We start from the raw sequence: 90,671 nt of genomic DNA on the forward strand, positions 1-90,671 counted from the left end.
ACAGCCATACCAAAAGTTTTTTGACATTTTTGTAACAAGTTGATTCGGCATGTATTTTTCCGCCGGCCTTTATCCACAACCGGCGTTTTCGGCGCAGATTTCCGAAAATTCTTTTACCAGTCGATAAAAACATCATCGGAAACCCGCCTTCAACCGGCGAAAGATGACAGGAAAACAGCGGCTTGAGCGAATTTATGGTTAACGGAGGATTAAGCCGCTTCCGGCCGCAGGCTTTAAATTTCCGTCACAAATCAACGACCGGCATTTCGGAACCTATCGCCGTCTGGAGTGTTGTCTTTCCCATCGAGGAAAGGAGACCGACATGCCTGCCAACACCGACGATATCAGAGCATCTGTCAGCAAGGACATTGCTGCGCTCCAGCAGGAAGTATCCCGCCTGCAGAAAATGATTTCCGCTCAGGGCGCCGAAGCCTATTACGAAGTGCGCGGCCGCGCCGGCAAGGTCTATGATGAGGCCCTGCCCCGCGCCAAGAATGCCGTCGCCCAGATCAGGGCCGAAGGCGCCGCTGCTGCCGGTGCTGCCCGCGAGCATCCAGCCGCCACGACGACGGCGCTGGTGCTTGCAGGCGCCATTGGTTTCCTCGCCGGCTATCTGCTTTCCGGCAGCCCGCAGCCGCAGCATCGCCATTGGTGGCGCTAGGGCCCGCCGCATCCGCTTAAAAATCATATTTTTACGCACCCGCCGATCCGTTTTTTGGCAGGGTGCGTAAATGCTTATGTCTTAGAAAAACCAATTTTTAATGCAAGCAAGGGACCATAAAAAAACGAAAGGGAGGATAGCATGGAAAACAAGAGGGCCAATTGCATCATTGAAGTCAGCGTCGATGGCGTTAACGGCCGTTACGCGGTCGGCATCATGAATATGCGTCAGGCACTCGAACTGCCGGAAATGCCAAGCCTATCTTATACGCATCCCGACCCCGTGAAAGCCGCTGCCGGCATCGTCGTCAGCCGCAAGGAGCTGGCCGGTTTCATGGCCTGCCGCTGAGACAGCGTAACCCTTCATGCCCTGACGGTGCTTTGTCAGAAGCGCTGACGGCAGTCTGCAGCCCCACCGTTCCCTAGATATAGTTCGCCAAGCTGGAATCCTTGTGCCGTTCATGCCAAGAAACGGCATCGAAGCAGCATAGGGATAGCAGATGAGGGACCGGCGCCCATCGCATAAAACGCGCGAGCGGCCAAAGCCTGCCGCCGACGCAGGCAAGCGGGTCACTCTTCCCCGCGCCCTTTCCAAGCTCGGTTACTGCTCCCGCACCCAAGCCGAACGGCTGATTGCCGAAAGTCGCGTCGCCGTCGACGGCCGCACGATCAGCGATGCCGCTGCATGGGTCGATCTTGCGACGGCCAGGATCAGCGTCGACGGCCTCCCCATCGCTGCCGAGGCAAAAATCTATCTGATGCTCAACAAGCCGCGCGGGCTCGTCACCACCCGCCACGATCCCGAAGGCAGGCCGACGGTCTATGATTGCCTGAGAGATTTCGACATCCCGCACCTCTCTCCGGTCGGCCGGCTCGACAAGGCGAGCGAAGGCCTGCTGCTTTTCACCAACGACACGGAATTCGCCCAGATCCTGCTCGATCCGGTCACCCATGTGACCAAGACCTATCATGTCCAGATCGGCCGGCTTTTGGACGACGAGGAAATCGCCGCAATGACGTCGGGCATCCGCCACGATGGCGAGGTGCTGACGGCGACTGCAACGCGACGCCTTCGCCAGGGTGACAGGAACTCATGGATCGAGGTCGAGCTGGATGAAGGCCGCAACCGCCAGATCCGCCGCATGCTGGAGGCGCTCGGGGCCGAATGTCTGCGCCTCGTGCGGGTCGCAATCGGCGGGCTCGAACTCGGCGAACTGCCGAAAGGTACCGTGCGTGCGCTGACCGAGGCGGAATTGCAGGCGCTGCGCCGGAGCGCCGGCATGGAAAGGGCAAGACGTTGACCGATATGACGGAGATGGCGCCGCACGACTTCTGGCAGGTAATCCATCCGCCCGGCACCTTTCCCGACGATCAGGAGTTCACCTCCCTTTATGTCGCCGCACTGGAAGACGGGCGCCAGCTTTGCCTGCCGATCCGCGTGCTGGCTGATGGCGAACATGCCCTCGCCTCGCTGATCGTCAACCAGGCAAGCTTCGCCGTGCTCGATGCGCTGGCCGAAGACCTCGCCGAAAAGATCAGGCCCATACGCATCGATGTCGTCGCCGGCCTACCGACGCTCGGCCTGACGCTTGCCGCGGCAGTCGCGCAAAAGCTCGGCCACGCCCGCTACGTCCCGCTCGGCACCTCGCGCAAATTCTGGTACCGCGACGAACTCTCCGTTGCCCTGTCCTCGATCACGACGCCGACACAGGAAAAGCGTCTCTATATCGATCCGCGCATGCTGCCGCTGCTGAGCGGGCGGCGCGTCGGCCTGATTGATGACGTCATTTCCAGCGGCGCATCGATTGTCTCGGGTCTTAATCTGCTGACGGCCTGCGGCATCGAACCCGTCGTCATCGGTGCGGCCATGCTGCAATCCGAGCGCTGGCGCGAAAGCCTCGCAGCCGCCGGGCCGCAATGGATCACGCGCATCGTCAGCGTTTTCGCAACGCCCATTCTGAAGCGCAACGCCGCCGGCCGGTGGCAGGCACCCGCACGACCGTAGACGTGAGGATTGTTCGATCTTTGCCGGCCGGCGCCTCTGTACAGCCGGTGAGGAACGATTACAGTCCGCTCGACGCGTGTCACCCGGAAGCGTGCAGCGGTTTCCGGATAGCGACATATTTCAACCGATGAAACACCGGATCTGCCCATGTCGTTCGAGCAAGCATCCCTGCTGATCCTTCTGCTGGCGATGCTCGTTCTCTTCTCCTTCGAGCGCATCCGCATCGAGGTGATTGCGATTGCCGGCCTGCTCGCCGGTTATGCGCTCGGCCTTTATCCGGCCGACCAGATTTTCGCGGGCTTCGCCAGCCCCGTCGTCATCACCGTCATCGAAATCCTGCTGATCGTTCAGGTGCTGGCGCGCGCCAAGCTCTTCGACAATCTCGCCGCACGATGGGCGGCCGCAAGACCATCGCCCTTCAAGGTCATATCGGGCACGTCCTCGCTCGCCGGCTTCATTTCCATCTTCATGAACAATATCGGCGCCTTTGCGATCACGCTGCCGGTGGCGCTGCGGCTCGGCGTGGTGCTGTCGACCCCTCGCCGTCAGCTCGTCATGCCGGTCTCGTTTGCCGCCCTGCTCGGCGGTCTGGTCTCGCTGATCGGCACGCCGGCCAACCTGCTCGTCAGCGACGCGCTCGCCAAGGCAACCGGAGCAGGCTTTCGCTTCTTCGATTTCGCCTATGTCGGCCTGCCGGTCGCAATCGCCGGCATTTTGCTCATCGCCTTTCGCGTCCGGCGCCTGTTTCCGGAACCCGACGCAGTGCCGGCAACGATCTCCCCGGGTACGCGCCGCATCGTCGTCGAACGTCGCGTCCCGGACGCTTCTCCGCTGATCGGCACCCGGCTTTCCGAGTGTCCAACCCGCTTCGCCATCAAGCCGCATGCGCTGATCCGTGGCGACAATTTCGTTTTTGGTCCGCTCGACCAGTTGGTCATCAACGCCGGCGACGTATTGCTGGCCGAAGGCGCCGATGGCGTCTTCGCCGGCCTTGCCGCCGCACAGGCGCTAATCGCCGATATCCATCCGAATGGTCTGCCGCCGGATTTTACCCGAGTCGAAACCGTCGTGATGCCGGAAAGCACGCTGGTCGGTTCGCGCGTCCGCTCGCTCGAAGTCTTTCACCATCGCGGCATCGCAGTCACTGCTCTTTCCATGCGTACCCCGCGCATCGAAGGCCGCTTCCTCGATTTGCAGCTGTCGATCGGCGATATTTTGACGCTGGAAGGGCCGCGCATGGCCATTGCCGAAGCGTTGGAGGAAAGCGAGTGCCTGCCGCTCGCCCCGACGGCTTCAGCCGAACCGGCGCTGCTCTCCTGGCGGCCCTTCGCGCTGTTTGCCTGCGGCGTCGCTGCGTCGGCGGCCGGCTTGCATCCCGAGGTCGCTTTTGCCGGCGTCGTGCTCGTCCTCGCCCTGCTCAACCATCTCAACATCCGCCAGGCGATGGCCGACCTCAACTGGCCGATCATCATCATGCTCGCAGCGATGATCCCAATCGGCCAGGCGGTGGCAAGCACCGGGACAGCCGAAGCGATCGCCGGCTGGCTGAGCCTCGTCGTGCCGATCAGCCATCCGCTCTCCGGCATCGCCCTCATCCTCTTCCTCGCCATGGCGCTGACGCCCTTCGTCAACAATGCGACGGTCGCAATCGTGCTGACGCCGATCGCGCTCGAATTTGCAAGGACCGGGCGACATGCGCCCGACGCCTATCTGATCGCGGTAGCCGTCGGCGCCTCTCTCGATTTCCTGACGCCCTTCGGCCATCACAACAATACGCTTGCAATGGGAATCGGCGGCTACCGTTTCAGCGATTTCCTGCGCGCCGGCTGGCCGCTCGCCGTCGCAAGTTACGGCCTTGCTCTGTTTCTCCTGGCTCTGTTCTGGCTGTGATGCGATATTTTGTCCTTAAATCGATTCCGATTTCAGGAATTATGCAGTAGAGCAGGAAGCCTTCAGCTAAACACAAGGACAGTCGAGCGCCGTGCGAATCCTCTCCGAAGCCCATTTCCCGGAATTGCCGAATTACTATCGCGGCAAGGTGCGCGAGAATTACGATCTACCGGACGGACGCCGCATCATCATCAGCACCGACCGGCTAAGCGCCTTCGATCGAATCCTCACCTGCATCCCCTATAAGGGCCAGGTGCTGACTGAGACCGCGCGCTATTGGTTCGAAGCGACGAAGGACATCTGCCCGAACCACGTCATCGACTATCCCGATCCGAATGTCGTCATCGGCAAGCGGCTCGACATCCTGCCGGTCGAGATCGTCGTGCGCGGATACCTTGCCGGCACCACCGGCACCTCGATCCTGACGCTCTACAAGAAGGGTGAGCGCGAAATGTACGGCATGCGCCTGCCGGACGGCATGCGCGATAACCAGATTCTGCCCGAACCCGTCATCACGCCGACCAGCAAGGAATTCGACGGCGGTCATGACGAGCCGCTGACGCCTGCCGAAATCGTCGAGCGCGGCCTTCTGACCAAGGAGCAGTGGGAGACGCTCTCCGGATATGCGCTTGCACTCTTTGCCCGCGGCCAGGCAATGGCCGCCGAACGCGGCCTGATCCTCGTCGACACCAAATATGAATTCGGCACCGACGGCGACGGCAACATCATCCTCGCCGATGAGATCCACACACCTGACAGCAGCCGTTACTGGCTCGCAGAAAGCTATCCGGCGAGCTTCGCGGCCGGAAAACGGCCGGAAAGTTTCGACAAGGATTTCGTCCGAGCCTGGGTGGCGGAACGTTGCGATCCCTATAAGGACGAAATCCCCGAAATTCCCCTCGAGCTGATCGAGCAGACCTCGGCCGTCTACATCAAGGCCTACGAGTCGATCACCGGCGAACGCTTTGTTCCCGACGACAGCGGCGAGACGCCGCTTGCCCGTGTCCGAAACAACCTCTCACGCTATTTCCCTTGAAAAAGACGGCACACAAGGCCGCCGGGCCGAGCATCGGCTTGGCAGCTTTCGCGCAATCGCGCTAGAGCATGATGCCGAAAAGTGTGAGCGGTTTTTGGATGACATCATGCTCTAACTCTTTAATTTAGAACAGGATTCAGATTTTAGGCCGACCCGGCCTAAAATCATCCTGTTCTAGCATCAGCAAAAAGGAACCCGGGCACGGCCCGGCGGGGGACAGATGGCGAGGAGGCCGAGACGCAAGGCCGAGGAAACGCGACAGGACATTCTCTGCATGGCGGAGATGTTGTATCGCGAGCGCGGCTACGTCGCGGTGTCGATCGCCGATATCGCCGGCGCGCTCAACATGTCGCCCGCCAACGTCTTCAAGCATTTTCACTCCAAGGTCGCGCTGGTGGATGCCATTGCCGGACGACATCTCGACAATGCTGCCGAGCGCTTCGCTCCCCTCGACCAGGATATGCCCGCGAAAGAGCAACTCGACCGCTTCGTCCTGCGCCTGCTGGATGGCCATCTGCAGGATATACAGAAAAGCCCCTACATCTTTGAAATGGTGCTTTCGACCATCGAGGCCAAACTCGAAGCCGGCATTCGCTATCGCGCCCGCATCGAGGAAAATCTCGGCGAGATCATCCGCAAAGGTGTTGCAGAAGGCCGTTACCATTGCGGCAACCCCGAACGGGCAGCGCATGTTGTCGCCGATATGCTTGCCTGCGTGCTGCATCCCGTGCTCATCGTCCGCGACGACAAGGAGACACTGGTGCAGCGTGCGGGGGAAATCGTCAGCTTCGTCGATGCCGCACTGCAAAATAGCGCTTGCTAAGTGACGATTGCTGACTTACGTCACTTCGTAAAGCTTTTCTTAGACTCGGGGATAATGGCACCTGAAGCCAGACCGATCCTGTCGCTTGTATATGCCTGAGCTGGCTCGGCTGAGTGCATGGATCGAAGGCAATTGCCACCGCATGAGGAAATTCAGAATGATACGGCGTGCCCTGATTATCTCCTCGGCCCTGGTGGCCGGCGCATTGCTTGGCGCCTGCAGCGACAACGCCGGCAAGCCTGCCGGCAATGCCGGCGCAGGCGCGGCGCAGCAGGCATCGCCCGTCGGCGTGGTCGCGCTGAAGAAGGCTAGTTTTCCTGTTACCACGATCCTTCCCGGCCGCGCCGAAGCCTTCCAGACGGCCGATATCCGGCCGCAGGTGAGCGGCATGATCCGCGAAATCGCCTTCAGGGAAGGCGGCGAGATCAAGAAGGGCGACCTTCTCTATCAGATCGAGGATGCGCCCTATATCGCCGCTGTCGAGCAGGCCAAGGCGGCGATCTCCAAGGCCGAGGCGAGCGTGCCGAGTGCCGAAAGCAATCTCGAACGCTACCAGCGCCTCGTCGGCAGCGGCGCCACGCAGATCGAATACGAGACGGCCAGGACGACGCTTCTTCAGGCGAAGGCCGAAGTCGAGTCGGCAAAGGCAGCCCTTTCCGCCGCGCAGATCGATCTCGATCACACCAAGATCGTCGCGCCCTTCGACGGCATCATCGACCAGACGGCCTACAATGTCGGCAACGTCGTCTCTGCCAACCAGACGACGGCGCTGACGACGATCCGCCAGCTCGACCCGATCTATATCTCGCTGACGGAATCGAGCACCAACCTTTTAAGGCTGCGCGATGCCATGGCAGCCGGCGATATCAAGGGCGCGGAGAACGTTGCCTTCCATCTGATTCTCGAAAACGGCAAGGAATACAACCAACAGGGCAGGCTCGACATGTCGAAGCAGGTGGTCAGTGAGACCACAGGCACCTTCATCATCCGCGTGCTCTTCCCCAATCCCGATCGCATCGTCCTGCCCGGCATGTATGTCCGCGCAACCGTCGAACTCGGCGCCGAGGCCGGTTATGCGCTGCCGCAGCTGGCGACGAGCCGTGATGCCAACGGCCGGCTGACGGCGCAGTTCATTTCCGCTGACGGCAAAGTCGAAATCCGCGCCTTCGAGAACAGCTCGCCCTCCAACAATTCCTGGCTGGTGACCGAAGGCATCAAGGACGGCGATCAATTGATCGTCACCGGTCTGCAGTCGGTGACGGCAGGCATGCCGGTAACGCCGGTCCCGATGAAGATCAACGACAACGGTGTGGTCGTGCCTGCCGAGCAGCCCGCGGCCGGTGACGCTGGGAGGCCCGCAGCGAAATAATCGCTCCGGGTCCGCATCGTCACCGTCTCAGCCGCACAGGAACAACCGATGGCCAAGTTTTTCATCCGACGTCCGATTTTCGCCTGGGTCATTGCGATCACCATCATGCTCGCCGGCCTGCTGGCGATCTACACCCTGTCGATCTCGCAATATCCCGACATCGCCCCGACGACGGTCCGCATCAACGCCACCTATCGTGGCGCCAGCGCCGAGACCGTCGAGAAATCGGTGACGACGATCATCGAGGACGGCATGACCGGCCTCGACGATCTCACCTACATGACCTCGACCTCGTCGACCGGCTCGGCCAGCGTCCAGCTCACCTTCGGAACCAGCATCGATCCCGATATCGCCCAGGTACAGGTGCAGAACAAGCTGCAGCTCGTTCAATCGCAGCTTCCGGGCGACGTCATCGATGCCGGCATCAGCGTGACGCGCTCGACCTCGAGCATCCTTCTCGTCGGCTCGCTCGTTTCGACCGATGGCAAGCGCAATTCGGTCGATCTCGGCAACATCATGTCGACCTCCATCGAGGATCAGATCCAGCGCCTGGAAGGCGTCGGCAGCATCAACGTCTTCGGTTCGGGATACGCCATGCGCGTCTGGCTCGATCCCTTCAAGCTGTTGAAATATCAGCTGACGCCGAGCGACGTCACAGCGGCGATCCAGGCGCAGAACACCCAGGTCTCGGTCGGCTCGCTCGGCGCCCAGCCGACGATTCCCGGCCAGCAGCTCAACGTCACTATCACCGCGCAAAGCCAGCTGACCACCGTCGCCGATTTCGAACACATCATTCTGAAGGTCGAAAAGGACGGCGCGACGGTGCGCCTGAGCGACGTCTCACGCATCGAGATCGGTCAGGAAAGTTACGGCGGCAGTTCGCGCTATAACGGCCTGCCCTCGAGCGGTTTTGCGGTCAATCTCGCGATCGGCGCCAACGCCATCGATACCGCTGCCCGCGTGCGCTCCGCGCTCGACGTCATCGGCCGCACCCTGCCGGAAGGTGTGAAGATCACCTATCCCTACGACACGACGCCCTTCGTGGAACTGTCGATCGAAAAGGTCGTGCATACGCTGATCGAGGCGATCGTCCTCGTCTTCGTGGTGCTGCTCGTCTTCCTGCAGAATCTGCGCGCGACGCTGATACCGACCATTGCCGTTCCCGTGGTACTGCTCGGCACTTTCGGAGTGCTGGCGGCGACCGGTTATTCCATCAATACGCTGACGATGTTCGCCATGGTTCTGGCGATCGGCCTTCTCGTCGACGACGCGATCGTCGTCGTCGAAAACGTCGAGCGCATCATGTCCGAAGAGAAGCTTTCGCCGCTCGAGGCGACGGAAAAATCGATGGGCGAGATCACCGGCGCCATCGTCGGCATCGCGCTCGTGCTGACCGCCGTCTTCATTCCAATGGCCTTCTTCGGCGGCTCGACCGGTATCATCTATCGCCAGTTCTCGATCACCATCGTCTCGGCCATGCTGCTGTCGGCGCTCGTCGCCATCGTGCTGACGCCGGCACTCTGCGCCACGATGCTGAAGCCTGTCAGCGAGCACAGGAAGCATCGCGTCGGCGACTGGTTCAACCGCAACTTCACGCGCTCGACCAACGGCTATGTCAGAACCATCGGCTATCTTCTGAAGCGGCCGATCCGCGTCATGCTGGTCTTCCTTCTCATCGGCGCCGGCTGCGCCTATCTCTTCACCCGCCTGCCGAGCTCCTTCCTGCCGCAGGAAGACCAGGGCGTGCTGCTGACCATCGTCACCACGCCGCCGGGCTCGACCACGCAGCAGACCCAGGCGGTCGTCGAGAAGGTCGAAAACTACTATCGCGAAAACGAGAAGGATGCCGTCGAGTCCGTCTTCGGCGCGCTGGGCTTCGGCTTCAGCGGCTCCGGACAGAACAGCGCCATCGTCTTCACCAAGCTCAAGGATTTCTCGCAGCGCACCGATCCCAATCTGAGCGCCCAATCGGTCGTCAGCCGGGCCCTGCGCAGCTTCTTTGCGATGCGTGAGGCGCAGGTCTTCGCGCTTCTGCCGCCGGCAATCCAGGGCCTCGGCGTGTCGAGCGGCTTTTCCATGTATCTCGTCGACACCGGCGGCCATGGCAATGACGCCCTGACAGCGGCCTCCAAACGGCTGATCCAGATGGGCAACTCGTCAGGCAAGGTCGTGGCGCTGCGCAGCAGCAACAAGGAGGTCGAGCCGCAGATGCGCATTGTGCTCGATCAGGAAAAGATCGGCGCCATGGGCGTCGACATCGCCTCGGTCAATTCGATGTTGTCGATCATCTTCACCGGCCGCGACGTCAACGACTTCACGCTGAACGGCGAGATCAAGCCGGTCTATGTCCAAGGCGACGCGCCCTTCCGCATGCAGCCGGACGATCTCAATCACTGGTATGCCCGCAACAATTCAGGCGAAATGGTGCCCTTCTCCGCCTTCACCAAAACCGAATGGGTGAAGGGTGCACCTTCGCTTGCCCGTTTCAACGCCGTCAGCGCCATCCCGCTCGACGGCGCCTCGGCGCCCGGCGTGTCCTCCGGCGATGCGATGAACGAAATGGAAGCGCTGACCGAACAGCTCGGCGGCGGCTACACCGTCGCCTGGCAGGGCATCTCCTATCAGGAACGCCTTTCCGGCTCGCAAGCGCCGATGCTCTATGCGATTTCCGTTCTCGTCGTCTTCCTCTGCCTGGCAGCGCTTTACGAAAGCTGGTCGATTCCCTTCTCGGTGATCATGGCCGTGCCCGTCGGCATTCTCGGCGCGCTGACGGCGGCAACGCTTTTCGGCCAGGCGAACGACGTCTATTTCAAGGTCGGCTTGCTCACCACGATCGGGCTTGCGGCGAAGAATGCGATTCTGATCGTCGAATTCGCCAAGGATCGGATGGAGAGTGGTATGGGCCTCTATGAGGCGACGCTGGAAGCAGCGAGATTGCGCCTGCGGCCGATCATCATGACCTCGCTCGCCTTCATTCTCGGTGTCGTGCCGCTGGCGATCGCCACAGGCGCGGGCTCGGCGGCCCAGAATGCCATCGGCATCGGCGTCCTCGGCGGCATGCTGGCGGCGACGATGCTCGGAATTTTCTTCGTGCCGTCCTTTTTCGTCGTCATCCGACGCATCTTTGCCACACGCGGCAAAAATGCGGCAGCTGTGTGATATAAATGCACTGTGATAATGCTGTTCCGATTGCTACATTGCGCCCGACTGCTTCGGTGTGTGTTTTCAAGTGGGACAAAAGGCGCGGCGCGCCGATAGTGAAGCATGAAGCTTCGGACAAGAATTGACTTGCTCGAGTACAGGAAGAAATGAATGGTATCTCTTCGTTTTGCCACACCGGCATTGTTATTATTATTGTCGGGCTGCGTCGTAGGCCCGGATCATGCTCCTCCTGAAATGCCGCTGCCCGCCAAATTCGGAGAAGGCGGAACGAAGAGTGTCGGCGACGTTGCCACCGCAGCCTGGTGGACCGCTTTCAAGGACCCCAAGCTGAATGGCTATGTCCAGGCCGGCCTCGAGCAGAACCTGACCGTCCAGCAGGCGATCGAGCGCATCAATGCAGCTTCCGCCAACGTTACCGTCGCCGGCGCAGGCGGCCTGCCGAACCTCAACGTCGGCGCCTCGCACACGATCAGCGGCCAGAAGGGCGAACTGCGCACGCAGTTCGACACGCGCAACACCAGTGCCGGCGAAGTTCAGCTGAGCTGGCTGCTCGATCTCTTCGGCCTCTATAAGCGCAGCACCGAGAGCGCGGTCGCTTCGCTCGATTCGGCCTACGCATCCGCCGATGTCGCCAAGCTGACCCTCGTGCAGGATCTCGTCTCGAGCTACATCGATGTTCGCTTTTATCAGCAGCGCCTGGCGCTTTCGAAGGCCAACCTGAAATCTCGTCAGGAAACCTACGAGCTGACGAAATTCCAGCTTGAAGCCGGCGCCGCCTCGCGGCTCGACGTCGTCCAGGCCGAGGGTCTCGTACAATCGACGCTCGCCGAAATTCCCGGCCTCGAGACCAACATCCGCGTATCGGCCCATCACATCGCCACGCTGCTTGGCCTGCCGGCCTCGGCGCTTGTGAACGAATTGCTGAGGGGCGGTGGTCAGCCGGTATACCGCGGCGGCATCAACTCCGGCATCCCGGCAGACCTGATCCGCAACCGTCCCGACATTCGCGTCGCGGAGCGTGATCTCGCTGCCGCAACGGCCAATATCGGCGTTGCCGAGGCGCAGCTTTATCCGAGCATCTCGCTCAGCGGCTCGATCTCGCCCTCCTATATCAACCAAAGGGGTGTCCATGGCGCTCTGACGCCTTGGTCCTTTGGACCGACGCTGAACCTGCCGATCCTCGACGGCGGCCGCCTGCGCGCCAACGTCAAGTCGGCACAGTCTGAAGCCGCGACCGCTTACCTCAACTGGAAATCGACGGTGCTGACCGCCGTCGAGCAGGTCGAGAATGCGCTCGCCGCCGTCCGCCGCGACGCCCGCACGGTCGCTGCCCTTCAGGCCCAGGTAAAGACGACGCAGGAAACGCTCGAACTTTCCACAGCATCCTATAAGGACGGCGCCTCCTCGCTGCTCGACGTTCTCGACGCGCAGCGCCAGGTTTCGCTCGCCCAGGCAAGCCTTGCCCAGGCGGTCCAGCAGATGGCCAAGGACTATGTCTCGCTGAACATCGCAGTCGGTGGCGGCTATGCGCCCGGCGGCAAGACCACCGCGCCGGTGAAGCCTGAGCCGGCGAAGGCCAAGAGCTGATCGGCTCGCCGCCTTTCTTGAAATACGGAGCCCCGCGATCGTCTCGCGGGGCTTTTTTCATGCCGGTTCTGCATTGGATAATTGCGGAGCAGAGGAATTTGGATTCGACAAGCGGCGGCCGCTGATATAGGACTGATTAAACGATTAATCAGGCAGCCTGAATCATGACTTCATCGCGCCCGGGACCGAACCTCAGCAGGATAGCGACTTCGCTCGGTGTCTCTATTGCCACGGTCTCCAATGCGCTTTCCGGCAAAGGCCGGGTCTCCGGCCAATTGGTCGAAAGAATTCGCGAGCATGCCGCCGAGCTCGGTTATGTCCCGAGCCAGGCCGGCCGCGCGCTGCGAACCGGCCGCAGCGGTGTTATCGGCCTGGTGCTGCCCGACATCGCCAATCCACTGTTCCCGAAGATCGCGCAGGCGATCGAATTCGCAGCCTCCGCCGCAGGTTATGGCGTGCTGATCGCGGATTCCCGCGGCGATGCCGCCACCCAGGCCGAGGCGATCAACCGCCTGGTCGAACGCGGCGTCGATGGCATGGTCATCATCCCCCGCCGCGCCACCCGCATTTCGTCTGCCGCCTGTCCGGTCGCCGTCATCGACACGCCTTCGGCGCCGGGCAACACCGTTTCCGCCGATCATTGGCAGGGCGGGCGTGAAATTGCCCTCCATCTCGCCGATCTCGGCCACCAGCGCATCCTCATCATCGGCAACAACCAGGAATCCAGCGTCCAGAACGACCGCGCCGGCGGCATGCACGCCGGTCTGCGCCCCGGCATGCAGGCTGAAACCCTGTGGATCGACAAGCTGGAGCGGGATGGCGGCAGCGGCTGTCCGCTCGGCCTTGCCGAAAGGGTGAGACAGGGTTTCACAGCTTTCGCGGCCCTCTCCGATCTGCAGGCGCTACGCGCGCTAACGGAGCTGCAGCAGGCCGGCATCAACGTTCCCGCCGATGTCAGCGTCACCGGCTTCGATGACCTTATCTGGTCGCCTGTTGTCACGCCGTCCCTGACGACGGTCAGGATGGACATGGACAGGATTGCCGGGATTGCCGTGTCCGCTCTCGCCGATACGATAAGCAAAAGCCGCGCCCGGGAGGGAATGCTCGTTACCGCGGAGATCGAACGTGTCGCCATGCAATTGATCGTCCGCCAATCATCCGGGCCTTGTGAACCCCGCACTAAAAACCTCAGAGATGGAGAACACGTAAGATGAAAAAAGCTCTCATTGCTTCAGTGGCGCTTGCGGCGCTATCGCCGTTGAGTGCGGCTGCCGCCGAACGGACGCTGACCATTTCCGTCTATGCCTTCGCCCAGGACGATTTCAAGGCGCTGGTCTACGAACCCTTCGAAGCCCAATGCGGCTGCAAGCTGGTGGTCGAGACCGGCAACAGCGTCGAGCGCCTGGCCAAGATGGAAGCCAACAAGGCCAGTCCTGTCGTCGATCTCGCCGCCGTTTCGATGGCCGATGCGCTGGCCGCCGCGCGCGCCGGCCTGATCGACAAGGTCGATACTGCAAAACTTTCCAATTTCGCCAAGCTGTACGACATAGCCAAGGACCCGAACGACGACGGCATGAGTGTCGGCTACACCTTTTACGCCACGTCGATCGCCTACCGCTCCGACAAGATGAAGATCGACTCCTGGGCCGATCTGCTGAAGCCGGAATATGTCGGCCATGTCGCCTTCCCCAATGTCACCACCAACCAGGGCCCCCCGGCGCTCTATATGCTGGGCCTGGCGCTCGGCAAGGACACGCCGGATCTCAAGGGGCCGATCGAGGCACTGGGCGAGAAGAAGGACGACATCGTCACCTTTTACGAAAAATCCTCCCAGCTGGTGCAGCTCATGCAGCAGGAGGAAATTTGGGCGGCTCCCATCGGCCGCTTCTCCTGGGCTGGCTTCACCAAGCTCGACGTGCCCGTTGCCTGGGCAACCCCGAAAGAGGGTCAGACCGGCGGCATGAACGTGCTGGTGCTGACCAAGGGTTCGAAGAACCAGGATCTCGCCCTGCAGTTCATGGATTTCTGGCTCTCGACCGAAACCCAGACCAAACTCGCCGAGAAGCTGATCGACAGCCCCGCCAACAGCGAGGTCAAGCTTTCCGAAGCGGCGGCCAACAACCTCACCTATGGCGAACAAACGGCCAAGAGCCTCAAGCTCATTCCGTCCGCTATCGCCCTCGACAACCGTGCCGGCTGGCTGAAGAGCTGGAACGAAAAGGTCGGCCAGTAAACTCCCTGAGTGAAGACAGGTCCCGGCGCCCCTGCCGGGATCGCGATCCCATCGATCGAAAGGCGCCTTATGTTCCAGAACCGCGCAGAAGCCCTGGCGCTTGCCCTGCCGGCAGCCGTCTTTGCAACCCTGGTCTTTCTGCTGCCCGTCGCAATCCTGCTGTCGGAGGGCTTCCGCGCCGGTGGCGGCTGGACGCTGTCGGCCTATACCGATTTCTTTTCCGGGACGCTGAACCGCACCGTATTCCTGCGCTCCTTCCGGCTCGGCCTCGAAGTCACCGCCGTCTCGGCTGTCATCGGTTATGCCGCGGCCTTCGCCATCGTCAACCTGCCGGCGAAGGGCAAAGGGCGGATGATCGGCCTCGTCACCCTGCCGCTGATGATCTCGCCGGTGGCGCGCACCTATGCCTGGATCGTCATTCTCGGCCGCACCGGCATCGTCAACCAGGCGATCACAGGCCTGGGTTTCAGTGCCGAACCGCTGCGCCTGCTGTTCACCGAAACCGCCGTCTTCATCGGTCTGCTGCAGCTCTTCCTGCCGCTGATGATCCTGTCGCTGATCAGCGCGCTTGAAAACATGCCGAGGGATGCGATCCCCGCCGCCCGTGTGCTTGGCGCCAACTGGTTCCAGGTCTTCTGGAAGGTCGTCCTGCCGCTGACCCGCGAAGGGCTCGTCATCGGCGGCACGCTTGTCTTCACCGGCTCATTGACGGCTTATATCACCCCCGCCGTGCTTGGCGGTTCCAAGGTGCTGATGCTCGAAACCCTGATGTACCAGCAGGTTTCCGTCGCCAATGATTTCGTCTCGGCAAGCGTCATCGCCTTCATCCTGATCGTCATGAGCTTTGCCGCCAATATCCTGCTGAAACGCCTCGCGACGGCGAGGAGCCGCCGATGACCCTCCGCCTGTTTTCGCCCATCGTGCTTTTCCTGCTGCTGGTCTTCCTGATCGGCCCGTTCCTGATCATCATCGCCGCCTCGCTCTCGGCAGGCGATACGCTGGCCTTCCCGCCGCAGGGCCTGTCGCTGCGCTGGGTGACGAAGGTCTTCACCGTTGAAAGCTTCCGCGACAGCTTCGCCATGTCGATGTTCCTCGCCGTCTTCGGAACGCTCGCGGCCCTCGTCCTAGGCATCCCGGCCGCCTACGCCTTGTCGCGTTACCGGCTGCCGGCGGCAGAAACGGTCCGCACCGTCGTCTCGCTGCCGATCATCGTTCCCGGCATTATCGTCGGCCTGGCATTGCTGCGTTATCTCGTCGTTCCCTTTGGCTTCAACATCACGCTCGCCCTTTTCTTCGCTCACGCGGCGCTGGTGCTGCCCTATGCCGTGCGTGTCGTCTCCGCGAGCCTCGACAATCTGCGTTCGGATATCGAGGAAGCGGCCGTCCTGCTTGGCTCCTCCAGGCTCGGCGCCTTCTTCCGCGTGGTGATGCCGAATATCCGCGGCGGCATTCTGGCCGCCTTCATCCTCGGCTTCGTCACCAGCTTCAATCAGGTGCCGGTCTCGCTCTTCCTCTCCGGCCCCGGTGTGCGCACACTGCCGATCGACATGCTGGGTTACATGGAAACCACTTACGACCCGTCCATCGCGGCACTCTCCGCCCTTCTCGCCTTCCTCTCGATCGGCATCGTCTTCCTCGCCGAGCGCTTCCTGGGATTTTCGCGTTATGTCTGATGCCTATCTCAAACTCGACAAGCTGACGCTCGCTTATGGCGATACGGTCGCGGTGAAGGATCTCGATCTTGCGATCGGCAAGGGCGAACTGGTCGCCCTTCTCGGCCCCTCCGGCTGTGGCAAGACGACGACGATGCGCGCCATTGCCGGCCTGCTGACGCCGGCTTCCGGCCGCATCGGTCTCGACGGCGCCGATATTACCCGCGTCTCCGCCAACAAGCGCGCCGTCGGCCTCGTCTTCCAATCCTACGCGCTGTTTCCGCATCTGACGGTTTACGAGAACGTCGCTTTCGGCCTGCGGCTCAAGGGCATTTCGGGCGCCGATCTCGATGCCCGCGTCGGCGCCGGCCTGAAATCCGTCGGCTTGACCGCCTTCGCCGGCCGCAAGCCCGCCGAACTCTCCGGCGGCCAGCAGCAGCGCGTGGCGCTCGCCCGCTCGATGGTCATGGAGCCGAAAGTACTGTTGCTCGACGAGCCGCTTTCCAATCTCGACGCCCGTCTTCGCCTGGAAATGCGCGCCGAATTGCAGCGCGTGCAGAAGGAGACCGGCGTCACGATGATCTTCGTCACCCACGACCAGGTGGAGGCCCTGGCGCTCGCCGACCGCATCGTCGTCATGCTGAACGGCGGCATCGAGCAGATCGGCACGCCGGAGGAGATCTACAACAACCCGGCCTCCGCCTTCGTCGCCGATTTCGTCGGCTTCGAAAATGTCTTCGCGCTGAAGGATGGAAAGCTTGCGACGCCGAACGGCCCGGTCGCCCTTTCCGGCGCGGCGCCGGATTCTGCGGCGGGCCTCGCCTGGCGTCCGCGCGCGGTGATCCTCGGCTCCGGTCAATTTCACGGCACCGTGCGCGGCACGTCTTTCGCCGGCAACACCCGCGAATATCTCCTCGATACGCCGCTCGGGCCCATCAAGGCCGAAATCGATGCGGGCCTGCCGCCGCACGAGATCGGCAGTGCACTCGCCTTCGACCTGCCGGTCGCCGGCGCGGCCAACCTCAAACGGTTCGGGTGAAATCATGGGCGTCTGGATCGATACGGACATGGGCTTCGACGACATCGCCGCGATTTTGGTGGTGGGGCAATCGGAATATGAGATCGACGGCGTCTCGCTGGTCTTCGGCAATACGCCGCTGCCGCAGGTCAGAATGAATGCCGCCGGCGCCGCCAGTGCCTTCGGCTGGACGTTCCCCATTCATACCGGCCGCGCCATGCCGGTTCTCGGCACGCTCGAAACCGCTCAGGCGATCCTCGGAAAAACCGGCATCCCGACATCAGGCAAAAGCCTGCCGGAGGCGCCTGCCCTTGCCGAAAGCGATGCCTTCGCCGCGCTCTGCCGCTGGTTGGAAGGCCAGGGCCGGCACCGCATCCTGGCGCTCGGGCCGCTGACCAATATCGCTGCCGTGGCGCTCGCCCGCCCCCATCTCGCCACCCGCATCGACGACCTCGTCTGGATGGGCGGCGGCGTCACATCAGGTAATCACACGGCGTCTGCCGAATTCAACGCGCTTGCCGATCCCGAGGCGCTTGCGATCGTCATCGCCCATGGCCTGCCGCTGCGCATGGTCGATCTCGACCTCTGCCGCAAGGTATTGGCAAGGCCGGAGGATGCCGAGCCGGTGCGCCATGCCGGCGGCGCCAATGCCGAACTGATCGCCGATATGTTTTCCGGTTATATCGGCATCGGCACCAGCCGTGGCCGCCCGGGAATGGCGATCTACGATCCCACAGCCGCCGTCGCCTTCGTCGCCCCTGACATCGTCACCTTCCGCCCCGCGCGCATCGACGTCGAACTTCAGGGCGCCCTCACTCGCGGCCGCACCGTCGTCGAGACCCGTGCCACGCATGCGGCCTTCAATGCCCAATTCGCCGCCGACATCGATGCCGATAGGGCGCGCGCCATCATTCTCGCCGCCCTGGTCAACGAGGCCCGCAAATGAACACCACCCCTCGCCAGGAACCCGCCGATCTCAACGATCCCGCTTTGCGCGCCCGCGCCGTTGCGGCTGCGCGCGGCGATGCCCCCTTCGATATGCTGATCACCGGCGGCCGGTTGCTCGATGCGGTGACCGGCCTGATCCGGGACGCCGATATCGGTCTCGTCGGCGCGCTGATCGCCAGCGTCCATGCCCCGGCAAGCCGCACGGATGCCGTCGAGATTGTCGATGCGACAGGCAGCATCGTGACACCGGGCCTGATCGACACGCACATGCATGTCGAAAGTTCGATGGTGGCTCCCGCCGAATATGCGAGCGCCGTGCTGCCGCGCGGCGTCACCACGGTCGTCTGGGATCCGCATGAATTCGGTAATGTCCATGGCCTCGACGGTGTGCGCTGGGCGATCGAGGCGGCACGCGCGCTGCCGCTGCGCATGATCCTGCTTGCCCCCTCCTGCGTGCCGTCGGCACCCGGCCTGGAAATTGCCGGCGCCGATTTTGATGCCGCTGTCATCGCCGAGATGCTGCGCTCTTCCGCCGTCGGCGGCGTTGCCGAAGTCATGAACATGCGCGGCGTCATTGACGGCGATCCCCGTATGAGCGCCATCGTCAATGCCGGCCTTGCCTCCGGCAAGCTCGTCTGCGGCCATGCCCGCGGTCTCGAGGGCGCCGATCTCAACGCCTTCATGGCGGCTGGCGTCACCTCCGACCACGAACTCACCTCCGGCGCCGATCTCGCCGCCAAGCTTGCCGCCGGTCTGACGATCGAACTGCGCGGCTCGCACGACCATCTGCTGCAAGAATTCGTCGAGGTGCTGAACGGTCTCGGCCACCTGCCGCCCACCGTCACGCTCTGCACCGACGACGTTTTTCCCGATGAACTCTATGAGAGCGGCGGCCTCGACGACGTCGCCCGCCGGCTGGTGCGCTACGGCATGAAGCCGGAATGGGCGATCCGCGCCGCAACCTTCAATGCGGCACAGCGGCTGAAGCGCTCCGATCTCGGCCTTGTTGCCGCCGGTCGTCGCGCCGATCTCGTGCTTTTCGACGATCTCACGGAATTCCGGGCGCGGCTGGTCATCTCAGGCGGCCGCATCGTCGCCCGCAACGGCAGCATGGAGGCGGCCGTCCAGCGGCTTGATACGGCACCGCTTGAAAATTCGCTGAAGCTCCCGCCACTCGTCGAAAATGACTTCCTCATTCCATCCAAAGGCGCGCGCGTCCGCGTCGCCACCATCGACCGCCCGCGCTTCACCCAATGGGGCGAGGCCGAAACGGAGGTCCGGGACGGCTTCGTCGTGCCGCCGGCCGGCAGCGCCATGATCGCCGTCGCCCACCGCCACGGCAAGGCCGACGGCGTCCCGCGCATCGGCTTCCTCACCGGCTGGGGCGAATGGCGCGGCGCCTTCTGCACCACCGTCTCGCATGACAGCCACAACCTCACCGTCTTCGGCGGCAATGCGCGCGACATGGCGCTCGCCGCCAACGCCGTCATATCAGCCGGCGGCGGCATGGCGGTCGCCAGGGACGACAAGATCGAAGCGATCCTGTCACTGCCGCTCTCCGGCCTGGTGACCGGCGCCTCGCTGAAGGACACCGCTTCGGCCTTCGCCGGCATCCGCAAGGCCATGGACAAGATCGTCGACTGGAAACCGCCCTACCGCGTCTTCAAGGCTTGCTTCGGCGCAACGCTGGCCTGCAATGCCGGCCCGCACCAGACGGACAGGGGGATTGCGGATGTGGTGACGGGGAGAGTGATGGAAAGCCCGGTGCTGGAGATTTTGTAGGACTTGGTGAAATAGCGAGGTTCGTGCCAGGCGCCCCCTCATCCGCCCTACGGGCACCTTCTCCCCGAGGGGAGAAGAGGAATCGAGACGCCGCGGCATGTCTCTCTCCCCTCGGGGAGAAGGTGCCGGCAGGCGAATGAGGGGGCCGCAAACGCCAGCTAACCCCTCAACTCCCGCTCCACCAACGCCACCCAATAAGCCGCGCCATAGCCAAGCGCTTCATCGTTGAAATCATAAGCCGTGTTATGGTGAAGCGCTCCATCGACCGCCGGCCCGTTGCCGAGCCAGGCATAACAGCCCGGCGCGTTCTGCGCGAAGAAGGCGAAGTCGTCACCCGCCGTCGACGGCGGAAAGCTTGCTCGCACTTTTTCACCAAAGACCATCCCGGCAGCAGCAAGCGCCCGTGTAGTCGCATCCCGGTCATTGATCACCGGCGGAATGCGCCGCTCGAAACGGTAATCGGCTGATACGCCGTACATGGCAGCCGTTCCGCTAGCCAACCGGCCGATCTCTGTCGCCAGCTGGTCACGCACCTCAGGCGAATAGGCGCGTGCCGTGCCGCCGATCTCGACCACGTCGGGAATGACGTTCAGCGCCTTGGGATCACCTGCCTGCAGGAAGCAGGCGCTGACGACGGCCGGCTGCAACGGATCGACGACGCGTCCGACGATCGTCTGCAGCGATGACAGGAAGGTGCCGGCTGCCGTGATCGGATCACGGCCGAGATGCGGCTTGGCGCCGTGCGTGCCGATTCCGCGAAAGGTGACGTGCCAGCTGTCGGAAGAGGCAAGCTGCGGCCCCTCGACCACGGCGATCTCGTCGACTGCAAGCCCAGGCATATTGTGCAGCCCATAAACGCTGTCGCAAGGGAAAAGCCTGAAGAGCCCTTCGTCCACCATGCGCTTGGCGCCGCCGCGCCCCTCTTCGGCCGGCTGGAAGATGAAATGCACCGTGCCGGAAAAACCCCGTGTCGCCGCAAGATGCCGCGCGGCGCCGAGAAGCATCGCCGTATGGCCGTCATGACCGCAGGCATGCATCCTCCCAGGCACCGTCGACTTATAAGGCCGCTCCGCCGCCTCGGACATGGCGAGCGCATCCATGTCAGCCCTGAGCCCGATGCGGCGGGTGCCGTTGCCGACCTGCAGCGTGCCGACCACGCCGGTGCCGCCAAGGCCGCGATGCACGGCAATACCGGCTTCCTCCAGCAGCCTCGCGACAATGCCGGCGGTGCGCTCCTCCTCGAAACCGAGCTCGGGATGGGCATGCAGGTCACGTCGCAGGGCGGTGAGGAACGGCAGATCGTCCTTGATCCGGGCGGGGATGCTCATGGCCTGGATATCCTGTCGAGCGAACGGGCGCCCAGCCGGCGCCCGCGTCAGATCATTCCTTGTTTATCAAACGGATCGCAAGTTCAACCCCTCAGGCCTCCTCGACGAACACCTCCTCGCGCTTCTTCTTGACGCTCGGCAGGAAGACAACGATCAGAACGGCGACCGCGATCGCCAGCAGCGTGGCGCTGATCGGCCGGGTGACGAAGGTGGTCGGATCGCCGCGCGACAGGATCATGGCGCGCCTGAGGTTCTCTTCCAGAAGCGGCCCGAGCACAAAACCGAGCAGGAGCGGCGCCGGTTCGCAGCGAAGCTTTGCCAGCACATAGCCGATGAAGCCGAAGAAGGCGACGGCATAGAGGTCGTAGACGTTCGTATTGACGCTGTAGACCCCGATCGAGCAGAAGGCCATGATGACGGGGAAGAGCACATAATAGGGCACGGTCAATAGCTTGACCCAGAGCCCGATCAGCGGCAGGTTGAGGATCACGAGCATCAGATTGCCGATCCACATCGAGGCGATGATACCCCAGAACAGCGCCGGCTGCTCGGTGGCGACATTCGGCCCCGGCACGATGCCCTGGATGATCATCGCGCCGATCATCAGCGCCATGACGGGATTGGCCGGAATGCCGAGCGTCAGCAGCGGAATGAACGAAGTCTGCGCCCCGGCATTGTTGGCCGATTCCGGACCCGCCACACCGGCGACCGCGCCCTTGCCGAATTCCTGCGGCGTCTTCGACAGGCGTTTTTCCACCGTATAGGAGGCGAAGGAGGCAAGGATCGCGCCGCCACCCGGCAGGATGCCGAGCGCCGAGCCGATCGCCGTGCCGCGAATGACCGGCGCGATCATTTCCTTGAATTCCTGGCGCGAGGGCAAGAGACCCGAAACCTTGGCCACCAGCACCGTGCGGGTCGACTCGCCTTCGAGATTGCGCAGGATTTCCGCCACGCCGAAGACGCCGACTGCAAGCGCCACGAAGTTCAGCCCGTCGGCATATTCGCGGATGCCGAGCGTGAAGCGCGGCGTGCCGGTATAGATATCGGTTCCGACGAGGCCGAGCAGCAGCCCGAGCGCGACCATCGCCAGCGCCTTGACGACCGAGCCGTGCGCCAGCGCGATCGAGGAGACGAGGCCGACGATCATCAGCGAGAAATATTCCGCCGCACCGAATTGCAGCGCGATGTCGGTCAGCGGCGGTGCGAAGATCGCAACGAGAAAGGTCGAGACCGTGCCGGCGAAGAACGAGCCGAGCGCGGCGATCGCCAACGCCGCCCCCGCTCTGCCCTTGCGGGCCATCTGGTAGCCGTCGATCGCGGTGACGGCGGAAGAGGATTCGCCCGGCATATTGATGAGGATCGCCGTCGTCGAGCCGCCATATTGCGCGCCGTAATAGATGCCGGCGAGCATGATGAGCGAAGAGACCGGCTCGAGCTGAAAGGTGATCGGCAGAAGCATGGCGATCGTCGCCGTGGCGCCGATGCCGGGCAGTACGCCGATCAACGTGCCGAGCAGCACGCCGATCAGGCAGAAGAGAAGATTGTCGAGGGTTGCCGCGGTGGCAAAGCCAAGTGCGAGATTGCTGAAGAGATCCACCGTCGCCTCCTAGAACCGGACCCAGGGGCCGAAACGCTCGAACGGCAGCCCGAGCCCATAACTGAAGACGGCGACCGAAAAGATCGTCAGCAGCAGCGACAGAATGATCGCAGACACCACGTTCATCTTGCGCGACGCGAAGCAAGCGATGAAGGCGGTGAAAAACAGCGCCGGCGCAAAACCAAGCCCGCGCACGGTCAGCCCGAAGAAGACGGGAGCCGGCAGGATGAACAGCATGCCGCGCCAGGCGAAGACGTCGACCGGCTCACCTTCGACACGCAGCGCCTGAATGAAGATGATCGCGCCGAGCAGCACGAGCACGGTGGCCAGCACCAGCGGAAAATAACCCGGCCCCATGCGCAATGCCGTGCCGAGGTCGAGCGAAAGCGACTGGAAGGCGAAGAAGGCGCCGGTGGCGACGAAAAGCGCGCCGCAGATCGCATTGGTGGTATCGAAACTGATGGATTTCATGGTGTCTCCTGGAGTTGGAGATGGTTGACGTGATGCCGTCACAAAGGAGCTAGCTCCTCATCCGCCTGCTGACACCTTCTCCCCGTAAACGGGCAGAAGGGAACACACCGCAACCTCTCCGTTCCCGCCACGTCTCGCATGGCATGTCCCCTCTCCCCGCAAGCGGGGAGAGGGTTAGGGTGAGGGGCTCGCGCAGCATGTCTGGACGAGGATAATCCTCAGTCGGCATATTCGCCAGCAGCTTCGATCACCGGCTTCCAGCGGGCTATCTCGCTTTCGAGCTTGGCCTTCAGCGCAGCCGGCGTCGCATCGGCATCGGAAGACGGCGTCGTGCCCAGTTCGGCGAAGCGGGCGCCGACATTCGGATCCTTCAGCGCGACCTGCAGCGACTTCGACAGCCGTTCGTTGATCTCGGCCGGTGTGCCCTTCGGGGTATAGATGCCGTGCCAGATGCCGACTTCGAAGCCCGACAGGCCGGCTTCGACCGCCGTCGGAATGTCCTTCATCACGTCGAGGCGCTTCGGCGAGGTCACGGCATAGGCCTTGATTGTGCCGCCCGTTATTTGCTTCGTCGTGTTGGTCGTCTGGTCGCACATGATATCCACCTGGCCGCCGAGAAGATCGGTCATCGCAGGACCGGTGCCCTTGTAGGGAACGGTCGTCAGCTGGGTCTGGATGGCGCTCATGAACATCATGCCGCAGAGATGCGAAGCGGCGCCGATGCCGGCATTGGCGACCGTCACCTTGTCCTTGTTGGCCTTGACGTAGTCGATCAAGCCCTTGAGGTCGGCCGGCTCGAAGTCCTTGCGGGCGACGATCGTCATCGGCACCTCGGTGACGAGACCGACATAGTCGAAGGCGCCGAGCGTGTCATAGGCGAGCTTGCGGTAGAGCGTGGCGCTGGTCGCCATGCCGATATGGTGCAGGAGGATGGTGTATCCATCGGGATCGGCATTCGCCACCCGGCCGGCGCCGAGCGTGCCGCCGGCGCCGCCGACGTTCTCCACGACGATCTGCTGGCCGAGATCCTTCGACATGGATTCGGCGACGAGGCGTGCGACGGTATCGGTCGGGCCACCGGCCGCGAAGGGGACGACCATGGTGATGGTGCGCTCGGGATAGGTCTGCGCCGAAGCGGCGCCGGCGAGAAGAGAGACCGCGGCAGCCGCGGTCAGGCCGAGCATGGCCTTCAGGATTTTCATCGTTTCCTCCCTGATGAAACAAGCAAAGCCGCTGGCACATCCTCCGTGCCGGCGATGTCCTATTTGCCGCCCGGAAAAATCGAGCCGCAATCACCGCCACCGCCTCGACAAGATGATTCTATGACAGTGCGGCGCAGCATGGGTCGATTCGGAAACAAACGGCTGTTGCGATGGGTGGAAATCCACCCATCGCCATGCTGCAGGATCAGCCGTCGGTAAACAGCATCCGCTTGTCGAGGCCGTATTTCTGCATCTTTTCGTAGAGGGTCTTGCGGGAAATGCCGAGCGATTCATAGACCGGCCGGAGGCTGCCGCCATGCGCGACCAATGCGCTGGCGATGACGCCCCGCTCGAATTCGGCGACGCGTTCTGCAAGGCCGGTCGCCTCCTCGGCTTGCCGCCCGCCATTATCGAGACCAAGGATCAGACGGTCGGCGGCGTTTCTCAATTCGCGGACATTGCCGGGCCAGTCGCGCTGGGCAATGTCGGAGATCACCTCCGGCGGCACGGTGAGCTCGTCGCGGCCGTAGCGGGCGGCGGCCTCCCGCACCAGCTGCAGGAAAAGCAGCGGAACGTCCGCCCGCCGCTGCGACAGCGACGGCACGTGCAGCGTCGCGACGTTCAGTCGGTAGAGCAGATCGGCGCGAAAGCGGCCGGCTGCCACCTCCGCCTCGAGATCGACCTTGCTCGTCGCGATGAAGCGGACGTCGAGCGGCACGATCTCGTTCGATCCGAGCCTGGAAATCACCCGTTCCTGCAGCACCCGCAGGAACTTCGCCTGCAGGTCGAAGGGCATGGAGCCGATCTCGTCGAGCAGGATGGTGCCGCCGCGCCCGTGCTCGAATTTTCCGTAACGCGGCCTGACCGCTCCCGGAAAGGCGCCGGGCTCGTGACCGAAAAGCTCGCTCTCAATGAGGTTTGCCGGCAGCGCGGCGCAATTGATCGCAATGAACGGCCGACTTGCCCGGGCGCTGATGTCGTGAAGCGCGCGAGCCACCACTTCCTTGCCGGCCCCGGTCTCGCCGACAATAAGCGTATCGGCATCGCTCGCCCCGATCGCACGGATGCGGTAGCGCAGATCCACCATCACCTGCGTGCGTCCCGGTAGCCGCGCCTCGATATCGTCGCGTTTGCCGGCGACCGCCTTCAGCAGCCGGTTTTCGAGTACGAGGCCGCGTCGCTCCATCGCCCGGCGAATGACGCCGGCAAGCATCTCCGCCGTGAACGGCTTCTCGATGAAATCATAGGCGCCTTCGCGCATCGCCTTCACAGCAAGCTGCACATCGCCATGGCCGGTGACGAGAATGACCGGCACCTCCGGGTCGACCTCGCGGATCTTCTGCATCAGCGTCATACCGTCGATACCGGGCATGCGGATATCGCTGACGACGACGCCGGGAAAGCTGTAGCCGATCAGCTCGAGCACATGATCGCCGTTCGAAAAGGTCTCGACGCTGAAGCCGGAGAGCTCCAGCGCCTGCGCCGTCGAGCGGCGCAGCTCCTCCTCGTCGTCAACAAGCAGGATCTTCGCTTCGTTCATTCCGCCGCCTCCGGCATCAATCCTGCCGCCGACTGCAGCTCGATGCGGAACACCGCGCCCCCTTCGGGATGATTGGCGGCGGCCAGGCTGCCGCCGAAATCCTTGACGATGTTGTAGGAGATCGAAAGCCCCAGCCCGAGCCCCTTGCCGACGCCCTTCGTCGTGAAGAACGGATCGAAGATGCGCTCGGCGATCGCCGCCGGCACACCCGGCCCATGGTCGCGCACCGTCAGCACCACCTTGCCGGCCTCCTCGAAAGCCGAAACCTCGATGCGCCTGTCATCCAGCCCTTCCACCGCGTCGGCGGCATTGGAGATCACATTCACCAGCACCTGCTGCAGACGCACCGAACCGGCACGCACGACCGGCGGCCGTGTCCCGAGGTCGAGCCGAAGCTCGGCGTCCGCCGCTTTCAGCCGCCATGCGACGATTTCCAGCGTATCCCGCATCGCTTCGTCGAGAGGAACCGGCCCGAGCTTCTCGTTCGGCTTGCGGGCGAAGTTGCGCAGGTGCCGGCTGATCGAGGCCATGCGGTCGATCAGCCCGCCGATGCGTCTTATATTGTCGCGCGCCTCCTCCATTCGCCCGCGGTCGATCAGCACCGTGGCGCTGTCCGTATAGGTCTTGGCGGCGGCCAGCGGCTGGTTGAACTCATGCGAAAGAGCCGCCGACATTTGCCCCAGCCCGGCAAGCTTGCCGGCTTGAATCAGATCGGCCTGGGTCTGACGTAGCTGCTGTTCGGTCAGCCGCCGCTCCGAGATCTCCTCCTCGATGCGGCTGTTGACGCGGGCAAGATCGGCGGTGCGCTCCTCTACCCGCCGCTCCAGCTCGCCGCGCGCCTCGGCCTGCATCTGCATGCGCTCGGCAAGCCGCGCCCGCCGCTGGCGAAGCACGGCGACAGCAAGCGCGGCGATGCAGAGGATGAGGAAGACGGCGACCAGTGCGGTGCGCGCTTGAGCCCGGATGGAGCTCGTTTCCATCAGCACGTTTACGGTCCAGTCCTCGGCCGGCATGTAATGCGACAGCACCAGATATTCGCTCGCACCCCGGTCGCTTGCCAGCGTCATCAACTCGTGCTGTTCGAAGCGGTGGCGCGTCACCGGCAGCGCTGTCAGCCTGGCATTGGCATAACGCCGCGAGGCTTCCGTGCGGGCAATGCGGTCGGCCGTCAGCGGCAGGATCGCCCCGTAGAGCCATTCCGGGCTGCCCGACATGAAGATGATACCCTCCGGATCGGAGACGAAAATCTTGTACTCGCCGCCGCTCCAGGAGGATTCGATCATGTCGATATCGACCTTGAAGACGATGACGCCGCGAATGTCCGCCTCGACCCTGATCGGCGCCGAGAAATAATAGCCGCGTTTCAGCGAGGTCGTGCCGAGCGCATAAAACCGCGCCTGCCGGCCTTCGATCGCCTCCTGGAAATAGGGCCGATAGTTGAAATTCTGCCCGATGAAGCTTCCCGGTCCATCATAATTGCTGGCGGCGATCGTCTCCCCGTCCGGCTTCACCACATAAATGTCGGAGGATTTCAACAGCCCGTTGATCTCCTTGAGGTAGAGGTTGGCAGCATCACGCAGCGCCGTGTCGTCAGGCGCGCTGACCAGTTCCTTGATGTCGTCATGATCGGCAATCAGCGCCGGCAGCGCCTCGTAGCGGTTGAGATGGCCGCTGAGCGCCGAAACCGCGAGACGCAGCGTCGTTCCCGCCTGCGCCGAGGCTTCTTCCATGTAGGCGCGAGTCGCAATCGCGCTTCCATAGGTGAAGAAGGCGAAAATGACGATCGGCACCACCAAAAGCGCCGCTATCGCACGATATCTCGAAGACAGATCCGGCTCCTCCCTTTCTGCCTCCACTCCCCAGCAAGGCATGCCCGACGGGCTTCAAGTCTAATGATACGGACAGGGATTTCCAAGGGTCTGCCGAAACTTGACACCCCGTCGGCCGAATGTCCTATTGCCGCAACCCAAGGAGACCCCTTCATGAGCGACGACCAGACGCCCGCCGACAGCAAGCTGACCAATTCCAAGCGCCGCTGGGCGGCGGAGGGTAAATTCCTGACCGGTCGCGTCAGCCGTCCGCAAGCCGAGCGCCTGCCGCCCGGCCAGCACCTCGTCAAGAACTGGCCGGTGCTCGATCTCGGCCAGCAACCGGTCATCTCCACCGACAGCTGGCGGTTCGAGGTCCGTGGCCTGGTCGAAACGCCGCTCACCCTCACCTGGGCCGCCTTCCAGGCGATCGAGCAGAGCACCAGGATCAGCGATATCCACTGCGTCACCACCTGGTCGCGCTACGACAACAACTGGAAGGGCGTTTCGACGCGGGATCTGCTCGATCTCGCCATGCCGAAGCCCGAAGCGACCTACGTCCTGCTGACGAGTTATGACGGCTACACCACCAACCTGCCGCTTGCCGATTTCGCCGCCGAGGACGCGATCCTGGCGACTTCATGGGAGGGATTGCCGTTGACGCCGGATCATGGCGGCCCGATGCGCCTCGTCGTGCCGCATCTCTATTTCTGGAAAAGCGCCAAATGGCTGCGCCGGATCGAGCTGATGCCCGCCGACGAGGCCGGCTTCTGGGAAAAGAACGGCTACCACATGTATGGCGATCCGTGGCGCGAGCAACGCTATTCCGACGACTGAAGCTTCAGCCGCAAGACGGCTCTAAGCGCAAGGACAGCAAGACCGAACAGGGCAGCCAGTCCCGTCAGCGATGCCATGCTGGCAGGATGAAGCGGCACCCTGCTCCAATTCGGCTTGACGATGTCGGCGGTGTTGAAAGCCTCGCCGCTGAACTGACAGGTGATGAGCGCAAGACCGCGCCGCGCCATGTCGATGTCGATGGCCGAGATGATTTCGCCCGCCGCGGCCGCCTCCCGCGGCATCTCCCGCATCGCCATCAGTACGGCTTTCGCCGCCGCGAGATAGGCATGGGCGCATTCGTTGAAAGGGCTTTCCTCATCCGTGACGCTGCCCGGCATTCGGCCCCAGACGCAATAGGAATACTGGATTTCGGCGTAGTTCAGGACGCGGCGGAACGGTTCGTTCGTATCGACCGCCCGCGACGCCAGCGCGAGAATCCCGCTGCGGTAATCGGCAATGACCGCCATCTCGCCGTGCGAAATGGCCGGGATCTCGAGGCCGGCATGGCTGCCGCCGGCGCTGCGCTCATGGGCAGACGTGTTTCCCGCAAGCAATGGGAACAGGCTTGCGATCAGAGCGAGAGCCGCAAGCCTGCCGATGCGCCGAATCACCGGAAGGCGGGCCGCAGCCCGCCCTTGAGGGCAAGCCGTCTTTCCGCCAGCGCTCCGAAGGCAAGGCCGAGCGTTGCCCAGAGAATCGCGTGCATGCCGAGTGAGGTCGTGCGGAACCGCCAGAGCACCATCGCCGAGAAATTCTCCGGTACTTCGTTGATCGGCGGCAGCAGATAAAGCACGACGCCGATAAAGACGAGATAGGCGAGAGCGGCGACGATCGCGCCGTTCCAAAGCCCGAAACGCTCGGAAAGGCGGCGCGACAGCGCCACGGCGGCAATCAGCGCCCCGACCGAAACAACGATCATCAGGAAGAACAGCTCGGTCCTGACGCCGATCGTGTCGGGATTGCCGACCGCCGGCGGGTTGGCCGGATATTTGATGCCGGGGACGAGAACGATGGCCACGAAGGCGGCAATGGCGATGGCGGCCGAGGTGCCACGCGCCGAAAGAGCGCTGAAGCGGCCATGCACGAAAGCAAAAGCGAGGGCAAAAAGCCCGCCGACGGCAACGCTGTAGGCCATAACGCCGGTGAAGAGGCCGAGACCGGCCTGCGTGGCGCGGCTGACGACTTCAGGTTCGGCCGCTTGCCCGGCCGCCTGCGCGCTCGCCTCTTCGAAAGCGATCGCCGCATCGACCAGCGGTTCGCCGAAGATATGGGCGAAAGCGAATACGAGAATGCCAGCAATCACGCCCGCGAACATGCCGCGAAGCAAAAGGTTTCCAACCATGTCGGGAACTCCCTTAGTGGCAGGGAAAGCCGAGGAGATGACGGCCGTCATGCACGAATTCATGCACATACATGCCGTTGAACAGCGCCATCGCGCCTTCCTCGGTGCCGACGAAATAGATGGCGATGAGCATCAGCAGGCCGCCGAAGATCGCCCAGGGAAGAATTTCGCCGACGGGGATCGGCGCCGGTGCCGCGACGGGCGTGAAAGTGGTGTCAGACATGTATTCCTCCGGAATGACGCGTTCAGTCGAAAGAGTGCTTGTGCGGCAGGGTCTGACTTCCAGCGCGAAGAGCTTTCGACACGCTGGTCACAGTGGCGCGACCGCGCCGGATTTCCACCGGCTTCCAAACCCGCAACAGCCCGGTTATAGCTGCACGCTGAAGAGACTGTCAACGAAACTTCGCAAGCCGGCAAAGCGTCCTTTGGCGCCGGAACAGACGCGCGGCGCTGCAGTCGTATCGAGAGGTCAGAACGATCGTGAATACGCGCCTCACCTGGATCTGCCACGGCGCGACGGCGGCGAGCCGCAGGGCTCTTTTCCCGCTCGACGAACCGCTTGAGGCCAAGGCGGAAGAGGAAGCCGGCAAGATCGCCGCCCTGCCCCGCGCGGATCGTATCGTCACGAGCCCCGCCTTGCGCGCCCGCCAGACCGCCGAGGCGCTACGCCTCGAAGCCCTGGCGGATCCGGCGCTTCGTGATTGCGACCACGGCCGCTGGGCCGGCAGGCCGATCGCGACGGTCGAGGCGGAAGAACCGGAAAGCCTCATGGCCTGGATGACCGAGCCGGCGGCAGCACCGCACGGCGGCGAGAGCCTTGTTGATCTGCGAAAGCGCGTCGCCGGCTGGATGGACACCCAATCGGCCCTCGGCGGTCACGTCATCGCCGTCAGCCATGCGGCCGTCATCCGGGCGGCGGTCGCGCATGTGCTTCAAGCGCCGCCCTCCTCCTTCTGGCTGAGCGACGTCGAGCCGCTCGCCATCCTTCGCATGACCAGCAACGGCAGCCGCTGGTCTCTGCGCTTCCAGCATTAGAGATTCCTCATTTTATCCAGCCTTACACAAGCAAATTGCGTCATCCCTGTTGAACCCGATTTTGCGGGGACTACTTCCTTGTCCCAAGGAGATGGAAGAATGACATATGATTGGAGTGGAGAACGGACGCGGCGCCTGCGTTTCATGCGCCTCGCAACGTTCACGCTTCTGGCCGGTCTCATCGTCAGCGTTCCGTTGCTGATCGTCACCGCCTGAAGCACGAGAAAGGGCGAGCATGCGACAGCACGCTCGCCTTCGTTCTTCTTCCTGATCGTTGCAGTGCCAACCACCCGCAGCAATTATTCTCCTTCTGGTCGAAATCAGTAAAACAGTCGCGATGCCAATCCTGGTTGCATCGCAAGCGTCATCCAGGCGCCCGACGGCGCAGCAGCGTACTTCCCCCCTCTGATAATTCGCCTTCTGGTTTCAACGAACATTTCAGACTTTTGTGATATCTCGACTCGGGTGGAGATGGAGAAGGCATAATGCCGGTGTTTTTCCAGAGCAGAGCCGGAAGGCAATGCATGTCGATCGTCGGTTTGGGGATAACCCTCTGGCTCCTCGGTACGCTGCTCCGGTTCGACGACAGCCTCGCTTCATTCATGACCGATTTCGGCGCATACGGTGCCGACAAGCTCGTTCTCGGGCTCGGCATCGCCGGCGCCATGAGCTTCGTCTATTCGGTGCTGCGCATTGCCGATCTGCGCAAGGAAATGGAATTGCGCGTCGCCGCTCAGGCGAAGGCCGACTGGACGGCAACTCATGACCACCTGACCACTGCCGAACCGTTACGCCTTCGAGCGCAAGGCTCTCGCACGGCCGATCAAGAACGACGAGGCCGAAATCGAGGAATGGGACGACAACATCACCATCTTTTCCGTCGATCTCGACGGCTTCAAGAAAGTCAACGATCTCGTCGGCCACAAGGGCGGTGACGTGTTGTTGATCGAAGTCGCCAGGCGCATCTGCGCGCTCGGCAATGCCGATTGCGTCTACCGCTTCGGCGGCGACGAATTCATCATCGTCGCCTTTGCCCTGACGGCGCAGCGGGAGGAGCGTTTCGCCAAGCTGCTGATCCAGGCCGTGACCCGGCCGATCCATATCGATGGCTTTGCCGTCGAAGTCGGCGCCAGCGTCGGCTACGATCGCTGGGCTGAAGGAGCCGAACCGCTGGAAGATGCCGCCCACCGTGCCGACCTCGCCATGTACGAGGCCAAGTCACGCGGCCCCAACCATTTTCTCGTCTTCGAAACCTCGATGCAGGACAAGGTAACCGAGCGCGCCGCCTTGGAAACCAGGCTGCGCGCCGCCATCGCCAATAAGGACATCAAGCCCTACTATCAGCCGCTGATCGACCTGAAGACCGGCCAGCTCTGCGGTTTCGAAGCGCTCGCGCGCTGGACGGGCGAGGATGGCATAGGCATTCCGCCGCCGGTCTTTATCGACATTGCCGAGGAAACCGGCATGATCACCGCCTTGTTCGAGGATCTCCTCGCCCAGGCCTGCAGCGACGCGCTCACATGGCCGGCGCATGTCATGTTGTCCTTCAACGTCTCGCCGGTGCAGATGGAAGACAAGCTCTTGACATCCCGCATCCTCAAGGTGCTGTCGGCGACCCGGCTGCCGCCGCAACGCCTGGAGGTGGAGATCACCGAGAACGCGCTGATTCAGGATCCCGCTATCGCCGCCGTCATTCTCGAAGAACTGCATGCTGCCGGCATCCAGATCGCCCTCGATGATTTCGGCACAGGCTATTCGAGCCTCGCCCAGCTTGCCCGCTACCGCTTCGACAAAATCAAGATCGACAAAAGCTTCATCGCCACCTATCGCGACGACGAACGCCAGGAAAAGATCGTCCGCGCCATGCTTGGCCTCGGCAGAAGCCTCAATATCAAGACGACTGCGGAAGGCGTCGAGGAGCATGGCCAGCTGGCCTTCCTGCTGCAGCTCGGCTGCGACATCGGCCAGGGATATCTTTTCGGCAAGGCGATGCCCGCCGCCGAGGCGGGCATCTTCATCAGCGATCGCAATGCCAGTCTGGCCTCAACGGCCTGACGCTATGCCTTAAAAGACTTGGGCCGCAGTACCAGGACGAGCCCGAACAGCGGCAAGAACCACCTGCCGGCCGAATTCGAGCTGTGGCGCGGGTGGGAAGATGAAGACGCCGCGTCACAATCGCACTCGAAGAAGATGATAGGCTGCACCGGGGCAAAATAACCGACGGACGAATGGATGCCTTTCCGCCTGCTGCGCCGGCGCTAAGTTCGACCCATCATCACGACCGCATGGAGTCGGCAAAGACATGCCCTCGAACGATCTGCTTCTGACCTTCAATGCCGGCTCCTCGACGGTCAAGATCGGCATCTTTGCCACCGAAGGTGCCAAGGCGCGGCGCATCGGCAAGGGCGTGATCGATTTCCGCGCCGAACCGCTTTCACTCGGACTGAGCCGGGGGCCACAGACATTCGACATGCCGTTGAAGGCCGGGGTGACGGAAGACCTGCACGATGTCATCGACGAGACCTTCGCGCGTCTCGCCGATCATTTCGACATGGCCGCCAGCCGCGCCGCCGGCCACCGCGTCGTCCATGGCGGCGACCGCTTTACGAAAGCGATCGCCCTCGACGCCGTGGCAATCGGCGCCATCGATGCGCTGACGCCGCTTGCGCCCCTGCATCAGCCGCAGGCGCTGCGTTTCATCCGCGCGCTGGCGCATCTGAAGCCGCATCTTGTCCAGACGGCCTCCTTCGACACCGCCTTCCATGCCACGCAGGACGATCTCGTTCGCCGTCTCGCCATCCCGCGCTCGCTGCATGACGAGGGCATCAAGCGTTACGGCTTCCATGGGCTTTCCTATAAGTTCATCGCCGGTGAACTTACCCGCAAGGCGCCGCAGGTGGCCAAGGCTGTGGTCGCCCATCTCGGCAGCGGCGCCAGCCTCTGTGCGCTGGAAGGCGGCATCAGCCGCGATTGCAGCATGGGCTTTTCGACCCTCGACGGCATCCCGATGGCGACGCGCCCGGGCTGGCTCGATCCCGGCGTCATCCTGTATCTGGCCGGAGAGCGAAAACAATCCCTGGGAGAAATCGAGGATCTGCTCTATCGCCGCTCCGGCCTGCTCGGCGTTTCCGGCATCAGCGCCGACACACGCGATCTGTTGAAGGACGGCCGGCCGGAGGCGCGCCAGGCGATCGACCTCTTGACGCTGCGCATTGCCGGCGAGATCGGCCGCATGGCGGCAACGCTCGGCGGCCTCGATGCCGTCGTCTTCACTGCCGGCATCGGCGAAAATCAGCCGGAGATCCGCGCCGGCGTGGCCAGACACCTCGCCTGGCTCGGCCTTTCGATCGACACAAAGGCCAATACCGCCAATGATTTCACGATCAGCACCGGGCAAAGCCGCATGACGGCCCATGTCATTGCCACGGACGAGGAACAGGTTATCGCCGACGAGGCGCTGTCCCTGCTTGCCGCCCGCTGATCCAGATCAATGGCGCGCCGGCGCTGGCGGCTAGAATTGACGTTGAACGCGTTTTCGAACGGGAGAAGCCCATGGAAAAGCATGTCTCGACCGCCGCCTTGACCGACGCCGAACTCACCCAGATCGACCGCTATTGGCGGGCCGCCAACTATCTCTCGGTCGGCCAGATCTACCTGCTTGCCAATCCGCTGCTGCGCGAGCCGCTGAAACCGGAACACATCAAACCCCGCCTGCTCGGCCACTGGGGCACGACGCCCGGCCTCAACTTCATCTATGCCCATCTCAACCGCCTGATCCGCGCCCGCGATCTCGACATCATCTATATATGCGGCCCCGGCCACGGCGGGCCGGGCATGGTTGCCAATACCTATCTCGAAGGCACCTACAGCGAGATTTATCCCAATATTTCCGAGGATGCCGAAGGCATGCGCAAGCTCTTCCGGCAATTCTCCTTCCCTGGCGGCATCCCGAGCCATGCGGCGCCTGAAACGCCAGGATCGATCCACGAGGGCGGCGAACTCGGTTACGCCCTCGTCCATGCCTATGGCGCCGCCTTCGACAATCCCGACCTGATCGTCGCCTGCGTCGTCGGCGACGGCGAGGCCGAGACCGGGCCGTTGGCGGCGAGCTGGCATTCCAACAAGTTCCTCAATCCCGCCCGCGACGGCGCCGTGCTGCCGATCCTGCATCTGAACGGCTACAAGATCGCCAACCCGACCGTTCTCGGCCGTGCCGGAGACGATGATCTCCGTCGCCTCTTCGAAGGCTACGGTTACGAACCCTTCTTCGTCGACGGCCATGAGCCGCGCGACATGCACCAGCAGATGGCCGTGACGCTGGACCGGATATTCGACCGCATTCGTGAGATCCAGAGCCAGGCCCGTGACGGCAAGGCTCCGGACGACCGCCCGCGCTGGCCGATGATCGTGCTGCGCAGCCCCAAGGGCTGGACCGGTCCAAAAGAAGTCGACGGCAAGAAGGTCGAGGGCTTCTGGCGTGCCCATCAGGTGCCGGTCTCCAACTGCCGCGAGAATGACGGCCATCGCAAAATTCTCGAGGACTGGATGCGCAGCTACGGGCCGGAGGACCTGTTCGGCGCCGATGGCCGGCTGAAACCCGAGCTGCGGGCACTGGCGCCTGCCGGCAAACGCCGCATGGGCGCCAATCCGCATGCCAATGGCGGTTTGCTGCGCCGGGAACTCGATACCCCCGATATAAGCGGCTATGCAGTCGAGATCGGCAAGCGCGGCAGCGTCGCGGCCCAGTCGACGGAAATTCTCGGCCATTACTTGCGCGACACGATGAAGCGCAACGCGACGGCGGCGAATTTCCGGATCTTCGGCCCCGACGAGACGGAATCGAACCGCCTCGGCAGCGTCTTCGAGGTCACCGACCGCGTTTGGATGGAAGATATCGAACCCTATGATATCCATCTCTCCCGCGATGGACGCGTCATGGAGGTGCTCTCCGAACATCTCTGCCAGGGCTGGCTGGAAGGCTACCTGCTGACCGGCCGCCACGGCCTCTTCTCCTGCTACGAGGCCTTCATCCACATCATCGATTCGATGTTCAACCAGCACGCCAAATGGCTGAAAGTGACGCGCGAGCTTGAATGGCGAGAACCGATCTCGTCGCTGAACTACCTGCTGACCTCGCATGTCTGGCGCCAGGACCATAACGGCTTCAGCCACCAGGATCCCGGTTTCGTCGATCTCGTCGCCAACAAGAAGGCCGATATCGTCCGCATCTATCTGCCGCCGGATGCCAACACCCTGCTCTGGGTCGGCGACCATTGCCTGCGCACCTATGACCGCATCAACGTCATCGTCGCCGGCAAGCAGCCGGAACCGCAATGGCTTTCGATGGACGAGGCGACGAAACATTGCGAGGCCGGCATCGGCGTCTGGCACTGGGCAAGCAACGAGAAAGACGCCGTCGCGCCCGACCTCGTCATGGCCTGTGCCGGCGACGTGCCGACGATGGAGACGCTTGCCGCCGTCGACCTGTTGCGCAAGGCCGTCCCGGCGCTGAAGATCCGCACCGTCAACGTCGTCGATCTCTTGGCGCTGCAATCCAGGGACCAGCATCCACACGGCCTGACCGACGAGGCCTTCGACGCCATCTTCACGCCGGACAAGCCGGTGATTTTCGCCTATCACGGCTATCCCTATCTCATTCACCGCCTGACCTATAAGCGCACCAACCACGAGAACATCCACGTCCGCGGCTTCATCGAAGAGGGCACGACGACGACGCCCTTCGACATGACCGTGCTCAATGAGCTCGATCGCTACCACCTCGCGATCGAAGCGATCGAGCGCGTACCGGGCCTGAAGGAAAAGGCGACGGACGCGCTTGCCGCCTTCCGCGACAAGCTTGCCGAGCATCACGATTATGTCAGGGAACACGGCGAGGACATGCCGGAGGTGCGGAACTGGACATGGCCGGCGGCGTGAGACATCGGTGACGTGCGCCCGCGAATGCGGCGTCGCCGGATGCCAAAACCTTATGCTCGGTCGAGTCGGGCCTTTTCCGTCAGGCGCCAGACCCGCGGCGTTTCGCCGGCATATTTCAGGAAGAAGCGCGAGAAATAGGCGGGGTCGGCAAAGCCGAGGCGGAATCCGATCTCCTGAACGCTGCCGAGCGTAAAGACAAGCTGACGCTTCGCCTCCTCGACGAGTTTGGCGGCGATCAGCTCGTGCGGCGTGCTGCCGGTCATCGACCGGACGATCCGGGTGAGGTGCGTCGGCGAGACCCCGAGTTCCCTGGCGTAGAAGGATGCCGGCTTGTGGGATCGAAAATGCTGCTGAATGAGCTCGCCCAGCATGTCCATCCGTCGCTCGTTTTCGTTTGACGCAAGCTCCCCCGAATTCCCCTCATGAGAGATCCGAGCCGTCAGCCGCAGCGCCAAACCGACGTAGGCTGCCAAGACCTCGTTGCGGCCACTGCGGCGATTTTCGAATTCGTCGCCCAGCCGCCGCAAAGTCTGCATCACATGGGCAGCCTCGGCATTATCAGGATCGAGCGGCGTCAGATGCGGCGTCGCCAGCCATTCGCCGAGATGGCTCCGCTCACCGGGTGGATGGCTGAGATGGGATCGCAATATGGTGATGACAAGACCGTCGATGTCGCGTGAAAAACGAAAGCCGTGATTGAACCCCGGGGGAACCGTAATGACCGCCGGCGGCCGGATGGCATGGCTCCTGTCGCCGAAGATCGCATCGCCCGAACCGGCTTCGATGTACAATATCTGAAAGAAGCTTTCGTGGCGGTGCAGTCGGATTTCCCATTGATGCAGGCTGCTCCGGGAGCGAATTGTTTCGCAATGCAACCAAAACTCCGGCGATCGTCCGACGTTTTCGCCGTAGAGCTCGTAGGTCGGTATATGTCTGCTCATCGGCTCCCTCCCATGCCAATGTTCGATTAGTGCAATTTTTAGGCTGGAATGTCCATTGTGGCGATCCGGTCGGCGCGGCAGAATCTGACAAAACGCAAAAATGGGAGGGAGGAAGCATTTGCGAACTCAGGTCGCCATCATCGGTTCGGGACCATCCGGCTTGCTGCTCGGTCAGCTTCTGACCGAAGCCGGCATCGACAATGTCATTCTCGATCGCGTCAACAAGGACTACATCCTCGGCCGGGTGCGCGCCGGCGTTTTGGAGGAAGGCACCGTCGGTCTGCTGGACCAGGCCAAAGCCGGCGCCAGGCTGCACGCCGAAGGCCTGCCGCATGACGGCTTCTCGCTCGCCTTCGACGGACGCGACCACCGCATCGATCTGCATGAACTCACCGGCGGCAGGCGCGTCACCGTCTACGGCCAGACCGAGGTGACGCGCGACCTGATGGAGCGGCGCGAAGCAAGCGGCGCCCTGTCGATCTACGATGCCGCCGATGTCGCACCGCATGATTTCGACGGCCGCTCTCCTTTCGTTACCTATACAAAGGACGGCGCTGCCAGGCGCATCGATTGCGATTTTATCGCCGGTTGCGACGGCTTTCATGGCGCAAGCCGCAAGGCCGTCCCCGAAGGGGCGATCAAAAGTTTCGAGAAGGTCTATCCGTTCGGCTGGCTGGGCCTGCTTGCCGAGGTGGCGCCGGTCAGCCACGAACTGATCTACGCCAACCATCCGAGGGGCTTTGCACTCTGTTCGATGCGTTCGGCGACGCGCAGCCGCTATTACCTCCAATGTCCGCTCGACGAGAAGGTCGAGGACTGGAGCGACGATCGCTTCTGGGACGAGCTCAGACGGCGTCTGCCGGCGCACCACGCCGAGGCGTTGAAAACCGCGCCGTCCTTCGAGAAATCGATCGCACCTTTACGCTCCTTCGTCGCCGAGCCGATGCGTTTCGGCCGGCTTTTCCTTGTCGGCGACGCCGCCCATATCGTGCCGCCGACCGGCGCCAAGGGGCTGAATCTTGCGGCCAGCGACGTCCATTACCTATTCTCCGGGCTGATCGAGCATTACCGCGAAGGCTCGGATCATGGCATCGACGCCTATTCGCAGGTTGCACTTGCCCGTGTGTGGAAATCCGTGCGGTTTTCCTGGTGGATGACGACGATGATGCATCGTTTCCCCGATACCGGTGATTTCGATCAGAGGATTCAGGAGGCCGAACTCGACTATCTCACGCATTCCCGCGCCGCCTCGACGGTCCTTGCCGAAAATTATGTGGGGTTGCCGTTCTGAAGGATTGCGGATGAAGGCTGCGCGCAGCGGTGAACACCGGGCGTTCGGGACGCAGAACACATAACCAACAGATCATGTGTTTGGGGTTTTATTTCATTTTACATCACCATTTCGCATGAGAAGCTAACATGAAGTTCAATACGGCGCCGGAGTACGCCGAAAAGGGAGAGAGAAGAATGAGGAAGCTGTTTCTGGCCGCCGCTGCGGCCATCGTCATGGGCACGAGCGCCTATGCCGACACGATCAAGGTCGGCGTCATCGGCCCGTTCTCCGGTCCGTTCGCGCTTCAGGGCAAGAACTTCAAGGCCGGCATCGACGCCTATATGGCGGCCAATGGCAGCAAGGTCGGCAACGACACCGTCGAGATCGTCTATCGCGACGTGCCGCAGGCCGATCCTGCCCAATCCAAGGCGCTTGCCCAGGAACTGATCGTCAAGGAAAAGGTCCAGTATCTTGCCGGCTTCTATTTCACCCCAGATGCCATGGCGGTGACGCCGATCCTGAAGCAGGGCAATGTGCCGATGGTCGTTATGAACGCCGCGACCTCGACGATCGTCACCAAGAGCCCGCTCGTTGTGCGCACCTCGTTCACGACTTGGCAGACCTCGACGCCGATCGCAAAAGTCGCCTTCGACGCCGGCGTCAAGAAGGTAATCTCGGTCGTCAGCGATTACGGCCCGGGCGTCGATGCCGAGAATGCCTTCAAGACCGGCTTCGAAAAGGCCGGCGGCCAGGTGGTCGAGGCGATCCGCATGCCGCTAGCGACCAACGATTTCAGCCCGATCATGCAGCGCATCAAGGATTCCGGCGCTGAGGGCGTCTTCGCCTTCCTGCCATCGGGACCGACGACGCTCGGCTTCGTCAAGGCTTACAACGAAAACGGTCTGAAGGCCGCCGGCATCAAGTTCTTCGCACCGGGCGACCTGACGCAGGAATCCGACCTGCCGGCGCTGGGTGACGCCGCGCTCGGCATCCAGACGACCTTCCACTATGCCGTGTCGCACGATTCTCCCGAGAACAAGGCTTTCGTCGAGGCGGCCACCAAGGCGATCGGCAACAAGGCCGAACTCTCCTTCCCGGCAGTCAGCGCCTATGACGGCATGTATGTCATCTACAAGATGATCGAGGCGACGGGCGGCAAGCAGGATGCTGAAAAGGCTGTCGATGCGGTGAAGGGCCTTGCCTGGGTGAGCCCGCGCGGCCCGGTTTCGATCGATCCGGAAAGCCGCCACATCACGCAGAACATCTATCTGCGCGAAGTCGCCAAGGCCGACGACGGGACCTACATCAACAAGGAGGTCCAGACCTTCGAGAAGCAGGGCGATCCGGGCCTGGCAGCGACCAAGTAACATCGGGCGTCAGAACATGCGGCGGACTTGGAATCCCAGGTCCGTCGCATTCAAGCAGGTAGTTCCATGCAGACAGTCTTCAGCATAGCCGTCGACGCGCTAGCCTATGGCATGGTGCTCTTCGTGATCTCGATCGGCCTTTCCGTCACCATGGGGCTGATGCGCGTCGTCAACCTCGCGCACGGCGCCTTCGCCATGATCGGCGGCTACATCGCCTCCTATGCCGCACGTGACCTCGGCCTCGGTTATGCCATGGCGATCATCGCTGCCGTGGTCGCCACGATCATCATTGCAATCCCTCTCGAGCGCTTCCTCTATCGCCGGATCTACGGCGCGCCGGAACTGACCCAGGTGCTGATGACGATCGGCATCACTTTCTGCATCATCGGCATCGCCAATTACCTGATGGGACCAACGCTGAAGACCATACCGCTTGCCGCGGCGCTGCAGGGTTCGGCCGATCTCGGCTTTCGCACCATCCCCGTTCACCGGCTTTTCGCCATCCTGTGCGGCCTCGCCGTGGCGCTGGCGCTCTGGTTCGCGATCGAAAGGACCAGCTTCGGCGTCAAGCTGCGCGCCTCCGTGGATGACGCGGCGATGGCCGCAGCACTCGGCGTGCGCACCGAGATCATCTATGCGGTGAGCTTTGCCATCGCCGTCGGCCTTGCCGCCTTCGGCGGCGTGGTCGGCGCCGAACTCTTGCCGGTCGAGCCCTATTATGCGCTGCGCTACATGGTGACCTTCCTGGTCGTCGTCTCCGTCGGCGGCGCCGGCTCCATTCCCGGCGCGCTGATCGCCTGCCTGCTGCTCGGCGCGATCGATACGACGGGCCGCTATCTGATGCCGGAGTTCGGGGAATTCTTCTTCTATCTTGCCGTGATCGCGATCATCTGCGTCTTCCCGCGCGGCCTTGCCGGGAGGGCGAAGTGAGATGGCGCTTGTGTTGAACAACGAAAACGGACGTCTCCAGCAACGGCGCGGTTATGTCAGCCGCGATCTCGCCGGCATCATGGTGATCATCGCCGTTGCCGCCATCGGCTATTTCGCCTTCCCTGATAATCTCGCGCTTCTGACGCGGATGATCACCATCGCGCTGCTCGTGCTCTCGCTTGATCTCGTGACCGGTTATTGCGGCGTTGCGACGCTCGGCCATGCCGCCCTGTTCGGCTCCGGCGCCTATGCCGCCGGCATCCTGTCGGCGCATTACGGCATCAATGATCCGCTGCTGATGCTGCTTGCCGGCATTGCCGGCGGCGTAGCTTCCGGGCTGCTCAGCGGCGCGATCATTCTGCGCGCGCATGGCCTACCGCAGCTCGTGCTGTCGATTGCCCTCATCCATCTCTTCCACGAATTCGCCAACAAGGCCTCCTCGTGGACAGGAGGCAGTGATGGACTTTCCGGCATCGCGCCCGACCCGGTCCTCGGCTTTTTTGAATTCGATCTTTATGGCCGCACCGCCTTCTTTTTCGGAATGACGCTGCTGCTTGTTGTCTTCGTGCTGCTGAGATTGCTGGTGCGTTCACCCTTCGGCATGCTCTGCCGCGCCATCAAGCAGGACCCGTTGCGTATCCGCGCCATGGGTGGTTCGCCGAAGGGCGCGCTCATCAGGATGTACGCGATCTCGGGCGCGGTTGCCGGGGTCGGCGGCGCCTTGAACGCGATCTCGACGCAGGTCGTCGGTCTGGACAGCCTGTCTTTCACGCAGTCGGCGGAGGCGCTCGTCATGCTCGTGCTCGGCGGCACCGGCTCTCTCTTCGGGGCGCTCTCCGGCACGATCATCTTCATGCTCTTCGAGGACTATGTCTCGGCCGCCAATCCCTTCCACTGGCTGACCATGGTCGGTGCGCTCTTGATCGCCGTCGTGCTCTTCGCGCCGAAAGGGCTTTACGGAACGGCCGCAAATTTCATTGATCGCCGCAGGGAGCAGCGCTCATGAGCCATGTCTTCGAAGTCGCCAATCTCCGGAAAGCCTTCGGCGGCCTTGCCGTCACCAACGATGTTTCGCTGGCGATGGCACCCGGCGACCGCGTCGCGCTGATCGGCCCGAACGGCGCCGGCAAGACCACCTTCGTCAACCTCGTCACCGGCAATCTCCCCCCCGATTCCGGCGAGGTCCGCCTTGGCGGCGAAACGGTGACGGCGGTCAATGCGATCGGCAGGGTCAAACGCGGCCTCGTCCGCTCCTTTCAGGTGACACGGCTTTTCCAGGACATGACGCCCGCCGAACATGTGGGGCTCGCTGTCCTGCAGCGGGACGGAAAGACCTGGAACATGTTCGGAAATTTCCTCTCGATGCCCGACGTCATGGCCGAGATCGACGACCTCCTGGGAAAGCTCGGACTGACGCCGCTGATGCATCGCAAGGTCAGCGAGATTGCCTATGGACAGCAGCGGCTTCTCGAACTTGCCGTCGCGCTGGCGCTGAAGCCGAAGGTGCTGCTGCTCGACGAGCCGGCCGCCGGAGTGCCGCAAAGCGATACCGGCCGCATCGAGCAAGCGCTTGCTGATCTGCCCGCCGATCTCGCCGTGCTGATGATCGAGCACGACATGGATCTTGTCTTTCGTTTTGCCAAACGTGTCATCGTCCTGGCCGCCGGCGCGATCATTTTCGACGGCCGGCCTGAAGATGTCACCAGGGATGCGCGTGTGCGCGAGGCCTATCTCGGGAGTTATGCCAATGCCAGCCCTGTCGCTTGAGGTCGAAAATCTGTCGGCCGGATACGGGCCGACGCGGGTGTTGGAAGGCATTTCCTTCGCAGTGCCGGCAGGCGCAAGGCTTGCCGTGCTCGGCCGCAACGGCATGGGCAAGACGACGCTGCTGGCAACGCTCGCAGGCCAGACCAGACGCTACGAGGGCCGCATCACCCTTGGCGATGCGGACGTCACAACAGCACCAAGCGCAACACGCGCGCACAAGGGTCTCGGTTATGTGCCGCAGACACGTTGCGTCTTCCCGACGCTGACCGTCGAAGAGAACCTTTTCGTCGGTTTGAAGGCGCGGCCGAAGACGGCGCTGGAGGAAGCCTATGCGCTGTTCCCGCGCCTGAAGGAGCGCCGCCGCAACCTCGGCAACCAACTCTCCGGCGGCGAACAGCAGATGCTTTCGACGGCCCGCACCATTCTCGGCCGCCCGTCGGTGCTGCTGCTCGACGAACCGCTCGAGGGTCTCGCCCCCGTTATCTGCGAGGAACTGATGGCAGCCTTCGCCGGACTCGCCAAGTCAGGCGACATGACCATCCTTCTTGTCGAGCAGCGGATCCAGAGCGCGCTCGATTTCGCCGATCAGGTCGTCATTCTCGAACGAGGGCGGCTGGCCTGGGCGGGAACGCCGGCAGACCTATCCAAGGACCACGAAGCCGTCGAAAGCTTGCTCGGAGTGGGCGGCCTGCATTGAAGCAATCAATGCCGTATATCGTCATGATGACGTCATCATGAGCTTGGCATTATTACGCTGCCGGAAATATTTCTGCTGGCCTAAATTGATCGAAAGCTGGAACAGGCAGAAAATACCGCATTCTCCAAAGCCGCATCAGCGTAAGACAGCGCATAAATCTTCATTTCCAAGGGAATAGACGCCGGCGTCAGTCCCTTTACTTGGATCTTGAGCTGCAGACAAATTGTGCCTGTTGGATTTGACAGGCTGAATTGATCTGATGCTGGTCAAAATCTCGTTGCCAAGCACCCGATAGGGTTGCATGTTTAAACAGAACTTCAGACGGGAGGTAGAAATGGCAAACCACAAGCCGGTCGCAGCGGACGTATACCAGCCCATTTTCGACATCGACAAGCCGGTTGACGGCAACATCCTGGACGGTTCCAGGGATGCCGACGGAGATCTTCTGCGTCTCAACTTCGTGAACGGGCAGCGAATTCCGCAACCGGCCAATTCGGATGGACGGACCACGACGACGATCGAGGGAAAATACGGCACGCTGACCGTCTATTCCGACGGCTACTACACCTATGAACTCGATCACTCCAATCCCGTGGTATTGGCGCTCGGCCCGGGAGATCAACTCCTCGATCAGTTCAATTTCAAGATCTCGGACGGCAAAGGCGCCACCGACTTCGGCTTGCTCAATATCACTGTCGATCTGCCGGAGCGTGGCGACATCTTCGTCAATTTCGAGGATGTCGGCAAATATGATTTCCCCACAGGCTACAAGGGCTTCGATTGGGGCGCTTGGCACGATGGTGACGATGCAGTGATACAAAAGGAAGCCGACGGCAACCATTATCTGTCAGGCGGCGTCTTCTGGACACCCATCCAGGCCGCCGACGGCGGCACCTTCCAGATCGAGCAATTCAGCGTGGCAAATGGCACATCAGACTATGACAACGTTCTGACGATCGAAGGTAGGCTGAACGGCGATACCGTGTTCTTGGTTACGGTCAACGTGACCGCCGACAGCATTCATGACCCGCAAGTGATTGATCTCAGCGCCTATGGCCAGATCGACTATCTCGTGCTCGACACCGAGCCCGTCATCACCGAAACGAGCGGCCCCGACTATTATGGTGCGCAATACGACAACTTCCACTTTGTCGTTTGAGAGAGAGGAAAAGGGCGCCGCATCGCCAAACATTGCCTCTTTCCGAGCGCGCGCTGCAGCGACGATCCAGTAGCGATTTCTTGCGATAGCTGATCGACCTGCGCCCTGCTAGCAATAGATCGTCCGAGGAGGGACGATTATCTGGGATGGAGGAACTGATGCAGTCAATGGGAATCAGGTTAGCCGCGGTCATGTTCTCGCTGGCCTTATGGGCAATTATTATCGCTGCTGCATCCCATCTTTGGGCGATGAAAATGCCCATCTTGCATTTTATGCTCTACAGATAGTGCTGGCCTCGGCGTCAGCGAAATCCCGAGGTTATTTTGCCCTGTCGCCGCGCTTTTTGGCGGAGGGACGCGCTACCGCGGCCGTCGGAACCGGCCCAAAATCGAGCCGCCAGAATCGCAAATTCTGCAATGAAGAGATGGTAGCGGAGGAGGGATTTGAACCCCCGACACAAGGATTATGATTCCTCTGCTCTGACCTACTGAGCTACTCCGCCACTGGTCAAACGATACCTGCTCGCGAAGCGCTGCGGGCTCGTGGGATGAGCGGCTTATAAGGTGCGCTTCGGCTTTGTGTCAAGCGCATGATAGAGAAAAACGGTGGGGTTTGGCCGCCCGCCCTCTCCTATCGGTTTCAGGCGGCGACGGGGCTGGCGAGCAGGGCCTTGAGCGACGCCTCGGCGGCAGGTTCGCGCTCGGAGCGCTCGATGAAGCCGCCGCCGAAGACGCGGGCGTCGTCGCCGGGCGCGGAATAGAGCGCGCAGGCCTGGCCGGGTGCGATACCAGCCTCGCCGACCGTCAGATCGACATAGGTGCCGGTGGAATCGACATGCAGCACGGCGGGTGCCGGCGCCCTGGTCGAGCGGACCTTGGCGTAACAGGCAAAGCCTTCGCCGGACGCTGCTTCCGCAAGCGTCTCGTCGCCCAGCCAGTTGACGTCGCGCAGATAGACGCGGTGGGTTTCCAGCGCCTCCTTCGGCCCGACGATGACGCGGCGCGAGCGGGCATCGAGATAGACGACGTAAAGCGGTTCGCCGGTGGCGATGCCGATGCCGCGGCGCTGGCCGATGGTGAAATGCAGGATGCCTTCATGGCTTCCCAATACGCGGCCGTCGAGATGGACGATCTCGCCGGCGAGCGCCGCATTCGGCTTCAGCTTGGTGATGATATCGGAATATTTGCCCTGCGGCACGAAGCAGATGTCCTGGCTGTCGGCCTTCTTGGCGACGACGAGGCCCATCTCTTCGGCCAGCCGGCGGGTCTCGGCCTTCGGCAGGCCGCCGAGCGGAAAGCGCAGATAGTCGATCTGCTCCTGCGTCGTGGCGAACAGGAAATAGCTCTGGTCGCGGTCGGCGTCGGCCGGACGGAACAGCGCGCGGCGGCCGGGATGTTCGAGCGAAGGGTTCGGCCGCGAACGGATATAGTGGCCGGTCGCCAGCGCATCGGCGCCGAGTTCCTTGGCGGTCGCCAGCAGATCGGCGAACTTGACGGTCTGGTTGCAGGAGACGCAGGGGATCGGCGTTTCGCCGGCCACATAGCTTTCGGCGAAGGGATTGATCACCGTCTCGCGAAAGCGCTTTTCGTAATCGAGCACATAATGCGGAATGCCGAGCGTCTCGCAGACGCGGCGGGCATCGTCGATATCCTGGCCGGCGCAGCAGGACCCGGCGCGATGAACGGCGGCGCCATGATCGTAAAGCTGCAGTGTAATGCCGAGCACGTCGTAACCCTGCTGTTTGAGAAGGCCGGCCACGACGGAGGAATCGACGCCGCCCGACATGGCGACGACGACGCGGGTCTCTTCCGGCTTCTTATCAAAATCCAGTGTGTTCAACGGTGGTGCCAAATTCTGTGCGCTCATCATCCGCCCTTGCGCTGCAATTGCGGCGGATTGCTGTATCAGGCGGGATCGGCCGCCTTTCGATAAGCGATCGATATAGAAAGGATTGTATCGGGACGCAAGGGGCGGCGTTCGGACGGCCGATCGTTTCGCCAATGAGAAAGGAAGGCGCGGCCGAAGCCACGCCTTGAAAGCGGGGGTGCGGCTCAGGTGCCGATCAGCTTGTTGCAGGCGAATGCGATGCCTGGATTGGCGATCACGGCGGTCATGAGCGCCAGTCCGATTATCGAGAATGAATAGCGTTTCATATGCATCCTCCTTCCAGCCGATGCGAATTATGCCGCTCCGGCCGCCGTTCTCAAAATAACGAATGCTTGAGCAGCCGGCTCAACCGGAAATCGTTGAGCAAATAATTATCGCCCTATGGAACTATTCTTTCGATCATGCGTTCCGGGTGATCAATGTCGCAATCGAATGCTGCGGAGGGTATAATGGCCAGGTTCGGCACGACGGCGGATTACAACAGGATCAGACACTGGATCGAAGAGCGAGGCGGCCATCCCGCCCGCATCAAGGACGCGAGCGACAGCGAAACCGTCCGCGTCGATTTTTCCTCGGAAACGCAGGAGGAGATTTCCTGGGACGAATTCTTCCAGGGTCTCGACGGCAGCAGGCGCGCCTTCCTTCATCGCACCAAGGCTGAGGACGATAGAGCCCGTTTTGGCAAGATCGTCCGCCGCAAGCGCTTGCCTCACTGAAATATACCCATTGCGGGACGCAGAAAACCCGGCGCCGTTTCCGGCGCCGGGTTTTCCCTGTTTCCTTGGGAGGAGGAAACTCAGTCTATGTTGAATGTCAGCAGCTTTGCCTGGCGGATTGCCTGGTGCGCCGTCAGCCGTTCGAGCACGCCGTCCTCCACCTCGCCGTCGACATAGAGCAGCGCGATGGCGTCGCCGCCCTGCTTGTCGCGGCCGAGCTGGAAGTTGGCGATGTTGACGCCGGCAGTACCGAGCGTCGTGCCGATGAAGCCGATCATGCCAGGGACGTCGGTATTGGTGATGTAGATCATGTGCGAGCCGACATCGGCATCGAGATTGATGCCCTTGATCTGGATGAAACGCGGCTTGCCATCCGAAAACACCGTGCCGGCGATCGAACGCGTCATGCTCTCGGTCGTCACCGTCAGCTTGATATAGCCGTCGAAGACGCCCGTCTTGTCGCGCTTGACCTCGGAAAGGACGATGCCCTTTTCCTTGATCATGATCGGCGCCGAAACCATGTTGACGTCGGCGACCTGCGGGCGGATGAGACCGGCGAGAACCGCGCTCGTCAGCGCCCGCGTGTTCATGTTGGCGGTGACGCCGTCATAAAGGATCTCGATTTCCTTGATCGGCTCCTCGGTGACCTGGCCGACGAAGGCGCCGAGAACGTCGGCAAGTCGGATGAAAGGCTTGAGGATCGGCGCTTCTTCCGCGGTGATCGACGGCATGTTGATGGCGTTGGAGACCGCACCCTTGACGAGATAGTCCGACATCTGTTCGGCCACCTGCAGAGCGACGTTTTCCTGCGCCTCGGTCGTCGAAGCGCCGAGATGCGGCGTGCAGACGACATTCGGCAGGCCGAAGAGCGGGCTTTCCTTGGCGGGTTCGACCTCGAACACGTCGAAGGCAGCACCGGCGACATGGCCGGACTTGATGGCTTCGGCCAAGGCTGCCTCATCGACCAGGCCGCCGCGGGCGCAGTTGATGATGCGCACGCCGGGCTTGGTCTTCGCCAGCGCTTCCTTGTTGAGGATGCCGCGCGTCCTGTCGGTCATCGGCACGTGCAGCGTGATGAAATCAGCCCGGGCGAAAAGCTCGTCCAGCTCGACCTTGGTGACGCCCATTTCCTCGGCGCGCTCCTTGGAGAGGAACGGGTCATAGGCGACGACATGCATCTTGAGGCCGATGGCGCGGGCGCAGACGATCGAGCCGATATTGCCGGCGCCGATGACGCCGAGCGTCTTGCCGGTGATCTCGACACCCATGAATTTCGACTTTTCCCACTTGCCGGCCTGCGTCGAGGTATCGGCTGCCGGAAGCTGGCGGGCGACGGCGAACATCAGCGCGATCGCGTGTTCGGCGGTGGTGATCGAGTTGCCGAACGGCGTGTTCATGACGATGATGCCGCGGCGCGAGGCGGCCGGAATATCGACATTGTCGACGCCGATGCCGGCGCGGCCGACGACCTTGAGGTTCTTCGCCCCTTCGATGATCTTTTCGGTCACCTTGGTGGCGGAACGGATGGCCAGGCCATCATATTTGCCGATGACTTCGAGCAGACGGTCCTTGTCCTTGCCGAGCTGCGGTTCGAAATCGACTTCGACGCCGCGATCGCGGAAGATCTGGACGGCGGTTTCCGACAATTCGTCGGATACGAGAACGCGAGGTGCCATGAGGGACTCCTTCAAAAATGTTCAGCGATGGATGAAATCAAGGGCTCCGCCCTGTGGCGGAGCCGGATGCGATCACATCAGGCAGCAGCCTGAGAGAGCTGCGCCTTCTGCGTTTCGAAGGCCCAGGAAAGCCAGGGCATCAGCTTCTGCATGTCGGATGCCTCGATCGTAGCACCCGCCCAGATGCGCAGACCCGACGGTGCGTCGCGGTAATGGCCGATGTCATAGGCGACACCTTCCTTTTCCAGCAGGCCGACCAGACCCTTGGCGAAATTCGCCTGGCCATCGTCGTCGAGCGCCGCGATGTCCTTGTCGATGATCTTCAGGCAGACGGAGGTGTTGGAGGCCGTTTCCGCCTTGACGGCGAGATTGGCGATCCAGTCGTTCGCCGCGACGAAATCGTGGATGACCTTGGCATTGGCATCGGCGCGCGCGATCAGCGCCTTGAGACCGCCGAGATCTTTGGCCCAGAGCAGTGCATCGATATAGTCCTCGACGCAGAGCATCGACGGCGTATTGATCGTCTCGCCCTGGAAGATGCCTTCCGTCAGCTTGCCGCCCGAGGTCATGCGGAAGATCTTCGGCAGCGGCCAAGCCGGCGTGTAGGTGGTGAGGCGCTCGACGGCACGCGGCGAAAGAATGATGACGCCGTGTGCGCCCTCGCCGCCCAGAACCTTCTGCCAGGAGAAGGTGACGACATCGAGCTTGGCGAAATCGAGTTGCTGGGCGAAAGCGGCCGAGGTGGCGTCGCAGATCGTCAGGCCCTTGCGGTCGGCGGGGATGAAATCACCGTTCGGCACGCGCACGCCCGAGGTCGTGCCGTTCCAGGTGAAGACGACGTCGCGATCGAAATCGACGGCCGAGAGATCGGGAAGCTCGCCGTAACCGGCTTCGAGCCTGCGCACATCCTTGAGCTTCAGCTGCTTGACGACATCGGTGACCCAGCCGGCGCCGAAGCTTTCCCAGGCGAGCATGTCGACGCCGCGCTCGCCGAGCAGCGACCAGAGCGCCATTTCGACGGCGCCGGTGTCGGAGGCCGGAACGATGCCGATGCGGTAATCCGCCGGCACTTCGAGAATTTCACGGGTAAGGTCGATGGCCTGCTTGAGCTTGGCCTTGCCGACCTTCGCGCGGTGCGAACGGCCAAGGGCCGCGTCGGAAAGGGCTTCGAGCGACCAACCGGGGCGCTTCGAGCAGGGGCCAGAAGAAAAATGGGTATTGTGCGGACGGATGTCCGGCTTTGCGGTCTTCGCCATGATGCTATCCTCTCAGATAGAAAGCCCTTCGTTGGGGAAGGGTGTCCCGCCGCCGTGTCTATGGATCGGCGGCGTCATAGTCAAGACCGAAGCGTCGCAGAGGGAAGATATTTTGACGCAGGCGGAGTGGCGGAACTGAAAAAAGCCGCCCTGCTGGGGCGGCTTTCTGATGCAAGCGGATTGAATTTACTTGTAGACCGGCTGCTGCAACGGGATTTCCGGCGGCGGTTCGTAGCTCGCCTGGGCGCATCCGCCGAAGAGGTAGCGGCCACCGACGCGGACTTCATGGGCGCTCAGGCCCTTGTCGCGGCCCGGACCGCCGTTTTCGGCATAGCCGAACATATTGCCGCCATCGATATGCAGGTAGCGGTAGCCGACATCGGCCTTGAAGTTGCAGGTCACGTCGACCGAGGCGCCGGCCATGAGGGCATAGGTGAAGCGCCAGTTGCCCTTGCCGCCATGGGTGACCTCGTCGTCGCAGAAGCTGCCGTCATCGGCGCAGGCGACGTTGCGCAGGTTTTTCCACTTGACGTAGGATCCGCCGATACCGGCGCCGACATAAGGCGTGACGTAGCCGTAGGTGCCGAGATCGACATAGGCGTTGGCGAGCAGCGTGTAGGCGGTGAGCGAAGAGCGGTCGGTCGAGGTGCAATCCACCAGCGGGAAGCCGCACTGCCCGACCGTCGAGCCGCGGAAGTCGGCCTGGGTGAGATAATCGAAGGTCAGATCGGTGCGCAGGTAGCTGTTGATCTGGTAACCGACACCGCCGCCGATCGTCCATGCGTCGTCGAGGTCAGCGTCGTCGAAATCGACTTCAGTGGCATTGCTGCCCTGGAAATAGCGGGCGCCGCGCAGATCGGTAAAGGCGTAACCGACATCGCCGCGCAGGTACCAGCCCGTCGCTTCACTGACCGTCACTTCGGGCGGCTGCTCCGGGATGGGCTCGGCCGGAGCGAAGTCCGCGGAATAGGCATTTGTCGCGATCAACAATGCCGCGAAGATGCCGGACAAGCTTCTTTTCATGGATCCCACTCCAAAATCCGTTGCATCGGCAGGCTCAAGTCGCCGCCAATCTGATACGCTTCGTATGGATAATGAACCGGAAACGTTAAAAGCTGCTTAACCACGATTATTTACTGTAGATCTTGAAGCTTCCGGCAAAGGAAACATGGATTGCTGCGGTAGAAGTCTTGGAAACGACGACCTGACGAGACCATTTGGCTGGATAGCGCACCGGCTCTTCCCGTAATCTTCGCCCAGCCATGGCACTGCATATGAGCCCCGGCGAGTGATAAATTGGCGAGGACGTTTCCCCACCCGCCCTCATTCCTGTGCTCGTCACAGGAATGAGGGCGGGTGGGTTGATGCTTGCGCTAGATTTTCCACCCTAGATGTTTAGTCCCGGCATTTGCTGGAGCGTAGCGTCGAATAAATCTTCACGAGCAAGCACGCCCATCAGCCGCACGGCACGTCGGTTAGCCCTCATCCTGAGGTACCCCGAAGGGGCCTCGAAGGACGGGGGCGGGTGGCTGCGCACGTACAGCCATCCGAATTGTTGGATCGCGCCCGGTGGCCGGCCTCGTCCTTCGAGGCCCCTGCGGGGCGCCTCAGGATGAGGGCGGAGAGAGGGCCTCGTTCATTCTCCAAGCATCGGCCCAAACGGCCAACCATGCCGCCGAGCCTGATCTGCCCTAAAATTCAGGCAGCGGTCCGGACGTTCGAGATCGTGCCGATCAGCTCGTTGACGATGCGCTCGATCTGGGCGCGATCGTCGCCCTCGGCCATGACGCGGATCAGCGGCTCGGTGCCGGAGGGGCGGATGACAAGCCGGCCGGTCTTGGCAAGCTCGGCTTCGGCATCGGCGATCGCCTTCTGCACCTGGATATCCTCAAGCGGCTTGCCGCCGCTGATGCGGACATTGCGCAGCAGCTGCGGCACCGGCTCGAAGCGGCGGCAGACCTCGCTGACGGTCCTGCCCGTGCGTTTGACGGCGGCAAGGATCTGCAGTGCGGCAACCAGGCCGTCGCCCGTCGTGCCGTAATCCGACAGCACGATATGGCCCGACTGCTCGCCGCCGACATTGTAGTTGTGCTGGCGCATATGCTCGACGACATAACGGTCGCCGACCTTGGTGCGGGCGAGCGCCATGCCGCGCTCGTCGAGAAAGCGCTCGAGGCCGAGGTTGGACATGACAGTGGCGACGATGCCATTGCCACGCAGCTGCTGGCTCTCGGCCCAGCTCTCGGCAATGACGGCCATCAGCTGGTCGCCGTCGACGATCGATCCATTCTCATCGATGATAATGACGCGGTCTGCATCGCCATCGAGCGCGATGCCGATATCGGCCCGCACCTCGTCGACCTTCTTCTGCAGCGCGACCGGGCTGGTGGAGCCGCAATTGAGATTGATATTGGTGCCGTTCGGCTCGTTGCCGATGGTGACGACGTCGGCGCCGAGCTCCCAGAGCACGGCAGGCGCCACCTTATAGGCGGCGCCGTTGGCGCAGTCGATGGCGATCCGCAGGCCCTGCAGGGTCACGTCGCGCGGCAGCGTGCGCTTGGCGTGTTCGATGTAACGATCATGCACGCCGTCGACGCGCTTGGCGCGGCCGATGTCATCGGACTTGGCGAGCTGCGTGCTCAGATCCTTTTCGAGCAAATCCTCGATCTCGGCCTCGATGTCGTCGGACAGCTTATAGCCGTCGGGGCCGAACAGCTTGATGCCGTTATCCTCATAGGGATTGTGCGAAGCCGAGATCATCACGCCGATATCGCAGCGCAGCGAACGGGTCAGCATGGCGACGGCAGGCGTCGGGATCGGGCCGAGAATGAAGGCATCGAGACCGGCGGCGGTGAAGCCTGCGACCATGGCGTTTTCGAGCATATAGCCGGAAAGGCGCGTATCCTTGCCGATGACGACGCGATGGCGATGGTTGCCGCGGCGGAAGATCGTGCCGGCGGCGATGCCGACCCGCATGGCGAGATCCGGTGTCATCGGGAAGACATTGGATTGGCCGCGAATGCCGTCGGTCCCGAAATAGCGTCTTTTCATCTACACTCCTGCACTTTCCGCGCGCCATCCAAGGCAGCGCACCGTTCCAAGCGAATCCGGCTTCAATGGAATGTCGTCAATCCAAGAGCGTGATTCATGCTTGCCTCAATTCAGCGGAATGCCACAAAATGCGGCGATCGGCACGTAAATTAGCAAGAAAAATGATTATATCCCGTTACCAATAGAAAAGGCCGGATCTCCCGCTTGGGAAATCCGGCCTTGTTGAAGACGGCGCTGGCGGCTCAATGCGGCTGCGGTTCGAGGCCGGCTTCGGGCTCGTCGCCCTTGGTCGCAGGCCGCGCGCCGGCCTTCGGCACCGCCGAACCACGGCTCGGCGGTGAGTCGTCGCCGAGATCGCGAGACGGCTTCTCGCCGCGAATCAGCGCCTTGATCTCTTCGCCGGTCAGCGTCTCGTATTCCAGCAGGCCTTCGGCGAGAGCGACGAATTCATCGTGCTTTTCCGTCAGGATCGTACGGGCCTGGGTATAGGCTTCATCGATCAGGCGGCGCACTTCATTGTCGATCTTCTGCGCGGTCGCTTCCGAAACGTTCTTCGACTGCGAAACCGAGTGGCCAAGGAAGACCTCCTGCTGGTTCTCGCCATAGGCGACCTGACCGAGCTGATCAGAGAAACCCCATTGCGTGACCATGGCGCGGGCAAGCTTGGTCGCCTGCTCGATGTCGGAGGAGGCACCCGACGTGATGTTCTCCTTGCCGAAGGTGAGTTCTTCGGCGACACGGCCGCCCATCATGATGCAGAGGCGCGACACCATCCACTTGTAGCTCATCGAGTAGCGGTCGCCCTCGGGAAGCTGCATGACCATGCCGAGCGCACGGCCGCGCGGAATGATCGTCGCCTTGTGCAGCGGATCGGCGACAGCGACATTGAGCGCGGTGATGGCGTGGCCGGCTTCGTGATAGGCGGTGAGCTTCTTCTCCGCCTCGGTCATCGCCGAGGAGCGGCGCTCGGCGCCCATCATGATCTTGTCCTTGGCGTCCTCGAATTCCTGCATGGTGACGACACGCTTGTTGCGGCGGGCGGCCATCAGGGCGGCTTCGTTGACGAGGTTCATCAGGTCGGCGCCGGAGAAACCGGGCGTGCCGCGGGCGAGAACCTTGAGATCGACATTCGGCGCCAGCGGCACATTGCGGGCATGCACCTTGAGAATGCGCTCGCGCCCGACGATGTCAGGGTTCGGCACCACGACCTGACGGTCGAAACGGCCGGGACGCAGCAGCGCCGGGTCGAGAACGTCGGGACGGTTGGTGGCGGCGATCAGGATCACGCCTTCATTCGCCTCGAAGCCATCCATTTCGACCAGCAGCTGGTTCAGCGTCTGCTCGCGCTCGTCGTTGCCGCCGCCGAGACCGGCGCCGCGATGGCGGCCGACCGCATCGATTTCGTCGATGAAGATGATGCAGGGCGCATTCTTCTTCGCCTGTTCGAACATGTCGCGGACGCGGCTTGCGCCGACGCCGACGAACATTTCGACGAAGTCGGAACCGGAAATCGTGAAGAACGGCACATTGGCCTCACCGGCGACCGAGCGGGCGAGCAGCGTCTTACCGGTGCCCGGAGGGCCGACGAGCAGCACGCCGCGCGGGATCTTGCCGCCGAGACGCTGGAATTTCTGCGGATCACGCAGGAATTCAACAATTTCTTCGAGATCCTGCTTGGCCTCGTCAACGCCGGCGACATCATCGAAGGTCACGCGGCCATGCGCTTCGGTCAGAAGCTTGGCCTTGGACTTGCCGAAGCCCATCGCGCCGCGTGAGCCACCCTGCATCTGCCGCATGAAGAACAGCCAGACGCCGAGAATGAGAAGCATCGGCAAGAGCGTGCCGAGATAGCTCAAAAACCCCGAGGAACCGTCCGTTTCCGGACGGGCGGAAACCAGGACATTCTTCTGCTGCAGGCGATCGAGCAGGCTGTCGTCGATTACAGGGGAGTAGGTCTGAAAGGTGGTGCCGTTTTCAACATAGCTTCCGGAAACACGGTTGCCCGTGACCACGACATCCTTCACCCGGCCCGCATCGACCTCACGCAGAAACTGCGAATAAGGGATTTCGCGGGAGCCCGTCTGTGCCGGCGCCGTCTGAAACATACTGAACAGGGCGATCAGCAGAAGCGCGATGATCGCCCACAAGGCAAAATTACGTAAGTTAGGGTTCATTGAACTCCCCAGCACTGGAACAGCCGCCTCATGGCGACCGTCTTATTCATTCTAACATAGGGTTGCGCCGTGCTGTTGCCAAGGCAATCCCCCAGGTCAGATGGTTTTTCCGTCAATACTTCTTAAAGGCGGTCCCGCATAGGGCGCCATCGCGAAAACCGCCGAAAGCCTACCGGCAAAGATGAAATCAAATCGTGTCAAAAAGCGGTCGAAGGGTGCGAAATAGGGCGCCAGACGGATCGAGTCGACAGATTTCGGAGATAGAGGGTGTCCATCGACGGAAAAAGCCGGCGCTGAGGCGACGGCACGCTTCCATGCCGCCTTGGGCAGGCCCCTGCCCTCTCCTCCCTTATTCCTGTGCTCGTCACAGGAATCTTCCGCGCCCAAGTCGTTGGGCGCGGAAGACTCGTCCTGTTTTGTAGAGTCATTCACCGCGCCGACGCGCGGTGGCTGGATTCCTGTGACGAGCACAGGAATGAGGGAGGAGAGGCCGGCTCGTGCTTCTATTCTAGCGTTGACTGCCGACCCATTGCACACACGAAACCTTCCATCCCACACCCCCGCCTCTCCCGGTCGCAACACCAGCGGCAATATCCCCCGGCTCTCCCGCGCCAGATAAAGCCCATCACGCCTCAGATCGAACACCACTCGACCGACAGTCACCCGCCCCGGTTCCCCGCCGGTGACAAATGAGAGAAGGCGCTCCATATGCGCCCTCCCCGGCACGAATGGCTGTCCGCCGAAGACGGCTGTCAGACGGCCGAGCGCATAATCCAGAACTGCGCGATCCTGCCGCAAGCCATCAACAGATACCTGCCCAAGCAGGCCGCCGTGAAGCCTGAAGTGGCGGTCAAGCCATTCGGCTGCTGCGGACGACACAGCCAGCCGCGCTTCCCAGGCCGCGTGAATATCCATCTCCGTCGCTCGATCGGCGGATAGCTGCCGGCGCACCCGTACGCGCTCGTATTTCACATCCTCATTGCTGGGGTCGTCGATCCACGCCACGTCCCGCTCTCTCAGAAAAGCCCGGATATCGGCCCGGCTGGAAAAGAGAAGCGGCCGCAAAATCCAGAACCGCCGGTCGAAGAGCACCGCATCGGCGATTCCCGATGAAAGCTGCTCCGTTCGCATGCCGCGCATCTGCAATGTTTCGCGCTGGTCGTCGAGCGTATGGCCGGTGACGATGAGATTGGCGCCGAGCCTCTCTGCCGATTCCGCCAAGAGGTCGTAGCGAGCCTCGCGGGCCGCGGCCATGATGCCGGTTTTCGGCTTTTCGCCCTGCCAGGCTGCGATGATGTGGGGAATGCCGAGCGATGCGCAGAGCGCGGCAACCTGTCGCGCTTCGTCCGCGGAGCCGGCCCGCAGCCCGTGATCGACGGTGGCAGCACAGAGTGAAATCTTGAGATGAGGCGCGGCCTTCACGGCTTCGTCGAGGAGGAGAAGCAGGCCGGTGGAATCGCTGCCGCCCGATATCGCGACGAGAAGGCGCGCAGGGCTTTGAAGCGATTCGAGGAACTGGAGGATCGCCGCTTGAGGCGATGCGGCTTCCGGAGACATACCGGAAGACCTTAGCAGGCGAGCCGTTTCTGTTCGCTCGCAACCTTGCTTATGACGGCGCGTGACGCCTTCGGATAGCGCTTCGAGACTTCGCGCAGCGTCGCGCAGGCCGTTTCCTTATTATCGAGGGCCGCAAGCGACATGCCGAGTTTCAGCAGCATTTCCGGCGCCTTTTCCGAGCCGCCGTATTTCTGATGCGCGTTGAGGAAGGTCTTGGCCGCCTCGTTATATTTACCCTGCGAGTAGAGCGCTTCGCCGAGCCAGAAATTGGCGTCGGCGGCCCGCGCGCTGCTCGGGTAACGGGCGATGTACTGGTTGAATTCCTGCTCTGCGGTGCCGTAATCGCCTGACAGCACGTGGCCATAAGCTGCCTTGTACTGATCCGCCTCACTGCCGAGCGAGGCCGTCTGCTGCGGTGTGCGGCCATTGGCATCGGGAAGCGGGCCGGAGCCGATGCTGGCATTTTCGTCGACGGTTCCGCCGATCGGGTTGCCGTTCTGATCGAAGTCGATCGAGCCAAGCTGCTTCGGCGGCTGGCCGAGGCCGGTATTATCAGGCCCATCGGTGGAGGGAGCCGTTTCGGCTCCCTGCGGTGCTTGGATCACCCTGGCGACATCGTCGCCGCCGGACGCTGCCGGAGCGGCATCAGTCTCGCTCTTCTTGACGGGAGCCTTGGCGCCGCCGCCGCCGGCACCGGTCTTTTCGAGCTGCTGGAAGCGGAATTCATTGTCTTCCTGCTGCTTGCGGATCGTCTCCTGCATCTGCAGCAGCTGGAAGCTCATCTCCTCGATTCGGCCGTTCAGCTGCCGCAGCTGCTCTTCGAGCTGTTGCACGCGAACCTCGGCGTCGCCGCTCTGCACCTTGACAACGGGCGCTGACGCCTGGTTCTCCGCGGATCGACCGCCGAGATGCAGCCCGAAGAACGAGGCCGAATAGGCCACCCGCTCGCTCCCGGTCACAGCCGCGAGGCACAGCATGCCTGCCACGACAAGTTTCTTCATATGTATCGTCCTGTCCCAGTGATTCTTCGCGCCTTGAGGCACGAACAGGAGATTTTTCCAATTGCTGTCAAAAAGCAACGGAGTCTGGCCAAAGTGTGATCAAAAAGAAAAGGCGGCCCCTGATGGGACCGCCTTTAGAAAACGAATTATATCGGCATATTACATGCCGGCGCCACCGAGCACGGTCACCGCGCGGCGGTTCTGCGACCAGCAGGAAATATCGTCGCAGACGGCGACCGGACGTTCCTTGCCGTAGGAGATCGTCTTCATGCGCTGCGCCGGAACGCCGCGCGAAGCGAGGTAATCCTTGGCAGCAGCGGCACGGCGGGCGCCGAGCGCGAGGTTGTACTCGCGCGTGCCGCGTTCGTCGGCATGACCTTCGACAGTGATCTGGTAGTTCGGGTAACGGCCGAGCCACTGCGCCTGACGGTCGAGCGTCTGCGAGGCATCGGCGCGGATCGACGAGGAGTCGGTATCGAAGAAGATGCGGTCGCCGACATTGACCGTGAAGTCCTGGGCCGAGCCTGGCGTTGCGGCACCACCCGCGCCGGCGCCGAGGCCGAGCTCACCGGCGCTGTTCGGCGGCTTCTTGGCGCAGCTTGCAAGCGCGAGACCGGCGAGAAGCGCGATCATGACGGGGTTGCGGGCGAAATTCTGCATGCGGCTCATTGCCGGGGTGTGAATTCGGCTCATGGCCGGGTCTCCTTGCGATTTCAGGGTTTCCGGACAGTAACCGCACTCGGTTAACCGCCCCTCAAAGTTTATGGTTAACAATTTACTGATTTGTCCCGTAGCCGCCCGGTTTCCATGATTTTGGGGCGACATGAAGGCATTGCCGCGCCTCTTACTCCAGAAGCGGCGACCAAGCCGGGTCGGAACCGTAGGTTGGTGTCTTCACAAGCTGCTCGTTGTAACCGGTCAGGTCGATCGAGTAGAGCTGCGGACCGCCGGAGCCCGCCGCCTGGCGGAAGAACATCAGCACGCGGCCGTTCGGCGCCCAGGTCGGGCCCTCATTGTGGAAGCCGGTCGTCAGGATGCGTTCGCCCGAACCGTCCGGCTTCATCACGCCGATCGAGAACTTGCCGCCGGCCTGCTTGGTGAAGGCGATGAGATCGCCGCGCGGCGACCAGACCGGCGTCGAGTAGGAGCCGTCGCCGAAGGAGATACGGGTCTGGCCGGAGCCATCGGCATTCATCACGTAGATCTGCGGCTTGCCGCCGCGGTCGCTTTCGAAGCTGACGCGGGCACCATCAGGCGAATAGGAGGGCGAAGTGTCGATCGCCGCCGTCGAGGTCAGCCGCGTCGTCGTGCGCGAGCGCAGATCCATCGTATAGATGTTGGAATTGCCTTCCTGCTGCAGGCTCATGATCACCTTCTGCCCATCCGGCGAAAAGCGCGGCGAGAAGGTCATGCCGGGGAAATTGCCGACGACTTCACGCTGCCCGGTTTCGAGCTGTAGCAGATAGACCCGCGGCTGCTGGTTGGCAAAGGACATGTAGGTGACTTCCTGCCGGCTCGGCGAGAAGCGCGGCGTCAGCACGAGATCGCTGCCATCCGTCAGCATGCGCACGTTGAAGCCGTCCTGATCCATGATCGCCAGCTGGCGCTTGCGCTGCTGCTTGGTGCCGGATTCGGAGACGAAGACGACGCGGGTGTCGAAATAACCCTCTTCACCGGTGATCTGCTTGTAGATCGCATCGGCGATGATGTGCGCCACACGGCGCCAGTTCTCCGGCTGTGTATAGAACTGCTGGCCGGTCATCTGCTGTCCGGCGAACGGGTCCCAGAGTCGGAATTCGGCGCGAAGTCGGCCATCCGCTTCCTTGGTAACTCGGCCGGTGACCAGCGCCTGTGCATTGATGACCTTCCAGTCCTCGAAGCGCGGCGAAGCGTCGGGATTAGAAATCTTCTCGATGAAGGCCGTTTTGTTGATGGGCGCGAAAAGACCGGACCGCTGCAAGTCGGCGGCGATGACTTGCGAGACCTGCGCGCCCATGTCGCCCTGGAAGTCGGTCACCGCAATCGGCATCGGTTGGACATTGCCTTTTCGAAGATCGAGGGTGACCAACGCGTTCGCCGGCGTCGTAAAGGCTGCGACCCCAATCAGGCCTGCAATGACCATCAGAGCGCGGATGAGGGAACACTTGACCATATCAAACAAGCCTTTCAGCATCTTATTGGGTAAGAGCGCTGGTGTCGAAATTGAAAACAACTTCCTTCCAAGCATCGTATTTATCTTTCGGAAGCATCGTAAAAGGAGCTGCGCGACGAACGGCGCGAAGGCCGGAATCGGTAAGACTTTTCTGCGCACGCTCACCGCCACCGGTAACCTGCACATCAGGGTTGCCTACGATCTGCCCGTCTCTGGCTAGCTTTATGTGGATCGTCAAACGCACGCTGCCGATGTCTTTCAGCCGACTGTCGACGATGAATTGACGTTCGATCGCGTTTCGCAACACCTGAGCTTCAGCCGCGCTGATACGCGGCGAATTTGCATCGCTGTTTCGACGATCAGCCGTCTCCGCATTTGCATCGAAGGGAAATGCGAGGCCAAGGATTAACCCTGCCAGCATCGCGCATATGCCGAAAGATTTCGCGAAATGGATCGAATCCCTCGGCATTTAAATCCCCATATCGCTGGGATGAAAGTTAAGAACGACCTCGTTCCACACGTCATACTTGTCCATCGGAAGATTCGTGCGGAACGACGGAGCAGATTTCATCACGGCACGGTAAGCGCCACTTTCCAGCGCACGACGCGTTGAATCGGTGCTGCTTCCACCGGAAGACTCGATCTCAGGCTGGCCGATAATGTTTCCATCTTTGTCGAGTTTGAAATGCACGGTGATGACCATGCCGGAAAGGCCTTCCATTCCCGGAGTGATAAGCCAGTTACCCTCGATCAAACCCTTTAGCGCATCTTCTTCGCTTTGACTGAGCTTGGAGCCGCCATTGCTCTTCTTCGCCCCCAGCGACGCCTCCTGCGTCGAGCGCTTGGCGCCGCCGGCCGAAGGATCCGTCTTGTTCAGCAAAGCGTTAATCTCGTCAGCATTGAAGTCGCTCTTCATTGACGAGGCGGATTTCGCCACTTCCTGTTTCTTATCGGCCTTCTTTTTGTCTGTCGGCTTTTCCGCAGCCTTCGGCTGGTCTGGAGTCTTTTCCGGCGGCTTTTCGGCGGGCTTCTGCGGCTCCGGCGGCTTTACCTGCGGCTTGACGACCGGCGTCGGCACGTTGTCCGGCAATGCTTCCGCATCCGGCTTCGGCGGCTCCTCAGGCTTGGCCTGTTCTTCAGGCGGCTTTTCCTCGGGCTTCGGCGGCGTCGCTTCAACCGGCTTCGGCGGCGGAATGGAAGCAACTTCCTTCGGCTGCTCGACCTCGGTCTCTTCCTTGTTGACTTCCTTGACGTCGTTCGGCTTGGGATCGACCTGCGGCTGCGGCTTTTCGCTGGAATTGGCGGCAGCCGCCTCGCTGTTGCTCGGCTTGGCGTTCGGCACCGGCGGCGTCTTCAGGTCGACATTGTTGTCGCCGGCGTTCTCGGCCGGCTGCGCGATCGGCGGACGTGTCGTCGGCACCGGCGCTGAAGTCTCCTTCTTCGGAGCCTTCTTGTCGCCCTGCTGCATCTGGGTGATGGATTCCACCGGTACGAGATCGACCGGCATGGCCTCGAAATCCTCCACCTTGAAGGATTCCGGCGCGCCGAGCGATACCATCGCCCAGGTCAGCACCAGGCAGTGCAGAACAGCAGATGTGACGACGCTGGTCTTCATCTTGAACGCTACTGGTCCTTCTTCTGCTGCGTCACCAGGCCGATATTCTTGAAGCCGGCGCCCTGGATGCGCGCCATGACGTCGGCGATGACGCCGTAGGGCGCTGTTGCATCACCGCGCACGAAGATACGTTCGTTATAGCCGGTGGTGGCGATCGCCTCGAGCTTGGCGGCGATCTCGGCCGCCGGGATCGGCGTTTCCTGCAGGAACACCTCGCCGTCGTTCTTGACGGAGATGGTGATCGGCTGCGTCTCGGAATTCAGCGCCTTGGCCTGCGTTTCCGGCAGGTCGATCGGCACGCCGACCGTCATCATCGGTGCGGCGACCATGAAGATGATCAGAAGCACGAGCATGACGTCGACGAGCGGCGTCACGTTGATCTCGGAGATGACGGCCTTGTTCCGACCGCCGCGACGGCGGCGTCCGCCGCCCCCGCCGCCATTGCCTCCAACAGCCATACCCATGTCAGTATTCTCCGTTGGTTACTGAGCGGCAGCGCGCGGCTGCAGCTTCTCGTCGATCTGGCGCGAAAGTATGGCGGAGAATTCATCCGCGAAACCTTCCATGCGCGCCGAGAGCTTGCCGGCGTCGGCGGAGAACTTGTTGTAGGCGATAACCGCCGGAATAGCGGCGACGAGGCCGATCGCGGTGGCGAGCAGCGCTTCGGCGATACCGGGGGCGACGACCGCGAGATTGGTCGACTTCGAGCCGGCGATCGCCTGGAACGAGGTCATGATGCCGACGACGGTGCCGAACAGGCCGATGAACGGGCCGGCCGAACCGATGGTCGCAAGCGACCCGAGACGGGCGCCGAGATATTCGGTTTCACGGGCGAGCGTCACGTCCATCGCACGGTCGATACGCATCTGCAGGCCGATCGGCGAGCGGGCGCCGCGTTCGAAGGATTTCTTCCACTCGCGCATGGCCGCGACGAAGATCGACGCCAGGCCGGTATTGTTGCGCTCCGACAGGGAGCGATAGAGTTCTTCCAGCGACTGGCCCGACCAGAACACCTGTTCGAACTTATCGAACTGGCGCCGTGCGCGGCCATAGGCCAGGTATTTGTCGATGACGATCGCCCAGGTCCACACAGAGGCTGCGATGAGCCCGAGCATGACGAGCTTGACGACGATGCCGGCCTGCATGAAAAGCGACCAGAGGCTGACGTCCGTCGTGGCTGCTGCCAATCCTACTTGTTCCATTGATCCAAAATCCCCGAATCCAAACGCCCGGTGCTGGACCGGGCGGCACAAAGTGATCTCGCAAGAAGTGTCCGGCGGCCGCCGCCCAAAGCCCTGGTCAAGCTTCCAAGCTCATCTTCCGCCTTCTTGCCGTCAAATTTGGTCAAAGGAAGGCGTGCACCGCACAAACTCCGACTTTCCCAGTAAGACACTATTATGGTTAATAGATCGTTAGTGCCGGACTGTGACAGCAAGCCTGTATTCGCAAGATTTTATTCCTGGATTACTTGACCGGAGCAAGCTCCGGCTGCCGAAAGAGCGCTCATCCTGCGGCGCAGAAATTCCTTCACATAAAGCTCAAGTTTTTACAAGGCCGAATTTCGAGCGATTCGGCGCTATAGCGGCGTGCTGCCTTCCAGGAATTTCGCCGCCAGCGTTTCCGGCAGCCGTCGCGGCCGCCCCTTGGCGTTGATGACGGCGATGATCACCTTGGCTGAAATCAGCAGCGTCTCGCCGCAACGGATCTGCTGGTTGAGCACCATCTTGGCGCCACCGGCCTTCTCCGTATGCGTCAGGATCGTCAGCACGTCGTCCATGCGTGCCGGGCTCTTGAAATCGATCTCCATGCGGTGGACGACGAAGACAAGCCCCTCCTCGTCGGCGCTGACGAGTTCGCGCTGCTCGACCCCGAGGCAGCGCAGATAATCGGTGCGGCCGCGCTCCAGAAAATGCAGGTAGCGGGCGTGATAGACCAGCCCGGAGAAATCCGTGTCCTCATAATAAACCCGCTGGACGAGGCGATGTCCGGCCTCCGTCAGCTCTCCCGAAATGGAAAAAGGGCGTTCCGTCATAATTTTCTCCAAACTGAGGTGCCCTCTTTGGCGCAACGCCTCTCGACAGGCAAGCATTGAATGCCCGGCAGGCAGGCGTTGAACGCGCCGCCGCCAGGCATTGAATGATTGTCACAATTCCTAACTATTCCCGATAATGAGCGACCGATCAGGAGACGATACGATGAAGATTGCGGTTATGGGCGGAGACGGTTTCATTGGTTGGCCAACGTCGCTGCATCTCTCCGACGCCGGTCACGACGTCCATATCCTCGACAATCTCTCGCGCCGCTGGATCGACACCGAACTTGGCGTTCAGTCGTTGACGCCGATGGATTCGATCCAGGAGCGCACCCGCATCTGGCATGCCGAAACGGGACGCCGCATCCACTTCAATCTGATCGATCTCGCCAGGGATTACGAACTGCTGAAGAAATGGCTTTCCGAGAATCGCCCCGATGCCATCATCCATTTCGCGGAACAGCGCGCGGCGCCCTATTCGATGAAGAGCGACCGCCATAAGAACTACACGGTCAACAACAATGTCAGCGCCACGCACAACCTTTTGAACGCCCTGACCGAGCTCAACCTCGACGCCCATCTCATTCATCTCGGCACCATGGGCGTCTACGGCTATTCGACGGTCGGCGCGGCGATCCCGGAAGGGTACCTGCCGGTCGGCATTGAAACGGCGGGCGGCGAGACGGTCAGCCAGGAAATCCTCTATCCCTCCAATCCCGGCTCGATCTACCACATGACCAAGTGCCTGGATCAGCTTCTTTTCCAGTTCTACGCCAAGAACGACAGCTTGCGGATCACCGACCTGCACCAGGGCATCGTCTGGGGCACGCATACCGAACAGACGCGCCGCCACGCGCAGCTCATCAACCGTTTCGACTATGACGGCGATTACGGCACCGTGCTGAACCGCTTCCTCATCCAGGCGGCGATCGGTTATCCGCTGACCGTGCACGGCACCGGCGGCCAGACCCGCGCCTTCATCCATATCCAGGATTCGGTGCGCTGCATCGAGCTGGCGCTACAGAATCCTCCCGCCCGCGGCGCCCGCGTCGAAATCTTCAATCAGATGACGGAAACCCACCGGGTGCGCGACCTTGCCGAAATGATCGCCAGGATCAGCGGCGCCACGATTGCCTGGCTGCCCAATCCGCGCAAGGAAGCCGCCGAAAACGAGCTGATCGTCCGCAACGAAAAGTTCCTCGATCTCGGCCTCGAACCGATCACGCTGGAAACAGGGCTGCTCGGCGAGATCGTCGACGTCGCGAAGAAATTCGCCTACCGCGTCGACCGTGCCCGCGTGCCGGCCGTCTCCGCCTGGACCAGGGATATTGCCGCGACGATCAACCACGATCCGGAAGGCATGCGGCTGAAATCGGTGTCATGAGCAATGGTTTGTTATTGGAACGCCGTCAGTCCGATGAACTCCCCCTCATTCCTGTGCTTGTCACAGGAATCCAGCGCGCCCAAGTCTTTGGGCGCAGAAGAGTCATTCACGGCGCGGACGCGCGGTGGCTGGATTCCTGTGACAAGCACAGGAATGAGGGCACGCGTGGAGGCGGCAGGGACCGATGACGTCTACCTCGAGCCTCGCCTACGTCACCCTCGTCACCAACGCCGACTACGCCATGGGCGCGACTGCGCTTGCCCGCTCCTTGCGCCGAACCGGCACCAGCGCCGAAATCGTCGTCCTCCATACCGGCGGCGTCAATGCAGCCGCCCTCGCCCCGCTCGCGACCCTCGGCTGCCGCCTGATCGAAGTCGAGCACCTGCCGCTGTCCGACGCCTTCAACGAACGCCACGCCCGCGGCCAACTCCATTCCGCAGCGCCTTTCACCAAGGGCCGCAAGCCGGCGTTCCATTCGCCGCTCGACAATTTCTGCAAGCTCAGGCTCTGGCAGCTCGTCGAATACGAGCGCTGCGTCTTCATCGACGCCGATGCCCTGGTGCTGAAAAACGTCGACAGGCTCTTCCTTTATCCGGAATTTTCCGCCGCCCCCAATGTCTACGAAAGCCTCGCCGACTTCCGCCGCATGAATTCCGGTGTCTTCGTCGCCACGCCGTCGCATGACACGTTCCGGCACATGCTCGAAAGGCTCGACACGCCGGAAGTCTTCTGGCGCCGCACCGATCAGACCTTTCTTGAGACCTTCTTCCCAGATTGGCACGGCCTGCCGGTCTATTTCAACATGCTGCAATATGTATGGTTCACCATGCCGGCGCTTTGGGACTGGAAGAGCGTCTCGATCCTGCACTACCAGTATGAAAAACCGTGGGAAAAAGATCATCCCAAGGCAGCGCAGCTACAACCTTTGATCGATGTATGGCATCGTTTCTACGATGGCGGCGATGTGCCCGAGATCGCGGCGCTGGACAATCCGGAAGGGGCAGCATGAAGGTATTGGTATCCGGCGGAACGGGTCTCGTCGGCCGCTATGTCGTCGAGGAGCTTCTGACCACCGGCTATCAGGTGATCGTCGGCGGCCGCCGGGCGCCGCATCCCCGCCTCTTCTCCCGCCCGGTCGAGTTCGCAGCGCTCTCCCTCGATCCCGACCAGGATCAGATCGACGTTTTCGACGACGCCTATTTCTTCGTCCACGCCGCCTTCAGCCATGTTCCCGGCAAATATCGCGGCGGCGAAGGCGACGATCCGAAGACCTTCCACAGGTTGAACCTCGACGGCACCGTCCGGCTTTTCGAAGCGGCCAAACGCGCCGGCACGCGCCGCTGCGTTTTCCTGTCCAGCCGCGCTGCCTACGGCGAACATCCGCCCGGAACCGAGCTCACAGAAACGATGCTGCCGAAGCCGGAGACGCTCTACGGCCAGATCAAACTCGACGCCGAAGGCGCGCTGAGCCACCTCTCGACGCCGGGTTTTGCCGGCGTCAGTCTGAGGGCGACCGGCATCTATGGCGATCTTTCGCCGAACAAATGGGACGGCCTCATCGCCGATTATCGCGCCGGCCGGCCGGTCGCTCCCCGCGCGGCAACGGAGGTTCACGGCCGTGACCTCGGGCGCGCGGTGCGGCTGATGTTGGAGACGGAAAGCCCCCGCATCTCCGGCGAGATCTTCAACGTGTCGGACATCGTCGTCGACACCCGCGACATCCTTGCCCCCATCCGCCGTGAGACGGAATGTCGTCATGCGCTGCCGGCTCCGGCCGACAGCACAGCGCTCAATCCGATGAGCACGGCAAAAATCCGCGCGCTCGGCTGGATGCCGGGCGGAACCCCTCTGTTCGAGGAAACAATGCGGCGGCTGGCCGTCGCGCTGCCGACGTCGGCACACGAATCGACGCAGCAGCGATAGGCATGCTCCACACGGCGTGAAACCACCGCGCTCCTGTCGCACCCTGCATTTGCATCGGACCTCCAGCCGTCTATGCTCGGCCGAACCTCTCACATCTGGCAGATCGAATGACCGCACGAGAACTGAAAGCGCAGTTGCGCAATGAACGGCTGGCCGCCCGCGACGCCATTGCTCCTGAGGAGCGTATCTCCAAAAGCCTTGCAATGGCAGAACATGCCGGCGAGGCGGTCGCCTTTGCGCCCGGCACGATCGTCTCCGGTTTCCTGCCGATCCGGTCCGAGGCCGATCTGCGGCCGCTGATGGCCCGGTTTGCAGCGCGCGGCGCACGGCTGTGCGTGCCGGCGATCCTCGACAAGCAGACCATCGCCTTTCGGGAACTGACGCAAGACGTGCCTCTCATCGAGACCGGCTTCGGCACGGTGGCCCCCGGCACGGAGGCCGACATTCTCGATCCCGAGATCATGCTGGTGCCGCTTTCGGCCTTCGATATCCGCGGCCATCGCATCGGCTACGGCGCCGGCTATTACGACCGCGCCATCAGCCGGCTAAGAGAGAAACGCCTGCATCCGAAGCTGATCGGCATTGCATTCGACTGCCAGGAAGTGGCACATGTGCCCGACGAGCCGCATGACATAAGCCTGGATGCCATCCTGACAGAAAGCGGCCTGCGCTTTTTTGCCTCTTGGATTGGATAGGGAATGCGGCTGCTTTTTTTGGGTGACATGGTCGGCAAGACGGGACGCACGGCGGTCTGGGACCGCCTCCCCGGCCTGATCTCCGACCTCCGGCTCGATTTCGTCATCGTCAACGGCGAGAACGCCGCCGGCGGCTTCGGCATCACCGAGGACATTTTTCTGGAAACGATCAATGCCGGCGCAGATGTCGTAACGACCGGCAATCACGTCTGGGACCAGAAGGAAGCGGTCGCCTTTGCCGGGCGCCACGATCAGTTTCTGCGGCCGGCCAACTATCCCCAAGGCACGCCCGGCCGCGGCTCCGGCCTTTTCTATGCCAGGAACGGCGCGCGTGTGCTCGTCGCCAATGTCATGGGCCGGGTCTTCATGCATCCGGAACTCGACGATCCCTTCAAATCGGCGGAGGTGATCCTCGACGCCTGCCCGCTGAAGGAGCAGGCCGATGCGATCATCTTCGATTTCCATGCGGAAGCGACCAGCGAGAAACAGTGTTTCGGCCATTTCGTCGACGGCCGCGCCAGCTTCGTCGTCGGCACCCATACGCATGTGCCGACCGCCGACGCGCAGATCCTGAACGGCGGCACGGCCTATATGTCGGATGCCGGAATGTGCGGCGATTACGATTCCTCGCTCGGCATGGACAAGGAGGAGCCGCTCAACCGCTTCATCTCCAAGATGCCGAAGGGCCGCATGGAAGCGGCGAGCGGCCCGGCGACGATCTGCGGCGTCGGCGTCGAGATTTCCGACGCGACGGGACTGGCCGAAAAGATCGCGCCGCTCCGGCTCGGGCCACGCCTGGCCGAGACCGTGCCGGAGTTCTGGCGGTAACCCACCGCGACCAACACGCAAATGTGAGCAGCCTCGGTCTGGACCCCTGCGACCTCTTGCCGCATTCTCCGGCCTTCACGTGAAAGCGCCGGAGGGGTGGCATGAGGCCGCAACATCTTGTCCTCGCGATCGCATGCCTTACCGCCTTCATCGTGTCGGGTCGCGCAGCAACGGCGCAGGAACAGCGCGCGCCCGTCAGCCAGTGCCAGGCGATCGCGCAGACCATCCCCAAGGCGACCTTCGCCAGCTTTTCCGGCGCCCAGCCGGTCACACCTGCCGTCTCCGAGGGCGAGGACGTCAAATTCACCTTCCTCGGCCACTCCACTTTCGAGATCGATACGCCCGCCGGCATCATCATCGCGACCGACTATAACGGCTGGTACCGGCCGGCGGCGCTGCCAGACGTCGTAACGATGAACAAGGCTCATACGACCCACTTCACCTTGACGCCTGAGCCGGGGATCAAGCATGTGCTGCATGGCTGGAGCGATGTTCCCGGCGAGGCAGCGAAGATCGATCTTGTGGTCGGCGACGCCCATATCCGCAACATCGCCACGGATATCCGCTTCAGCTATGGCCTCGGCGGCTCGCAGCAGAATGGAAACTCGATTTTCGTCTTCGAAATTGCCGGCCTTTGCATCGGCCATCTCGGCCATCTGCATTACGAGCTGACGGATACCCATTATACCGAGATCGGCCGCCTCGACGTCGTCATGGTGCCGGTCGACGGCGGCCTGACCATGGGCGCCGACAGCATGAGCCGTGTCATCAAGCGGCTGCGCTCGTCGCTGATCCTGCCGATGCACCGCCGCGGCCCGCCGGTCAGTGCCTTCGTCGCCATGTTCGGCAAGGACTTCGATGTCGCTTATGCGCCCGATGACAGCATCACCGTCTCCATGCGCACGCTGCCGAAGAAGCCGCTGATCTACGTCATGAAAGGCGTGCAGTAAGAAGGTCCGGCGGGTTCCTTCAAGCCTTGCTTATCAGGCAAACTGCAGGTGGCGTTTCACGCCGACGTCGGGCATCTTGTCGTCGTCGAGATTGGCCTTGGCGATCTCCCACCCGAATTTCAGGGTGTTGCCGGTGGAAACCCAGATCTCGGCATCATCGACATGCAGGGAAAGCATGGTGAGTTTCGGGTCTTTCTTGCCGCCGTCATACCAGGCCGCCACCATCGAACTCCAATATTCCTCGATCTTGGAAGGGTCGGGGTGTACCTCGATCACGCCGGAAAGGCAGGCGTGATAATCGTGATCCTTGCCGATGACGCAAAAATGCGCGCGGCTGCCGGGCTTGATGGCGCGGACGATATCGGCGTCGGTCTTGGTGAAGAACCAGATGGTGTTGGTGGTGGGATCGGCATGCGGCGCCATCGGCTGCATGTGCATATCAAGCCCGGAAATTCCAAGCATGCCGGCATGAACGCCGTTGACCTGATCCCAAAGCTGACGTGCCGGTTGCTCCCGCGCCTCGCTGAGACTTGCCATGACCGTTCCTTTCCGTTGGATGGAGTTCGATTGAAACGTCATCCTTTCGCCTTTGTTCCGAACTGCTTTTCCCTTGAACAGGTGCGGTTTCGCTCTTATAAGGCGCCCCATTCCGAACAATGAGACGTGAACAGGAGTGCCATGGCTGGCCATTCACAGTTTAAAAACATCATGCACCGCAAAGGCCGTCAGGATGCCGTGCGGTCGAAAATGTTCTCCAAGCTTGCGCGCGAAATCACCGTTGCCGCCAAGGCCGGCCTGCCCGACCCGACGATGAATGCCCGTCTTCGCCTGGCGATCCAGAACGCCAAGGCCCAGTCCATGCCGAAGGACAACATCGACCGCGCCATCAAGAAGGCAGCCGGCGCCGACGGCGAAAACTACGACGAAGTCCGCTACGAGGGCTACGGCCCGGGCGGCACGGCGATCATCGTCGAGGCCCTGACCGACAATCGCAACCGCACCGCCTCCAACGTCCGCTCGATCTTCACCAAGGCCGGCGGCGCCCTCGGCGAAACCGGCTCCGTGTCCTTCTCCTTCGACCATGTCGGCGAAATCACCTACAAGCTTTCCGTCGGCGACGCCGACAAGGTGATGGAAGCCGCGATCGAAGCCGGCGCCGACGACGTCGAGACCGATGAAGAGGGCCACTACATCACCTGCGCCTTCGAAGCCCTCGGCGAAGTATCGAAAGCGCTGGAATCCGGCCTCGGCGAAGCCGAAACCGTCAAGGCCGTCTGGCGCGCCCAGAACAACGTGCCGGTGGACGAAGAAAAAGCCCAGTCGCTGATGAAGCTCATCGACAGCCTGGAAGACGATGACGACGTGCAGAACGTCTATTCCAACTTCGAGGTCTCGGAAGAAGTGCTGGCCAAGCTCTCGGCCTGAGTTTTCAAAATGATCTTCCATGAAAAACCCGGCCGCGACGCCGGGTTTTTTGTGCCGAGCCGCGCATTGCGAACCCCTACGCGGCCACCCGCATGAAGTTTCCCAGGCCCGCGAATAGTTCCACCGATCTCAGCCGCGCCTCGATATTATGGATCGGCATGGAGATGATCACCTCGTCGGCCTGCGTTTCCTTGAGGAACGCCGTCAGTTTTGCCTCTGCCGTCTCCGGCGAGCCGACCACCGCATAACGCAGCGTGTGTTCGACGTTCATCTTCTCCATCGGCGACCAGAACGCCTCCATATCGGCCACCGGACGCGGGAACGGACCGCGGACATTGCGGCGCAGGTTGACGAACTGCTGCTCGGCGGAGGTGAAATGATAGCGCGCCTCCTCGTCCGTCGCCGCCACCGCGCCCATGACGCCGACCATCACATAGGGCTTGTCGAGCGTTGCCGAGGGCTGGAAGCGGTCGCGGTAGATCGCGATCGCATCGAGCAGCATGTCGGGCGCAAAATGCGAGGCGAAGGCATAGGGAAGCCCGAGCATGGCGGCGAGTTGGGCGCTGTAGAGGCTGGAGCCGAGCAGCCAGATCGGAATATGCGAGCCGTTGCCGGGGACGGCAAGGATCGCCTGGTTCTCAACCGGCGTGCCGAGCAGCTGCTGCAGTTCCACCACGTCGTTCGGGAAGCTGTTGGCGCCGGCCTCGAGATTGCGCCGCAGCGCCTGGGCCGTGCGCATGTCCGTCCCCGGCGCGCGCCCGAGACCGAGATCGACGCGGCCGGGAAAGAGCGCTTCCAGCGTGCCGAACTGCTCGGCGATGACGAGCGGCGAATGATTGGGCAGCATGATGCCGCCGGAGCCGATCCGGATGCGCTTGGTCGCCGCCCCGACATGGCCGATGACGACGGCGGTGGCCGCGCTGGCGATCCCCGGCATGCCGTGATGTTCGGCGAGCCAGAAGCGCTTGTAACCGAATTCCTCGGCCTTGCGGGCCATCCGCGCCGAACTCTCGAGCGACTGGCTGACGGTGCTGCCTTCGGCAACGGGAGAAAGGTCGAGTATGGAGAAGGGAACCATGAAAAACCTGCCGGCCAGTTGAAGGATGCAACCTATGTAGGTTCGCCCCCGCACCATTCCAAACCATGCAGGCAAACAAAAGGGCCGCGCGGACGCGACCCCTTATTCGGGTTGAAAGCGACGGCTTAGCGGTGACGGCGCAGCACATGCACCTCGGCGCTCGGCCTGTGATCGCCGTGCGGCAGCGTGAAATTGCCGAGCTGGCGATCCATTTCCAGGGCTTCCGTCGCCAGCCGGTGGATCGCTTCCGTCGTCTCCTCGACCATCGAGGCATTCTGCTGCGTCATTGCGTCGAGCTCGGCGACGGCGCTGTTGATCTCCCGTAGCGTATTGGCCTCCTCGCGGGTCGCACCCATGATCTCGTTGATCTGCCCGTTGATCGCCTCGACATGCGCGCCGATGCCGGTCAGCGCGACCCCTGCCCTTTCCACAAGCGACACGCCGCTTTCGACCTCATGCGTCGATTTCTGCAGCAGGCTGGAGATCTCCTTGGCCGCGCTCGACGAACGCTGGGCGAGCTCGCGCACTTCCATGGCGACGACCGCAAAACCCTTGCCGGATTCGCCGGCGCGCGCCGCCTCGACACCGGCATTGAGCGCCAGAAGATTGGTCTGGAAGGCGATGTCATCGATGACGGAGATGATCGTGTTGATCTGACGTGAGGAGGTCTGGATCGCCTCCATCGCTGCGATCGTCTCGCGCATGATCTGGCCGGAGCCGGTCGTCTCCTTCTTGGCGTCGCGGGCGATGCGCTCGGCCTGTTCGGCCCGCTCGATCTGCCGGCGGACGGACTGGGTGATGGCGCTGATCGCATTCGCCGTCTCGGTGATCGAGCCGGCCTGGCGCTCGGTGCGCCCGGCAAGCTCGTCGGCGCCGGCGCGCATCTCCTCGGAGCCGGCGCGCACCGCCATCGAGTTTCCGCCGATGGCCGTCATGGTCTCGCTCAGCGTCGCGAGCGCCTCGTTGAAATTGATGCGCAGGCTTTCGAGCTCGTTCGGGAAGCGTGTGTCGATCTGATAGGCGAGATCCCCGCTCGCCAGATGATGCAGGCCCTCATCGATCGCCTCGACCACCTGCTGCAGCGACTTCGCCTCGGCCTCGCGCTCGGCAAGGTTCTGCTGGCGGTCTTGCTCGGCCTGAAGGCGCGTCTCTTCGCTGGCGGCTTCCAGTTCGCGGCTTTCGATCAGCGACTGCCGGAAGCGGGCGAGCGCATTCGCCATCGTACCGATCTCATCCTTGCGGTTCAGGCTGCCGATCTCGCTGTCGAGCTTGCCATCGGCGACATCGCGGGTGACGCCGGCAAGCCGCGCAAGCGGCGAGAACAGAAGATTGGTGACGAGCCCGGTGGCGATCGCCATGACGACGAGCACGCCGATGCCGATCATCGTCAGCAAAGTGGCGATCTCGATCGAGCCGGCATTGAGCTCGCTGAGCAGCACGCTTTCGACCACGAGGAAGCGGTCGCCGCGATAGTCGATGCCGCGGACATAGGCGCGCGCGGAGCCGTCCGTCCGGTCGAAATCGGCCACCGTCATCGCCGAACTGGCAAGCGCGTCCTTGATGAAGGTGAAGGGGGTGGCATCGAGCGTCGCAAGCTTGCCGCCGGCATCGAGACCGATCGCGGAACCATCGGCGGAGACGATCGCCGCCCGCGCGGTGCTGCCCTGAACAATGCCCTTTGCAAGGATGCTGGTGACGATGTCGTCACGCACCTTGAACAGGATGATGCCCTTGGCGGCGCCGAGCTTGACGATCGGCACGGCATAGAAGATCGCCGACCTGCCGCTGGCGGCATCGACGCGGAGCCCGGAAAAGCCTGTCGGCGCGGCATCTTCGGTCGCCTTGGCGGTATTCTCGAGCGCCTTGGCGAAAGCGATGCCGGCGCCGGTCGTCTTCCAGGCGTCCGTCTTCAGATTCTCGGCGAAGTCGTCCAGCTTCTTGTAGGAATAGAGGACGGAACCGTCGAGATCGGCGATCAGCAGATCGCTGAAAGCGGTATCCGCGAGGTCGCGGGCGACCTCGCTCTGCGTCTTCTCATGATTCGAATAATAAAAACCGCTCGGCCCTTCCGGCTTCATCAGCTTCTCGCGCTGATCGGCCGGGTTGGGATTGGCCGTGATAAAAACCTTTTTCAGCTCGGCGCGGGCATCGCCGGAGGTTTTCTCGATTGTCTTCCAGCCGCTCTTCAGACTGGTGATCGACATCTGCAGCGCCTCGATGCGGGCGATGGAATTGGCCTGGTTCTCGAGCTGCGCCAGTTGGTCCTGCAGCATGTCGCCGCGGAAGATCAGCACGCTCTCCTTGGCCTTCAGCGCCTGCTCGTCGGAGATGCGGCTGCTGGCGAAATAGGCGAGCACGTCGATCACCGCGATCGACAGCACGGTCATCAGAATGAATGTGGCAATGACCTTGAAGGACAGGGATTGAAATCTCCGAGCCATGTACGACGAACCCCTTCTGAACGCGCCCGCCGGCGCGGGCAGGCAACGCATGCCTGATCGACCGGTCTTCAAACAGAACATCGGGGGCTTATCTCTTTGCGACACGAGACCCCCTTCGTATTCGACACTAGAATTCAAGCATCTGTTTTAATTCGCGGTAAATGGAGCGGCTTAAATCCGGGAAGGTTTTTGTTTTGTTCACATATCGATGGCACTTATTTCGCAGTCGCTATAGGTTGAACCATGCAAAATACGATTCGCATCGTCGGCATCGATCCCGGACTTCGCCGCACCGGCTGGGGAATCATCGACACATTGGGCAATTCCCTGCGGTTTGTGGCCTCGGGAACCGTGACCTCCGATGGAGACATGGACCTCGCCTCCCGCCTCTGCCAGCTGCATGACGGCCTGGCGGAGGTTGTGCACGCTTACAAGCCGGATGAGGCGGCCGTCGAACAGACCTTCGTCAACAAGGATGCGGTTGCAACCCTGAAGCTCGGCCAGGCCCGCGGCATCGCCATGCTGGTGCCGGCGCGCGCCGGGCTGCAAGTCTCCGAATATGCCCCGAACGCGGTAAAGAAGGCCGTCATCGGCGTCGGCCACGGCGAAAAACATCAGATTCACATGATGTTGAAGATCCTGATGCCGAAAGTCGAATTCAAAGGCGACGATGCCGCCGACGCCCTGGCGATCGCCATCTGCCATGCGCACAATCGCGGCAGCAACCGGATGCGGCAAGCATTAGTTGGCTGATTTGTTCTTGACTTGTTCCGATGGTAAGGATAATTCTTACTTTGAAGGAGCAATAAGATGCGCGTCACGTCCAAAGGCCAGGTCACCATCCCTCGCGACCTCCGGGAGCTTGCCGGCATCGAGACCAACAGCGAGGTCATCTTCTCGATCGAGGGCGGCAAGCTCGTTCTCTCGCCGAAGAATGGCAAGCAGGAGATCGAGGATCGAGGTCGGCTCGACCGTTTCCTGCAGGCGATCCGTCGTCTCGAAGGAACCGGTGATCAGGACATCGATGCCGAAGACCTCATGTCGCTGACCCGTGATCGCTGATGGCGACGCTTGTCGATACAAACATCCTTGTCGACCTGGCCGTGGTCAGCTCGGACTGGCATGGCTGGTCGCGTCAGAAGATGCTCGATGTCTTCAAAGCGGGGCCAGTGCTCATAAACCCGATCATCTATTCCGAATTTTCCGTCCGCTACGGCGATGTGGATGAAGTCGAGCACCTGCTTCCCCAGGATGAATTCCGCCGCGAGAATCTGCCTTGGCCGGCGGCTTTTGCCGCGGCTCAAGCCTTTCGGCTTTACCGTCGCGACGGTGGGGGACGCGAACGGCTACCGCCCGATTTCCTCATCGGCGCCCATGCGGCGATCCGGGGCTATAGAATTTTGACCCGGGATCCCAGCGGATACAGGTCTTATTTCCCCTCCGTGGAACTTATCACGCCCGAAACGCATCCTTGAGAGACCACGACCAATGATCGGCAAGCTGAAAGGCACCATAGACGAGATCGGCGAAGATTATGTGCTCGTCGATGTGCACGGCGTCTGCTACGTCGCTTACTGCTCCGCCCGCACCCTGTCCAAGCTCGGCTCGGCCGGCGAGGCCTGCGTGCTGTTCATCGAGACCTATGTGCGCGAGGACCAGTTGAAGCTCTTCGGCTTCATGACCGCATTGGAGCGGGAATGGTTCAACCTGCTCCAAAGCGTCCAGGGGGTCGGCGCCAAGGTGGCGCTTGCCGTGCTCTCGACCTTGACGCCGGGCGAACTCGCCAATGCGATTGCCCTGCAGGACCGCGCCGCCGTTTCCCGCGCACCGGGCGTCGGCCCGAAAGTGGCGATGCGCCTCGTCACCGAGCTCAAGAACCGAGCTCCCGCCTTTGCCGGGGAAGCGATCAATATCGCCCTCAAGCAGGAACTCGGCGAAGGCGTCGCCGCCGCACCCGTGGCCGACGCGGTTTCCGCGCTGACCAACCTCGGCTACAGCAGAGACCAGGCGGCAAATGCCGTTGCTGCGGCGATGAAGACGGCCGGCGAAGGCGCAGACAGCGCTAAGCTGATCAGGTTGGGATTGAAGGAACTGGGGACGCGGTGACCTCCTTGAATATATCGCAACTCCTTACTAAGCTTGAATGGTAAGGAGATCCGGATGAATATCTACTACGGTACAATGACATCGAAGGGCCAGACAACAATTCCGGCGGAAGTTCGTGAATTGCTGAATCTGAAGTCCGGTGACAGGATCCGCTACATCAATCGCGATGGCGAAATCATCATGAAGGCCAAGAACAAGCGCGCCATTGACCTTGCAGGCAAGTTTCACGATCCAAATCGGCGGACGATCACTTTAAAGGAAATGGACGAGGCTATCGGAGAAGCCATCGCCGCTCATGTGAATATAGCAGGATGATCGGCCTCGACACCAATATCCTGCTGCGCTTCCTCCTGAAGGATGATGCCGCCCAGACAGAGAAAGTCATAGCGCTGTTCGAGAACCTCTCCGATACGGCACCTGGCTATATTAGCTGCATCACGCTGATGGAATGCACGTGGTTCCTGCGGCAACGGATCAAGCTGAAGAGAGAACAGATCGTGGAGGCGATTTCGGATTTGTTGGACTCAGCGGATCTGATCCTTGAAGATGAAAGAGTGGTCGAGGAGGCGCTCGGAATCATGGTGCGGACGAATGCCGAATTTGCCGATGTCTTCATCGCTCTTCGCAACCGTGACGCCGGTTGCGTGACAACCAAGACATTTGACGCCCAAGCTGCAAAAACCATACCTGGAACGGAACTTCTTTCATGAGCGAACCCGCCCGCCTGATATCGCCGGAAAAGCGGGGCGAAGACCTTGACGTCACGCTGCGCCCGCAATCGCTGGACGAGTTCACCGGCCAGGCGGAGGCGCGCGCTAATCTCAAGATCTTCATCGAAGCGGCGAAGAACCGCGGCGAGGCGCTGGACCACGTGCTCTTCGTCGGCCCGCCCGGCCTCGGCAAGACGACGCTGGCGCAGATCATGGCGAAGGAGCTCGGCGTCAATTTCCGCTCGACGTCGGGGCCTGTCATTGCCAAGGCCGGCGACCTCGCCGCCCTCCTCACCAACCTCGAAGAACGCGACGTGCTCTTTATCGACGAAATCCATCGTCTCAATCCGGCCGTCGAAGAAATCCTTTATCCGGCCATGGAGGATTTCCAGCTCGACCTGATCATCGGCGAAGGCCCTGCCGCCCGCTCGGTGAAGATCGACTTGTCGAAATTCACGCTGGTGGCGGCGACCACCCGCCTCGGCCTGTTGACGACGCCGCTGCGCGATCGCTTCGGCATCCCGGTGCGCCTGAGCTTCTATACCGTCGAGGAGCTGGAACTGATCGTGCGCCGCGGCGCGCGGCTGATGAACCTGCCGATCACCGAAGAAGGCGCCCGCGAGATCGCCAGACGCGCCCGCGGCACGCCACGCATCGCCGGCCGGCTGCTGCGGCGCGTGCGCGACTTCGCCGAGGTGGCAAGGGCGGAAGCCGTCACCCGCGAGATTGCCGACGAGGCGCTGACCCGCCTGCTCGTCGACAATGTCGGCTTCGATCAGCTCGACAAACGTTACCTCAACATGATCGCCGTCAATTTTGGCGGCGGCCCGGTCGGCATCGAAACCATTGCCGCCGGCCTTTCCGAGCCGCGCGATGCAATCGAGGATATCATCGAGCCTTACATGATCCAGCAAGGTTTCATTCAGCGCACGCCGCGCGGTCGTGTTCTGACCGCAATCGCGTGGAAACATCTCGGAATGCAACCGCCCAAGGACATGGAGGCTGCGCAGTTCCGGCTGTTCCAGGAGGATAACTGAGTGATCACCCGCCGCGGATTTTTCAAGGTTCTCGGCGGTGGTATCGCAGGCGTCATGTCGCTTGGTGGTTACGCCTTCGCCTATGAACCGCTGGTGCGGCTCGGCATCGCCCGTTACCGGCTGACGCCACCGGGATGGACACCGGGGCTGAAGCTCCGCGTCGTCGCGCTCGCCGATATCCACGCCTGCGAGCCCTGGATGTCGGAAAGCCGCATTACCGCGATCTGCCACAGGGCCAACGAGCTCGAAGGCGATGTGACCGTGCTGCTCGGCGATTATGCCTCGGGCATGAACATGGTGACGCAGTACGTGCATTCGAGCCGATGGTCGAAGGCGCTGGCCACCCTGCGGGCCCCTCTCGGCGTCCATGCGATCATGGGAAATCATGACTGGTGGGAGGACAGAACCGCCCAGAAGAACGGCGGGATGGAAACATTCGGGCACCGAGCGTTTGCCGACGTCGGCATCCCGGTCTACGGCAACCGCGCCGTTCGGCTCGAAAAGGATGGCCGCGGCTTCTGGCTCGCGGGCCTCGAAGACCAGCTGGCACTGCTGCCCGGCAGGAAATGGGGCCGCACGCGCATGCTCGGCCTCGACGACCTCGATGGAACGATGGCGCAGGTGGCCGACGATGCGCCCGTCATCCTGCTCGCCCATGAGCCCGATATCTTTCCGCGGGTGCCCGAGCGCGTCTCGCTGACGCTGTCCGGTCACACCCATGGCGGGCAAATCCGTTTCCTCGGCCGTTCGCCGATCGTCCCCTCGCGTTACGGCAATCGCTACGCCTATGGCCACATCGTCGAGGACGGGCGTAATATCATCGTGTCCGGCGGCCTCGGCTGCTCCATCGCGCCGGTCCGCTTCGGCGTACCGCCGGAAATCGTCGTCATCGATCTCGGATAAGAATGTCATGAGCAAGCGTACCCTCATCCGCCTGACCGCGGGGGCCGAGCGTTTCAACTATCGCATCGCCGGCCTTGGTTTTCGCGATGGCCATGTGCTCGTCCATCGCGCCGTGCACGAGCCCTTCTGGACTTTTCCCGGCGGCAGGGCGGAAATCGGCGAGACGTCGGAGGAGACGCTGAAACGGGAGATGGTGGAGGAACTCGGCGTCGAGGTCACCGTCGACCGCCTGCTCTGGGTCGTCGAGAATTTTTTCCACTATGAGCAGCGCGACTGGCATGAACTCGGCCTCTATTATCTGATGGAGATCCCGCCCGAATTTCCCTTTCAGCCGCACGAAATCATCCATCGGGTCGAGGACGGCGACAACCATCTCGAGTTCAAATGGGTGCGGGCGACGCGCGAGGCCCTGACCGCGCTCGACATCCCGCCCTATTTCATCGCTGATGACATCGAGAACCTGCCGGCAGCACCCCGTCATCTCGTCTCGCGCGACGGCAATCTCGACGAAAAGAACTGACGTCGTAACGTCATGCGTATGGCTGCAACGCAGAAGAGGAGATGTCTCGATGCCGACCTTCGATCCCGTTCGGGCGTTTCGCAAACTTGCCTATAACAACGCCCTTGCCAACCGCCGCCTGCTTCACGCCTGCGCGGCCTTGAAGCCCGGCGAATTCGAAGCGCCGCGCACGAGCTTCTTCCCGTCGATCAAGGAAACCTTGAACCACATCATCACCGTCGACTGGTTCTATGTCGATGGCTTGGAAGGTGGCACGCTTGGCTACCAAGCCTTCGAGGTCGAAGAGCCCTTCGATGACATAGCATCGCTCGGCGCTGCGCAAGCGGCGGTCGATCAGCGCCTGACGGCGCTCTGCGAGGCTCTGACCCCGGAGAAACTCGTCTCCATCGTCAAACTCCATCGCGGCGACCGCATCCAGGAGGAGCGCATGGAGGACGTGCTGGCTCACCTCTTCCAGCACCAGACCCACCATCGCGGCCAGGTGCATGCCATGCTTGCCGGCACCAGCGTCGCCCCGCCGCAGCTCGACGAATTCATCGTCGCCGATGATGCACGGTTTCGCGGCAAGGAACTCGGCGAACTCGGCTGGAGCGAGGAAAAACTGATACGTTAGTTCCGCAGCCGCCTCTTCAGCCCGTCGATGATCGTCTTGGTGAGAAGGTCGTAATTCTCATCGAAGTGATGATCGCCGGGCAACTCGATGACCTCGGCGCCGCTGTCCTTTAGCGCCGGACAGGCGACGTCGTCGTCATCGTCCTTGCCGTAGACGCATTGCACGAGTTTGGGATCGACGTTCTTCAAATCGGCGACCGGATCGCCTCCCGCCCCTTCCGTCTTCTGGCCGAGCCAGCCGAGAACGGAGATGACGTAGTCGACTTCGTGCGAGAGCGACAGCAGCGACAATTGCGCCACCGCAGACTTCTCGGCCGGCTTCAACAACTGGTAGGTCGCAGGCACGACGTCGGCGCCGAAGGAATAACCGACGAGCAGCACATGCTTCACCTTCCACTGTTTGCGGTAGAAATCGATAATCTTCGAAAGGTCGCTGGCGGTCTCCTCCGGCTTGCGCTCCGACCAGAAATAATGAAGCGAATCGACGCCGACAACGGGAATGCCTTCCTTCTGCAGGGTGCCGCCCACCTCCTTGTCGATGTCTCGCCAGCCGCCGTCGCCGGAATAGATCACCGCCATCGTATCGAGGGTGGGGGTGGCCTCGAGGATCGCCAGCGGCAGGCCGAGCGGATTGCCGAAGGCGCCGGAGGCGGTGACGAGATCATCGAGCGTATCGGCAAAGACCGTCTGCGCGTCGTCGGTGGAATCGCGGATCTCGATCGCGGAATGGACTTTCTTCAGCGCTTCGGCATGCGCCCGGCCGTCCTTGTCGGCGTCGGGCGTAAACACTGTTATAACGGGATCCGGCAGAGCGCCGTCACTCAGCCCGTAGACCATGCGTTCGCCGACGGCCTGCTTGGACGCCGGCGTGCAAAGCTCCTTGGTCAGCGGAATGCCGGCTTTCGGGTCGACGGCGAGCGTCTGACCGATCGTCGCGTCCGGCGTCTGCGCCGCGATCGCCAGCGCCAGGGCCCCGCCCTCGCCGATGCCGGCGACGATCGGCAGATGATAGGCGTTGTTGCCGGTCGCGCGCTGCACCTGCTGGCTCAGCGATTCGATATCCGAGACCATGTAGAGGCAGCCGTCATTGAGGCTGACATCGTAGCGGCTGAGCGCCTGGACATAGGAAGGAAAGTCGACGCCGATGACGACGGCGCCTTCGGCGACCAGCCTGTCGGCCTCGCCCTTCTCGTAATCGCCCCAGCCGGCAGCATCCGAGATCAGCATCACCGTGCCCTTCACCTCCCCTTCCGGCAGGAAGATGTGTGGCGAGGGGATCAGCCCGCTTTCGAAGCTCTGCGTGGTTTCCTCGGCGGCATTAGCCGGTGCGGCCGCGAGCATGCAGGCGCATGCCGTGGCAAGAAGGATTGTCCTGATCATTTTCTCACTACCCCTTTCAACCCGCCCCCGATCAGAAACGTCGCGTCCATCAACGCGATCATCGGATTGCCCCCTCCGGAGACCGCAAGATAGCGCGGTTGCCAGTGCGGATGAAACTTGGATTTGAATGCCCGAAGGCCTTTGAAGTTATAGAAGCGCTCACCGTGCTCGAAGACGGTGCTGCCGATGCGGTCCCAGACGGGTGCCGCCTCGCGTTTCGACATGCCGGAGAGAGGCGCCATGCCGAGATTGAAGTGGGTGAAACCCTGACCGCGCAGATATTCCATGATCTGCACGAAGAGAAAGTCCATCGAGCCCTTCGGCGCATCCGGCGAGAAACGCATGAGATCGATCGTGCCCTCCTCCCGGGATTCGGTGACGAGGATATTGGCAAAGGCAACGATCTTGCCGTCCTTCTTCAGAATGCCGACCGGTTGAGAGGAGACATAATCGGGATCGAAGGCGCCGAGCGAGAAGCCCTTTTCCTTGGCGTTGTGGTGCTCGAGCCAGGCCGAGGAAACCGCGGCGAGATCATCGATGACCACGGGCACATCCTGCGGTTCGATAACGGCAAACTCCAGCCCGTCGCGCTGCGCCCGGCTCGCAGTCTGCCGGAGATTTGCCCATTTACCGCCCTTCATCTCGAAGGTCCTGAGATCGGCCACCGCCAGTTCGCCGAGCTTGAAGGCACGCAGGCCGGCATCGGCGCAATGGGAAAGCAAGGCCGGCGAGATCTGGTAAAAAACGGCGCGGCAGCCCGCCGCCCGCGCCGCCTCGACGAAGCGCCAGACGAGTTCCTGCACGGCACGATGATCGCCAACCGGATCGAAGAGCGCGATCCATGAGCGGCCCTGCCGGCCGTACATGATGAAGGCGTCGCTTTTCTCCGAAAACATGATGCTCTTGTCGCCCATCCGCACCAGATTGGCGTCGGCATTGCCCTGCTTCCTGACGATGTCGACGGCACGCGCCAGCGCCTCCTCCGTCGCCGGCTCCGGCCGGAAGGCCGCCGGCCGGAGCAGGCTGAAAATGGCAATGGCCGACGAGATGATGGTGATGCCAAGCAGGGCGCGCAGTCCCCGCGGCGCCTCGGCGGTGAATTCGAACTGCCACCAGAGCTGGTTGCTGTATTCGACATCGCGATAGACGAAGAGCAGGATGACCACGGCGCCGACGACGATGACGGCGATCGCCATCAGCCAGGATGCCGTCATTGCCTGGTTGAGCAGCGACGCATGGCGGGTAAAGAGCCGGCGGCTGACGAAGAGCCCGAAGATGAGGAAGGCGAGAAAAGCGGCTTCGACCAGCGCAATCGCCTTCAAGAGCGACAAGGTCAATGCCGCAACGGCCGAGAACACCGCCACCCACCAGGCGCCGTCGAGCCTCTGACCAAGGCCGCGCGCGGCGACCACCAGCGCCAGCCCGAGAAGGCTGGAGAGGAAGTGCGCGCCTTCGACCATCGGCAGCGGCAGATAGTTGGACAGAAATTCCAGATTCTGATCCGGCGTCGGTGTGACGCTCGAAAACACCAGCATGACACCGAGCAGCAGAGCCAAGGTCGACAGCAGCTGCGGCATCAGCCGTCCGCCGATGCGCCGGACGCTGGAGGCGGCCGGGTGATCGACAAAACGGCGCAGCTCCGTCGCGGAGACCGCGAGCACGGCAATCAACAGCGGCAATACATGATAGATCAGCCGGTAGAGCACCAGCGATCCCAGCACCGCGTCGATATTCACCGCGCTGCCGAGCGAGGCGATGATCACGGTCTCGAACACGCCGAGCCCGGCCGGAACGTGGCTGAGCACGCCGAGACCGACGGCGATCGCATAGACGGCCAGGAAGGCCGGCCAGCCGATCGCCGTCTGCGGCAAGAGCACATAGAGCACCGACGCCGAGGCGGCGATATCGAAGGCCGTCACCAGGAATTGGCGCGACCAGGTGCGTGAATCCGGCAAGCGGATCGCCACCGCACCGAGGTCGAGCACGCGGCCTTCGCGGCCGATGATCATGACAGCCCCGAGAATGGCGATGATCGAGCCGGCAATCAGCCGGAGAAGGAACGCGCTGACACCGATCAGCGGCCCGATCTCGCTGGCGATGATAATGAGGGCGATCGACGCGACAGCCGCGAGCCCGAGACCGAAGGAAAGCGTGACGAAGGCGATGATGCGGCCGATATCTTCCGGCGAGAGGCCGAGGCGCGTATAGGCGCGATAGCGGATCGCACCGCCCGAAAGCGCCCCGAAACCGGCTGTATTACCGACTGCATAGGCGCTGAAAGCCGTCAGCGCCACATGCGGAAAGGGCAGCCTCTTGCCGATATATTCGATGGCATTGAGGTCATAGAAGACCAGCGAGAGGAAACTGAGGGCCGTGAAGAGCAGCGCGAGCAGGATCGCGCTCGGCCTGGTCGCCGCCAGCGCACCGACGACATCATCATAGCGAACCTCGTTGGTCAGCTGCATGATCGCATAACCGACGAGGCAGAAGACAACGAGTGTCGCGGCTGCCGTCAGTGGCGTCCTGTACCGTCTGAAAAGCGCGCGAAAAGAAAACCCGTCCGTCGCTTCCATCTCTTCCAAATTGCCGTGACCCGACATCTCGTACCTGCGCAATTTTCAAATTCGGCGGGAATCATTTTTCGAAGACGTAACATGGCAGGCATGGAAGCTCTATGAAGCCATGCCGCCGCTGCCCCAGCCCCGCCGCCTGCGCCTCAATCATCCTCAAATGGGGCGAAAGTGGGCAGGCAAACTGTATTGCTACATTGCTTTTTCGTAAGCTTGCGAAGAGTTTGCGGTCATGACGACGATTTGAGACGCGAGAGAAGGATTAGACATGCAGGATGACCTGGCCTTCATGATCCTTATCCTCGGCAGGTTGCTGCTCGGCGGCCTTTTCGTGGCCGGTGGCATCCATCATTTTTTTGTCATCGTGCCGATAACCGACGCCATCGAAGCCCGCGGCATACCTTTTGCGAAATGGGTGCTGCTGTCCGGCAGCGCCTTTCAAATTGCTGCCGGCCTCCTGCTGATGCTGGGTCTCTTCGTCGCCGCGGCAGCGTTCGGCCTCATCATCTTCACGCTTGCCGCCTCGGTGATGCTGCTGAATTTCTGGGACATGGAAGGGACAGCCCGCGACAGCGCCGTCAGCAGCTGGAAAAGCAACATGGCCATTATCGGCGGTCTGCTCACCGCAGCCGCTGCGGCGATGTGAGACGTCAGGTGGCCGGCTCACCGCCGGCCCGCGCATGCGCAGCATAGCGCGCCGCGGCGGCATCCACGTCCACTGCACGATCGCTGGCCACCTGCACCGTCGGCACGGCGAATTCGATGCCGTTTTCCTTGAAGGCATTGCGGATCATCGCCAGTGCATTGCGGCGGATAACGAACTGTTCGCCAGGCTTCGTCATCATCGACAGGCGGATCTCGATCGCGAATTCGCCGAACTGCTCGACACCCTTCATCTTCAGCGTCTCGATGATATGCGGGCCGAATTCGGGGTTTTCGAGCAACGTCTGACCGATCTGCTTGATCACCTTCTTCGCTTTGACGAGATCGGTGTCGTATGTGACGTTGAGGCTGATCTTGTCGATCGTCCAATCGCGATTGAGGTTCTTCACCGCGCCAAGTTCGCCGAACGGCACGGTCGTCAGCGGACCGCGATGATGCCGGAGTTTCACCGAGCGCAGGCTGAAGGCCTCGACGACGCCCTTGTGACTGCCGCTTTCGATATATTCGCCGACGCGGAAGGCATCGTCCCAGAGATAGAACATGCCGCTGATGACGTCCTTGACGATCGTCTGGGCGCCGAAACCGACAGCAACGCCGACGACGCCGGCGCCGGCAATCAATGGCCCGATCTCGATGCCGAGGCCCGAGAGCACCATGAGAACCGCAATGACGGCGATGACCACGGCAAGGATATTGCGGAAAATCGGCAGCAGCGTCTGAAACCGTGCATGTTTGGCCTTCTCCTCGTCCGTCGCGCCGCCGTCCAAGGGCGAGCCGAGCAGCTTGCCGTCGATATAGGCTTTGACGACGTGCCAGAGCAGATCGGCAGCAAGCAGGATAACGATTCCCCCGATGACGCCGCGGGCGATCTTATCGACAATTTTGTCGCCGGCCGCCATCGTGTCGGCGCCGACGCCGAGCAGTTGGCCGAGCCAGATGGCCGCGAATCCGATAATCAGCGCCCTGACGCCGCGATCGAGCAAGACCGCGGCAATGCGGCGCGTGGCAAGGAAGCTTGCCTCGGTCTGCTGCAACGATTTCACCGCAATCGTCGAGACGGCGAGCACCCGCGGCAGCATCAGCACATAGATGCCGAGCCAGAGCAGCCAGTTGAACCCGGTGACCCACAGCCCCCAGAGCAACAGGAAATAAACGGTGAGCGCCCAGGACATCCCATGACCGCGCTTCTCGTCCTTCTGCGGCCGCGACCAGACAGCTTCGATCGCGATCAGCAGCAGCCCGATGCCGAGGATATAGCCGACGAAGAGCCGGGCGCTCGGGGAAAAGCCGAGCGGCTCCATCGACTGGATGGCCGCCCAGCCAAGCATGAAATAGATGACGAAGATCGCAGAGCGGCGATACCAGAAGAGCGCGACGGCGCGCGACGGCATGGTCGGCACGGTCACGCCTTGCCGCTCTTCCTCGGCCCGCGCCAGCCCGATGAGATCGACCAAGACGCCGCCCAGGCAAATCGTGAAACGCTGGACGATGAGCGCGACGGCGCAGAGGATCGCCACGCTCTGGCTGAGCGGCGGCCAACTGAGACTGAAAAGCGCGAGCATGGTTGCCGCGGCGAAAATGAGAGCCGGCACGACGCGCGGCGTCAGATGCATGCCCGCCATCTGAGCCAGACGCCGGCGGCGACGGCGAAAGGCATAGCGGGCCACGCTTTCGACGATGGCCCCGAGCAGGAAGATCGCCAGGAATTGCGCGATCATTCGACTCCAGCCGGTGGCGGCGAGTTCGCCGAAAAACAGCGAGGACGCATTGCCGATCTGCGAGGGCAAGATCATCGCCGCGTCGGACACCATCGAGACATGCCGGCGGGCATGCTGCAGCAGGCCTGAGAGGACCGACATCTGGTTCTGGGTCGCCGAATCGGCCGCAGAGGGTGCCGCCATCTGCGTCGCCATCCACTGCTTGACCTCCGGCGCCTGCATGAGCTGCATCATCTCACGCACCTGCGCCGGCGGGGTATTTGCAGCCGGCGCTTGCGCAGGCGTTTGGGAAAAGCCGGGCGACGCAGAGAAAAGCGCAACGCATGCCAAGATGCCGAATATGGCGGCTTTCAAGCCCGCCGCCGTGACACGTCCCATGACCGCCCTCCAATGGAGTGTCGGCCGCTTGGATGGAAGCAGCCCCGACATTTCCCTTTCCGCAATGGATACTCGTGACCGTAGCCGCCAGCAAGCGGCAGGAAAACCATACCAATGGCTAGGCATGACGCCGAAAAATGTGAGCGGTTTTCGAACGACGTCATGCTCTAACAGTTAATTTAGAACAGGATTCAGCCTCGGCCCCTTCAAGATTTCGGCGCCGGCTTTTCGACGTGGCCGCCGAAGCCGGCGCGCATCGCCGACAGAACCTTGTTGGCGAATTCGTCATTGTCGCGTGAGGAGAAGCGGCCGTAGAGAGCCGCACTCAGCACCGGCGTCGGCACGCTTTCGTCGATTGCCGCCATGATTGTCCAGCGGCCCTCGCCGCTATCCGAGACACGGCCGGCAAACTTCGAAAGTGCCGGATCGGCATGCAGCGCATCGGCGGTGAGATCGAGCAGCCACGAGGTGATGACGCTGCCGCGGCGCCAGACTTCGGCGACATCCTGCAGATTGAAATCGTATTGGAAATGTTCGGGATGGGCGAGCGGCGCGGTTTCCGCATCGGCGTCATGCGAGGCAGCGCCGATATTGGCGTGTTTCAGGATGTTGATGCCCTCGGCATAGGCGGCCATCAGGCCGTATTCGATGCCGTTATGGACCATCTTGACGAAATGGCCGGCGCCATGCGGGCCGCAATGCAGATAACCCTGCTCCGCGGTGCTCACCGCAGCCGCTTCGGCGGTGCGGTTCGGCGATGCTTCCGTCGTGCCGACGCCGGGGGCGAGTGTTGCAAAGATCGGCGAAAGATGGGCGACGGTGCCTTTTTCGCCGCCGATCATCAGGCAATAGCCGCGCTCCAGGCCGAAGACGCCGCCGCTGGTGCCGACATCGACATAATGGATGCCCTTGGTGATCAGTTCGGCGCCGCGGCGGATGTCGTCGTGGTAATAGGAATTGCCGCCGTCGATGACGATATCGCCGTTCTGAAGCAGCGGCACCAGGCTCGAAAGCACCTTGTCGACGATCGCCGCCGGCAGCATTAGCCAGATCGCCCTGGGATGCTGCAGCTTCGAGACGAATTCTTCGAGCGACGCGCTTCCGATCGCGCCGAGGCCTGCGAGCTCGGCAACGCTTTCGGGCCTCGCGTCATAGACGACGCATTCGTGACCGCCCCGCATCAGGCGCTGGACCATGTAGTTGCCCATGCGGCCCAAACCAATCATGCCAAGCTGCATATGAATCTCCTGGAAACCGAAATGAAGTATCGACTCCGGAAACTAGCACCCGCAGTGTGACAGGCAAGCGAAGTCTCGGCCGTATCCGCGCCTGCGACGATCGCGCCGCGGCGAGATGGCGTCGGACCGAAGAGCCCGACGCCGGCTCATTCCTCACTCATCGGGCGCGCTGGCCGGTTCACCCTTCATCTCACTGAGGAACATGCCCTCGCGCAGGTTGATGCCGTACTCGACGAAGGCCTTCATGCAGCAAAGCATCTGCGTCCAGCCTTCACAATTGAGATAGGTGCCGCGCCGGCCGGCTTCGTCCTCGCGCCAGCCGTTCTCGGCAATCGTCACCAGCGTGCCGCCATCCTCCAGCGGTTTGAAATTCATCTCCACCAGCGTCTTGTACGTCGCCTTGTCCTCGCCGGTACCACCGTCCCAGCGAAGCACGATGCGGCTTTCCGGCACGAGTTCGACGACCTCGACCGGCGCATCCTTCCACCAGGTCACGGTCGTGCCTTGAACGAGCGGAGCGCTCGCCCCGCCGATCGTCGTGAAATAGCTGCTGAGCTTCTTCGGATTGACGACGGCGTCGAACACCTCTGCGACGGGACGGCCGATGCGGCCGGAAATGCGGATTCCGAGAGACATGGCATTGCTCCTCTTCTCCATTGTGCCTGAGCTCATTATGTTATAAAAACATAACATGTCAAGCGAATCAACCGACGATCCTGTTTTCAAGGCGCTGGCGCATCACCGCCGCCGCGAGATTCTCGATCGACTCAAGGATGGCGCCCGCACCACAGGGACGCTTTGCGAGATGTTTCCTGACATGGACCGCTGCACGGTGATGCAGCATCTGAAAGTGCTGGAGGAAGCCGATCTGGTCATCGCCAGGAAGGAGGGGCGCGAACGCTGGAACCACCTGAACAGTCTGCCGATCAAGCAGATTTACGATCGCTGGATCAGCGCCTATGCCGGTCATGCCCTGTCGATCCTCGATCGGCTGAGAAGCGATCTCGAAGGCCAGCCGGAACAATGACCGGGGCACCCCACCTTGCCTCCCGGCCGGCCGCAATCCTATGCTGACCAAAAGACAAGAGACGGGACAGATGACGATATCGGGGGCCGGCATACGCCGCATGCGGCTGCTGCGCAGCATGAAGCAGCAACACCTCGCCGAACTCCTCGGCGTCAACCAGGCGACCGTCTCGCGCTGGGAGCGAGATCAACTTGCCCTCTCATCGGAGCAGACCGTCAAGCTGGAGCGGATTTTCGCCTCGCCGCACTATGCCGCGGCCGATGCGGCTTTGAAACGGCTGGTCGAGGACTGCCTCCGGCCTGTGCATCTGATCTGCGACAGCACCCACCGGCTGCTATCAGCCTCCCGTCCGCGGCAGGCGGAATGGCGTGCACCGATCGGCGCTTTTCTCGGCCGCTCTCTTTTCCCCTACGCTTCCGCCGAGATCGCCGCCGCCGAACAATCGCTGGAGGCATGCGGCTGGCGTGAGGGCAGGCTCATGTCGTTGACATTCGATACCGGCGCCAACGGCAATGCGCGCCTGCCGATTGCCGCCGGCCGCGTCACCTGGGAACGGATCATGCTTTCCTTTC

The 90,671-nt window shown here is 62.2% G+C and carries 81 protein-coding genes, 1 tRNA gene, 2 pseudogenes and 1 riboswitch; of the genes and pseudogenes, 50 read left to right on the forward strand and 34 right to left on the reverse strand.

What is annotated here, in order from left to right:
* Window positions 1-322 precede the first annotated feature (322 nt).
* The 17 genes and pseudogenes from CO655_RS05730 to CO655_RS05815 all read left to right on the forward strand — a co-directional run bounded on the left by CO655_RS05730 (window position 323) and on the right by CO655_RS05815 (window position 20,165).
* On the forward strand, window positions 323-661 hold the full coding sequence (locus tag CO655_RS05730; protein ID WP_010030245.1) for a hypothetical protein: 339 nt from the start codon (window positions 323-325) through the stop codon (window positions 659-661).
* Between the two features lie 141 nt (window positions 662-802).
* A complete protein-coding gene (locus CO655_RS05735; RefSeq protein ID WP_009987986.1) occupies window positions 803-1,009 on the forward strand; it encodes a hypothetical protein in 207 nt (68 codons plus the stop codon).
* Window positions 1,010-1,160: 151 nt separating this feature from the next.
* Window positions 1,161-1,961: a pseudouridine synthase gene (locus tag CO655_RS05740; protein WP_097664085.1), complete on the forward strand. Its 801-nt coding sequence runs from the start codon at window positions 1,161-1,163 to the stop codon at window positions 1,959-1,961.
* 14 nt (window positions 1,962-1,975) lie between these two features.
* Window positions 1,976-2,665: a phosphoribosyltransferase gene (locus tag CO655_RS05745; RefSeq protein WP_097664122.1), complete on the forward strand. Its 690-nt coding sequence runs from the start codon at window positions 1,976-1,978 to the stop codon at window positions 2,663-2,665.
* Window positions 2,666-2,812: 147 nt separating this feature from the next.
* Entirely contained in the window at window positions 2,813-4,555 is a 1,743-nt protein-coding gene (locus tag CO655_RS05750; protein WP_097664086.1) for an SLC13 family permease, read from the forward strand.
* Window positions 4,556-4,646: 91 nt separating this feature from the next.
* A complete protein-coding gene (locus CO655_RS05755) occupies window positions 4,647-5,591 on the forward strand; it encodes a phosphoribosylaminoimidazolesuccinocarboxamide synthase (RefSeq protein ID WP_097664087.1) in 945 nt (314 codons plus the stop codon).
* Between the two features lie 220 nt (window positions 5,592-5,811).
* On the forward strand, window positions 5,812-6,414 hold the full coding sequence (locus CO655_RS05765; RefSeq protein WP_097664088.1) for a TetR family transcriptional regulator: 603 nt from the start codon (window positions 5,812-5,814) through the stop codon (window positions 6,412-6,414).
* Between the two features lie 157 nt (window positions 6,415-6,571).
* Window positions 6,572-7,783 (forward strand): efflux RND transporter periplasmic adaptor subunit, encoded by a 1,212-nt coding sequence (locus tag CO655_RS05770; protein ID WP_097664089.1) that lies wholly within the window; start codon window positions 6,572-6,574, stop codon window positions 7,781-7,783.
* Between the two features lie 48 nt (window positions 7,784-7,831).
* Complete coding sequence (locus tag CO655_RS05775; RefSeq protein WP_097664090.1) at window positions 7,832-10,942, forward strand: efflux RND transporter permease subunit; 3,111 nt, start codon at window positions 7,832-7,834, stop codon at window positions 10,940-10,942.
* A gap of 153 nt (window positions 10,943-11,095) precedes the next feature.
* Complete coding sequence (locus CO655_RS05780) at window positions 11,096-12,532, forward strand: efflux transporter outer membrane subunit (RefSeq protein WP_097604061.1); 1,437 nt, start codon at window positions 11,096-11,098, stop codon at window positions 12,530-12,532.
* Window positions 12,533-12,696: 164 nt separating this feature from the next.
* Window positions 12,697-13,741, forward strand: a pseudogene (locus CO655_RS05785) (LacI family DNA-binding transcriptional regulator).
* Between the two features lies 1 nt (window position 13,742).
* A complete protein-coding gene (locus CO655_RS05790; protein ID WP_097664091.1) occupies window positions 13,743-14,765 on the forward strand; it encodes an ABC transporter substrate-binding protein in 1,023 nt (340 codons plus the stop codon).
* A 69-nt stretch (window positions 14,766-14,834) separates the two neighbouring features.
* Window positions 14,835-15,662 (forward strand): ABC transporter permease, encoded by an 828-nt coding sequence (locus CO655_RS05795; RefSeq protein WP_097664092.1) that lies wholly within the window; start codon window positions 14,835-14,837, stop codon window positions 15,660-15,662.
* On the forward strand, window positions 15,659-16,438 hold the full coding sequence (locus tag CO655_RS05800; protein ID WP_064683387.1) for an ABC transporter permease: 780 nt from the start codon (window positions 15,659-15,661) through the stop codon (window positions 16,436-16,438). The genes CO655_RS05795 and CO655_RS05800 overlap by 4 nt, the downstream gene beginning before the upstream one ends.
* Window positions 16,431-17,456: an ABC transporter ATP-binding protein gene (locus CO655_RS05805; protein WP_097664093.1), complete on the forward strand. Its 1,026-nt coding sequence runs from the start codon at window positions 16,431-16,433 to the stop codon at window positions 17,454-17,456. The genes CO655_RS05800 and CO655_RS05805 overlap by 8 nt, the downstream gene beginning before the upstream one ends.
* A gap of 4 nt (window positions 17,457-17,460) precedes the next feature.
* Window positions 17,461-18,381, forward strand: coding sequence for a nucleoside hydrolase (locus CO655_RS05810; protein WP_097664094.1), 921 nt, complete (start codon window positions 17,461-17,463; stop codon window positions 18,379-18,381).
* Window positions 18,378-20,165, forward strand: coding sequence for an adenine deaminase C-terminal domain-containing protein (locus CO655_RS05815; protein WP_097664095.1), 1,788 nt, complete (start codon window positions 18,378-18,380; stop codon window positions 20,163-20,165). The genes CO655_RS05810 and CO655_RS05815 overlap by 4 nt, the downstream gene beginning before the upstream one ends.
* 158 nt (window positions 20,166-20,323) lie before the next feature.
* Here CO655_RS05815 and CO655_RS05820 read toward each other — a convergent pair whose 3' ends face one another.
* The 6 genes from CO655_RS05820 to CO655_RS05845 all read right to left on the reverse strand — a co-directional run bounded on the left by CO655_RS05820 (window position 20,324) and on the right by CO655_RS05845 (window position 28,174).
* Window positions 20,324-21,493: a M20 aminoacylase family protein gene (locus tag CO655_RS05820; RefSeq protein WP_097664096.1), complete on the reverse strand. Its 1,170-nt coding sequence runs from the start codon at window positions 21,491-21,493 to the stop codon at window positions 20,324-20,326.
* A 91-nt stretch (window positions 21,494-21,584) separates the two neighbouring features.
* Window positions 21,585-23,090, reverse strand: coding sequence for a tripartite tricarboxylate transporter permease (locus CO655_RS05825; RefSeq protein ID WP_064683382.1), 1,506 nt, complete (start codon window positions 23,088-23,090; stop codon window positions 21,585-21,587).
* Window positions 23,091-23,099: 9 nt separating this feature from the next.
* Window positions 23,100-23,561 carry a tripartite tricarboxylate transporter TctB family protein gene (locus tag CO655_RS05830; protein WP_097664097.1) on the reverse strand — a complete coding sequence of 154 codons (462 nt, stop codon included), beginning with the start codon at window positions 23,559-23,561 and terminating at the stop codon, window positions 23,100-23,102.
* 218 nt (window positions 23,562-23,779) lie between these two features.
* Window positions 23,780-24,763, reverse strand: coding sequence for a tripartite tricarboxylate transporter substrate-binding protein (locus tag CO655_RS05835; protein ID WP_097604052.1), 984 nt, complete (start codon window positions 24,761-24,763; stop codon window positions 23,780-23,782).
* Window positions 24,764-24,968: 205 nt separating this feature from the next.
* Window positions 24,969-26,303, reverse strand: a complete 1,335-nt coding sequence (locus tag CO655_RS05840) for a sigma-54 dependent transcriptional regulator (protein ID WP_097604051.1) — start codon at window positions 26,301-26,303, stop codon at window positions 24,969-24,971.
* On the reverse strand, window positions 26,300-28,174 hold the full coding sequence (locus CO655_RS05845; RefSeq protein ID WP_245423762.1) for a sensor histidine kinase: 1,875 nt from the start codon (window positions 28,172-28,174) through the stop codon (window positions 26,300-26,302). Before CO655_RS05845 ends, CO655_RS05840 begins: the two co-directional genes overlap by 4 nt.
* 111 nt (window positions 28,175-28,285) lie before the next feature.
* Here CO655_RS05845 and CO655_RS05850 point away from each other — a divergent pair, with 111 nt between their 5' ends.
* Window positions 28,286-28,948, forward strand: a complete 663-nt coding sequence (locus CO655_RS05850; RefSeq protein WP_010030678.1) for a sulfite oxidase-like oxidoreductase — start codon at window positions 28,286-28,288, stop codon at window positions 28,946-28,948.
* Here the strand turns inward: CO655_RS05850 and CO655_RS05855 are convergent.
* The 3 genes from CO655_RS05855 to CO655_RS05865 are packed head-to-tail and all read right to left on the reverse strand — an operon-like array spanning window position 28,933 to window position 30,513.
* Window positions 28,933-29,559, reverse strand: a complete 627-nt coding sequence (locus tag CO655_RS05855) for a hypothetical protein (protein ID WP_097664098.1) — start codon at window positions 29,557-29,559, stop codon at window positions 28,933-28,935. The genes CO655_RS05850 and CO655_RS05855 overlap by 16 nt on opposite strands.
* Window positions 29,556-30,290, reverse strand: a complete 735-nt coding sequence (locus CO655_RS05860) for a CbtA family protein (protein ID WP_097583822.1) — start codon at window positions 30,288-30,290, stop codon at window positions 29,556-29,558. Before CO655_RS05860 ends, CO655_RS05855 begins: the two co-directional genes overlap by 4 nt.
* Window positions 30,291-30,303: 13 nt before the next feature.
* Window positions 30,304-30,513, reverse strand: a complete 210-nt coding sequence (locus tag CO655_RS05865) for a CbtB-domain containing protein (protein ID WP_010060821.1) — start codon at window positions 30,511-30,513, stop codon at window positions 30,304-30,306.
* Between the two features lie 50 nt (window positions 30,514-30,563).
* Window positions 30,564-30,639: riboswitch (cobalamin riboswitch) on the reverse strand.
* A gap of 131 nt (window positions 30,640-30,770) precedes the next feature.
* Here CO655_RS05865 and CO655_RS05870 point away from each other — a divergent pair.
* The 4 genes and pseudogenes from CO655_RS05870 (at window position 30,771) to CO655_RS05885 (ending at window position 37,262) form a co-directional block, all read left to right on the forward strand.
* Entirely contained in the window at window positions 30,771-31,325 is a 555-nt protein-coding gene (locus CO655_RS05870; protein WP_097604046.1) for a histidine phosphatase family protein, read from the forward strand.
* A gap of 485 nt (window positions 31,326-31,810) precedes the next feature.
* A pseudogene (locus CO655_RS05875) lies at window positions 31,811-33,380 on the forward strand (bifunctional diguanylate cyclase/phosphodiesterase).
* Window positions 33,381-33,627: 247 nt separating this feature from the next.
* Complete coding sequence (locus CO655_RS05880; RefSeq protein ID WP_097664099.1) at window positions 33,628-34,806, forward strand: acetate/propionate family kinase; 1,179 nt, start codon at window positions 33,628-33,630, stop codon at window positions 34,804-34,806.
* 71 nt (window positions 34,807-34,877) lie between these two features.
* Window positions 34,878-37,262 carry a phosphoketolase family protein gene (locus tag CO655_RS05885; RefSeq protein WP_097664100.1) on the forward strand — a complete coding sequence of 795 codons (2,385 nt, stop codon included), beginning with the start codon at window positions 34,878-34,880 and terminating at the stop codon, window positions 37,260-37,262.
* A 50-nt stretch (window positions 37,263-37,312) separates the two neighbouring features.
* Here CO655_RS05885 and CO655_RS05890 read toward each other — a convergent pair whose 3' ends face one another.
* On the reverse strand, window positions 37,313-38,203 hold the full coding sequence (locus CO655_RS05890) for a helix-turn-helix domain-containing protein (protein WP_097604042.1): 891 nt from the start codon (window positions 38,201-38,203) through the stop codon (window positions 37,313-37,315).
* 118 nt (window positions 38,204-38,321) lie between these two features.
* On the opposite strand from CO655_RS05890, the gene pobA reads away from it, so the two are divergent.
* From pobA to CO655_RS05925, 7 genes are all read left to right on the forward strand, one after another.
* The gene (gene pobA / locus CO655_RS05895; protein WP_097664101.1) at window positions 38,322-39,494 is read left to right on the forward strand and encodes a 4-hydroxybenzoate 3-monooxygenase; all 1,173 of its coding nucleotides are present in this window, start codon (window positions 38,322-38,324) and stop codon (window positions 39,492-39,494) included.
* A 176-nt stretch (window positions 39,495-39,670) separates the two neighbouring features.
* On the forward strand, window positions 39,671-40,843 hold the full coding sequence (locus CO655_RS05900; RefSeq protein ID WP_097604085.1) for an ABC transporter substrate-binding protein: 1,173 nt from the start codon (window positions 39,671-39,673) through the stop codon (window positions 40,841-40,843).
* Window positions 40,844-40,909: 66 nt separating this feature from the next.
* Complete coding sequence (locus CO655_RS05905) at window positions 40,910-41,773, forward strand: branched-chain amino acid ABC transporter permease (RefSeq protein WP_097604040.1); 864 nt, start codon at window positions 40,910-40,912, stop codon at window positions 41,771-41,773.
* 1 nt (window position 41,774) lies between these two features.
* The gene (locus tag CO655_RS05910; RefSeq protein ID WP_097664102.1) at window positions 41,775-42,779 is read left to right on the forward strand and encodes a branched-chain amino acid ABC transporter permease; all 1,005 of its coding nucleotides are present in this window, start codon (window positions 41,775-41,777) and stop codon (window positions 42,777-42,779) included.
* Window positions 42,776-43,540, forward strand: coding sequence for an ABC transporter ATP-binding protein (locus CO655_RS05915; RefSeq protein ID WP_077990433.1), 765 nt, complete (start codon window positions 42,776-42,778; stop codon window positions 43,538-43,540). Before CO655_RS05910 ends, CO655_RS05915 begins: the two co-directional genes overlap by 4 nt.
* The gene (locus tag CO655_RS05920; RefSeq protein ID WP_097604038.1) at window positions 43,521-44,237 is read left to right on the forward strand and encodes an ABC transporter ATP-binding protein; all 717 of its coding nucleotides are present in this window, start codon (window positions 43,521-43,523) and stop codon (window positions 44,235-44,237) included. The genes CO655_RS05915 and CO655_RS05920 overlap by 20 nt, the downstream gene beginning before the upstream one ends.
* Window positions 44,238-44,571: 334 nt before the next feature.
* Entirely contained in the window at window positions 44,572-45,396 is an 825-nt protein-coding gene (locus tag CO655_RS05925; protein WP_097664103.1) for a VCBS domain-containing protein, read from the forward strand.
* A 425-nt stretch (window positions 45,397-45,821) separates the two neighbouring features.
* On the opposite strand, the gene CO655_RS05930 is transcribed toward CO655_RS05925, so the two are convergent.
* Both CO655_RS05930 and mnmA read right to left on the reverse strand, forming a co-directional pair.
* Window positions 45,822-45,898: transfer RNA gene (locus CO655_RS05930), tRNA-Met, on the reverse strand.
* Between the two features lie 137 nt (window positions 45,899-46,035).
* Window positions 46,036-47,235 (reverse strand): tRNA 2-thiouridine(34) synthase MnmA, encoded by a 1,200-nt coding sequence (gene mnmA / locus CO655_RS05935; RefSeq protein WP_097664104.1) that lies wholly within the window; start codon window positions 47,233-47,235, stop codon window positions 46,036-46,038.
* A 497-nt stretch (window positions 47,236-47,732) separates the two neighbouring features.
* Here mnmA and CO655_RS05940 point away from each other — a divergent pair, with 497 nt between their 5' ends.
* On the forward strand, window positions 47,733-47,999 hold the full coding sequence (locus CO655_RS05940) for a hypothetical protein (protein ID WP_010035567.1): 267 nt from the start codon (window positions 47,733-47,735) through the stop codon (window positions 47,997-47,999).
* An 80-nt stretch (window positions 48,000-48,079) separates the two neighbouring features.
* Here CO655_RS05940 and serA read toward each other — a convergent pair whose 3' ends face one another.
* The 14 genes from serA to ybgC all read right to left on the reverse strand — a co-directional run bounded on the left by serA (window position 48,080) and on the right by ybgC (window position 64,513).
* Window positions 48,080-49,675: a phosphoglycerate dehydrogenase gene (gene serA / locus CO655_RS05945; protein WP_010035565.1), complete on the reverse strand. Its 1,596-nt coding sequence runs from the start codon at window positions 49,673-49,675 to the stop codon at window positions 48,080-48,082.
* A 77-nt stretch (window positions 49,676-49,752) separates the two neighbouring features.
* The gene (locus tag CO655_RS05950) at window positions 49,753-50,931 is read right to left on the reverse strand and encodes a phosphoserine transaminase (protein ID WP_097604035.1); all 1,179 of its coding nucleotides are present in this window, start codon (window positions 50,929-50,931) and stop codon (window positions 49,753-49,755) included.
* Between the two features lie 186 nt (window positions 50,932-51,117).
* A complete protein-coding gene (locus CO655_RS05955; protein ID WP_097604034.1) occupies window positions 51,118-51,954 on the reverse strand; it encodes an outer membrane protein in 837 nt (278 codons plus the stop codon).
* Window positions 51,955-52,629: 675 nt separating this feature from the next.
* The gene (glmM, locus tag CO655_RS05960) at window positions 52,630-53,982 is read right to left on the reverse strand and encodes a phosphoglucosamine mutase (RefSeq protein ID WP_064683357.1); all 1,353 of its coding nucleotides are present in this window, start codon (window positions 53,980-53,982) and stop codon (window positions 52,630-52,632) included.
* A gap of 242 nt (window positions 53,983-54,224) precedes the next feature.
* Window positions 54,225-56,156, reverse strand: a complete 1,932-nt coding sequence (ftsH, locus tag CO655_RS05965) for an ATP-dependent zinc metalloprotease FtsH (protein ID WP_038691074.1) — start codon at window positions 56,154-56,156, stop codon at window positions 54,225-54,227.
* Window positions 56,157-56,252: 96 nt separating this feature from the next.
* Window positions 56,253-57,713 carry a tRNA lysidine(34) synthetase TilS gene (gene tilS, locus CO655_RS05970; RefSeq protein WP_097664105.1) on the reverse strand — a complete coding sequence of 487 codons (1,461 nt, stop codon included), beginning with the start codon at window positions 57,711-57,713 and terminating at the stop codon, window positions 56,253-56,255.
* An 11-nt stretch (window positions 57,714-57,724) separates the two neighbouring features.
* On the reverse strand, window positions 57,725-58,714 hold the full coding sequence (ybgF, locus tag CO655_RS05975; RefSeq protein ID WP_097664106.1) for a tol-pal system protein YbgF: 990 nt from the start codon (window positions 58,712-58,714) through the stop codon (window positions 57,725-57,727).
* 159 nt (window positions 58,715-58,873) lie between these two features.
* Window positions 58,874-59,407 (reverse strand): peptidoglycan-associated lipoprotein Pal, encoded by a 534-nt coding sequence (pal, locus tag CO655_RS05980; RefSeq protein ID WP_097583794.1) that lies wholly within the window; start codon window positions 59,405-59,407, stop codon window positions 58,874-58,876.
* 151 nt (window positions 59,408-59,558) lie between these two features.
* Complete coding sequence (gene tolB, locus CO655_RS05985) at window positions 59,559-60,866, reverse strand: Tol-Pal system beta propeller repeat protein TolB (protein ID WP_097664107.1); 1,308 nt, start codon at window positions 60,864-60,866, stop codon at window positions 59,559-59,561.
* A 22-nt stretch (window positions 60,867-60,888) separates the two neighbouring features.
* Window positions 60,889-61,335 (reverse strand): cell envelope integrity protein TolA, encoded by a 447-nt coding sequence (locus CO655_RS05990; protein WP_097664108.1) that lies wholly within the window; start codon window positions 61,333-61,335, stop codon window positions 60,889-60,891.
* The gene (locus CO655_RS05995; RefSeq protein ID WP_097664109.1) at window positions 61,336-62,481 is read right to left on the reverse strand and encodes a hypothetical protein; all 1,146 of its coding nucleotides are present in this window, start codon (window positions 62,479-62,481) and stop codon (window positions 61,336-61,338) included.
* Between the two features lie 8 nt (window positions 62,482-62,489).
* Entirely contained in the window at window positions 62,490-62,945 is a 456-nt protein-coding gene (gene tolR / locus CO655_RS06000; RefSeq protein ID WP_003566333.1) for a protein TolR, read from the reverse strand.
* A gap of 18 nt (window positions 62,946-62,963) precedes the next feature.
* Window positions 62,964-63,683, reverse strand: a complete 720-nt coding sequence (gene tolQ, locus CO655_RS06005) for a protein TolQ (RefSeq protein WP_004671617.1) — start codon at window positions 63,681-63,683, stop codon at window positions 62,964-62,966.
* Window positions 63,684-64,057: 374 nt separating this feature from the next.
* Entirely contained in the window at window positions 64,058-64,513 is a 456-nt protein-coding gene (ybgC, locus tag CO655_RS06010; RefSeq protein ID WP_097604027.1) for a tol-pal system-associated acyl-CoA thioesterase, read from the reverse strand.
* A 163-nt stretch (window positions 64,514-64,676) separates the two neighbouring features.
* Between ybgC and CO655_RS06015 the strand changes: the two genes are divergently transcribed.
* The 6 genes from CO655_RS06015 (at window position 64,677) to CO655_RS06040 (ending at window position 70,293) form a co-directional block, all read left to right on the forward strand.
* Window positions 64,677-65,897 (forward strand): NAD-dependent epimerase/dehydratase family protein, encoded by a 1,221-nt coding sequence (locus tag CO655_RS06015; protein ID WP_097583789.1) that lies wholly within the window; start codon window positions 64,677-64,679, stop codon window positions 65,895-65,897.
* 184 nt (window positions 65,898-66,081) lie between these two features.
* A complete protein-coding gene (locus CO655_RS06020; RefSeq protein WP_097664110.1) occupies window positions 66,082-66,906 on the forward strand; it encodes a glycosyltransferase in 825 nt (274 codons plus the stop codon).
* Entirely contained in the window at window positions 66,903-67,820 is a 918-nt protein-coding gene (locus CO655_RS06025) for an NAD(P)-dependent oxidoreductase (protein WP_097664111.1), read from the forward strand. Before CO655_RS06020 ends, CO655_RS06025 begins: the two co-directional genes overlap by 4 nt.
* A 107-nt stretch (window positions 67,821-67,927) precedes the next feature.
* On the forward strand, window positions 67,928-68,515 hold the full coding sequence (locus tag CO655_RS06030) for a 5-formyltetrahydrofolate cyclo-ligase (protein WP_010028170.1): 588 nt from the start codon (window positions 67,928-67,930) through the stop codon (window positions 68,513-68,515).
* 3 nt (window positions 68,516-68,518) lie between these two features.
* Window positions 68,519-69,343 (forward strand): TIGR00282 family metallophosphoesterase, encoded by an 825-nt coding sequence (locus CO655_RS06035; protein ID WP_097604023.1) that lies wholly within the window; start codon window positions 68,519-68,521, stop codon window positions 69,341-69,343.
* A gap of 101 nt (window positions 69,344-69,444) precedes the next feature.
* Window positions 69,445-70,293, forward strand: coding sequence for an MBL fold metallo-hydrolase (locus tag CO655_RS06040; RefSeq protein ID WP_097664112.1), 849 nt, complete (start codon window positions 69,445-69,447; stop codon window positions 70,291-70,293).
* A gap of 33 nt (window positions 70,294-70,326) precedes the next feature.
* Here the strand turns inward: CO655_RS06040 and CO655_RS06045 are convergent, their stop codons facing one another.
* Window positions 70,327-70,830 carry a pyridoxamine 5'-phosphate oxidase family protein gene (locus CO655_RS06045; protein ID WP_097664113.1) on the reverse strand — a complete coding sequence of 168 codons (504 nt, stop codon included), beginning with the start codon at window positions 70,828-70,830 and terminating at the stop codon, window positions 70,327-70,329.
* 141 nt (window positions 70,831-70,971) lie between these two features.
* Here CO655_RS06045 and CO655_RS06050 point away from each other — a divergent pair, with 141 nt between their 5' ends.
* On the forward strand, window positions 70,972-71,718 hold the full coding sequence (locus CO655_RS06050) for a YebC/PmpR family DNA-binding transcriptional regulator (RefSeq protein ID WP_097664114.1): 747 nt from the start codon (window positions 70,972-70,974) through the stop codon (window positions 71,716-71,718).
* A gap of 76 nt (window positions 71,719-71,794) precedes the next feature.
* Here CO655_RS06050 and CO655_RS06055 read toward each other — a convergent pair whose 3' ends face one another.
* Together CO655_RS06055 and CO655_RS06060 are read right to left on the reverse strand one after the other, a co-directional pair.
* The gene (locus CO655_RS06055) at window positions 71,795-72,796 is read right to left on the reverse strand and encodes an LLM class flavin-dependent oxidoreductase (RefSeq protein WP_097664115.1); all 1,002 of its coding nucleotides are present in this window, start codon (window positions 72,794-72,796) and stop codon (window positions 71,795-71,797) included.
* Window positions 72,797-72,921: 125 nt separating this feature from the next.
* Window positions 72,922-75,237, reverse strand: coding sequence for a methyl-accepting chemotaxis protein (locus CO655_RS06060; protein ID WP_097604018.1), 2,316 nt, complete (start codon window positions 75,235-75,237; stop codon window positions 72,922-72,924).
* A gap of 243 nt (window positions 75,238-75,480) precedes the next feature.
* Between CO655_RS06060 and ruvC the strand changes: the two genes are divergently transcribed.
* The 10 genes from ruvC to CO655_RS06110 are packed head-to-tail and all read left to right on the forward strand — an operon-like array spanning window position 75,481 to window position 81,126.
* Window positions 75,481-75,990, forward strand: a complete 510-nt coding sequence (ruvC, locus tag CO655_RS06065) for a crossover junction endodeoxyribonuclease RuvC (RefSeq protein ID WP_097604017.1) — start codon at window positions 75,481-75,483, stop codon at window positions 75,988-75,990.
* A 57-nt stretch (window positions 75,991-76,047) separates the two neighbouring features.
* The gene (locus CO655_RS06070) at window positions 76,048-76,299 is read left to right on the forward strand and encodes an AbrB/MazE/SpoVT family DNA-binding domain-containing protein (RefSeq protein WP_097604016.1); all 252 of its coding nucleotides are present in this window, start codon (window positions 76,048-76,050) and stop codon (window positions 76,297-76,299) included.
* Window positions 76,299-76,712 (forward strand): type II toxin-antitoxin system VapC family toxin, encoded by a 414-nt coding sequence (locus CO655_RS06075; RefSeq protein ID WP_097604015.1) that lies wholly within the window; start codon window positions 76,299-76,301, stop codon window positions 76,710-76,712. Before CO655_RS06070 ends, CO655_RS06075 begins: the two co-directional genes overlap by 1 nt.
* Window positions 76,713-76,725: 13 nt before the next feature.
* Entirely contained in the window at window positions 76,726-77,343 is a 618-nt protein-coding gene (gene ruvA / locus CO655_RS06080; RefSeq protein ID WP_097604014.1) for a Holliday junction branch migration protein RuvA, read from the forward strand.
* A 54-nt stretch (window positions 77,344-77,397) separates the two neighbouring features.
* Window positions 77,398-77,658, forward strand: a complete 261-nt coding sequence (locus CO655_RS06085) for a type II toxin-antitoxin system PrlF family antitoxin (protein ID WP_097604013.1) — start codon at window positions 77,398-77,400, stop codon at window positions 77,656-77,658.
* Window positions 77,655-78,053 (forward strand): type II toxin-antitoxin system VapC family toxin, encoded by a 399-nt coding sequence (locus CO655_RS06090; RefSeq protein ID WP_097604012.1) that lies wholly within the window; start codon window positions 77,655-77,657, stop codon window positions 78,051-78,053. Before CO655_RS06085 ends, CO655_RS06090 begins: the two co-directional genes overlap by 4 nt.
* Window positions 78,050-79,090, forward strand: a complete 1,041-nt coding sequence (gene ruvB / locus CO655_RS06095) for a Holliday junction branch migration DNA helicase RuvB (protein ID WP_064683337.1) — start codon at window positions 78,050-78,052, stop codon at window positions 79,088-79,090. Before CO655_RS06090 ends, ruvB begins: the two co-directional genes overlap by 4 nt.
* The gene (locus CO655_RS06100) at window positions 79,091-79,993 is read left to right on the forward strand and encodes a metallophosphoesterase (protein ID WP_097664116.1); all 903 of its coding nucleotides are present in this window, start codon (window positions 79,091-79,093) and stop codon (window positions 79,991-79,993) included.
* A 7-nt stretch (window positions 79,994-80,000) separates the two neighbouring features.
* Window positions 80,001-80,513 (forward strand): NUDIX hydrolase, encoded by a 513-nt coding sequence (locus CO655_RS06105; protein ID WP_097664117.1) that lies wholly within the window; start codon window positions 80,001-80,003, stop codon window positions 80,511-80,513.
* A 49-nt stretch (window positions 80,514-80,562) separates the two neighbouring features.
* A complete protein-coding gene (locus CO655_RS06110; protein WP_097583753.1) occupies window positions 80,563-81,126 on the forward strand; it encodes a DinB family protein in 564 nt (187 codons plus the stop codon).
* Here CO655_RS06110 and CO655_RS06115 read toward each other — a convergent pair.
* Window positions 81,123-82,505, reverse strand: a complete 1,383-nt coding sequence (locus tag CO655_RS06115; protein WP_097604009.1) for an AcvB/VirJ family lysyl-phosphatidylglycerol hydrolase — start codon at window positions 82,503-82,505, stop codon at window positions 81,123-81,125. The two genes, CO655_RS06110 and CO655_RS06115, sit on opposite strands and share 4 nt — an antisense overlap.
* Window positions 82,502-85,105, reverse strand: coding sequence for a bifunctional lysylphosphatidylglycerol flippase/synthetase MprF (gene mprF, locus CO655_RS06120; protein WP_097604008.1), 2,604 nt, complete (start codon window positions 85,103-85,105; stop codon window positions 82,502-82,504). Before mprF ends, CO655_RS06115 begins: the two co-directional genes overlap by 4 nt.
* Before the next feature lie 238 nt (window positions 85,106-85,343).
* Here mprF and CO655_RS06125 point away from each other — a divergent pair, with 238 nt between their 5' ends.
* On the forward strand, window positions 85,344-85,721 hold the full coding sequence (locus CO655_RS06125) for a DoxX family membrane protein (RefSeq protein WP_097664118.1): 378 nt from the start codon (window positions 85,344-85,346) through the stop codon (window positions 85,719-85,721).
* Window positions 85,722-85,725: 4 nt separating this feature from the next.
* Here the strand turns inward: CO655_RS06125 and CO655_RS06130 are convergent, their stop codons facing one another.
* From CO655_RS06130 to CO655_RS06140, 3 genes are all read right to left on the reverse strand, one after another.
* Window positions 85,726-87,834 carry a mechanosensitive ion channel family protein gene (locus CO655_RS06130; RefSeq protein WP_097664119.1) on the reverse strand — a complete coding sequence of 703 codons (2,109 nt, stop codon included), beginning with the start codon at window positions 87,832-87,834 and terminating at the stop codon, window positions 85,726-85,728.
* Window positions 87,835-88,040: 206 nt separating this feature from the next.
* A complete protein-coding gene (gene gnd / locus CO655_RS06135) occupies window positions 88,041-89,072 on the reverse strand; it encodes a phosphogluconate dehydrogenase (NAD(+)-dependent, decarboxylating) (protein ID WP_097664120.1) in 1,032 nt (343 codons plus the stop codon).
* A gap of 153 nt (window positions 89,073-89,225) precedes the next feature.
* On the reverse strand, window positions 89,226-89,708 hold the full coding sequence (locus tag CO655_RS06140) for an SRPBCC domain-containing protein (protein WP_097664121.1): 483 nt from the start codon (window positions 89,706-89,708) through the stop codon (window positions 89,226-89,228).
* Window positions 89,709-89,763: 55 nt separating this feature from the next.
* Here CO655_RS06140 and CO655_RS06145 point away from each other — a divergent pair, with 55 nt between their 5' ends.
* Together CO655_RS06145 and CO655_RS06150 are read left to right on the forward strand one after the other, a co-directional pair.
* Window positions 89,764-90,099, forward strand: coding sequence for a metalloregulator ArsR/SmtB family transcription factor (locus tag CO655_RS06145; protein WP_097604003.1), 336 nt, complete (start codon window positions 89,764-89,766; stop codon window positions 90,097-90,099).
* Window positions 90,100-90,169: 70 nt separating this feature from the next.
* Window positions 90,170-90,671: helix-turn-helix transcriptional regulator (locus CO655_RS06150; protein ID WP_097664124.1), on the forward strand; the 502-nt coding region annotated here is incomplete at its 3' end.

Source organism: Rhizobium sp. M1, from assembly GCF_002531805.1.
GTDB classification, from domain to species: Bacteria; Pseudomonadota; Alphaproteobacteria; order Rhizobiales; family Rhizobiaceae; genus Rhizobium; species Rhizobium etli_C.

Coding starts and splice junctions, on each gene's coding strand:
- CO655_RS06060 (WP_097604018.1), bottom strand. CDS start 75,237: ATGGCTCGGAGATTTCAATCCCTGTCCTTCAAGGTCATTGCCACATTC.
- CO655_RS05925 (WP_097664103.1), top strand. CDS start 44,572: ATGGCAAACCACAAGCCGGTCGCAGCGGACGTATACCAGCCCATTTTC.
- ftsH (WP_038691074.1), bottom strand. CDS start 56,156: ATGAACCCTAACTTACGTAATTTTGCCTTGTGGGCGATCATCGCGCTT.
- CO655_RS05865 (WP_010060821.1), bottom strand. CDS start 30,513: ATGTCTGACACCACTTTCACGCCCGTCGCGGCACCGGCGCCGATCCCC.
- CO655_RS06070 (WP_097604016.1), top strand. CDS start 76,048: ATGCGCGTCACGTCCAAAGGCCAGGTCACCATCCCTCGCGACCTCCGG.
- CO655_RS06025 (WP_097664111.1), top strand. CDS start 66,903: ATGAAGGTATTGGTATCCGGCGGAACGGGTCTCGTCGGCCGCTATGTC.
- CO655_RS05745 (WP_097664122.1), top strand. CDS start 1,976: ATGGCGCCGCACGACTTCTGGCAGGTAATCCATCCGCCCGGCACCTTT.
- CO655_RS06130 (WP_097664119.1), bottom strand. CDS start 87,834: ATGGGACGTGTCACGGCGGCGGGCTTGAAAGCCGCCATATTCGGCATC.
- CO655_RS05910 (WP_097664102.1), top strand. CDS start 41,775: ATGGCGCTTGTGTTGAACAACGAAAACGGACGTCTCCAGCAACGGCGC.
- CO655_RS05795 (WP_097664092.1), top strand. CDS start 14,835: ATGTTCCAGAACCGCGCAGAAGCCCTGGCGCTTGCCCTGCCGGCAGCC.
- CO655_RS05815 (WP_097664095.1), top strand. CDS start 18,378: ATGAACACCACCCCTCGCCAGGAACCCGCCGATCTCAACGATCCCGCT.
- tolQ (WP_004671617.1), bottom strand. CDS start 63,683: ATGGAACAAGTAGGATTGGCAGCAGCCACGACGGACGTCAGCCTCTGG.
- CO655_RS06105 (WP_097664117.1), top strand. CDS start 80,001: ATGAGCAAGCGTACCCTCATCCGCCTGACCGCGGGGGCCGAGCGTTTC.
- CO655_RS06040 (WP_097664112.1), top strand. CDS start 69,445: ATGAGGCCGCAACATCTTGTCCTCGCGATCGCATGCCTTACCGCCTTC.
- CO655_RS05840 (WP_097604051.1), bottom strand. CDS start 26,303: ATGAACGAAGCGAAGATCCTGCTTGTTGACGACGAGGAGGAGCTGCGC.
- CO655_RS05900 (WP_097604085.1), top strand. CDS start 39,671: ATGAGGAAGCTGTTTCTGGCCGCCGCTGCGGCCATCGTCATGGGCACG.
- CO655_RS06050 (WP_097664114.1), top strand. CDS start 70,972: ATGGCTGGCCATTCACAGTTTAAAAACATCATGCACCGCAAAGGCCGT.
- CO655_RS05765 (WP_097664088.1), top strand. CDS start 5,812: ATGGCGAGGAGGCCGAGACGCAAGGCCGAGGAAACGCGACAGGACATT.
- tilS (WP_097664105.1), bottom strand. CDS start 57,713: ATGTCTCCGGAAGCCGCATCGCCTCAAGCGGCGATCCTCCAGTTCCTC.
- CO655_RS05990 (WP_097664108.1), bottom strand. CDS start 61,335: ATGCCGAGGGATTCGATCCATTTCGCGAAATCTTTCGGCATATGCGCG.
- CO655_RS05775 (WP_097664090.1), top strand. CDS start 7,832: ATGGCCAAGTTTTTCATCCGACGTCCGATTTTCGCCTGGGTCATTGCG.
- CO655_RS05730 (WP_010030245.1), top strand. CDS start 323: ATGCCTGCCAACACCGACGATATCAGAGCATCTGTCAGCAAGGACATT.
- CO655_RS05850 (WP_010030678.1), top strand. CDS start 28,286: ATGAGCGACGACCAGACGCCCGCCGACAGCAAGCTGACCAATTCCAAG.
- CO655_RS05940 (WP_010035567.1), top strand. CDS start 47,733: ATGGCCAGGTTCGGCACGACGGCGGATTACAACAGGATCAGACACTGG.
- CO655_RS06115 (WP_097604009.1), bottom strand. CDS start 82,505: ATGATCAGGACAATCCTTCTTGCCACGGCATGCGCCTGCATGCTCGCG.
- CO655_RS06030 (WP_010028170.1), top strand. CDS start 67,928: ATGACCGCACGAGAACTGAAAGCGCAGTTGCGCAATGAACGGCTGGCC.
- tolR (WP_003566333.1), bottom strand. CDS start 62,945: ATGGGTATGGCTGTTGGAGGCAATGGCGGCGGGGGCGGCGGACGCCGC.
- CO655_RS06145 (WP_097604003.1), top strand. CDS start 89,764: ATGTCAAGCGAATCAACCGACGATCCTGTTTTCAAGGCGCTGGCGCAT.
- CO655_RS06015 (WP_097583789.1), top strand. CDS start 64,677: ATGAAGATTGCGGTTATGGGCGGAGACGGTTTCATTGGTTGGCCAACG.
- CO655_RS05800 (WP_064683387.1), top strand. CDS start 15,659: ATGACCCTCCGCCTGTTTTCGCCCATCGTGCTTTTCCTGCTGCTGGTC.
- CO655_RS06035 (WP_097604023.1), top strand. CDS start 68,519: ATGCGGCTGCTTTTTTTGGGTGACATGGTCGGCAAGACGGGACGCACG.
- CO655_RS05950 (WP_097604035.1), bottom strand. CDS start 50,931: ATGGCGAAGACCGCAAAGCCGGACATCCGTCCGCACAATACCCATTTT.
- CO655_RS05835 (WP_097604052.1), bottom strand. CDS start 24,763: ATGAAAATCCTGAAGGCCATGCTCGGCCTGACCGCGGCTGCCGCGGTC.
- CO655_RS06110 (WP_097583753.1), top strand. CDS start 80,563: ATGCCGACCTTCGATCCCGTTCGGGCGTTTCGCAAACTTGCCTATAAC.
- serA (WP_010035565.1), bottom strand. CDS start 49,675: ATGGCACCTCGCGTTCTCGTATCCGACGAATTGTCGGAAACCGCCGTC.
- CO655_RS05845 (WP_245423762.1), bottom strand. CDS start 28,174: ATGCCTTGCTGGGGAGTGGAGGCAGAAAGGGAGGAGCCGGATCTGTCT.
- CO655_RS05915 (WP_077990433.1), top strand. CDS start 42,776: ATGAGCCATGTCTTCGAAGTCGCCAATCTCCGGAAAGCCTTCGGCGGC.
- CO655_RS05955 (WP_097604034.1), bottom strand. CDS start 51,954: ATGAAAAGAAGCTTGTCCGGCATCTTCGCGGCATTGTTGATCGCGACA.
- CO655_RS06055 (WP_097664115.1), bottom strand. CDS start 72,796: ATGGTTCCCTTCTCCATACTCGACCTTTCTCCCGTTGCCGAAGGCAGC.
- CO655_RS06125 (WP_097664118.1), top strand. CDS start 85,344: ATGCAGGATGACCTGGCCTTCATGATCCTTATCCTCGGCAGGTTGCTG.
- CO655_RS06020 (WP_097664110.1), top strand. CDS start 66,082: ATGACGTCTACCTCGAGCCTCGCCTACGTCACCCTCGTCACCAACGCC.
- CO655_RS05890 (WP_097604042.1), bottom strand. CDS start 38,203: ATGAGCAGACATATACCGACCTACGAGCTCTACGGCGAAAACGTCGGA.
- CO655_RS05805 (WP_097664093.1), top strand. CDS start 16,431: ATGTCTGATGCCTATCTCAAACTCGACAAGCTGACGCTCGCTTATGGC.
- ruvB (WP_064683337.1), top strand. CDS start 78,050: ATGAGCGAACCCGCCCGCCTGATATCGCCGGAAAAGCGGGGCGAAGAC.
- CO655_RS05810 (WP_097664094.1), top strand. CDS start 17,461: ATGGGCGTCTGGATCGATACGGACATGGGCTTCGACGACATCGCCGCG.
- CO655_RS05905 (WP_097604040.1), top strand. CDS start 40,910: ATGCAGACAGTCTTCAGCATAGCCGTCGACGCGCTAGCCTATGGCATG.
- CO655_RS06085 (WP_097604013.1), top strand. CDS start 77,398: ATGAATATCTACTACGGTACAATGACATCGAAGGGCCAGACAACAATT.
- tolB (WP_097664107.1), bottom strand. CDS start 60,866: ATGGTCAAGTGTTCCCTCATCCGCGCTCTGATGGTCATTGCAGGCCTG.
- ruvC (WP_097604017.1), top strand. CDS start 75,481: ATGCAAAATACGATTCGCATCGTCGGCATCGATCCCGGACTTCGCCGC.
- CO655_RS06045 (WP_097664113.1), bottom strand. CDS start 70,830: ATGGCAAGTCTCAGCGAGGCGCGGGAGCAACCGGCACGTCAGCTTTGG.
- CO655_RS05780 (WP_097604061.1), top strand. CDS start 11,096: ATGGTATCTCTTCGTTTTGCCACACCGGCATTGTTATTATTATTGTCG.
- CO655_RS05750 (WP_097664086.1), top strand. CDS start 2,813: ATGTCGTTCGAGCAAGCATCCCTGCTGATCCTTCTGCTGGCGATGCTC.
- CO655_RS05920 (WP_097604038.1), top strand. CDS start 43,521: ATGCCAGCCCTGTCGCTTGAGGTCGAAAATCTGTCGGCCGGATACGGG.
- CO655_RS05770 (WP_097664089.1), top strand. CDS start 6,572: ATGATACGGCGTGCCCTGATTATCTCCTCGGCCCTGGTGGCCGGCGCA.
- CO655_RS06140 (WP_097664121.1), bottom strand. CDS start 89,708: ATGTCTCTCGGAATCCGCATTTCCGGCCGCATCGGCCGTCCCGTCGCA.
- mprF (WP_097604008.1), bottom strand. CDS start 85,105: ATGTCGGGTCACGGCAATTTGGAAGAGATGGAAGCGACGGACGGGTTT.
- CO655_RS05830 (WP_097664097.1), bottom strand. CDS start 23,561: ATGAAATCCATCAGTTTCGATACCACCAATGCGATCTGCGGCGCGCTT.
- CO655_RS06090 (WP_097604012.1), top strand. CDS start 77,655: ATGATCGGCCTCGACACCAATATCCTGCTGCGCTTCCTCCTGAAGGAT.
- ruvA (WP_097604014.1), top strand. CDS start 76,726: ATGATCGGCAAGCTGAAAGGCACCATAGACGAGATCGGCGAAGATTAT.
- CO655_RS05995 (WP_097664109.1), bottom strand. CDS start 62,481: ATGAAGACCAGCGTCGTCACATCTGCTGTTCTGCACTGCCTGGTGCTG.
- CO655_RS05820 (WP_097664096.1), bottom strand. CDS start 21,493: ATGAGCATCCCCGCCCGGATCAAGGACGATCTGCCGTTCCTCACCGCC.
- glmM (WP_064683357.1), bottom strand. CDS start 53,982: ATGAAAAGACGCTATTTCGGGACCGACGGCATTCGCGGCCAATCCAAT.
- ybgF (WP_097664106.1), bottom strand. CDS start 58,714: ATGAAGAAACTTGTCGTGGCAGGCATGCTGTGCCTCGCGGCTGTGACC.
- CO655_RS05735 (WP_009987986.1), top strand. CDS start 803: ATGGAAAACAAGAGGGCCAATTGCATCATTGAAGTCAGCGTCGATGGC.
- CO655_RS06075 (WP_097604015.1), top strand. CDS start 76,299: ATGGCGACGCTTGTCGATACAAACATCCTTGTCGACCTGGCCGTGGTC.
- pal (WP_097583794.1), bottom strand. CDS start 59,407: ATGAGCCGAATTCACACCCCGGCAATGAGCCGCATGCAGAATTTCGCC.
- CO655_RS05790 (WP_097664091.1), top strand. CDS start 13,743: ATGAAAAAAGCTCTCATTGCTTCAGTGGCGCTTGCGGCGCTATCGCCG.
- CO655_RS05885 (WP_097664100.1), top strand. CDS start 34,878: ATGGAAAAGCATGTCTCGACCGCCGCCTTGACCGACGCCGAACTCACC.
- CO655_RS05740 (WP_097664085.1), top strand. CDS start 1,161: ATGAGGGACCGGCGCCCATCGCATAAAACGCGCGAGCGGCCAAAGCCT.
- CO655_RS05860 (WP_097583822.1), bottom strand. CDS start 30,290: ATGGTTGGAAACCTTTTGCTTCGCGGCATGTTCGCGGGCGTGATTGCT.
- CO655_RS05880 (WP_097664099.1), top strand. CDS start 33,628: ATGCCCTCGAACGATCTGCTTCTGACCTTCAATGCCGGCTCCTCGACG.
- ybgC (WP_097604027.1), bottom strand. CDS start 64,513: ATGACGGAACGCCCTTTTTCCATTTCGGGAGAGCTGACGGAGGCCGGA.
- gnd (WP_097664120.1), bottom strand. CDS start 89,072: ATGCAGCTTGGCATGATTGGTTTGGGCCGCATGGGCAACTACATGGTC.